Consider the following 81,693-nt stretch of genomic DNA (forward strand, 5'->3'; position numbering starts at 1 on the left):
ATCTTGCCGTGGCCCTTGGCGATCATGCCCGGGATCACGGCCTTGGACACGATGAACGGGGCGTTGAGGTCGATGTCCACGACCTTGCGGAAGTCCTCCACGCTCATGTCCACCATGGGGATGCGCTTGATGATGCCCGCGTTGTTCACGAGGATGTCGGGCGTGGTGCCGAAGTCACGTTCGATGTCGGCGACGAGGCCCTGCACGGCCTTTTCGTCGGTGACGTCGGCCACGTAGCCGTGTGCATCGATGCCGAGCTCCTTGTAGGCGGCGAGTCCCTTGTCCACGAGCTCCTGCTTGATGTCGTTGAATGCGATCTTCGCGCCGGCCTGGGCGAACGCGGTCGCGATGGCGAAGCCGATGCCGTAGGAGGCGCCGGTCACGAGGGCTACTTTGCCTTCAAGGGAAAACTTAGTCATGTCGAATGCCATGGAATGTCCTTTCCGTAGATGGTGCGGCCGTTCCGACCGAACCAGCTCAATCACTATATCATGAAATCGGTTTCAAAAGCAACCGGTGCCATATTGTCGTTGTTTGTTTTATGTCCCGCAACCTCGGGGATACCGTCAGGCTACTTCGCGTTTCGCCCGTAAGCCTCGAGCTGCACCAGCGCCGCCCACGGCGAGGGATCGTCGGACTTCACCAGATCGCCGAGCTTCACCCAGGTCACGCCGCGCTCCGACACCGCGAACCGATGCGGCTGATCGCTGCGTTCCATCGCCAGATCCTTGACGTCGCCGTTGGAGAACGTGAGCTTGGCGCTCACCCACCAGTTGTCGTGCGGGAAATCGGCTCGGGTGACCAGCACCACTTCGTCAAGATCCACGGGACGACCGAATTCCACGGTGATCTCGGCGTCGTCGCGCCCGTCGTTGCCCCAGGTGGCATACGGCCACACGCCGTGCGAATCGTTCGCCGTCACGCCGTCGATGGCGTTGCGTGCGAAGAACACCGCCTCGCCGCGCGTCTCGGCATTGGCATGGGCGTGCGGGTAGCAGGTCTCGCAGTCATGCTGGTCGATCGGATTGGCCGCGAGGTTGCCGTAGGCGGCCTCCTCCTCGGCGGTCAGCGCCCTCAGCGACAGCATATGCCGTCCACCCTCGAACGCCTTGGGGCTGTAGGGGATCTTCGCGTCGCCGAACGGCACGTCGTACACCAGCCCAGTGCCCTTGAGCAGCACCGAGGCCTCATCCACCGCGTCGTCCACGCGGATCCGCCACATCTTTCCGGACTCGGGAACGGCGAATCGGATGCGATCGCCCTCCTCGTATTCACCATCCCACACCAGTACGGCGCGGTCGGCCGCCTCCGCCGATGCCTTGATCTCGCCATCGGCGTTTTCGACTGTGATGCTCAACGTCATTGTCTGACCTTTCATACTCTGGTTTCACATGCCGGTCATTCACATCATAAATTATGAAACCGATTTCTTGAAGAGGGCGTGTCGGGCCGATCCGACAGGTCACTCCCCCGGATGGCCCCTCCCCCGGCAGGCCCGGCGCACTTACCCGGCGAATGGCAGCGCCGATCCGCGTTCCACGAATTCGCCGCGCACCGTCTCCAGCCGCGACTTCGGTGGCTCCTGACCGCCGCGCCGCGCCTGAATCTGCTCATACAGCATGGAGAACGCCCGCTCGCCGGTCTCCACGAAATTCTGGCTGTAGCTGGTCAGCGGCGGGGTCCACAGCGGACCGAACGTCCGGTTGTCGAATCCGACCACGCTTACGTCCTCGGGCACCCGCTTGCCCGCCTCGCGCAATCCCTTGATCACGGCGATCGCGGTTTCGTCGTTGCCCGCGAACACGGCGGTGGCGTCATCGAATCCGGCGATGCGCCGCCCAGCCTCCACCGATTCGCTCAGATCGGTGGCCGAGACCTCGATCACCGGCGGCGCGGCGATCCCCGCCTCCGCCATCGCGTCCCGCCATCCGTTGGTGCGGGTGTTGTCGCTCGGACCCTGCGGCCGGCCGACGTGATACACCGTCCGATGGCCCAGACCGAGCAGATAGCGGGTCATCAGATGCCCGCCCTCACGCTCGGAGTTGATGACCTGATACCGCCCCTCGCCGGCATTGCCGCCGACGATGACCAGCGGAATGTCGTCGGGGATGTACCGCAGGGCCTCGGCGCCGGCATGATCGTATTCGTACACCACCACGCCGGCGGGATTCGCGCCAAGCGCCATCTGCACGGTCGGCCGCACCTCATCCATGCGGTCCTCACTCAGCGTGGTCACGTTGAACAGATAGTTCCGCTCACGGGCGCCGTTCTCGACGCCGATGCTGGTCATGTTGGTGGAGAAGGTGCCGGAATTGGTGGCGAACACCATCACCGAGTCCATCTCCTTGTTCGCCAGGGCGCGGGCGACGACGCTGGGCTTGTACCCCAGCAGCTTGATGGCCTGGGCGATGCGTTCGCGCTTCTCCTCATTGACCTTGGCCGTACCGTTGAGATACCGGGATACCGTAGGCGCGGACACTCCGGCGAGCTTGGCCACGTCCTTGATCACCGGCGTGCTGCGTTGCGCGTTGCGGGGCATGATATCTCCTTTGGAACCTTGAAATACATTCGTACTGGCGAATACCGGCCAATCGAGCGTTCGACGAGCCGACGAATGAACCGACGTTCACCACAACCATAGACGGGGACGGGACGAACCGTGAAATCGTTTCATCGATCGTCCCGTCCGCCCGTACCGTCACCGGTGGAGCCGACCGTCCTCGGCCGACGATCCACCGCCCAATCGACACTGTCTAGTCGATACTGTCTAATCGACGCCGATTGGCCGCCGCTTGGCCACCGCTCACTTGGCCAGTTCGGCCTTGAGCGCGGGCGCGACGGAGACCGCCGGATCGAGCAGCGGGATGAGCGTGGCCTGCGTGGCGTGGTACAGGTCGGACTTGCCGGGCCAGACGGTGTCGAGCACATGGTTGTCCTTGTCGAGCTGGTGGAACCAGGAGCCCTTGACGTGGTCGACGAGGTATTCGTCGATGTACTGCCAGAACTTCGCATACCAGTCCTTGTACTGCTGCTTGCCGGTGACCTTGGCAAGCGTGGCGGAGGCGTTGACGGCCTCGGCGAGCGTCCAATGCATGCGGTCGGTGACCACGGGGTTGCCGTCCCAATCGGTGGTGTAGGCCAGACCGATGGTGCCGTTGCGGTTCCAGGCGTCCTCGAGGGCGCGGTTGAACAGGTGCTCGGCGGCGTCGATCAACGCCTGCTTGCCGGCCTCATCACGGTCGGAGCTCAGCGCGTACTGGGTGATCAGACGCGACCATTCGATACCGTGGCCGGGCGTGGCGCCGAACGGCTTGAACTGGTCGTCGGGCTTGTCGCGGTTGCAGTCGAGGTCGGGCTGCCAGTCGGAGGTGAAGTGCTCGGGGATGCGCCAGCCGTTGTTGGACGCCCAGCCGACCACATGGTCGATGATGCGTCCGGCGCGGCGGCGGTACTCCTCGTCGCCGGTCACGTCAGCGACGGCGAGGAACGCCTCGGTGGTGTGCATGTTGGCATTGAGGCCGCGGTAGGGGTCAAGCTTGGTGAATTCGGTGTTCCAAGTGTCCACGGCAAGACCGGTTTCGTCATCCCAGAAGTGCTTGTTGTAGGCGTCGAGGGCCTTCTCGAGCAGTTCCGGCCCCTTCGGACGCCCGATCAGGGTGGCGGAGGTGCCGGCGAGGATCACGAACGCGTGGGCGTAGCAGATCTTGTCGGGAGCGGGCTTGCCGTCCCAGGTGATTTCGGGATACCAGCCGCCGTTGGCGTCGTCGTGCAGGTGGCCGAGCAGACCGTCGATCGCGACGTCGACCAGCTCTTCGGAGCCGGGATGGCCGAGCAGCGCGCCCAGCGAGTACACATGCGCCATTCGGCAGGTGATCCAGGTCTGGATGCCGTGGGAGGGGTCGGGGTTGCCGTCGGAGTCCAGCCAGGCGGATCCGCCGCCGGGGGCCGGGAACTTATGGCCGAATCCGAGCAGATTTTCGGTTTCGCGCTTCAGCAGGGCGCGGTTGGCGTCGGTGCCGTATTCGTATGCGTTGTCTGTCATGGTCGTGCGCTCCATCGATCACAGGAAATCATTGCGGACACCATTATATGAAACCGATTTCAAACAATCAACCGGGACACACGACCAATCCAGCAGCCGAACGATCCGGCAGCCGAACGATCCGCCTCAGGACCGCCGCGGCACGGCCACCGACCCGCGGATGGCCAGATTGGTGGGCATGACGATGCTGGCGCCGGGATGCTCCAGCCCCACCCGCACGGCCATGCGGCCCATGTCGCCGAAGGGCGCGTGCACGGTGGTCATCGGCACGACGAGATCCTCGGCGAACGGCATGTCGTCGAAGCCGCCGACGGAGACGTCATCGGGCACCGATACGCCGAGCTTGCGCAGGCCGGCGATCGAGAACAGCGCCATGGCATCGGTGACGGCCACCACCGCGGTGCAGTCGCTGGCGCCGGACTGCCACGAGGCCATCATGTTGGCCATTACCGTGGAACGATCGTCGTCCAGCGGGATCTCGAAGCTCGGATCGTAGTCCAGCCCGGCCTCCTCCAGCGCCTTACGGAAGCCGCGGTACCGGGCCATGAACACGCTGGAGTTCTCACGCAGTCCCGCAAACATGAACTTCCGGTGGCCGAGCGAGATCATGTATTTCGTCAGCTCCTCCATGCCGGATTCGTTGGCATAGTCGACCACGGCGATATCCTGCGAAAGACCCATGCGGGGACGGGCCAGCACCACCAGCGTGGTGCCCACCGAGGCGAATTTCTCGACGTACTGGTCGAGCACGCCGTCGAAGGCGTTGCCGATGATGTCGGTGGCGGTGAGCACCACCACGCGCGGCCGCTGGGACAGCAGTTCGTTGAGCAGCGGTTCGGGCTCCGACCAGTTGCCGCCGGTGGAGATCAGCCGGAACACCATGTTGTGCGCCGCGGCCTCGCGTTCCACGCCGGCGGTCATCTCGCTGTAAGTACCGCCGACGATGCTGTCGACCACCAGCGTCACCGAATTGGGAGGCGTGGTCAGCGCCAGCGCATGCGCATTGGGGATGTATTCGAGATCGTCGATGGCCTTGCGCACCTTCGCCCGCGTGGCCTCGGACACCTTGGCATTACCACGCATCACCCTGGAGACCGTGGCCGTGGAGACGCCGGCCGCCGCGGCGATGTCGCGGATGTTCACGCGGCTGGTCTTCGCCGGCCCCTTGCGCGAGCCGGAAGCCCGCCCCCCAGCGGATACCGCGGAGCCGGACACGGCGGAGCCAGACAACACCGCGGAGCCGCCATCCACCTTCGGTACGCCATCGGTTCCGGCCGGCACACTGCCATCGGTCATGAACGTCAGTCCTCTCATGGTATGAAACTAATTTCCTTCCATTGTAAAAGCGGCTTTGACCATCATCGGCATTGATGCGGTCATGATTGCGTTACAGGTCCCGAGCGCCACCGAATACGACAATGCGGCGGCATCCGCTCGGGACGCCGCCGCACCACCCATCATTCATCCGCGATCACCGATCGGCCGCGACCACCGGTCACGATCACCGGCCGACCGAATCACCCGACCAGCACGGACGAACCGATCCCATCCGGCACCCCAATCCGGTCCAGCGATCCAATCCGGTCCGCCCATGCGATCACCTCGCCGGCGAACCGTTCCGGCTCCTCCATGTGCAGGAAATGACCGTGGTCGCTCCCCCACACCGAGATCTCAACCGGCACCGAATCCGGATCGTTCTCCCGCTCGAAGTCGCCGCGCTCCTCCGTACGGTAGATGCCCAGTACGGGCCGGGTGCGCCGCGCCATCATCGGCCGCGAATCGCGCTTCAGTCCGAACGAATCGTCGTCGAGATACTCCGATTCGAAATAGTCGGCCAATGCCTTGGGATTGGTCCGCGGAATGTCGTCCACGATGGCCTGCCGGGCCTCCTGACCCAGATACGGGGAGAACGCGCCCTTGATGAACTCGCGCATCGTGCCGTAGGCGTCCGCCCGCAGAGCGGACAGCGTGCTGACGGACTGCGCGACATCCTCCGCGGAATCGTCGCCGCCGTAGGCCGGATCGATCACCACTTCGCCGGCCACCAGATCGGGGCGGTTCGCGTTCATCCACAGGGAGAGCTGTCCGCCCATCGAATGGGCGATCAGCAGGGCCGGATGCCCCGCCGGCACATGCGTTTCGATGTACCGGGCCAGATCCTCGGAAGCGGATCGGATGGTCCACGGACCGTCGTCGAACCGTTCCGCGTGACCGGGAAGGGTGTACTCCAGCACATGCCAGTCCTTCGGCCAGACCACCGGATCCCAGGAGTGGGGCGAGCCGCCCCACCCGTGGATCAGCACCGCATACACCGGTTCCGGCGTTCGGTCCTGATCCGTCGTCGATGCCGTCGTCATTCGGAACTCACCCCTTCACGCCGCCGAGGGCCACGCCGGACTTCCAGTAGCGCTGCATGGCGATCATCACCACGGCGAGCGGGATGATCGAGACCACCGCGCCGGCCAGTGCGATCGTGGTCGGATCGAACAGGGCGGTCTGCTTGGTCTGCATGAAGCTGTAGAGGCCGAGCGACAGGGTCCACTTGTCGGCGCCGCGCAGCATCACGATCGGCATGTAGAAGTTGTTCCAGTTGAGCACGAAGGTGAGGATGAAGATCGTGGCGGCCGGGGTGCTCAGCAGCGGCATGACGATCTGACGGAAGATGCGGAACTCACCGGCGCCGTCCACGCGGGCGGCCTCGAGCAGTTCGTCGGGCACCGCGCCGTCGATGTACGTCTTGGCGAGGTAGACGTCGAAGGCGTTGATGAAGAACGGCACCAGCACCGACCAGATGGTGTCGGTCATGTGCACCGAAGAGAACATCAGGTACAGCGGCATGGTGAGCAGGGCGGTGGGGATCAGGAAGGAGAGCATGACCAGACCCATGCCGATGCCGCGGCCGGGGTACTGGTACTTACTCAGGCTGTAGCCGGCCATCAGCGAGATGACCATGCAGATCAGGGAGCCGACGCCCGCGTACAGGATCGAATTCCACATCCACTTGAAGAACAGACCGTTCTCGTAGGTGAACAACTGCTGGAAGTTCTCCACCAGATTGATGTGGTTGGCGAACCACAGGCCGTTGGTGTTGTACAGGTCGACGCGGCTCTTGGTGACGGAGACGACCAGCCACCACAGCGGGGCGAGGGCGTAGAAGGTCATGATGATCAGCACGACCATCACGCCGGTGCGGGTGCGCTTGGATTCGCCGATGCCCTTGGCGGAGCGCTTCGGCTGCATGACTTTCGTATTCATCGCATTACTTCTTTCTGTTCGTGAAGCCGTAGATCAGGGCGGAGAGGATGCCGATCACGATGGCGAGGATCACCGAGAGCGCGGCCGCGTAGTTGTAGTCGCCGCCGGCGGTGAACGTGTAGTTGTAGATCGTCATGATCGGTGTGAAGTTCGCCGTCACGGTTTGCGGCGAGGCCGATCGGAACAGCAGCGGTTGGTCGAACAGCTGCAGCATGCCGATGAACGAGAGCAGACCGGTGAGCAGCAGCGTGCCCTTGACCTGCGGGATCTTGATGGACCAGGCGATGCGGAACTCGTTGGCGCCGTCGATGCGGGCCGCCTCGAGCAGGGACGGATCGAGCGCGGTGAGCGAGCCGTAGAGGATCAGCATGTTGAAGCCGACCTGGGTCCACAGCAGCAGGTTGGCCATGGAGACCCACAGCATCTGGGAGCTGAAGAAGTTGACGTCCGCGCCGAAGAGCAGGAAGAACTTGCGCAGCGGGCCGATGTCGGGCGAGTAGAGGTAGACCCACATCAGGGTGGAGACGATGGTCGGCACCATGTACGGGATCAGCAGCAGGAAGCGGAAGGTCTTCTTGGCGCGGGCCTTGGCGGTGTCGATGAGCAGCGCCTCGGCGAGCGCGAAGCCCATGATGATCGGCACGATGATGACGGAGGCGATGCCCACGCGGATCATGCCCATCCAGAAGTCGTGGTCCTGGAAGGCCCGGACGTACTGTTCGAGGCCGGAGAAGTGCAGGGTGGGCTCGCCGATGCCGAGGCCGCTGGACTGTTTGCGGAACAGGCTTTCGTAGACCGCGTAGATGAGCGGGATGATGAAGATGAAGAGGAAGCCGACGAAGAACGGGACGCCGAACATGGCTCCCTTGAGACCGAGCCTACGACGCCATGACGGCGTTTGGTTGGCGCGGCTGCCGCTGGAGACGGCATGGGCCTTTCTGGACGTGACGTCCGCTGCCTTGACGGGAGCGGCGGTCGCCGTGCTGCTGGTGACGCTCACGATGTGCTCCTAACGAATGAGTGATGGATGATGGATGGAAATGGGTGGAAATCTGGGTGCCGATGGGCCCGATGGGCGCGAGGGGCGCCGACCGCCGGTGGCGGCCGATGTCGGATGCGGAACGGTGCCGGATACGGAACGTGGCATCGGGCGGGATCAGGATCGGTTGAATCGGGCGGGACCGGTTGCGTGGGATTGCGCGGGTCTGATGGGGATCGGTCCCCGGAATCGTCTGAACCGCCGGCGGCGTCCGATCGCCGCTTCGGTTGGTTTGGTTGTTGGTTGTTTGGTTGTTGATTGGGCAATAGAGAAGCGGCGGGGCGGTTGTGTGGTGTTGCCCCGCCGCTTCTATGGAGGAAGGAGTTATGAAGAGAGGTTCGCTATCTGATGGTTGGTTATGGCGGCTCCTATCAGGCGGCTTCGGCGTTGATGCCCTTGGACTTGAGGTCGTTCAGGGTCCACTGCTGGACGTTGTCGAGCATCTGCTCGCCGGTGATCTGCTTCTGGCAGAACTTGGCCCACTGATCCTGCAGCTGCTTGAACATGCCGGACCAGTTCACGCCGGTGGTGTACGGGGCGAGGGTCTTGTCGGCTTCCTTGACCACGTCGGCCGCGGCGGACTTGTCGTCGAGGAGCTTGTCGGGCAGGGAGGCTTCGACGTACTGGTCGGCGTCGGCGACGGCCGGGAACGCGCCGGAACCGGTTTCGGCGTTGGCGGCGAGCTTGATGGCCTCGTCGTTGGTGGCGAGCCAGGTGGCGAACTCAACGGCGGCCTGCGGGTTCTTGGCGCCCTTCGGCACGCCGTAGCCCTGGGCGTTCAGCGGGGTGACGACGCTGGAGCTGGCGGATTCCTTCGGCCATGCTACGGCGTGCCAGTCACCGAGGGACTTCTGGAAGTTCTGCTGGTAGGCGGACAGCTGCCAGGTGGAGGTGCCCACGGTGGCGAGGTTGCCGGACTGGAAGAACTGCATCAGGGCGTCCCACTCGACGTAGGTCTTGTTGGAGAACATGTCGTTGTCGACGATCTGCTGCAGGTAGTTCACGGCCTTCTTGGTCTCGGCGCCGTTGATGTCGACGACCCACTTGTCGCCCTTGACGCTGTACCACTTGGCACCGAACTGCTGGGCCATGAGCACCAGCTGCGAAGGATCCTCGCCGGGCAGGTTGACGAGCTTGATGTTCGGGTTCTTGGCCTTGAGCTGCTTGCCGGCGGAGATCATCTCATCCCAGGTGGTGGGGACCTTCACGCCATTGTCCTTGAAGGTCTTGTTGTTGACGATCATGAACTGCGGGCTGACCTTGTAGGGGATCACGGCGAGCTTGTCGCCCACGGTGAAGGATTCGATGGCCTGCTTGGAGATCTTGGACAGGTCGGGCTTGTACTGGTTGATGTCCTGCAGGGTGCCATCGGCCAGCAGCGAGATGGTGGAATCCATGTTCACCTCGGTGAGGTCCGGGGCGTTGCCGGCCTTCACCGCGTTGACCAGAGCCTGCTCGGCCTTCTCCTGGGAGGCCTGCTTCTTGTAGACGACCTTGATCTTGTTCTGGGACTTGTTGAAGGCCTCGGCCTGCTTGTCCTGGCCCTGCTGCCAGCCCCACCATTCGATGGTGACCGGTCCGTTGCTCGACGACGAGGAGCTGTCGCTGCTGCTCGATCCGCTGCATGCCGCCAGTGGCAGCACCAGACCAACCGCAGCTGCGGCACTAACCGCAATACGTGCCCAACGGTTCATTCTCATCTCAAACCCTCCTTGGTTGTGATGAATACCTACCCATGGATGTCATGTGTCGGTGACGTGGTACTTCGTTGTCGGATGAATTTTTTTGTAACTAGTTTCATCCTTGAAACACCTACACTATAAAAGCCAAATGCAAATAATGTCAAATATGGGATTATCGGAGTGTTGCAACTCGATATTGATGAAATTCCAAGGGCTTTGCCATATTTGCCGTGTATATGCAACCAATTACATCGTGGTTTTGCCCAGTTTCGTCCCATTCCGGCAGCAACCGGCCCGCAGCAATCGGAAATTGCTCGGGGACCCTGATGCCACCACCGCGAATACCAGATGCCGCCGCGACGATGCCGTTGCGAATCACGGCGACGATGACCCAGAACCAGTTCGACCCATAATGCGATCGCACCGGACGCCGATAACACGGAATGCCGTCCTGTCGTCGAAGCCGATCAGGAACTATCGCCAGAACCGATCGAGAAAAGGAACCAGACTCGCCTGCGTCCTTACCCCATACGGCCGGCCTAGCGTGGCGTTCGGGCTAGCCATGCCTTCCCCCTGCGCGCCTCACCCCATCCGGTCAGCCAGTCCGGCGTAGCGTTCGGTCACCCACAAGGGAGGAGGATTTGGGCGCCGAGGCCGTGATCTCCTTTGCGATACGGCACTCCCCTCGAGAAGGCACTCCCCTCGAGAAGGCACTCCTCTCGGGAAGGCAGATCCATTGGGCGCAGGTTGGCGAATTGACGGATTGACAGTGACGGATTGTCGGGGCTCAGCGATCGTTACCACATCCGACGAGCCAACAGAGGATTCCCGAACGGACAGGCGGGCATTCGAGGTGATGCGGGTCACGAGTACTGGAGCAAACAGCCGTTGGCTCGATGGATTCGACCGCAAATTGGGCGTTTTGCGCTCTGCTCCATCGAGTATCGGCGAATTTCGATGGATTCGACCGCGAAAACCGGGATTCGGCACTCCAATCCATCGACAGACAAGGCCACAAGGCCAAGAAACCGCATGATTCCAATGATCCGGAAAACCATGGAAACGGTTCGCGATGGATTCGACCGCAAATTCAGGCGTTTTGCGTTCCGATCCATCGAATATCGGAGCATTCCGATGGATTCGACCGCAAATTGGGCGTTTTGCGTTCCGATCCATCAAGGAGGGGTGGCCAGAACGAGCGCACTGTGATAGACGCCCCGTGCCGCAAGACGTATTCAATGGCGTAAAACCCATCCGACATCCACGACATCAGCCGCACAATGGGGCCAATCGCACGTCATGCCCATTCGTCCCTGCATCAGACCACAACGACATCGACACATGATGGATGCGGATCACGCCATCAGGCACCGATACCGTCACCGGGTGCAAGAGCAGCGTCACCGGGCGCGGACGCACCATGTGACGCTCCACGCACCGATTCACACACGTCCCATGCCGAGTCACGAGTGATTCGCACCACGTTATCTATGACCCGCACCCGGTCACACATACCCCACCGATATCCCGACATCACACGCACCCCATGCTCAACCCCACCATGCTCAACCCACCATATTCACCCCACCATGCCCCACAATTACATGGCACGCAATCATATGGCGCTGTTGCAATCTGGTTCGTTCTAGCTTGCAGGACGGTCCCGCGGCCGTCCGTCCCAAGTCTTATACGGCTTTGTGCCGTTGCTTGGTTCGCACTTCATCACGGTCTGCCGCCGTCCTTGCCGACGGCGGGTCTTATGTCCGCCCCATGCGCGTTTAAGATCTCCGGATCCCCATGCGACCAGGATGTTCTCGACCGTATTCAGGTCACGGTCCATGACCAGCCCGTACGCCCCACACTGGTAGGCGCGCTCGGACAGGGAGAGCTTGGCTTTCACCCTCCCGCAGGCCAAGCATGTCTTGCCGAACGGGCATCAGCGGTCGAACATGCAGGCGCACGCCGTGCGCGCGGTCTTGTACTCCAATTGCCTCCCGACAACGAACGACGCATCGAGCACGCCGCGGTTGAGTCAGACTTTCGCGGCGACGCCATTGCGAAGCCATCGGATGTCCCACGCCCGACCGCGGCCAGCACATCATGCCGGCGATGCTCAGATCCTCGATGCAGATGTCCGAATACGCGGATGCGAGCATCGTGGTCAGCTTGTATAACCTGCCACGATGCCGATCCGATGGATCGGGCCGCACCTAAAGCGTTCCCGCACTCCGATCCACCGGAAATCATCGGTTCGCGATGGACCGGACCGCAAAATCCGGTATTCTGCACTCCAATCCATCAACTACCTGAGACGGGGATCCGAGAAACCGCATGATTCCAACAATCTGGAAATCGCAGGGAACGGACTACGGTGGAACGGACTGCACATTGGGCGTTTTTACGCTCTAATCCATCGAATATCGGCGGATTCCGATGGATTCGACCACGGAAACGGACTGTTGACGCTCCGATCCATCAGCAGGATCGGATGACCGTCGCGCACACGCCGATCCGACCGCCGACGAGACCGAACTCCGAAACGCCGTCGGTACCCCCACACGCCAGAAAGCCCGCACGCCAAGAAAACGCACCCTCCAGCGAACGCCTTACGGTAGATGATTTCCGACAAAGCATCATGTCATTCGCTTGCGCATGGGGCAACCCAACGAAAACAGACGACCGTTCACACTTTCCACACCCTTACTCTCCCAAGAAAACGCCGATGTTAGCGCTATCCAGCACAGTGCGACACGCCGAGAGAACCCTTGAAAACCTACCGATCGGTAAGCATTATTGCGCCAGCGCTTGCGCAATCAGCAAACCCGGTCTATAGTGAATCATGTCAGCCAAGGAAAGCACAAAGCCCGACGGCAACAACATCCGGGCACAGGCTGACAGGAAAGCAACCTAAGGAGAACATGATGGACTTCAAGAAGAGCATGATGCGCGGCATGGCCATCTACGGCGCCTCCACGATGATGAACAGCGGCATCAACAACCGTCAGCTGGCTCAGGATCTCATCGACCTGACCCGCGAGACCCGCTGAACCACAGACTTTCGGTAATCCGAACCATTTCACGAATCATTTCAATCGTTAGTCAATAAGGAGCAATTATGAACATCAAGAAGAGCATGCTTCGCGGCCTCGCCCTCTACGGCGCCAGCACCATGACCTCCGGCGCCATCGCCAACAAGCAGGTCGCCGAAGCCGTCAACGACATCGTCAACGACGTTCGCTGAATCACTTCCGCTCGGATGATCATCTGATCCTCCGAGCCCATAATGGCTGGGGCCCGCGAGCTATCATCGCTCACGGGCCCCAGCCATTTTTCATATCCGCAACGCAGTGCCGCAACGACGCCACAGCGCGAAGCCTCCGCACAGCAACGCGAGGACCTCACACAACACAGCGCCGCAACGCTGCATCAACGCGAAACCTCACACAGCAACACAGCAACGCCACAACGCAGCGGAGGAATCAGCACATCACCACAGACGGGCCGCCTTGCCGTTGAGACGCAGCACCGCCTCGAGGAAGTAGTAGTCCGCGTACATCATCGGCACTTCGCGGTCGGCGTCGTTCTCGTAGCAACCGGAGCACATCTGCACCAGACCATCGCGGGCGGGATCCCAGTCGCACCAGTTCTTGTCGACGGCTTTGAGCAGTCGCACGGCCCAGCGCACGTAGAACGGACGCTCCAGCTGCGGCACCTGATCGACGATCTCCAGCAGACCGCAGGCGGTGATCACGTTCGCGAGCGCATCCCAGTAGACCGGTTCCGCAGGCGCACGGAAGTCGATCAACGCCTTGTCGTCGTTGAGGGCGACGTTGGCGCAGAAGTAGTTGGCCACGCGCTTGGCGGCGTCGAGGTAGCGCTTCTGGCCGCTGTGTCGTGCGGCGAGCGCGTAGCCGTAGACGGCCCAGGACTGGCCGCGGGTCCATGAGGAGCCGGATTCGTAGCCCTGTCCGCCGGGGTTGTTCTTGAGTTCGCCGGTTTCCAGATCGAGGTCGACGATGTGGTTGCAGGAGCCGTCAGGACGGACGACCGCCTTGAGCAGGGTGTCGGCGTGCATGCGGGCGACGTCGGCGAATCGGGGGTCGCCGGTGACATCGCTGGCCCAGAACAGGATCTGGATGTTCATCATCGAATCGATGATCGCCCAGCCTTCGGATTCGGGCAGGTTCCACGCGCGGATGAAGCGGCCGGCGGGGTTGAAGCGGCCGGCCAGCAGGGTCGCGGCGGCGAGGCCGCGGTTCTTCGCCCGTTCGTCGCCGGTGAGGCGGTAGTCGGCGACGGCGGACAGCAGCCACATGAATCCGACGTCGTGGTGCAGGCCCATGAAGTCCGTGTCGATCACCTTGGTGAGGGTGTCCTCCACGTCGCGGGCGGGCTTCACGTAGGCTTCGTCGCCGGTGGCCCGGAACATCTGCCACAGGATTCCCGGCCAGAATCCGTTGGTCCACCATGCGGGGTCGCTGATGTCCTTGAAGTCCTTGTACACGCCGTCCTCGGCGATGTACGGGATGTGCGAGCCGACGCGATCACGTTCGGCGGCGAACTTGTCGCTCAGCTTGGGCAACAGCGAGGAGGCCCATTCGCGCTCCTCTTCGGTCAACATCTGCGTCATATCGAACGCCATAATCACCCTCCATCGGGAAAAGACTGCATCCGGTTTATGAAACCGGTTTCAGGATTATTGAAACACACGATCTTCCGCTCTGTCAAACCCGACACTCTGAAATATCCGTCCGCCCGTGAACGTCATCTCGCCGCATGCCGCATGACCTGCCGTCTGGGTGTGGCGATCAGGGCGATGGTCACCGCCACGACCCCGGTGGCTCCCGCACAGATCCACGGCGCCCACGGGTCGCGCTGATTCGGCACCGATCGTTCGTCGACGTACGGCACCCGATGGGCCCGGACGATCAGACGCCGGGTGTTCAATCCCGGCGGATCGCAGGTATACAGGGTCAGCACGGTTCCGCCGCCGCCCTGGGCGATGGCCCGCCGCTCCCCATCGCTCCCCGGATCCACGCGGATCAGGGAATCCACCCGCCACGCCACCGTGCTCCCCGCGGCCTCCGTGTAGACCATGTCGCCGGCGGACAGCTCGCCGAGCCGGTAGAACAGCAGGCGCGCGCCAAGTCCGCGATGCGCGGCGATCACCGCGTTGCCGGGGTCGCCCACCGGCAGCGTGGTGCCATACATATGCCCGGCCTGCGTCTCCAGCAGACTGTCCGACGTACCATGCCCGACCGGAAGGTTCACGCCGATCCGCGGAATGCGGATGAACGCCATCAGCACTCCCCCGCCCAGCTGGGCCTGATAGTCCGCATCCTGCTCGTGGGCGGGTATGCCGGAACCGCGACGGAACGGATCGGCCGCCTCCCCCACGGCAAGGGTCCCGTGGGTCAGCAGCCGTCGGTCGTAATCGGACGCACGACGCAGCGTCGCCTCCCGCCCGCCGACGCCGTCACCGCCAACACTGCCACCGCCAACACCGCCGTCACCGCCAACACTGCTACCGGCGGACCGTCCGACGCTGCGGGGCATGTCCGCCAGACCGATCGTCAGCGGAAGACTGAGGATCAGCGCCCCGACGACGATCATCACGATGCCGATCAGCGTCAGCCGCCCACGGACCGTCCTGGGCGACGTCGCCGCCGAGTCCCCGTAGACGATGAACCGCCACGACGCCGAAGCCGGACGAACGGCATGGGCCGAACGTCCGGCGGAATCGGCGCGATGGACGCGATCGGGAAGATCGGCGCGGCTGGCGCGATCAGCCATGGATGGCGTTGCGACGGACGAGCAGCAGCACGCCGCCGGCGACGGCCACGACGCCGGTCATGGCGATCAGCCCCAGACCGACCCAGCCGCCGGTCTGGGCGAGCATCACGTTGATCGGCTGGTTCCACAGCGTCAGATTGGCGCCCACCCAGTTCGTCTTGTCGTCCGCATAGTACTTATCGGAACCGTCCCTGCCGCTCCAGTACGCATCGGTCGCGGTGATGGTCAGGCCCTTCGGCGCGTCCTTCTGCTCGACGGCGAAGTTGAACATCGGCTTGAGCAGCGGCGCAATGCGGTTGTTCTTGCTGATGGTGAGCCTCGATTCGGTCTGGTGATCGGGGGTGACGAAGTTCGACTCGTCATCGGCGAACTTGGCCGAGATGCGCACGTCCTCGCTGCTCTTGAGCGGCTGGTAGTTCTTCGGCGCGCGGGTTTCGGTGAGCGTGTAGGTGCCCAGATCAAGACCGCGGATGCGCAGCAGTCCGTCCTTTCCGGTCATCACCCGGGAGCTGCCGGTCTCTCCGGGCACGGCCTGACGGTAGTCGCCGACGGCACCGGCCCTGACGAGCTTCAGCTCGCTGCCCTTGGCCTTGCGGTCGGCCGCGTTGGCGTTGTCCCGCACGGTGACCTTGAATTCGGCACCCTCCAGACCGGCGTTCGACGTGCTGGACCGCTTGCGCAGATCGATGTCGTACGTCCACTGTCGGATGCGCACATGCGGCGTGGAGTGATGGCTGCCGCTGTTCACGTCGCTCGGCGTATCGGTGTAGTCCAGCCAGTTCTCGTTGTAGGTCATGTTGGCGTGGGCGAGGATCCTCGGCGTGATCGTGGCCTGGTACCGGATCGCGAACTGCGAACCGTACAGGGTGCGGGTGCGGTCGTTCAGACGAAGGTCGCCGTAGTTCTTCACGATCCACTTGCCGAGCCCCACGATCATGTGGGTCTCATCGGTGTACGGGTCCACGCTCAGGTAGTACCAGGCGTCGGGCTGGCCCGCCTGACCGGTCGCGGTGCCCGCGCCCTTGGCCGCATATCCGGGAATCGCGGTCACTCGGGTCAACGGAATGCTGGTGCGCGGCCGGATGACGGTTTTGCCGTCCACCCCGGTGACCTTGTCCTTGGCGAGGACCTTGCCCTTGGCGTCATAGAGATTCGCTTCCGGACCATACAGGTCCACGGTGGGAACCGAGGTGACCTTCAGACCGGGCTGCGTGTAGTCGAGCACGCGGTACTCGTACGACCACTTGTCGCCGTTGTCATAGGCGGCACGGTAGGCGCTCATGTCGGCCACACGATACGACACGACGTAGGGGATCACATCGCCCACGTCCACGCCGTTGTCGGCCGCATCCCTGCCGGGCGCGACCGACTCGTCGCGCTGCTTGGGGACCTCCCTCGGCAGCTCCTCCTCGTCGACCACGTTCTTCACGACGATCTCGCCGAGCGCTCCCGTGGTGCCCAGCCTGGTACGGTCCGACGCCTTGTAGCCGTCCAGGGTGGCCACGTCCCCGTCGTCCGGACGGGTGGGCACGATCATCGGCTGCGTGGAGCCGACCGTCCACGACGCCTTATGCCCGTTCGCATTCGTTCCGCTCCACGTCGTGGTGCCGGCAGTGTCGAGGATCAGATACACGCCCGAACCCTGCGCGGCGGTCAACGGGATCGTGCAGACGTCGGCCGCCTTGCAGGTGACGGTCGCGCTGTGCGGAGCGGCGTTCACGGCCTTCATAGCCTCGGAATCCTTGACGATGTTGTCGGCGAACTCACGGACCGAACCGACATAGGCCTTCGACGGCGAGTTGTTGCCGACCCGCTGGGGTCCGGATTCGTTCCATCCGAATCCGAAGTAGCCCGCATCCTGTTTGTTGCCGGGCTGGCCCTTGCCTGCCTGATGCTGGCGGAAACCACCCATCCACGCGATCGGATCGGAGCCGGCAAGCGTCCATCCGGGCAAGGAGCCGGCATCGGACACCCCAGTGGTCCTGGCCAGTACGCGGTTGAGATGGGGCTTCAGCGATGCGGTCGTCTCCACGGCCACGCCGTCAAGCTGCTTGTTGCCCACCGATACATAGGTGCCGTTCGCATAATCGGCCAGCTTGTACGCGGTGAATCGGCGGTCCTTGAGACTGTTTTGCCCGCCGCGCGTCGCCACCGCGGCCCGCACCGTGATGTCGTAGGGCGGGGCCGCGTTAGCCGTGCCGACGCCGGCCGACAGTCCGCCCAGCACGCCGGAGGTGGCGATCACCGCCGCGGCGACACGACGCATACGCGACCGATGCCCGTCAGAATTCCGGACGCCCGCACGCCGGCCGCCGGGACGACTGCCGGACATGCGCCCATCGGCGCGGCGCACGTCCCCGTTCACACGCACGTCCCCGCCGGACCCGTCGGCCTGCCAGATGCCCACGATCCGTCGGCCCTCGTAGGAACGAACACTGTGGGAGCGGATACCGCCGGTCTTATCCGGACCGCAATCCGGACTGTAGGTCCGATCCGGACCGGCGAAGTCCGCGAACCCGATGATGGGCTGTCCGTCGGCGACGGAACCGTCCGGAGACGTTCCCTTGCCGACGCCAAGATGCCGCGTGCTGCTGACCATTCGCGCGGTCCGAGTCCCGGAATCGGCGACTCGCACGGTCCGCGAATCGGCGGGCTGCACAACGGAATCGGCGGTTTGCACAGCGGAGCCAACGGTCCGCGTGTTCTCGATCCGAGCGCCCCCGATCCGCTTGTCCCCGATCCGCTCATGACGTATGCCTGTCTGATGCTGGTTGTTGATGTTCATGGGATAACTTCCTTTCCTGATGTGATGATGCGTTGCTTTCCGTGTATCCATGCGCCGTCTGCCCCGACGGCTCATCGCCGCGCTGTAAGACGGAGGATCGCGTATCCGCACGATCGGCACCGGTTCGTTCCTCATGCCGTTTCCTTTCCTCATGTCATTGCCACTTAGGTCATTGCCGCTCATGTCATTGCCGTCTTCCCGTCCCCGCATGCGATCACCGGCGGAATCTGACGATCATGAATCCCAGCGCCGCGATGCCGGCGGCCACCACCAGCACGCCGATCATCAGGCGCACCGTGTCGGTTCCGGAACCGGTGACGGGAGGCGTCACGTCGGTCGGCACCGTATTGCCCAGCGTCTGCCGCCACCGCTCAGGTCGGCTCGACAGCCCCGATCCCGGACTGACGGAAGAGACCGTCTCGCCCTTCGCCGTTCCGTTGAGCAGCCAGGAGGTTTCGTCGGAGCTGCCGGTGACCGTCAGGGTCACGCCGCGAGATCCGGCGACGTTCACCGCACGGACCACCCAGTAGGCGCCGCCGGCCGGAACCTGCATGGGCGCGGGCGTGCTGGTCTCCCACACGCGGTAGTAGCGGGTCTGGCCCGTTCCGATACGGTGGACCGGAAACGCCCCCTGCCCATCGGCATTGAGGGTGATGCTGTTCCTCGTCGCCTCGGCGATCAGCACCTTGCCGGCCGCATCCCGGGTCTCCTGCATGTGCAGCACGGCCCCCGCGGCGGGACGGTCGCGCATCCAAGTGCCCTGCGCGCCGCCTCTGCGCGCGACCTTGGTGACGATGAGGCTCCAGTTGGCGAGCTGCTCGCTCTGCTCCCGCTCCGGCCGCCATCCGTCACTGACCGACGGTCCCATGTCGAGGATCAGTTCGCTGGCGAGGCTTATGGTCTTGTCCCATCCCCGGCCGCGGAAATCCCACCGGTAGGTCACGCTCTGACCGGTGAGATCGGCCTTGTCGATTCGCCACACGTAAGTCACGTATCCGGTGCCGAGGCCCTTCACCGTTCGCATCGTCGTATCCTTGCCGGGATCGTAGGTGATCGTCTGCCGGCCGTTCTTGAATCCTGCGGCCGGGAACCGCAGCGGGGTGACCGTGCCAATTTTTCTGGCGTTCGCCGGGATCGTCGTGCCGGACGTCCCCGCGGTCGGGCTCCAGTACACGTCGGCCCGCGCCAGCACCGTCAGTCCGGTCACGGATTTCGGCAGGCTCACCGTGATGTCGTCCTTGGGCAGGGAGCCGTCCATCGTCTGCTTCGCGGCGACTTCCGAGACGATGCCGGGCTTCACTGGAGGCATGAGATGCACGCTTTCCGCACCGTTGAGCGCACTGGTCTCCCTGTCGTAGTCCCTGAGACACAGTCGGTAGGATCCGGCCGCGGAACCGACCAGAAGCTGGCCGGTGGGGCATTCGTATCCCGCCTGATTGCGCACCCCGGTGACGCCGACGACCGCACTGGTGAACCAGGCATCCCCCGACGGCCATGCGTCCAGTCCGAAATCATCGGGCACGAACCGGAACGTCTGCGTACCCGGATCGGCTTCGGCACTGGCCCCAGCACCGGCACCGGCACCGGCACCGGCACCGGCACGGTGGTATCCGGCGAACGAGACGGTCTTCGAGAAGGATCGGTTCGCCCCCAGATGCAGCGTGGTCTTCACCACGAATCGCAGATCGCCGTCGAACCGACCGTCATTGTCCGAGTCCCAGTCGTGGTGCCCGTCGGTCGAAGCCGCGGAGAGCCGGACCTGATCGTCCAGCGGCTGCGTGCCACCGGCCAGCCGCAGCGACTCGCGGCGCGAATCGAACCTCGTCGCCTCGGTGACGTCGTCCTGCCTCCACCCGCCGACCAGTCCGTTGACCGCCTGACTGGTGACGGCCGCGGTCATCTCACGCGAGTCCGGCTGGGTCGGCGGCGGGATCGGCTCGGTGTTGTACCGTTCGGCCGGATCGTCGACGCCGCTGTTCTGGTTGAGGCCGTAGTGCACGTACCGTTGGCCTTGAGCCTCGTTGGGCACCATGTACGACCGGTATTCGTAGATGTTGGCCGCGTAGCCGGGATCCGACGGATCGACCCGGCGGACGATGACGTCGTACCACAGGTCGGCGTTGGCCGGCCATTGCGTGGCGCCGCCGCCCTGGGATCCGGTGAGGAACTGGAACGTGTAGTCGCGGGTCTGCATCCGGGTGAAGTAGTCGTTGACGATGCGTTTCTGCGCAATGGACTTCTCCGCACGGCCGTCCTTGTTCGCGTCGATGTTCAGCCGCACGTCGATGGTGAAGAAATCGTCGGTCGGATGCCCCACGCCGAGCGCCGTGATGCTCACCACGTCACGCAGCACGCTGTTGCGGGCGATCTTCGCGTTCACGCTGTCACGCCATTCGGGCCTTCCCGACAGGAATGACCCGGCGGAGGCGTATCCGGCGCGGGTGGTGATGCCCGGCTTCCACGGCGAGGGCTCCCAGCCGATCAGCGACTGGCCTGCGGAGGCCGGCTGGGCCATGTAGAACAGCAGTCGCATGCCGGAGCTGTCGGGGATCGGACTGCTTTTGGACAGTTCCATCAGCTTCCGGTAGAAGCCGTCCTTCAGCACCGAGTCGGGAATGCCCTTGGTGCTGCCGTTGTGGATGGTGGACAGCGCGTAATGCGTCATCACCAGACCGGTGTTGCGATCCTTGCCGAAGATGTTGCCGAACCCATCCGGACCGTAGTAGAACACGGAACGCATGCGGTTGGCCTTGTCGGTGCCGAAGTTGTAGGACCTCGGATCGTACGCCGTGTCGACGTCGGGCGTGTGGGCGGCGGCCTGCACGCACAAGGCGCGGTTGCCGTTGGACAGGATGAACTCGCCGGCCGCGTAGTCGTCGCCGTTCCATGGGATGTGCGAGATCTCCTTCAGTGTGAGCGTCGAGGCCCGGACGGCCTTGCGCATGAACAGGCCGCGCAGCCGCGACAGCAGACCGGTGGAACCGTCGCCGTCATCCGATTCGATGCCAAGGTCACCGCCGCGACCGCCGGCGTTGTTCGATACCGCGGTGGGGTCGCCGGCCGACTCGCCCTGCACCATCGCGACGCCCAGGCGACGATCGTTCGGATGACGCCCCGCGACCGTGGTTCCCGCGATCGCCGCCCCGCCCGACCCCTGTTTCGGTACGGCCAGATAGACACCCTCCGGCACCGAGGCCGATCCCTCCCCCGTCACCGAGGCGGCAGCGGGAACGCCGGATCGACGCAGTCGGTCGGACAGCAGGCCGATCGTCAGCCGCTGGGTTTCGACGTCGGTCATATGCCAGAGCCGATTGACCGGATCGTCGGCCTTACCATCGTTTCGGTTCGCTCCCGCCTGAGCCAATGCCTCGTCCGCGGCCGTACGCACCGTCGGCCCGACGCTGACGGCCCGCAGATCCTCGAACGGACGGCCGGAGACGGAACCGGTACGGGCGTCGGACCCGGTCATGGAGGACCGTTCGACGTCGTAGCGTCCGATACGGTACAGATCGACGCCGATGCCGGTCAGCGTGGTCGAGGCCACCGCCCGCACCGTCAGCGTTGTCCGACTGGATATGACACTCGTCCCATCGGCCGGGGCCGTGCCCGACGGGTCCGCGAACGCCACGCCACCCGTGAACGCCACGCCACCCGTGAACGCCATGGCCGCCGCGACCGTCAGACCGGTCACGGCCCTCCACATGCGCCGCCGCATGCCGGCCGTTCTCCGGCCTACCGCGTGTCGTACCGTGAGCCGTACCGTGGGCCGCATCACGGAAGGCGGCCGACCATGGATTCCGATCGGCCTGCGTTGCCCGGTCCCGGAGCTTTCGTTGCGTGTCTCGATCATGGGTATCCCGTTCCTTTGCTCGTCCGTTGCCGACCGGGCCGAACGGCTTCGTCACTGTCGACGTCCGCGTCGGCCGGCTTCGTCGCCGGTCAGACCTGCCGGCGCTGGGTACGGCAATCATGGCAAAGTCGGGTCCGGAGGGTCGGGGAATCAGGCACGGCTGTGGATAACCGGGCCGATTGGGGGATGAAACCCGAAGAATGGGGAAAACCGGAATTCCGGAATCGTTGCAATGTGGATATCCGGTATGGAGATTCGGTGAAATGTGGACAAGATCCCGACCATCCACACCGTCCATACGACACGCCGATCATCGGATTGTGAAACGATGATCGGCGGTCGGATCGTCGCTCAGGCGACGACGTTGCCGTAGATCTCGGCCTTGAGATTCTTGCGACTGGTTTCGAGCCGGGTGATCTCGCCGAGCAGGCGGAACTTCTCCTCGCCTTCGGGCAACTGGTTCATCCGCCGCTTATCCGCGGCGATGCGCCGCATGAACCCGAGATCGAGAATGCGTACCAGCAGTTCGGAGGCGTACTGGGTCTCGGCCGCGGTGGGCTTCTTCAGCGCGGCGCCGGCACCGTTCTCCTGCGAATCGCCGCCGACCACGGCACCCGACTGGCCGGACTGCCCCGACTGGCCGGAGCCCTGCCCCGCGCCGTCGCGTCCGTTCGAGGGCAGAGGCAACGGCATCACGGCCAGCTCGTTCACCACGCCTTCGAGCATGGGACCGGCCGCCTTGGACAGGTTGTGCAGCCACAGGCCCTGCGGCGTGTCGTCGGCGGGCAGGCCGCCGGCCGCCTCGACCGCCTGGAACAGCGAACGGAACACGGGGGTCATGAAGTTCCCCGGAACCAGCTGGGCGAACATGTCGGCGTTGATGGCCCGGGGTACTTGGATCAGCACGCCCATGAACTGCTGCTCGCAGATGAACACCGCGTCGTCGATGCGGTAGTAGCCCTGCGTGACGGCGTCGTGATGCTCCAGCTCACGGCGGCGAGCCGGATCGGCGTACGGGTTCTCCCCGCGGCCGACGCGCGAACGCTCGCCGTTCATGCCTTCTCCCCTGCCGCGACGGGGGGCGTAGGCGTCTTCGTCGCGCACGTTCATCCGCCGGCGCGCGGCATTGACCTCGTTGATCATGATGTCGAGGTCCACGCCCACTCGGCGCACGGCCTTGCGGGCGTACAGATCGACCAGCGACCGGTCGCGGATCTGCGCGATCACTGGGGCCACGGCCTTCACCGCGCCCATCTGCCCGGTGGTGTACTGGGTGTCGAACTGGTCGATGGCCGTGTCGATCACGAAGTCGTAGAGCGGACGGGCATGCTCCACCAGCGTGCGCACGGCGGCGTCGCCGCGTTCGATCCGCAGGTCGCACGGATCGAGGTTGTTGTCGGCCACGGCCACGAACGTCTGGGAGAGGAACGCGCCGTCGAGGCCGAACGCGTGCAGCGCGGCCTTCTGCCCGGCCGCGTCGCCGTCGAAGGTGAACACCACGCGGGAGGTCTGGTTCTTGCCCGGTCCGATGAGCTGCAGGGCCCCGAGCTTGTCGTCGGAGATCAGCCGGCGCACGATCTTGGCGTGTTCGTTGCCGAACGCGGTGCCGCAGGTGGCGACGGCGGTGTCCACGCCGGCCAGATGGCAGGCCATCACGTCCGTATAGCCTTCGACCACCACGACCTGACGCTTCTTGACGATGTTGGCCTTGGCGATGTCAAGGCCGTAAAGCATCTGGTTCTTGTGGTAGAGCGTGGTGTCGGGCGTGTTGATGTACTTGGCCTGGATGGTGTCGTCGTCGAAGAGCTTGCGGGCGCCGAAGCCGAGCGTGCGTCCGGTGGCGTCACGGATCGGCCAGGTCACACGGCCCCTGAAGTAGTCGTAGACGCCCCGCTGCCCCTGCCGGGCCAGTCCGGCGTCGAGCATCTCCTGCTGGGTGAAGCCCTTGCCGGCGAGATGTCGGACGAGATTGTCCCAGCCCTGAGGCGCGTATCCACAGCCGAATCGCTCGCAGTCGGCCTGCGAGAAGTTGCGGCCGGCGAGCAGCTTGCGTGCCGCGAGCGCCTCCTTGCTCATGATCTGGGAGACGAAGAACCGCTGGGCCGCCTCGTTGGCCTCGAGCAGGCGGGACCGCTTGGACCCCTGACGCTGGTCGGGGCGCTGGGAGTCGTAGTGCAGTTCGATGTGGTATTTGTCGGCGAGGATCTCCACGGCGTCGGCGAAGCCCACGCTTTCGGACTGTTCGACATATTTGAACACGTCGCCGCCCAGTCCGCAGCCGAAGCAATGCCACGATCCGAGCGCGGGACGGACCGAGAAGCTGGGGGTCTTTTCGTCGTGGAACGGGCACAGGCCCATGTAGGTGCCGGTTCCGGAGGCCTTCAGGGTGACGTCGGCGGATACGATGTCGTACAGGTCCGCGACGGCGCGCACCTTCTCGATGTCTTCCTTCACAATCAAACCCGGCATAATCTTCCACCCTACTCAAGGTCGCGGAGAACGGTCGTCACAGCCTAGCGAACGTCCGGCGAGGCGTCCGGAGAGACGTCCGGCCGCGGCAAAGCCGTCAACGTCCTAGCCCGACAGCCGCCGGTGCAACGCCACGGCGGAGTTGTCGGTCAGGCTGGCGACCTGATCGATGGCGACGCGCAGTCTCCCGGCGTCGTCGGCCGCGGCGCGCCAGTCCTCGAGGAACACGGTCTCGAGCAGATCGGAGGGCTGCGGGGCCCGGGCCATCAGCGCCTCGACGAGATCCGTGACGATCCTGCGCTGCTCCCTGTGCTGGTCATCGGCCTCCCTCGGCTCCATGACGAAGTACACGGCGATGCCCTTCATCGCCATGATCTCGTAGGCGGTCTCCTCGGGGATCACCAGCGATGCGGTGTAGCGCACCAGCGGACCGGAGCCGTATCGGGACCGGGTGGCGGATTCCACGGCGTCGGTGAACCGGCCGATCTGCGCGCTGGTCAGGTTCTTCAGCAGTGCCAGGGACCGGCGCGAACCGGAGAACCGTTCGGGCAGCAGTCCCGCCCCGCGCAGCCGTCCGAAGGCCGACAGCAGACCGTCCGCGCTCCATTGTTCGCCGTACCACCGTCGGGTCCTCTCGACGATCGCGTCCACGGTCTTCGCGTCCGCAAGCGTGACGGGGTCGAGCGACCGGCAGACCACGGCATCCTCCACGTCGTGCACGCTGTAGGCGATGTCGTCGGCGAGGTCCATGATCTGGCATTCCATGGGTTTGACGCGTTCTGGGGCGCGTTGTTTCAGCCAGCGGAACACCGGCTCGTCGTCCGGGTAGACGCAGAATTTCGGGCTTCGTGTGCCGTCGGGGCGCATGGGGGCATCGGCGGCCGTCCACGGGTATTTGACGGCGGCGTCGAGGGAGGCCCTCGTGAGGTTGACGCCGGCGCTGCGGCCGTCGGCGTGGAAGATCTTCGGCTCCAGCCTGGTCAGGATGCGCATGGTCTGCGCGTTGCCTTCGAATCCGCCGATGTCTCCGGCCAGAGCGGCCAGGGCGCGTTCGCCGTTGTGGCCGAAGGGCGGGTGGCCGAGATCGTGGGCGAGGCACGCGCAGTCGACCACGTCGGGGTCGCAGCCGAGCGAGACGGCGATCTGTCGGCCGATCTGGGCAACCTCCAGCGTGTGGGTGAGCCGGGTACGGGCGAAATCGTCGGTGCCGGCGACCAGGATCTGGGTTTTCGCGCCGAGCCGTCGGAACGCCGACGAGTGGATGATCCGGGCCCGGTCGCGCTGGAACGCCGTGCGGCTGCTGGTTTTCGGCGGTTCAACGGCCCAGCGCTCCTCGTCGTCGGCCAGATAGCCTTCGGTTTCGAGCACGGCTTCGCCGTTCGAGGTCTCGATCATCGTCGCACCGCCTTCCCGCCGCCGCGCGGCGATCGTCGCCATTACCGCATGGATACCGCCCGCATGGATACCGCGATTACAGCAGGGTCTTCGGGTCGAGTTTCGCCAGATCCCGTTCGTCGAGCACATCCGCGGCGTTGAGGTACAGCCTCGGGATGCGATTGCGCAGGCAGGTGAAGATCTCGTAGCTGATGGTGCCGGCGGCCTTGGCCCAGTCGTCGGCGGTGGGTTCGGCAAATGCCTCGCCCCTGCCCGGTCCGAACAGTTCCACGGTGTCGCCTTCGTGCACGTCGAGTTCGTCGGCGGAGCAGGAGCCGTGCAGGTCGATCATGAACTGGTCCATGCACACGCGGCCGGAGACGCGGTAGAGCTTCGGGCCTTCGCTGGTCATCACGCGCACGGGGCCGCCGTCCTTCTGTACGTGCTTGGCGCCCTGCATGTCGAATCCGGAGGCGGAGCGGTGGATGCCGTCCGCGTAGCCGATCGGCACGATGGCGGTGGAGGTGTCGTCCGGGGTCAGGTACGTGCGGCCGTAGGAGATGCCATGGCCGGCCTCCACATGCTTGACGGTGCCGAGCTGCGCCTGCAGCGTCATGGCCGGCTTGAGCCGCCATGTGGAGGGCGTGCCCATGGCCGGGTCGGGCTCGTAGCCGTACAGGCCGATGCCCGGTCGGGTGAGTTCGAAGTGGATCTCGGGACGGTTCAGCGTGGCGGCCGTATTGGCCAGATGACGGATGCGCGGCGCGATGCCGGCCTTCTCCATGCGCGCGGTGAACTGGTTGAAGGATTCGATCTGACGGTCGGTGGAGGCCACGAACTCGGGCACGTCCGGCGAGTCGGCCACAGCGAGGTGGCTCCACTGGCCGACGATGTCGAACACGCCCTCGTGCGCGTAGGCCACGAATTTCCTCAGGGCCTCGTCGAACGTCTCCTCGGTGAAGCCGTTGCGGCCGAAGCCGGAATCCACCTTCACATGCACACGGGCGGTCCGGCCTACGGCGCGGGCGGCCTCGGCGGCCAGATCGATGCCGGCCATGGAGCCGATGGAGATGTCGATGTCGTTCTCGATCAGCTCGCCGAACGGCACGTTCACGCCGTTGTACACCCAGGTGAGAATGTGGCAGCGGTCGGGACCGATGCCCGCCTTGCGCAGCAGCAGCGCCTCATGGGACTGTGCGGTGCCGAGCCAGGTGGCGCCGCCGGCGAGCGCGGCGAGCGCGGCGGGGATGAGCCCGTGACCGTAGGCGTCGGCCTTGACCACGCCCATCACCGCGGTACCGGAGTCCGGCCCGCCGCACACGGAGACCAGATGGCGCATGTTGTCCCGCAGGACCGCCAGATCGACGATGCACTGCGCCGGATACTGCCGGCATGCCGCCTCGTAGTTGTTCCGGCCGGCGTCGGAGGAGAATTTCCAATCAGGTACTGCGTTCAAAGTCATAGCCACCATTGTGGCGCGCGAATGCGACGAAATCGTGATTGTCCACAGACGTCGTGCGCCGAGGCCGTCCGCGCGTCGGTCACTTCCCGGCGCTCACCGTCCGTTCCACCGGTCATTGTCCATCCGTCCCACCGGTCATTGTCCGTCCGTTCCACCGGTCACTGCCCGGATCACTCCCCGGACTTCGCGGCGGATTTCATGGCCTCGTAGCGCCTGCGGATCAGGTCGTTGTAGAAGTCGATGGCCGGCTGCGGCTCGCCGTCGAAGACGATCGTCTGCTCGTCGACCACCAGTACGCGGTCGATGCGGTAGGCGGGATCGGCGATCAGGTCGAGGTCGTGGGTGGCGAAGATCACCTGCTTGTCGTAGCCGAACAGCGCCTTGGCCACGGTGCGGGTGGCGTTCTCGTCGAGGCCCTTGGTCGGCTCGTCGGCGACGATGGCGGCGGGGTTGATGGCCAGCGCGCCGACGATGGCGAGCAGATGCCGCTTCTCGCTGTCGAGGCTGGCGGCCTTGCTGTGCGCGTAGGGGCTGAGGCCGAAGTGGGCGAACAGGGCGCCGACCGTTTCGTGGCGGATGCCTTCGGGAAGCCGATAGGCGTTGAGCTGGGAGGAGACCGCCTCGGCAATGTCCTTGGCCATGTAGTAGGACTGCGGGATCTCCTCGCGTCGTACGATGCCGATGACGTCCCGGGCCTGCCGGGCGTCGGCCTTGACGGCGAGGTTCAGCGCGGCGTCGGTTTCGGTGGTGCCGTCGTCGTTGGTCAGGGTCCGCACCACGCTGGCCGTGCCTTCGCTGGCCTTTTCGGATCCGTCGAGCACCTTGAGCAGCGAGGACTTGCCGGCGCCGTTGAGTCCGATCACCGCCACCCGCTTCTCGTCGATGGTGATCGTGGTGGGCCTGAGCCCCACATGGCCGTCGTCGTAGACGAGGCCGGCGTCCTTCAGCACGAAGGTCAGCGATCCGGCCCTCGAATCCCATTCACGCTTGCGTTTTCCGAACAATCCGAACAGTGCCATGTCACTCCCCTGCGATCCGTCGCTCCGCGGCCGGAGGAACATGGCCGGAGCGTCCCGTTACCGCCATTGTAGGAAGGCGTTCGGATAGCGCGGCGGCGATCGTCCGATGCGGCGGCTGCGATCGTCCGGCGCGGTGCAGGCCGCCTTCCCGCCGTCTTACGATATGGACAAACGGAACACGAAACCATTAAGGTTACATGGTGACCCTAAGATATGTGGATTGACACTCGACAATAGGTAACCGATGCGGTGGCAGGGATTCGTTTTTCCGTCCCGAGCATGCTGCGCCTTATGCCTTCGTGCATAACGAATGAGAAGAGTTATTACATGAGCGACTTGTTGCGCAAGAAAGACGTATCGACGATCGTGGCCGAGGCCACGCCGTTGAAGCGCACGATGAAGACCTTCGATCTGACGATGCTGGGCATCGGCGCGATCATCGGCACCGGCATCTTCGTGCTGACCGGCAAGGGCGCGCTCACCGCGGGCCCGGCGCTGGCGGTGTCGTTCCTGCTCGCGGCGATCTGCTGCGGCTTCGCCGGCCTGTGCTATGCGGAGTTCGCCTCGATGGCCCCGGTCTCCGGATCCGCCTACTCTTACGCCTATCTGGCGTTCGGCGAACTCATCGCGTTCGTCATCGGCTGGAATCTGATCCTCGAATACGCCCTGCAGGCGGCCACCGTGTCTGCCGGATGGGCCGGCTACTTCAACAAGCTGCTCGAAGGGTTCGGCTTCCACCTGCCCGTGGAGCTCACGGCCGCCTACGGCACGACGCCGGGAGTCACCACCTACTTCAACCTGCCCGGCTTCGTCGTGGTGCTGCTCATCACCTGGGTGCTGTCGATCGGCATCAACCAGACCAAGCGCGCCAACGACATCATGGTCCTCATCAAGCTGGCCATCATCGTCCTGTTCATCGTCTGCACCATCCGGTACATCAACCCGGAGAATTGGAAGCCGTTCTCCCCGTACGGCGTCTACACGTTCCAGCCTGGCTCCACCCAGCCGTACGGCATCATCCCCGCCGCCTCGATCGTGTTCTTCAGCTTCATCGGCTTCGACGCCGTCTCCTCCTCGGCCGAGGAGACCGTGAACCCGAACAAGACGCTGCCGCGAGGCATCCTGATCTCGCTGGCGATCTCCACGGTCATCTACATCATCATGACGCTGGTGATGACCGGCGTGGTGCCGTACAAGGACTTCGCCAAGTTCATCGACGCGCCGGTCGCCGGCGTGATCCTCGAGACCGGCCTCAACTGGCTGGCGGTGGTCGTGAACCTCGGCGCGCTCGTGGGCATGACCACGGTGATGCTGGTCCAGCTGTACGGCCAGTCCCGCATCTGCTACGCCATGGCCCGCGACGGCCTGTTCCCGAAGCTGTTCGGCGAAGTGCACAAGAAGTACCTCACCCCGTTCAAGGGCACGTGGTTCTTCGGCATCCTCACCGCCATCGCCGGCGGCTTCATCAACATCAACATCCTCTTCGAGCTGGTGAACATCGGTACGCTGTCCGCGTTCATGATCGTGTCGGCCGGCGTGCTGTGGATGCGCAAGACCCAGCCGAACGCCCACCGCGGCTTCAAGGCGCCGGGCGTGCCGTTCACCCCGATCCTCTCGATCATCTTCTGCCTGGTGTTCATCGCCGGCTTGAACTGGGAGACCTGGGTGCGATTCGCGATCTGGCTGGCGATCGGTCTGGCCGTGTACTTCGGCTTCAGCCGTCGTAACTCCGTGCTCGGCAAGCAGGCGCAGAAGCGCGCCCGCAAGGCCATCGACGAGGCCATGGCCGGACAGCAGAAGGGTCAGCAGCAGTAGGAAGAGCGGCCGGGGATCGGGATCCCGGACCGGGGATCACCCGGATTCGGATATCCGATCCCCGATCCTCATAAAAACAATCGGCGGATCCGTTCCGCGCGGGACTTCTTTCGGAAGTCCTTTGCGGAGCGGATCCGCCGATGTCATTATTCGTGTCGTTATCCGGCCGTTGTCCCGGACCAGCTATTCCGCGGTCACCATTCGACGGTCGGTCACCACGGCGTTTTTCACCACCTGGCGATCTCGTCCACCTTGGTGACGTGGCCGCCGAACTGGGCGCGCATGGCGGTGACCACGCGCAGGATGTCGTCCGCACCGCCGCGGGAGGACTGGCGCTGCCACAGGGCGGCCGCAGTGGCCGGCGTGGGCACGCCGAGCTCGAGCGCCGCCTCGATCATCCATTTGGCCTCGCCGGACTCGTTGGCCACGGCGGGTACGCCCTTGAGCTCGGGATCGTCCTGCGTGGCGTTGTCGAACAGGTCGAGCAGCCAGCTGGCCACCACGGAGCCCTCGCGCCACGAATCCATGACGGCCGCCGGATCGTCGACGTATTCGCTGCGCATCATGGTGGCGAAGCCCTCGCCGAACGCCTGCATCATGCCATATTCGATGCCGTTGTGCACCATCTTGGCGAAGTGGCCGCCGCCCACCGGGCCGGCCAGCGCCAGACCGTGCTCGCCTTCGGGCTTCAGGGTCTCCAGCAGCGGACGGACGGCGTCGAAGGTCTCCCGATCGCCGCCGAGCATCAGCGCATAGCCGCGGTCCGCGCCCCATACGCCTCCGGAGACGCCGCAGTCGAGGAAGCGGATGCCTCGTTCGGCAAGCGAATCGGCATGACGGCGGTCCTCGGTGTACTTGGCGTTGCCGCCGTCGATCACGATGTCGCCCGGCTCCAGCAGCGTCTTCAGCGCGTCGATGGTCGCCTCGGTGGGCTTGCCGGACGGGACCATCACCCACACCACGCGCGGGGTGTCGAGGGCCGCGACCAGCGCCTCGAGGCTGTCCACGTCGCGATCGGATTCGGGGTTCACGTCGAAGCCGACGATATCGTGACCGCCGGCGCGCAGACGGCGGACCATGTTGCCGCCCATGCGACCGAGGCCGATCATGCCCATCTGCATGGTTCGCTTGATCCGGCCGGCATGCGAGGCCCGGTCCGACGCGGCATCGCCCTGCTCGCGCATGGCCGCTTCCACCGCCTTGATCGCCCGCTCGACGACCTCGTCCTCGCTCCCCTCGATCGACACCTCGCAGCCGTTCTCGTCCGGCTGCAGCGGCTCCAGCGTCTCCAGCTGGCTGTCGAGCATCGAGGCCGGCATGAAATGGCCCTTGCGGTTCCCCAGACGTTCGGCGATGAGCTCGCGCGGTCCGGTCAGATGCAGGAAGAACACCGGCACGTGCTCGCTGAGCAGATCACGGTACGAGCGCTTGAGCGCCGAGCAGGAGACCACGGTGTCGTGACCGGCCTCGTCCTGTTCGACCATCCACCGGTTGATGCTGCGCAGCCACGGCCAACGGTCCTCGTCGGTCAGGGGGTGCCCGGCGTGCATCTTCTCCACGTTGGCCCGGGGGTGCATGTCGTCGCCTTCGGCCAGCGTGAATCCCAGCCGATCGCGAATCGCCTCGATCACCGTGGACTTGCCGCAACCGCAGACGCCCATCACCACCACATGAATGCCCATGTTCCGCTCCTTTGCTGATCGTCCCGCCACCCGACGGGCGCGACTTTTAATATGACCATATTATTTTTTAATATGCTTTGTCAAATTAAAAAGAGTCTTTAATGCGGCTTACGGCGTGTCCCAATGGAATACATACTCTTAAATGCGGCACAATGATGATGAAACAACGGTGAAAGGAGCCTACGATGACGGCAGCGGAATCGACCCCCGGCGCGAAGTCAGGCAACGGCATGGGAGCGGCCGGCGCGGGATCACTTACCGGCGCGGGTACGCTTGCCGGCACGGGATCACCCCTCGTCGAAGGCCAGCATCTGCATCAGCCGATCACCGACCGTCTCGCCATCGACATCATCGACGGCGGCTGGCCGGTGGGCTCCAGCCTCACCCTTGAGGACATCCAGAACAAGTTCGGCGTCTCCCGGACCGTGGCCCGCGAAGCCGCCCGCGCGCTGGAATCCGCCGACGCCGTGACCATCCGCCGCAGGGTCGGCCTCGTGGCGCAGAGCCCGGAATCCTGGGCCGCCCTGAACCCGCAGGTGATCCAATGGAAGCTGCATTCCACCCAGCGCCGTCAGGAGTTGCTCTCGCTGACCGAACTGCGACTGGCCATCGAACCGGCGGCCGCCGAGGGCACCGCGCGACGGGCGCCGCTGGACGTCAAGGCGAAGTTTCCCGTACTGGCCGTGGAAATGCGCCGGCACGGCGAAAGCGGCGACCTGAACCGATTCCACGAACTTGACATCGAATTCCATTCGCTGTTGCTCAAAAGCAGCGGCAACGAACTGTTCGCGGCGCTGGCGCATATCGTGGCCACGATTCTGCGCGGCCGCGTGGAGATCAACATGTATCCGCAGCGTCCGGCTCCGGAGGCGCTCGACGCCCATGACGCCGTGGCCGACGCGATCTGGAAGGGCGATCCCGCACGCGCCCGCGACGCCATGCACGACATCGTCGACGAAGTAAGCTGCGCGCTCGCCACGGACCAGATCAACGCAGACCAGACCGACGCGGACTGAACGTCCGGGACTCAGATTCCCAGAACCGTCCGGGCCGACTTCAGCCGCTGCACGGCCTCGACCAGCTGTGTCTCATCCTTCAGCAGACTGAACCGCACATAGCGCTCCCCCACCCGGCCGAAGCACGAGCCGGGCAGAATCGCCACCTCGGCCTCGCGCAGCACCGCTTCGGCGAACGCCGACCCATCCATGTCATGCGGGGCCCGGGCCCAGACGAAGATGCCGCCGGCCGAGTCGAATACGTCGAGGCCGAGATCACGCAGACCGTCGGCGATGATCGCGCGACGACGGGCGTACCTCGCAGCCAGACGGGCCACGCAGCTCTGGTCGCTGCGCAGGGCGGCGATGCCGGCGTCCTGGATCATGCCGGTGATCATCGATCCCATCTGATAGTGGTAGCGCTTGAGATGCGAGACGATCTCGGCGTTGCCGGCCACGAACCCGGCACGCCATCCGGCCATCGCGTACTGCTTGGACAGCGAATCGACCTCCACCGCCACGTCGAGCGCACCCGGCACGGCCAATAGACTGACCTGCTGGTTCCCCGGGTCCACGCCGAGGCCGGTGTAAGCGAAATCATGCACGATCACGAACCCGTATTCATGGGCGAGTGCCACGGCCCGTTCGAAGAACGAGACCGGGGCCTGGGCGCCGGTGGGATTGTTCGGATAGTTGAGCACCAGCACGCGCAGACGCCGCCACACGTCGGCCGGCACCGCGTCGAAATCAGGCAGCCAGCCGAGGGACGGCACGGCGGGCAGGAGGATCTCCTCGGCGCCGGCCATCACAGCCATGCAATGATACGAGGGATAGTACGGGTCGGCGAACGCCACCGCATCCCCGCGGTCCAGCAGGATCGCGGTCAGTCCGGCGAGACCATCCACCGCGCCCTCCACGGCGAAGATCTCGGTCTCAGGGTCCACGTTCACGCCGTGGACATCGCGGTACCAGTCCGCGGCCGCCCGAAGATACTCCCCCTTGCCATCGAACGGCGTATAGCAGGCGTTGTGCGGATCATCCACGGCCCGTTTGGCCACGTCGCGGATGAACGCCTCCGGGTAGGCGTCGGGATTGCCCTTGCTCAGGTCGATGACGTGGGCGCCGCCGGCGATCGCACGGGCCACCTTCACGTCCATGTCGGCGAAGATGTTCGGCGGGATCGCCTGCGCCACCCGCGAAAAACGTATTGCACCCATGAATTCGAATCGGCGCCCTCAGACGATCTTGCGCTCGAACGGATCGGAGCTGATGCCCTTGGCGAGGATGTCCTTGGCCCATTCCTTGGCGGTGAACAGGCTGTGGTCACGGTAGTTGCCGCAGCTTTCGATGGTGGTGGCGGGCACGTCCTCCCAGGTGGCCTTGTAGGCGATGAACTCCAACGACTCCTTGAGCGCGCGGGCCACATCCTCGGTGGAATGCTCGCCCCAGGTGAGCAGATGGAATCCGGTGCGGCAGCCGAACGGCGAGCAGTCGATGTATCCGGGGATGCGTTCGCGCAGCAGCACGGCGATGGTGTGCTCGATGGTGTGCAGGCCGCCGGTCGGAATCGCGTTCTCGTTCGGCTGCACCAGTCGCAGATCGTAGTTGGAGATCACGTCGCCGTGGGGACCGGTCTCCGTATCGATGTAGCGCACGTACGGCGCCTTGACCTTCGTGTGATCGAGCTGGAAGCTTTCCACGACCGGCTTGTCTGCCATGACGACTCCTTTTTTCGTTGCTGTTCTTCCGCGGCCGGGCGGACGGTTCCGTCTCCGACCACGATGCCGACTCCTACTTTCGTCCGTGAAATCGATTCCGTCAACCATCCGGCCATGCATGTCATCTATCGCCGGTTATCGGGGCAATGGCCGTCGGACGATGACTGTCGCCCGCCGGCTATCGGCGGTCATGACGCTGGTAGGCCAGCCGCTCGGCGTCGCCCTCCCGCTGTACCAGCGTGATCGTGCCGCATCGGGTGAATCCGCAGGATTCGAGTACGTGCTGCATGGCCCGGTTGTTGCAATGCGTATCCATGCGCACATTGCCGTATTGCCGCACGGCCCAGTCGAGGCAGTCCCGTCCGGCGCGCGGACCCAGTCCTGAGGCGGCCACGCGATGCACGGCCATGTAGTCATCGTCGTCCAGCCACGCACCGTCGATCTCGGCGTACGACGGGTCCGGGCCGGGGCACAGGACGAAGACCGCGAGGATCCGCTCGGCTTCGGGACCGAACGCCACGCCGGATGCGGATTCGGCAACGCCGGCGTGATCAATCAGCAGACGGGTGCGGCCTTCGGCGATGTCGGCACGGACCGTGGATTCCAGCGGGAACCGGTCGGCCCATTGCGTGGGATTGCCGTTCTCGGCCATGAGTCTGCGGGCGCGGGCGTACATGGCCTCGATGGCGTCGAAATCCTCGGGCGTGGCGACGCGCACGCTACGGTCGGCAGCCGAATCAGCGGCGGTATCGGTGGTGGAATTGTCGGTGATCATGGGACTCCTTTCTGCACAGCAAGATTAAGGCGGTCAAGCGACGCAATACGGCGACGCCTATTCGACGAAGTCACGGATGGCGGCGATGAAGCGGTCTCCGTAGAGTTCGAGCTTGTGCTGGCCCACGCCGTTGACCTCGAGGAATTCGTCGGCCGAGGTGGGCCGCAGCTCGCACATGCCGCGCAGGGTCTTGTCGGAGAACACGATGTACGGCGGCTTGCCGATTTCGCGGGCGATCTCCAGACGCAGTTCCCGCAGCCGGTCGAACAGTTCGGCATCCGATCCCTCGAGTCCGGAGGCCGCGGCCGACCGGGCCCGACCGCCGGAACCGGCCCCGCCGCCGTCCCCGCCGCCGTCCCCGCCGGAAGCCCCGTACGCCCCACCGTATACGCCGGCGGACCGCGCGGCCGATCCGGCCGGCCGCTCCAGTCGCTTGATCGTCATACGGAAGTCCGGCGCCACGGTTTCCACGGCCCGGGGACCGAACAATACGATGGGGAATCTGCCGTCGGCCACGACGAGATACCCATCGGCGATCATCTGCGAGATCACGTCGCGGACCTGCGCCGCGGTCCTGTTTTTCAGTCGTCCGTAGGTGGGTGCGGAGTCGAGGTGACGCCAGTCGTGCATCTCCTGCGAATCGGAGCCGCGCAGGATCTGCACGATCTTGGCCGCGCCGAGGCCGCGGGGGCTGCCATCCCGGTTCGGTTCCAACAGGGTCAGGATGTCGTGCACGCATTCGCTGACCGCCCGCGCGATGTCGGTCACGTCGACGGTTTCGAACTCGCCGTCGCAGTTCGAGCATCCGGAGCATACGGTTTCACCGGTTTCGCCGAAGTACGCGGTGATGTACCGGTGCAGGCATTCGGTGGTGCGGCAGTATCCGGTCATGCCGTCGAGCAGCACGCGTCGTCGGGCGCGCACCGCCTCGGCGTCCTCGGCGCTGAGCCGATCGTTCTCGCTTTCGTTGTCGATGAACCGCCGCCGGGTCATGATGTCCGCGTCGCACCACAGCAGCGTGCACCGGGAGGGCAGACCGTCACGGCCCGCACGACCGGCCTCCTGATAGTAGGCTTCGATACTGTCGGGCATGTTGTGGTGGATCACGTACCGCACGTTCGACTTGTCGATGCCCATGCCGAACGCGTTGGTGGCCACGACCACATGCACCTCGTCGTTGACGAAGGCCCGCTGGGCACGAGACCGTTCCTCAGGGGGCAGTCCGGCGTGATAGCACACGGCGGAGGCACCGCGGGCGTTGAGATCATCGGCCAGGGCCTCGGTCTCCCGACGGGTGGCGCAGTAGATGATGCCGGATTCCTCGCCGTGCGCGGCCACGTATCGTTCGATCCACTGCCGTTTGGCGGTGGGCGTGGCCTTGATGACGTCGAAGTACAGGTTGGTGCGGTCGAATCCGGTGACGCTGATCTGTGGGTTGTTGAGACCGACCAACCGGACGATGTCCTCCCGCACGCGCTCGGTGGCGGTGGCGGTGAACGCAGCGACGACGGGACGACGGGGCATGCGGGCGATGAACTCGCCGATGCCCAGATACGCCGGGCGGAAGTCCTGTCCCCATTGGGAGACGCAGTGCGCCTCGTCGATGGCGAGCAGGCCGATGTTCGCGTGGGCGGCGAAGTCGGCGAACCGGGCGGTGTCGAGCCGTTCGGGGGCCACGTAGAGAACCCGGCACAGACCCTGTTTCGCCTCGGCAAGCGCGGCGGACTGCTCCTCCGGACTCTGCGTGGAGTTGACGTAGACGGCGTGGATGCCGTTGTCCTCGAGACCGGCGACCTGATCGGCCATCAGGGAGACCAGCGGGGAGATCACGACGGTGAGGCCGTCGAGCAGTACGGCGGGGATCTGATAGCAGATGGATTTGCCGGCGCCGGTGGGCATGACGCCGAGCGCGTCGCGGCCGGCGAGGATCGCGCCGATCAGCGGCTCCTGACCGGGCCGGAACTCGTCGTAGCCGAAATACCGTTTCAGCGCAGCCCGCGCATCGTTGATGTCTGCCATGGTTCAGACCATAGCACCGGGGGTGGGGCGGGTAGCGGCTTGGGGGCAGCAGCGGTCTTGGGGCCGGCTCAGCGCACGGCGAGCCGGATGTTCTCGCGCAGGGAGTCGAGACCGGCGGCCTTGGTGGTGGAACTGATGATGGCGGCCATGAATGCAATGGATTCCTTCCGCCCGCCACGGAACCAGTCGCGGATCACGTTCATGATGCCGCCGAAGATGTAGTCGAACTGGTAGTCGCGGATCATCCTCGCATGATCGAGATCCACGTCGCCGTCGATACGGTCGCCCTCATCGCCCGCTTCGACCATCGCCGCCGAGACGGGGTCGAAGATCTCGTTGCAGATGTCGCGGATACTGTCAGCCAGATCGTTGAACAACGTATTGCCGAACGACGACAGCAATACGGAAATCATGCTGTCGTGTTCATCGATGTAGACGAGCGTGGCGGTGACGAACGGCAGATACTCCCCCGTGACCAGTTCCTTCGCATGGGCTTCGGCCACGCTTCGGAACGCGGCCACCGCGTCGTCCTCGATCTGTCCGAGCAGCTCCTGCACGTTGTTGTAGTGCGCGTAGAAGGTCACGCGGTTCACGTCGGCCCGTTCGGCCAGTTCGGTCACGGTGATGGATTCGACCGGCTTGGTGCGCATGAGCTCGACGAGTGCGTCCGCAAGGCGGGCGCGGGTGCGCCGCACACGGCGATCGCCGTGCGGTTTCGCCGGACGGGATTTCGCCGGGCTCTGCACTGTCGGACCCTGCGCCGTCGCGTTCCGCGCCTCGTTCGTCATCGTCACACACTCCTGACCGTATCTGGCCGCACTCGACCGTTCTTGACCGTGCTGCACGGGGAAACGATATCTCATCGTATATCATTTTTCACCACGTTTGATCGTTACGCTACAGTTGTAGTATAACTTATATCCGTAGTCAAAATCTTCCGTTGTCACAGGATCCGCCGAGGTCAGCATGAAACACGTCTTCCAGGTCTTCGCGCGCGACATCCGCCGCATACTCGCCGTACCCATGGCCGTGGTCACGGTACTGGGCATCTGCGCGATCCCCGCGCTGTACTCATGGTTCAACGTCGCCGCGTTCTGGAGCCCCTACGACAACACCGGCAACCTGCGCGTGGCCGTGGTCAACGAGGACAGGGGCGCAAGCAGCAGCGCCATCGGCAGGCTGAACATCGGCGATCAGGTGGAGACGTCGCTGCACGACAATCATCAGCTCGACTGGACGTTCATGGGCCGGCAGCAGGCCCTCGACGAGGTGCGATCCGGCACCAGCTACGCGGCCATCATCATCCCAGTCGATTTCTCGGCCGACCTCATGACCATCACCACCGGCGACTTCCGTCAGCCGAAGATCGAGTACTACGTCAACGAAAAGACCAGCCCGATCACGCCGCGCATCACCGATACCGGGGCCGGCACTCTGGAGCGGCAGATCAACAGCCAGTTCGTCTCCACGGTGAGTAAAACCGCGGTCGAGGCCATGTCCAAGGCGGCCGGCAAGGCCTCGGCCCACGCCGACGCGGCGCGGCGCGAGACCTCGAACGGCGTGGACAAGGCGCTGGACGGCATCGACGACGCCGAAGCCAAGCTCGATTCGCTCATCGCCGCCGTGAACGACGGCTCCGCCAAGGTGGATGAGGCCCGCGTCTCGCTGTCCGACATCAGCGGCAAGGCCACGAAGGCACAGACCACGCTGAACTCGGGCATCGCCTCGATCAGCGACGCGCAGAACGGACTGACCTCGCTGAGCTCCTCACTGGCGGTGAAATCGGCGAGCGCCTCGGCGTCGCTGTCCGCGGGCTCGCAGCAGGCGAACACGGTCATCGGCAAGGCCTCCGGCACCGTGCTCGGCGCCAAGGACCGCGCCGACGCCGCCGCGGCTTCCGCGCAGGAGGCCGTGGACGCGAACGCCGCGATCGTCACGACGCTGAAGGATTCCGAGTTCGCCGGCACGGATTCCGGCAAGGCACTGATCGCGGAGCTGGAGCAGCGTGGCCGTGACGGACATGCGGCTGTGGACGCCATGCGTACGGCCAGCGCGAACGTCGGCAACAGTGCCACCGCGATCGCCGGGGCGGCCGATGCCATCGACTCGGCCAATCAGAGTACCATCACCGCACTGCAGCGATCCCAGTCGGCGCTCGGCGGCACCGCGACCTCGGGCCTGAACAGCGCGCTCGGTTCGTTCTCGGCGAGCGCCACCACGTTGTCGGGCACGCTGGCGAAGGTCGGCCCGGCCGTGGACGAGGCGAACACGGCGCTCGACCAGCTCGATACCACGCTTGACAGGACGACCAAGGCGCTTGAGGGGTCGAAGCGGTCGCTGGCCGAAACCCGCACCACGCTGAGCAACATCGACTCCGACATGAACGCCGCATCCAGCGCCGACACGTTGGACAGGCTGCGCTCGTCGCTCGGCGCCTCGCCCGACGACGTCGCGAAGTTCGTGGCCTCCCCCACCGCGCTGGAGACCCACACCGTGTATCCGCTGAACTCCTATGGGTCGGCCGTGGCGCCGATGTTCACGAATCTGGCGTTGTGGATCGGCGCGTTCACGCTGGCGATGATGGTGCATCTCGAAGTGGATGACGAAGGCATCACCGGGCTCACCGCGAACCAGAAGTATCTGGGCCGCTGGCTGCTGCTGGCCGTCCTGTCCTGCCTGCAGGCGGTCATCACGACCACCGGCAATCTCGTCATCGGCGTGCAGGCGGCGAACCTGCCGGCCCTGTATCTGACGACGATGGCCATCGGCGTGGTGTACGTCTCCATCATCTACGCGCTGTGCATCTCCTTCGCCCACGTGGGCCGGGGACTGACCGTGCTGCTGACCGTCCTGCAGGTGCCCGGATCGTCGGGCATGTATCCGATCGAGATGATGCCGAAGGAATTCCAGCGCCTCTACCCGTTCCTGCCGATCACCCACGGCAACAATGCGCTGCGCGAGACGATCGGCGGGTTCTACGGCGACCATTACTGGCGGTATCTCACGACGCTGGCGCTGTTCGCCGCCGCGGCGTTCCTAGTCGGCATGACGTTGCGACCGTATCTCAACAATCTCAACACGATGGTGTCCGAACGGTTCGCCGCCACGGATCTGCTGGCCGCGGAGAAGCCGGTGGCCATCCACAACCGCTACCGGCTCGACCAGCTGCTGCGTGCGCTGAACGACTCCGAGGAGTTCCATGCGGGCATCACACGGCGGGCGGCCCGATTCGAACGCCTGTATCCGAAGCTCAAGCGCGGTGCGCTCGCGGCGGGCATCATCCTGCCGATCGGCCTGACGGCATTCTCGATGACTACCAACGAGAAGATCGGCATCCTGCTGGCCTGGGTGATCTGGATCGTGGCCATCATCACGTTCCTCGTCGGCATCGAATTCATCTACGACGGCATCCGGCGGCAGATCCGACTGGGGAACATGGATGCGGCGGAGCTGCGCGACGTCTACCGAAGGCAGCGTCTGCACCGGAAGCCGTTGAAATCACTGGACCTATTGAACGTGACCGGGCCGGCATCGGGCCGAACGCCGAAGCACTCGGCGGCCGGGACCGGGACTGCGACTAAGACCGCGGCCGGGGCTGCGGCCGGGGCATCGGGAAAGGAGGCGTGACGCCATGACGACGATCATCGCGATCATGACGACGCTGGCGACGACGCTGCTGCGGAAGCTGCGGAACGTCGGGCGCATCGTCGCCGGCGACGTGCGGAACATCACTTCGAACGTCACGGCCATCACCCTGATCATCGGGCTGGTGGCGATCCCTTCGCTGTTCGCGTGGTTCAACGTGGCCGCGAACTGGGATCCGTTCAGCAGCACCGGAGGCCTCAAGGTCGCCGTGGCGAATGCCGACGAGGGGTATCGCAGCGATCTGGTGCCGGTGAAGGTGAACGTGGGCGAGAACGTCGTCTCGGCCCTGCGCGCCAACGACCAGCTCGACTGGGTGGTCACCGACGAGCGGAACGCCATCGACGGCACGGAATCCGGCGAATACTATGCCGCCGTGGTGATCCCGAAGTCGTTCAGCCGCGACATGATGACCCTGTTCTCCACCCGGACCCGGCATGCGAAGATCGCCTACTACACGAACGAGAAGAAAAATCCGCTGGCCCCGAAGGTAACCGGGCAGGGCGCCGACGCGGTGACGGCGCAGGTGAACGATACGTTCAACACGACCATCTCCAACGTGGGCCTGACCATCGCCTCGCAACTCGCGGAGTCGCTGGACAGCGATTCGGCGACGACGCTCATCGGCAACCTCAACGCGAACATCGACCGTACGGCCAGGCAGCTTGATCTGGCCGCCGACAACCTCGACCAGTACGGCGACATGCTGGATTCGGCACAGACGCTGGTTGCCACGTCGGCGCAGCTGGTCAGCAAGGCGGGCGGCAGCGCGGCGGATGCGCGCAAGGCCACCGATCAGGCGAGACAGGGCGTGACCACGGTCGCCGCCACACTGGATTCCTCGGCCGATACGGTCGGCGAGGCGCTTGATGCCAGCGCCGACAGCTATCAGGGAGCCGAGGCGAGCATCGATCAGGCGTTCGACGCCGTGGGCACGCAGGGCGCCGACTCGGCGAAGCAGCTGCATGGCGTGGCCGCGAAGATCGACGCGCAGATCACCGCATACCGGGGACTGCGCGAGCGGCTGGCGGCGCTGAAGCCCGCGGGCGGCGACGGCGTGCAGCTGCAGCAGACGCTGCTCGGACGGATGGACGAGGCCATCGCCAGGCAGACCGCGGTGCGTGATTCGCTGACCTCCGCCGCCGACGGCATCGACAAGGGGCTGGCCGGCAGCGAGCGGAAGCGCGCCGAGGCCAAGGCCCGCGCCGAAGAGGCCCGCAGGACCATGACGCAGGTGGGCGACGACTTCGACAAGGGACTGAAGACGAAGCTCGCCGCCATGTCGTCGGCCGCATCGGACGCCTACGAGGGCGCGGCCGAGGCGACCTCACGGCTGGAGGCCACGTCGTCGGAGCTTTCCGGTTCGGCGGATTCCATCGCCGCGAGCATGGCGGACGCGCATACGGACATCACCGCCACGGCGAAATCCCTGCGCTCCTCGGCCGGCAAGCTCGACGACCTGCATGGCAGGATCACCAAGGCGCTGAACAGCGGGGATCTCAAAACCGTGCGCAAGGTGCTGGGCGACGACCCCGAAGCGCTGGCCACGTCGCTGGTCTCGCCGGTGAGTCTCAATCGCAACGCCGTCTACAGGTCCGACAACTTCGGCTCATCCATGACGCCGATGTATACGACGCTGGGCCTGTGGATGGGTGCGCTGCTGATGACGCTGGCCATACTCGTGCAGGTGTCGGACAGGCGTCAGGCCACGCTGGATCGTCCGACGCCCGGCGAGATGTTCCTCGGACGCTTCGGCATCTACGGGATTCTGGCGCTGCTGCAGAGCACCGTCATGTGCTTGGGCGAGCTCGTGTACCTGCGCGTGCAGTGCGACGGCCCGCTGCTGTTCATGCTGGCCGGATGGGTGACGTCGCTGGTATTCGCGTTCATCGTCTACACGATGGCGGCCGCGTTCGGCTCCCCCGGCAAGGCGCTGTGCGTGCTCATCATGGTGATGCAGATCACCGGCGCCGGCGGCTCGTTCCCCGTCGCCGTGCTGCCCGACTTCTTCCAGGCGGTGCACCCGTTCCTGCCGGCCACGCATGCCATCGACATGTTCCGCGCCGCGATCTTCGGCGTCTACCACAACGACTACTGGATCGCCATGGGCAGGCTGGCGGCGTTCGTCCTGCCGATGCTGCTGCTCGGCCTCGTCCTGCGCCGCCCGCTCATGCGCCTCACCGCCAAGTCGGAGGCCGGTCTCAAGCGCACCAAGGTGCTGGGATAGGGGCGGTTTCGGCGTGATTGAGTTCACTCTTTTTCGCTGGTGCCAAAGAGTGAACTCAATGTTGTTCGATGTAACGGATAACGCAACACGGCCGACCCGAAACCAGGCCGACCGTGTGCGATTCCGTGCGTTTCCAGTTCACTCTTTTCCGGGCACCCGAAAAGAGTGAACTGGGCGCTCGCCTAGCGACCCCAACCCTTATGACACCTTTTCAGTCTCCATACCGGCAGAACCATGTACGGCAACCTGCGAACGAATGGTCTTCAATCCGGCACCCAAGGAGATAACCGCAAAGCCAAGAAACACCATCATGGTGGTACGGATGGTATCCGGCACGACGAGGCTTGGCGTCACCAACGCCAACAAGCTGCACAGGATACGGGAGAACGCCAACGTGAATCCCTGCACGGAAGTACGCTGATCCTCATCCTTGAACAGGGTTTGAATCCAGACCTTGCTGGTCGCTTCACCAGATAACACAAGTCCGGTATTCAATGTTGCCGTAGCTCCGATGAGCCACCACAATTGATCTCCCCTGAACACCAATACCACCAGGGAGACGACGATCATCATCCCTCCAAAGCAGAATAACGGATGTTCGAACCTCGTACCGCTAGCCAGCGGCACCAAAAAACTTGCCATAAACGTCAACACGCACACCAGAATGCCAATGCCCGTAGCGAGCGATTGACTGGCGTCAGCATTCACGAAGATAAACGTCTGAAACTGCCCCCAAGTATTACCAAGGAAATTCCAGAACACATAGAACACCAGAATGGAAGCGAAAAACGACTTCTCGGAACGACCAAACCTACGCCAAAAGAAGATCTGTCCACCACTAATCCCGATGCGCTTACGAATATTCTCAGACGCAGCACGGAGACACTGTTCATGGCTCATATCCTCATCGGTAAAATCAGTACCCCGCAGTCGGTAAATCGCCACCGCACATGAAATAACCGCAATGGCCAGAAACAGGAACCGGCAAGGCAGATCCCCTTCAAACCAGGAGATACCAAATGCCGAAACAAGAGTGACCAGAATACCCAGCTGCCATCCACTCTGTGTCAGCGATACGCATTTCGCATTGTTGCTCTTGGTGTAATGCGGATCCGAAACCAGAGAAAGAGCCAAAGGTAGATCGGCACCCGTAGTAACACCGACAAGGATCATGCCAGCAAGTAGTACTGCGAAGTTTGGAGCCATCGCACAGATCAGGAATCCCAATGCCGCCGGGAACAACACCATCCGGTAAACAGAGACCCTTCCCAAACGTCGACCGAGACTATTTGCCGAAAGACTGCCTACGGCAATGGCCAGACTGAGCAGCCCGGACAGCAAACCCACCTGCATCGTGGTCAGAGGCAGGGTCTTCTGCCATATGGTGATCGTGGATGACAGACTCACAATCGCCGTGGCACTCAGGAATGAGCCGGCTCCAGCCCCCAGTGTCAGCACCGTGCCGATAGATTTCCTCAGTTGTCTCGACATGATTGATATTCCTTACTCGACGCGCATGAACAGCAAGAACGCATATCAGCGATAATCATCTCGGTCCGTCACGCATTCATGAATCGACGGGGCGGCCAACGGCCGAGCCCCGCCGCAATTTGACCTACTACTTCACCGACTTGATCAGGGAGATGGACACCGCGCCGATCAGGCTCATGCCGATCGCCACGGGGAACACCACCGCGTAGCTTCCTGTCAGGGAATAGAGGGATGACGTGCACAGTGCGCCTGCTGCCATACCGGCAGTGGTACCGACATTGATGAATCCAAGATCCTTACCGGCATCTTCCTTGTTCGGCAGCACATCGACGTTCAGCGCCTGATCGATGGCGGTGAAAGAACCATAACCGGCTCCATACAACACTGCAGCGATGATAACGGCAGTGGACGAAGCCACAAGCCCGTATCCGCCCAGAAGCCAGAATCCGAAGCTGGCACAAATCAGAACCACGGCAATATATGCGGGCATCTTTCTGCGATGCAGCTTGTCGGAAAGCGGTCCGACGGCCAGTGTAACGAACGACGCAATGGTTACGATCAGCGAATAGGTACCGATCAGGGCTGCGGATTCGGTCTTGGAGAAGTGCAGGTAGTCCTGAACAAGATAGAGCAGGTACGAACTGATCATCTGCACGGCAAGCATGATGCAAGTACGACCGACGAATGCCTTCCAGAAATCAGGACATTTGCGCGGTGGGGTGAGCGTGTAGATCAGCTGCTGCATAATCGTGCGATCGGGACGTTCCGCGGTTTTCATGACGGCAACGTCATTCCGATTCGGGAAGACCACGGCGACGACGATGCCACCAAGACCAACCAATGCCGCACCGATGAGCAAGCCCTGAGTAACACTACTGATGAAATACGAGCCAAGCATCGGACCGATGCCGCAACCGATGGAGTTACCCAGACCGTTGGCCATAGACACCGTGCCACGTTTCTCTTCGGGCACGTTGTCGGAAAGTACGGCATAGAACGGCGCATACATAATGTTCATGCCGATCTGAGCGATCGAATATACCGCGATCACTCCGACTCCGGTGGTTTGCAACGGCATCATGGCAAAGGAGATGATGGAGACGATGCCACCGATCACCAGCCAAGGAGCGCGACGTCCGAATTTTGTACGAGTTCGATCAGAAATAGCGCCGAATACCACATTGCTGATCATGGCCACAATCATGGCGATGCTACTGGCCGTGCCAATGACGGCAGCCGGATTTGCGGCACCGATATTCTTGACGAATTGCGGCATCAGAACGTTGGCCACCATGGTGACGCCGGTGGCGGTGAACAACCAGAAGACGATGTATCCGGCTATGTACCGACCGATTTTTGCGGATGTCGGCGCCGACGGCGCCGAAGAAGTTGCTGCACTCATTGTCGTTTCCTTATGAATCGAATTGATGCGGTCACGCCACTGTGACCGCGATATTGACTATGTGAATGACGAAAGTTCAGAATTCGTAACGAACCGGCTTGCCATCAAGCCAGTCGATCATGATGACAGCAAGGAAATTCCAGTTCTGGAATCCTGCGGTCATCACTGGTTCGCCGGTGTCGGGATCATAGTATTCATGCAGGCAACCGGTCGCCGCAAAGTCATTGGCAAACAGACGTATGGTCTTGCATGCAAGCTCTCGAGCGTCTTCCAGGAACCCGTACTTCTGGAGACCACGGAACACCATATAGTTCGAGACTCCCCAAATAGGGCCGAGCCAACATGACGGATTGTTTGAAGAACGCACCATGTACTGAGGCTCCAAACGGGACAACGTACGCACTCCGTATCGAGCATTGAACGTAGCGGTCTCCCTATAGCGTCCGACCATACGCTTGGCTTGGCACTCATCAGGAATTCCCGCCCATAGGGCGGCAAAGCTTGACCAGCTGTCAATGCGCATCAGCAGGCACGGCCATGATCTTGGCGCGCCATGATGCAGCCAACGGCTCTCATCGACAGGCCGGAGATTGAGATCAACGCTATAATAGGTGCCGTCTCGCTCATCCCAGCAGTAGGTATTGATCGCATCACGCAGCGCCCGTGCCTTTTCACGCCACGCAATGGATTCGTCCACTTTGCCAAGAGTCTCGAGAATGTATCCGAAAGCCATCAGTTCGCGATACAGCAGCGAATTCAGGAAAATGGAAGCAGCACTCTTATCCGGTCGGAAGAAAATCGATGGATCATTATCCACGCCTACGGCAAAGTCAGTCTGCCAGTAGGCCAAACCCGTCTCCTTATGAACATGATGAGTGAGATAGCAAGTAAGGAATCGTTCCAGAGCATCAATACGATCAGCAATCCATGAAGCATCCCCATGTTGCTGAATCAGCATGGCGGCAGCCTGCGCAAGGATCGGCTTGTGCATGTTCTGGTCGAACGGATGCTCCTCATCGAACAACGTAGGATCAACGCTTTCGAATCCCTTGCCATTTGGGTACAGCATGATCGGAGTGATGCCGTTGTCATCCGTACGATCAAGGAAATCCAGAATCGATCCTTGCGTAGCTTCGAGAAAACAGCCATCGTCATCGAGATCAAGCTCAATCTGAGTCATAGCCACGCTCGCCCACCAAGAATCCCAATCCCACAGGTCAGAACTGTAGATCGGGGAATCGGGAGTGCTAGGTACCACGTATGGGTGAGGCAATGCATCAGTCGCCGAACGGACCATCAGCGAAGCCTGACCCGTGATGTATTCTTTGAGTCCAAGCACCGAGGAATCTTGCATGGACACAGCTGACTGGGCATGATCATATCGATCATCATGCGACCGTCCATGATCGACACAGCCACAATCACCCCTGTTGAAATCCATCTGAGAGGATGACATCATCGTCCCTTCCTTCCTTGTTTTCATTCGATGATGTTCGCCACTTCACGAATATCATCCATATAACTTCATTTAATTTTTTGAAGTTGACTACACTATATATTGAAATTCAAAATTTTTCAACTCAATCAAATCGCACAGTCAAGCAAATCCTTTACATCCTTAAAAAGCTAATATTTTCAACAAAAGTAAAAGTTTTAAACATTTGCGGCGTCAGCGACGAACGCAATGAAAAGAAATGAAAATTGAGACCCAATCAGTATCGATTTCTTTGCTTTTCATTTTTAAAATTCAAAACACGATAAGCATCTTATAGAATAGATATATGACTTCCACCGATAAGCAGCCCAATGGAGCATCGCCAACCATCAGCGCCAAGCGAGACGACGATGCCTCGAAACGCATCGGTATCAGCGACGTTGCAAAGAAAGCCGATGTGTCCATCGGCACGGTATCAAACTATCTCAACTACCCAGACCGCGTATCCGACCGCTTGAAAATCAAAATACAGAAAGCAATCGAAGATCTGGGGTATGTCCGCACTCAGAAACGGAAGATCATAGAACGACAGATCGTTACGCCGTTGATCGGATATGTAATCACCGACGTAGAAAACTATCTTTTCACCTCGATCCTTGAGGGCATTCAAGAAATCTGCGAGGCTAACGACATGGAGGTCATCGGCGTGCACTCCATGTCGGACAAGACGCGACAGTCCGAGCAGGTAAGAATGCTCTGCCAGATGAACGTGTCGGGCCTGATCATCAGCGCAGTGGACGACTCACAGGATGACATTGCCTTCGCTCGTGCTGCCGGTATCCCGGCGATCATGATCGATCATCGCAACCCGTCCTTCGTGGATGATCACTGTACGGTGTTGAAAAACGATACGGCTGCCGGAGAGATCGCTGCGCACGAGCTGATCAGTACGGGGTGCCGGCATCTGGCCTATGTGGCGAACGATTCCAATTACCAACCGATTCAGCAACGTCAGACCGGCATAGAACGGGTCACCAGAGCAACCGACGGCGTCACATTGGAAGTCATCGATTCCGGTGGCCTGATGTTCGAAGACGGATATGAAATCGGCCGACGACTGTCCTCCATTCAGAATTCCGATCGGCCGGATGGCATCGTGGCCGGATCGGATCGTGTAGCCAGCGGCATTATCAGCGCACTAACTGACGCAGGGATCCAAATACCGGAAGAAATTTCCGTCATCGGCACGGAAGGTGACCGACTGGAAAGCCGGTGCCCGATGTCGTTGACCGTCGTGGAGTCCCCCGGCGTGGACATGGGCCGGCGCGCCATGACGTTGATGCTTGACGAGATCGCCAATCCGGCCGGGCACGTTCACAGCACGCAACTGCTCATGCCCAAGCTCATACGCCGCGCCTCGACCCGGTGAGCATTAGATGAGAACCCCCTGACCCCAATAAGACTACGCTCTTCTCAGAGAATTCCGAGCCGCATTGCACAGTTTCATGAATGCAACGGGATGCAATACAACGGTATGAGATACCTTTCCCCGGAACTCCTCAACGAATTGACGATCACGAGTCACCAGAATCGTTCTCACGATGCCAGGCCGGTTACTGATCTCATGGCAAGTACCAAATACGACACCGTCTTCGTGATCGAGGGGAGGAACGTGCTCCTCCCCTACAAAACCAGTGATCATGACATCTACGAGATCATCGAAGAATCGCTCCATGAAAGACTCTGCGGATTCGTCATCCCATCCGTTTAATCTTCCCAGCTCATGCACCACAGTCTCTCTAATGTGCCTCGAACCGCCCAACACGAGATCATAGGGGCCAAACCGCCCCTCCAGAACACAACGGAACGTTTCGATCTCAGACTTAGACACGCCATCGGGCACCTTGGTACTGCGTAATTGCGCCGGCTGAGCATCACACCCCAGAATCTCAGCCACATCGATGTATACGTTGCAGTCAAGAATGACGCACACGGCAGCCGACATCAGCTCTCCAGCATCCGAGCCAGATATTCTCCATCGTGGACCCTTACTGGCTTCGTGTCCATGTCAAATCCATCATCGGGATCTATCTGCGACAGCAACAGGTCAAACGCCTGATCGGGATCAACCCGCAAGCTGATTTCCATCCGCTCCATAGTCTCAGCAGCCACGATCTCCCCCTTCTACTGCATCATCACGAATATCTTCACCATTAGGATATCTCGATATCAACAACACCGGCGATTCCCGGTTCACTCTTTTTTGCGGGCTCGAAAGAGTGAACTCAATGTTGTTCGAGGTCACAGGCAAAGCAACATGGCCGACCCGAAACCAGGCCGACCGTGTGCGATTCCGTGCGTTTCCAATTCACTCTTTTTCGCGGGCTCGAAAGAGTGAACCGGGCGCCGCCTAACGCTGGCGCTTGATCATGAAGTTGCGGCGGAAAACCAGCAGAAGCGCCAGCGCCACGGTGGCGATGCCGCACATGACCCAGAACATGTTGGCGGCCTGCGCCGAAACCCCGGTTTCGCGACCGAACAGCGAGCCTTCGGCCATGCTCGGACTCGACATGAGGCTGGAGTATACGGCGATGCCGATGGATGCGGACGTATTGAGCATCAGGTCGAGAATGCCGATGCCACGCCCGTTCTGCTCCACCGGCAGCGCGTCCGAGGCCGCGTCATACAGCGGCGCATAGATCAGCGTGGTCCCGCCGACGAACAGGCAGGCCAGCATGGTCAGCACGCCGAATCCGGCGCCGATGAGCAACGCCGACCCGATGAATCCGATGATCATCAGCAGTGCGGAGACGATCAGGGTGCGCATACGTCCCATCCTGTTGACCAGCACGCCGGACAGGCATCCCAGCGCCGCCGAAACCAGATAGACGAGCGTCAGGCACAGCGAAATCGTGGTCAACGGCATCCGATAGATCTGCGTGCCGATGACGTTGTAGATCGGCACGCAGGCGTAGTTGAAGAACACGAACAGGAACTGCACCAGCAGAATCGACATGAAGGCGCCGTTGGTGATGAACGACCGATCCAGGAACGGATTCCTGGCCTTCCAGATCCAGAGCACGAACAGCACCGCGAACACCACCGCGGCGACGATCAGACCGATTCCGGGGAACGAGAAGTAGACGGCGATCAGTCCGGCGAATACGGCGAACAGGGCGATGCCGATGCCGTCGATGCGCTCTCCACGGGTGCTGACATCGGGGGTGTTGCGCACCAGCAGCGGAATGAACACGATCGAAAGCGCCGGAACCAGAAACAGGTACTTCCAATCGAACGAGGTGATGATGCCGCCGGCGAAGACGCCGATGGCGGCCGCCAGACAATACACGGCGTTATACAGTCCGATATAGAAGGCCTTCTCCTTCTCATCGAGATATTTGACCGCCATGACGAGGAACACGGATCCTGCGACCTGCGCTCCGGCGACCTGGATCATGCGGGAGACCAGCACGATCCAGAAATTGAACGAGCCGAGGAATCCCGCGAAACTGCCGATGAGCAGGGCCGTGATGCCGAACAGCGTCATGCGCTTGGGCGACACGAAATCGCACAGCGTGCCATACAGCATGCATACGACGCCGAGCACGATGCCCGGCAGCGTGCTGATCAGCGAGGCGCTGGACGACATGCCCAACGCGTCGCCGATGTTCTGGAACACCAGATTGAACGCCTGGATCATCAGCGTGCCCAGCATGAATACGGTCAGCAGCGCCGGCAGCGCCTTCTTGGTCTTCGCCCGATTCTCCTCGAATTCCGGCATGACACTCCTCTCCTTCTTCAAACGGAAACGATAGTAGTGTCATGCCGCTATGTTTCATGAGTTCACTCTTTTTCGCGGCCGAGAAAGAGTGAACCAGATGTTGTTCAAGGTCACAGGCAAAGCAACACGGCCGACCCGAAACCGGGCCGACCGTGTGCGATTCCGTGCGTTTCCAATTCACTCTTTTCCGGGCACCCGAAAAGAGTGAACCGACGGAGGCCTTACTTCACGCGTTCCAGCGCCTGGTCGAGATCGGCGATCAGGTCGTCGACGTTCTCGATGCCGACGGAGAGGCGAATCAGATTGTCGGGAACCTGCAGCGTGGTGCCGGCCACGGAGGCGTGGGTCATGGCGGCCGGATGCTCGATCAGCGACTCCACGCCGCCCAGCGACTCGGCCAGCGTGAAGATCTCGGTGGATTCGGCGAACTTCAGCGCCGCCTCACGTCCGCCGGCCAGCTGCACGGACACCACGCCGCCGAAGCCGCCGTGCATCTGACGGGCCGCGATCTCGTGGCCGGGGTGCGATTCCAGACCCGGGTACAGCACCTTTTCCACCTCGGGCAGTCCGGCCAGATGCTCGGCCACGGCGAGCGCATTGGCACTGTGACGCTTCACACGCAGCTCCAGGGTCTTGAGGCCGCGGGTCTGCAGCCAGGAATCGAACGCGCCCGGCACCGCACCGGCGGAGTTCTGCAGGAACGCCACCTGATCGCGCACCTCTTCGTCATTGAGCACCACGGCGCCGCCGACCACGTCGGAGTGACCGCCGATGTACTTGGTGGTCGAATAGACCACGGCGTCGGCGCCCAGTTCCAGCGGATGCTGCAGCACCGGGGATGCGAAGGTGTTGTCCACCACGATCTTCGTGCCGTGACGGTGCGCCAGCTCGGCGGTGGCCTCGATGTCGGTGATGCGCAGCATCGGGTTCGACGGGGTCTCCACCCAGATGTACGCGTAGTCCGCGCCCTCCAGTGCCTCGCTCACCGCGTCATAATCGGAAATGTCGACCACGTCCAGACCGATGCCCCACGGCACGAACACCTTGCTCAGCAGACGGTAGGTACCGCCGTACACGTCGTTGCCCAGCAGCACGCGGTCGCCCGGCTTAAGCGTGGAACGCAGCAGCACGTCGATCGCGGCCAGACCGGAGGAGAACGCGAGCGCGTACTTGCCACCCTCGATCGCGGCCAGCTGGGTGTCGAAGGAGTCGCGGGTCGGGTTCACGGAACGCGTGTAGTCGTAGCCGTGACGCAGCTGGCCGACACCGTCCTGCTTGTAGGTGGAGGTCAGGTACAGCGGCGGCACGACGGCGCCGGTGATCGGATCGGGCTCCTGGCCGGCGTGGATGGCGCGGGTGGCGAGCTGGGTGGCGGTGAAGTCGATGGACATGGGTGGTTCCTTTTTCGTATTGTTCGGTTTGATTGGGTTGGATGAGTTGATTGTATCGGTTGCCGGTGGTGGAATCATGCGTTATGTGGGTCGAGGGATATGACGTTCCCGACACACTCAAGGCCGTTCGGCCACGCGTCCGGGCAAGCCGGCCGCTAGCTTACGGTCGGAAACGCCATATCCCTCTCCCCTGGCAAGCACCTATGCAACAACGGTGGGAGCGAGGAGAGCGGGCGGCATGCGCTTCACGACCGTAAGGACTCGGCCTGAGCGGCCCGGAGCGTGTCGGGAAGCGTATGTCGTCCGCTCCCCTAACGCCTATGCCCTGTCAGTCACGCGAAGTCCTCGGGGAGCGCGGAGGGGCGGGCGGTGCGCTTGACGACGTCCTCGAATCCGTTGTCGATCATCCACTGGTCGTTGAAGATCTTGCCGAGATAGCTGCGTCCCGAATCGGGCAGCAGCACCACGACGACCGCGTCCTTGCCGAGCTGGTGCTTCTTGGCGTACCGCAGCGCGGAAACCACGGCCATGCCGGAGGAGCCGCCGACCAGCAGACCTTCCTCGGCGGCCAGACGACGGGTCATCTCGAACGCGTCGGCGTCGTTGACCTGCACGATCTCGTCGACCACGCTCGGATCGTAGGCCTTGGGGAAGAAGTCCTCACCCACGCCCTCGATCTTGTACTGGTGCACGTTGGCCGGATCATCGGCGGAGTAGATCGAGCCTTCCGGGTCGGAGCCGACCACGGTCACGGCCCCGTCGGAGACCTCCTTGAGGTACTTGCCGGCGCCGGAGATCGTGCCGCCGGTGCCGATGCCGGCCACGTAGTGGGTCACCTGGTGATCGGTCTGCTCCCAGATCTCCGGTCCGGTCGTGTAGTAGTGGCTTAAGGGTCCGTTGGGGTTGTCGTACTGGTTGGGCTTGAACGCACCGGGGATCTCACGGGCGAGACGATCGGACACGTCGTAGTAGGAGCGCGGGTCGCCGGGGCCGGCGTCGGTCGGGGTCACGATGACTTCGGCTCCGTAGGCGCGCAGTACGGCGCGCTTGTCTTCGGAGACCTTGTCGGGCACGGTGAAGATCGCTCGGTATCCGCGCTGCTGGGCCACGAGGGCGAGACCGACGCCGGTGTTGCCGCTGGTGGGTTCGACGATGGTGCCGCCGGGGCGTAACTGGCCGGATTTCTCGGCGGCGTCGATGATACGGGCGGCGATGCGGTCCTTGGATGATCCGCCGGGGTTCATGTATTCCACCTTCACGGCGATGGTGGCGTCGATGCCTTCGGTCACGTGGTTGAGCTTGACGAGCGGGGTGTTGCCGACGAGCTCGGTGATGGAGTTGGCGATGGTCATGGTCTCATTCCTCCGGTTTCGGATCTGTACGTACTGCCTTGCGTTCCTTGCAATCATTGCGATCGTTGTCCGCTCCCCCGCGGGCTCTGATCGGTTTGCAGTACTGAAATGAGACGATACCCGATGCTGGTTTCGGGTTGGATGACGGGAAGTGAATTCGAAAACCGTTCCTGATGGTGTTGGTCTTCGGTGATTCCGGAGGCGATCTGCGGTTTTCCCATATGGGGAGCCGCGGCATTCGCCGCTTGCGTCATTCCGATTGGATTTCGTTGCCGACTGGCTGAGAAATTCGTCCTATTTCAAGTTATGCGTCACTGACCAGCGCCCGGCACCTATCGTGCCTCGGGGCGGCGGCTAGCGACAACAACATGAAAAGAACGTCATGGCTCAAACAATACCACCCCCACCGACATCCGGCGTGTCGGCAGGGGTGGATTGCAGCGCATATCGGGCAGGATGGATCACAGCGCATATCGGCGAATATGCGACGCCGTCCATTTCAGGGCTTCACCGCGTCGGACCTTCAGATGCCATCAGCACCATCACGGCCGGCAGCACCATCACGGCCGGCAACGCCTCCGACACCGTCAGCATCCCCATCATCTCCGGCGAGCTTGGCCTCCAGCTCCTCGACGATCCGCGCATGCATTTTCTCGTCGATCTTCACGGTGAATACGAACACGAGCAGACTGGCGACGATCAGAGCGAGCGGCGTGTAGAAGGCGAACATCTTGAAGGTGCGGATGTTCTCGGCGGTCATGTCGGCGGCGGTGGCGGTGCCGACCATGCCGGCGGCCACGGCGATGAAACCGACGATGCCGTTGGAGAACGCGCCGGCGATCTTGTCGAGCATCGGGCGCACGGAGAGGGTCACGGCCTCGTTGCGCCGGCCGGTCTTGAGCTGGCCGTATTCGATGGAGTCGGTGAGGCTGAGGATCGCGGTCATCTGGATGAACGTGCCGGGGATGTAGAACAGCACGAGCGCCACGATGACCATCGTGAGGTTCTGCGCGCCGACGATGAACATCACGTAGCCGGCGATCATGAACGCCATGCCGGCGATGTACAGGTACCGTCGTGGGATGAACCGGTTGAGCACCGGGTAGAGCGGCGCGGCGATGAGGCCGGTGATGATCGGGATCACGCCGGCGATGGAGAACGCGGCGGGCTGGCCGAGCACGAACTTGAACAGGTAGAGCAGCACGCCGGTGGTGGCGACGTTGGCGATGGCGTAGAGCAGGTAGCTCAGCGCCACCCACAGGAGCTGATCGTTGTGGGCGAGCGCGGCGAACGCCTGCAATGGGTTGCCGTTCTTCTCGGCCTTGGCGCGCAGGGCACTGTCGTTCTCCCGGGTGCCGAAGGCGACGGTGAGGGCGGTGATGATGCCGAGCAGGGCGACGATCACGCCGAACGCGGTCCATCCGCTCTGGCTTTCGGCGTGCGAGCCGGTGAACAGGTAGCTGAAGTAGCTGACGATGGGGATGACGACGACGGTGATGCCGTTGTATCCGATGGATCCGGTGAAGGAGCCGAGGGCGGTGTAGACGCTGCGCTCGTGCGAGTCCTCGGACAGGGCGGGGATCATGCCCCAGTAGGAGATGTCACGCAGGGAGTAGAGCACATCGAGCGTGATGAACACGACGACGAACAGGATGATGAACCACGTTTCGCTGACGTTGACGAGACCGAACAGTCCGGTGTAGACCAGCGCGAGCAGTACGGCGGACGTACAGCCGCCGATGACCTGCCATGGGCGGAAGCGGCCGAACCGGGTGGTGGTGTTGTCGATGAGATTGCCCAGCAGCGGGTCGATGAAGATCTCCGCGATGCGGATGATGACGATCAGGCCGGTGATGATGCCGATGAGCCGGGTGGCGAGCGCCTTATCGACGCCGGCGAACATGGCGCTGGTGACGTAGACGACGAAGTAGGTGCTCAGCGCGTTGTAGAACGTGGCCTGACCGAGGTTGCCAAGCGCATAGCAGATCCGGCGGCCGACGCCGGTTTTTCCGCCGGACGATGATGACGGCTGCCCGGCAACCGGCTGTTCGGCGACTGACCGCTCGATATTTGACTGCCCAGTATTTGACTGCCCAATGTTTGACTGCCCAATGTTTGACTGATCAGTGGGTTCGTGTTCCGTGGATGACTGTTCCATGACCGTGCTTCTCCTTAGAAGACGTAATCGGAAAATCGGAGGGAGATCATTCGTTGATCCGGGATCGACATGGCTGGTGATCGGTGATTCATAACCGATGATTCGTGATCAGCGAGCTGTGATCCGACATCGGTTAGTGTATTTCATTACCGATTTAAAGTAAAATTATTTACTAAATTATCGATCACACGGCGTGTCGGACGACTCCCCACTTTCCCCGAGTGCCGAAATCTCCAGCAATTGCCACAACCCTAACCCCGATAAGCCTTCTCGGAGCCCCGAAAGCCCGTTATCCGTCACCGATTCACCGACCGTCCCACACCAGATCGACCATCACCACCACACCGGAAGTTGCATAACTCACGCACAGGTATTACCTTTTTCAGTAAAGAGTTTTACTTCATGCTCTGATCCCATCGACAACGACGTAACGACAGCGGCCGGCGACCGGCCGCGCCGGGAAGGCAGGAACCATGCCCATCGAAGACCGAATCACCATCCCCAAGGCCACGGCCGCCGACCCGAAGTGGCTCACCGATCCGCAGGTGTTCGCGGTCAACCGTCTGTCCGCCCATTCCGACCACTACTTCTACGATCACGACCCCCTGCCCGGCGAATCGATGAGCCTGAGGCAGAGTCTGGACGGCCGGTGGAAGGTGACGGTCACCATGGCCGGTTCCGCACCCGACACCATCCCCGGCGCCGACGGCCCGGCCTTCGCCGCCGTCGACTTCGACGACTCCGCCTTCGAGCCGATCGACGTGCCGTCGAATCTGGAGACCGTCGGCTACCTGAATCCGCAGTACGTGAACATCCAGTATCCGTGGGACGGTCATGAGGATCCGGTCGCCCCCGACGTGCCGAAGCACAACCATGTGGCGCTCTACCGCCATACGTTCGTCCCCTCCCCCGACGTCGCTAGGGCCATTGCCGACCGTCGTCCGGTGACGCTGACGTTCCAGGGCGCGCAGACCGCCATCTATGTGTGGCTCAACGGCCGGTTCGTGGGCTACGCCGAGGACTCCTTCACGCCAAGCGAGTTCGACGTGACCGAACAGCTCACGGCCGACGAGAACGTGCTGACGGTCGCCTGCTACGAATACTCCAGCGCCGTATGGCTTGAGGATCAGGACTACTGGCGTCTGCACGGCCTGTTCCGCAGCGTGGAGCTTACCGCCCAGCCGTCGTCCCACACCGTCGATCTCAGGACCGTCGCCGACTATGACGCCGAACGGCACGAAGGCCGGCTGGACGTGCGCGCACTGGTGCATCATGCCGATGCCGCCCGGACGTCGCCGGCCCATACGGTGACCGCCCGGCTGATCAACGCGGACGGCGATCCGGTATGGCAGTCGTCGCAGTCGGCCGCCGGAATCACCCCCGATGCCGACGGCCTCGCCGAATTCGACTGGAGCACCGCGGTGGAGTGCGTGCGCCCGTGGAGCGCCGAGGATCCATACCTGTACACGCTGCGGATCGTGATCACCGACGCCGACGGAACGATCATCGAAGTCTCCACGCAGCACGTCGGATTCCGGCATTTCGCCATCGAGCACGGCATCATGACGCTCAACGGCAAACGCATCGTGTTCAAGGGCGTGAACCGTCACGAATTCGACGCGCAACACGGCCGTGCCGTCACCGAGGAGGACATGCTGTGGGACATCCGCTTCCTCAAGCGGCACAACATCAACGCCGTGCGCACCTCGCACTACCCGAACCAGAGCCGCTGGTACGAGCTGTGCGACGAATACGGCATCTACCTGATCGACGAGACGAACATCGAGACGCATGGCAGCTGGAACTCCCCCGAATCCGGCCACGAAGTCACCCCGGAGACCAACGTGCCGGGCAGCAGGCCGGAATGGGAGGGTGCATGCCTCGACCGCGCGAACTCGATGGTCCGGCGTGACTTCAACCATCCGAGCGTGCTGATCTGGTCGCTGGGCAACGAATCGTATGCGGGCACGGTGTTCGCCGCCATGAGCGATCTGATTCACGAGCTCGATCCGATGCGCCCCGTGCATTATGAGGGCGTGTTCTGGAACCGCGAGTTCGAATCGATCAGCGACATCGAAAGCCGCATGTACGCCAAGCCGGCCGAGATCGAGGAGTATCTGACCAACGATCCGAAGAAGCCGTACATCTCCTGCGAATACATGCATGCGATGGGCAATTCGGTCGGCGGCATGAGCCTGTACACCGATCTGGAACGCTACCCGCAGTATCAGGGCGGGTTCATCTGGGATTACATCGATCAGGCGCTGTGGCAACGGCTCGGCGACGGCACGGAGCGGCTCACCTACGGCGGCGACTGGGACGACCGGCCGCACGACTACGAGTTCTCCGGTGACGGCATCGTCTTCGCCGACCGCACCGTCTCCCCCAAGGCGCAGGAAGTCAAGCAGCTGTATGCGAACGTGAAGATCAAGCCGGATGCCACGGGCGTGACGATCGTCAACGACAACCTGTTCGTCTCCACCGACGATTACGTCTTCACGGCCCGTCTGCTGGTCGACGGCGTCGAAGTGTGGAGCGCCGACCACGAGTTCAGCCATGAGCTCACGGTGCTTCCCGGCGAGACCCGCCGCTTCGACGTCGCCTTCCCCGATGCCACCGACTACGCGAACGCCGCCGGTCACGCCGTGGAAGTGACGTACGAGGTCGACCAGCGGCTACGGCAGGCGACCGCCTGGGCCGAAGCCGGGTACGAGCTGACGTTCGGCCAGCATACGGTGACGGTCGAGCCGACCGAACCGGCCAAGACGCCCACCACGTCCGCAGACAAGGCCGAGATCGTCGATTCCCGTTGGAACCTGGGGATTCACGGCCCTGCCGGCAACGGCGGATACGACGACCGGTTCGAGGCGATCCTCTCCCGCACGCAGGGTGGACTGGTCTCCTTGCGTCGGGACGGCCGTGAGATGGTGATCCGACGGCCGCAGATCGTGACGTTCCGACCGCTCACCGACAACGACCGCGGCAACGGCAGCGGATTCGAGCGCGCGCAGTGGTTCGCCGCCGGCCGGTACGCCCGCGTGGCCGACACCGCGTTCGGCACGACCGACGACGGCGTCTTCGGCGAATACGTGTACGAGCTCGCCATCCCGCGGCGAACGAAGGTCACCGTGCGATACGAGGTGAATGCCGACGGACAGGTGCATCTGACTGCCTCCTATCCCGGCGGCGAGGATATGCCGAGTCTGCCCGCGTTCGGATTGGAGTGGCAGCTACCCGCGCAGTACGATCGCCTGCGGTTCTACGGTCTCGGACCGGCCGAAACGTATCTCGACCGCAAGGCCGGCGGCAAGCTGGGGATTTACGAGACGAGTGCCGAGAAGTCCTTCGCCCCGTATCTGGTGCCGCAGGAGACCGGCAACCATGAGGACGTGCGGTGGGCGGAGATCACCGACGAGCACGGCCACGGTCTGCGGGTAAGCCGCGCCGGTTCCGATACATTCTGTGCAAGTCTGCTCCCCTATTCCACATTGATGATCGAGGAGGCACGGCACGCCAACGAACTGCCGCGGCCGCGTCACACGTTCCTGCGACTGCTGGCCGCACAGATGGGCGTCGGCGGCGACGACTCGTGGGGCGCCCCCGTGCACGAGCAGTACCTGCTCAACGCCGCCAACCCTCTCACCCTCGACGTGACCATCGATCTGCTCTGATCGGCAAGATCCACATGAGTACGGGAAGTTGGCTGAGACAACCGCCTCAGTCGACTTCCCGATAGATTCAGTTTCTTAATCATTTCTTGAATTGCTCAAGATCACTGACCGATATATCGGAAGGAAGGTCGTCCCCCGAATCCATATCGACCCGATGATAATCGGCACTGCCCGTGGAATGGGATTCATCATTCTGGCGCCATTGGCCCTGACGTAACTGGTATGCGCCAGCCGTGGCTCCGGTAATGTAGTATTGTTTGGCTTTGTCGCCGCTCAGACCTGATTCGGTAAGAAACAGCACATAGTGATCGCCGATATGCAACGGTAGGGAGCCCTCACTCGAACCGGTCTGCCGCACTGCAATGCGTTCCGCGGAAGACGGCGTTCCCTTATGGACTTTCGTCACCGACACCTCCGCGATAGTGAATGGAGTTGTTTCGTCAATATCGAATGTGGAGTGCTGACTCAACACGGTTCCTTGAATGACCAGATCACTATCATCGAACATCTCCGAGAGGGAGGAATATACGTGCGCTCTGGTAAAGGATTGATGCACGTTCGAAGCAACGGGAAGATGCCGCACCGCATAGAGCACACCCATCAGCATGGCAAATGCGGCAATCAACGTCACTATGATTTTCGCTGTCCTAGTATCCTGTTCACTCATCGCATCCACCCCTAATACAGTCTGTTAATCCCAGTGATCTCGTCAGCAGTCAAGGAACGAACCCCCACACATGTCCAAGTCCATACGGCCGAGACACCTTCATCCTAACCGCAATTACTAAAACTTACTAAAACCCATATGGGTACCAAGAACAACACGCCCCCGCTGGCGGGGGCTGGCTGCGGACAGCAGACTGGGGGTGGTCAAACCATGCATCAGGACTCGACCACCCTCAGTCAGGCTCACGCCTGCAAGCTCCCGACGTGTTATGCGACGTGCGCCCGGCGTTGGGCGCACTGCCACGGACGGCCCACCGGACCGTACGTCCAGCGGGAGCACCTCTAAACGCTCAAACCACCAATACGCGACGACTCTCGTGACGTATCAGCTTCGTACGAAGCTGCCGCGTTCGACGAGCGTGGTGGAGAGGAGAACGTGGTGCCGTACGGTACGGCGACTGGCGATCGCCTCGGCAAGCGTGAAGATGGCGGTGCGGGCCAGCTCATGCTGATCGATGGCGTAGCTGCTCAGCGGCGGCGAAGTGTACTGGGCGATCGGCTGGTCGTTGATACTGATCAGACTGACGTCGCGCGGCACGATCACCCCCACGGCGTTGAACGCCTGCAGCACGCCGACCGCCAGCACGTCGGCCGCCACGATGAACGCATCGGGAAGATCGCCATGCAGATCGCCGATGATGCGTTCACCCAGTCGCTGCCCGCTCGACACGGTGAACGGGCCATCGATGTAGATCAGCCCCTCGGTGTCGAACCGCAGTCGCCGTGACCAGTTCTCGAAGGCCAGCAGGCGCAGATCCTCCGGAAACTCATGCTCGCCCATGATGCGGCCCACGCCGCCGATGAACCCGACCCGCCGCATGCCCGCAGCCGAGCACTCATCCAGCGCGTCGAGCACCGTCTGCGACAGATCCGGCTGCACGGAATCGAACAGGTTCGGCGCCGGATTGGTGTCGAGGAACACGCCATACGGCAGCACTTCATGCAGCTTGCGGAGCAGACCGGCGTCGATCACCTCGGCTCCGATGGCGAGGAACCCGTCGTACCGGTCGGCATGATCGATCAGTCGGGAGACGTCGGTGTAGAACGTCAGATGCATGTTCTGCGATTCGCCGCTCTGCCGCAGCACGTCGCGCAGTTCGTTGAAATAGGCGTCCTGCAGGTGGTCACCGGGGTCGATCACATCAAGCACTGCCACCTCGCGGGGAATGGCGACGTGCTTGGTCTGCATGGCGTACCCCAGTTCCTCGCTGGCCTGGATGATCCTGCGACGGGTCTCCTCCTTGACCGACAGCGTGGGATCCCCGTTGAGCAGGCGCGACACCGTGGCCTGCGAATAGCCCGATCTCTTGGCGATTTCCTTGATGGTGACCATGACATGCTCCAGTGCGTGACGTCGTATCGATGATCGTCGATGATTAGTAAAACATTTACTTCAATCAGTGTAACGCGTATTACCGATTACGAGATCGACCATCGGCAGGTCATCGTTTGTTACCTCATCCGACCGACTTTCGCCGGCCACCTTCAGACAAGAATGGACGGACTGCGGCCGCACTATACCGCTCGCATGGAATGTGAGGAAGATTACAGGGCAATAATCGGCACTCATCGAACGTCAATCCTTTGACGGCAAGTAAGCTATGTAGCAGCTTTGACGGGGACTTCCCGCAGAGACTGACGAACAGGCATTCCACCGCGAGGGTGGATTATGCCGTATGGAGGCAGCGTAATGAGCGCCAAGCACAGCAGCGGCACCCGTCCGCGTCACATTCTTCTCGGTGTCACCGGCTCCATCGCCGCGTTCAAGGCGTGCCAGCTGGCATCGAACCTCACCAAGCACGGCCGTGAGGTCCGTGTGATGATGACGGCCTCGGCCACGAAGTTCGTAGGCCCCGTCACCTTCGATTCCCTCACGCACACCGCCACGAGGACGGCCATGTTCCCGGCCGCCGAATACGCCACGTACACCGACGAGTTCGGCGAGGCGCGCGTGGGCGTCAGCCACATCGAGGACGCCAAGTGGGCCGATATCGTGGTCATCGCGCCGGCCACGGCCAACGTGATCGCGAAGTTCGCGTCCGGCATCGCCGACGACTATCTGACGAGCACGACGCTGGCCGCCACCTGCCCGAAGCTGGTATGCCCGGCGATGAACGTGCACATGTACGAGAATCCGGCGACGCAGCGCAACATCGCCGAATGCCGCGAGCTCGGCTTCCGTTTCGTCGACCCCACGTCTGGCCTGCTGGCCTGTCAGGACGTCGGCAAGGGTCGTCTCGCCGAGCCGGAGGACATCGAGCAGGCCATCGACGCACTGCTTGACGAAACGCTCGGTGCCGTCGAAGGCCCCGACGCCAACGACAACGCGGCCACCACCGACGCAGACACCGTCGACAACGCCACCGAGTCCCTGCCGCTCGCCGGCCTGAACGTGCTGATCACCGCCGGCCCCACGCAGGAGCCGCTCGACCCGATCCGCTATCTGACCAACCATTCCACCGGCAAGATGGGCTACGCGCTGGCCGAGGCCGCGCGTGACATGGGCGCCGACGTGACGCTGGTCTCCGGCCCAGTCGCCCTTGACGCCCCGGCGAACGTGCGCATCGACCGCGTGACCACCGCTCAGGACATGTTCGAGGCCGTCTCCTCACACTTCCCGCAGGCCGACCTGACCATCATGGCCGCCGCGGTGGGCGATTTCCGCCCGGCGAGCGCCGCCTCGGAGAAGATCAAGAAGCACGGCCGCACCACGCTTGAACTGGAGCTCGTCTCCAATCCCGACATCCTCGCCTGGGCGGGCGAGCACAAGCGCACCGACGGCTCGCAGGCGATCTGTGGATTCGCGATGGAGACGCAGCACCTCATCGAGAACGCCGCGAAGAAGCTGCTGGAGAAGCACTGCGACATGCTGGTGGCCAACAATCTGCGCGAGCCGGGCGCCGGATTCGCTACCGACACCAACGTGGTGACGATCCTCACCCCCACCGACGAGCAGACCGCCGACATCGAACAGCTGGACCGCATGCCCAAGCGCGATCTCGCCAAGGTGATCCTCAACCGGCTCAATGCCCTGCGCGTCGGCAGCCACGCCGACAGTCACGCCGACAGCAAGGTGCCGGCCGAGGCCTGATTCCCTCCGGCGGTAACCGTCATTACCGACAGCGGTAAATCAACGGCGGTAAATGCCGTAATGAAAAGCAGTAATAGCAGTAATAAGGAGCACTCATGCTGATCGCCGTGGACATCGGCAACACCAACATCGTCATCGGATTCATCGACGGCGACGACATCGTGGGCACCTACCGCCTGACCACCAGCACCCGCCGTACCAGCGACGAATACGCGATGATGCTCGCCACCTTCATGGGCATGTCGCATATCGAGCCGAAGGACGTGGATGACGTGATCATCTCCTCGGTGGTGCCGAAGGTGATGTACGCCTTCCGCTCGAGCATCAAGAAATTCCTCGACCTCGAACCGATCATCGTGGGCCCGGGCGTCAAATGCGGCATCAACGTGCGCGTGGACGATCCGAAGACCGTGGGCGCCGATCGCATCGCCGACTGCGCGGGCGCCTACTACCTGTACGGCGGACCGGTGCTGGTGATCGACTTCGGCACCGCCACCACCTACGACTACGTGGACGATACCGGCACGTTCTGCGCCGGCGTGATCAGCACCGGACTCGAATCCGGGGCCAGCTCCCTGTGGAGCCACACCGCCCAGCTGCCCGAAGTGGAGATCACCAAGCCCGACACGATCCTCGCCACCGGCACCAAGACCGCCATGCAGGCCGGCCTCTACTACCAGTACCTCGGCGGCGTGGAGTACACGATCAACCGGTTCCGCAAGGAGATCGGCCACGATTTCAAGGTGGTGGCCACCGGCGGACTCGGCAACGTGTTCTACGGCGACACCGACTCCATCGACGTGTACGACCGTCAGCTGATCTTCAAGGGTCTGGCGATCATCTACGCCAAGATCCAGGCGCAGAAAACCGCCCAGAAATCCAAGGGGCGCAGGCGCTGATGCGTATCGGATTCATCGGAGCCGGCAGGGTCGGCTGCGCGCTGGGCACCCATCTGAGGCGATCCGCGCTGGTGGAGATCAGCGGCTATCTCAGCCGTTCCTCCGCCTCCGCCCGGTCGGCCGCCGATGCGCTGGGAGTCAAGGCCTTCCATACGCTTGACGAGGCGGTACGGTCCAGCGACATGCTGCTGATCACCACGCCGGACGACATGATCGCCTCGGTATGGCATGAGCTCAGGGAGATCCCCGGCCTTCCCGAAGAGGGGCATGTGGCCGGCAGTCCGGCGGTCAGCGGCATGTCGATCGGCCACTGCAGCGGATGTCTGTCGTCGGCCGTGTTCGACGACGCCGAACGGATCGGGGTCTCCGCGTTCTCCATGCACCCGATGCAGGCGGTGAGTCAGCGGTTCGCCGCGGACGATGCCGGCCAATCGGTCGATCAACTGTCCGGCGCGTTCTTCGCCCTCGAAGGCGACCGTCGCGTCACCGAGATGATGACGCAGCTGCTCGCCCGACTGGGCAATCCCAACCGCATCATCCGCCCCGAGGACAAGACCCGATACCATGCGGCCGCGGTGATGGCCTCGAATCTGCCGATCGCCCTGTGGCAGCAGGCCGTGGAGACGCTGCGCGGCTGCGGATTCACCGAATCGCAGGCCCGCGAAGCGCTGTCCGGGATGATCGAGCACAATGCGCGATCGTTCTGCGAGCGCGGGGCGAAGGCCGCGCTCACCGGGCCGGTCGAGCGGGCCGACGTGGGCACGGTACGGGCGCATCTCGAGGCGCTCGGCGCGGGCGATACTGGGCCCGATACCGGACCGAACGGATCCGATACCGACGGTGATACAGGCCTCGCAGGCGCGGTCACGGCCGCGACGGTGTACCGGGCGCTGTCCGAGGCACTGCTGCCGGTGGCCGAGGCGAAGAACCCGAACCGGGACTACGGCGAACTGATCGATCTGCTCACCGCAGCTGATCGATCACCACAGCGAACCGATCACCACAGTAACCGATCAGCGGGCGGATCGGATCACCCGAACGGTTGATTACCTGACCAACTAACCGGTCAGATTACCGGACGGATTACCGGTCAGATCGGCTGATCACCCGGCCAGCCAGCCGGCAACGACTTTCCCACAACCCACACCACTTCAGCGAATAACTCAACGAATAACTCAACAAGGCACGGATCGGCGACGACCGTGACCACAGAAAGGAACCACACACCATGAAGCACACCGCGATCACCTTCCAGTCGGCCAAGGAGAAGGGCGAGAAGCTCACCATGCTCACCGCCTACGACTACACCACCGCCCGGCTCGTCGACGAATCCGGCATCGACGGCATCCTCGTCGGCGATTCGCTCGGCATGGTGATGATGGGCTACGATTCCACGCTGCCCGTCACCATGGAGGACATGATCCACCACGCCAAGTGCGTCACCCGCGGCGCGAAGAACGCGCTCGTCGTGGTCGACCTGCCGTTCATGGCCTACACCAACGTCGAGCAGGCCGTGCACAACGCGGGCCGGCTGGTCAAGGAGGGCGGCGCCCAGGCCGTGAAGCTCGAGGGCGGCGTGGCGTTCCACGATCAGATCAAGGCCATCGTCACCGCGTCCATCCCGGTGATGGCCCACCTCGGTCTCACCCCGCAGTCGGTGAACAAGTTCGGCGGATTCAAGGTGCAGGGCAAGAACGTGAAGACCGCCCAGCAGATCCTCGACGACGCACGGGCTATCGAGGACGCCGGCGCGTTCGCCGTGGTGCTCGAAGGCGTGCCCACCCTGCTCGCCAAGCGGATCACCGAGGAGCTGACCATCCCGACGATCGGCATCGGCGCGGGCGACGTGACCGACGGTCAGATCCTCGTGTATCAGGACCTGCTCAACATGTATGGGGAAATGAAGCCGAAGTTCGTGCGCCACTATGCCGAGATCGGCACGCAGATGCGCGAGGCGTTCGGCCACTACATCGAGGACGTGAAGTCCGGAGCCTTCCCCGACAACACCAAGGAAGGCTTCGCGATGGACGAGTCGATCATCGACGAACTGCAGTAGTCGCCACCCATCGGACTCGCCTATCGGCTCGCAATCCCCCTGGCTTCCCCTCAAGGGGAAGACAACCCACAAGTACTTACCCAACCATCAGCAACCACTAGCAACCAAAGGAACATATCATGACTGAAACCAACGAATTCAAGGTCGTCCACACCATCGCCGAAGTGCGCGAAGCCGTCAAGGCGTGGAAGTCGCAGGGCCTTTCCGTCGGCCTCGTGCCGACCATGGGCTTCCTGCACGAAGGTCACCGGAGCCTGATCGAGAAGGCCGTGGCGCAGAACGACCGCGTCGTCGTCTCCGACTTCGTCAACCCGGTGCAGTTCGGACCGAACGAGGATCTCGAGGCCTACCCGCGTGATCTCGACCGCGACTCGAAGCTCGTCTCCGGCGCCGGCGCGAACCTGCTGTTCAACCCCTCCCCCGAGGAGATGTACTACCCGAACCGCACCACCGCCATCACCATGGCCACGATCACCGAGGAGCTGTGCGGCAAGAGCCGTCCGGTCCACTTCGGCGGCGTGTGCACCGTGGTCGCCAAGCTGTTCAACATCGTGACGCCGAACCGCGCCTACTTCGGCCAGAAGGACGCGCAGCAGCTGCTCGTCATCAAGCGCATGGTGCGCGACCTCAACTTCGACATCGAGATCGTCGGCTGCCCGATCATCCGCGAGGCCGACGGTCTGGCCAAGAGCTCGCGCAACACGTACCTGAACCCCGCCGAGCGCGCCGCCGCCCCGATCCTGCACAAGGCGCTGGAGGCCGGTCGTGCGCTGGCCGAGTCGGGCGAGAAGAGCGCCGAGGCGATCAAGGCCAAGGTGCGCGAGGTGCTGGCCACCGAGCCGCTCGCCGACCCGGAGTATGTTGAGGTGGTGGATCTCGAGAACGTGCACCCGGTCGCCACGCTCGACCAGCCGGTGCTGGTGGCCATCGCCGTGCGCATCGGCAAGACCCGCCTGATCGACAACTTCTTCTACCCCGAACTGCACTAGCCGAACCCTGCCTTCCCCTCGAGGGGAAGCCAACACATAAAACACATAACAACTTTCATCCTAAGGAACACACACCCATGCAGCTCAATATGCTCAAAGGCAAGATCCATCGCGTCACCGTCACCGAGGCCCGTCTCGACTACGTCGGCTCGATCACCATCGACTCCGATCTGCTCGACGCGGCCGGCATCCTCGAATACGAGAAGGTGGCCGTGGTGAACGTGAACAACGGCCAGCGCCTCGAAACCTACACCATCGCCGGCGAACCCGGCAGCGGCGTGATCTGCCTCAACGGCGCCGCGGCGCACTTCTTCGATCCCGGCGACATCGCGATCATCATGTGCTACTGTCAGGTGGACGCCGAGGAGGCGAAGACCCACAAGCCCAAGGTGGTGTTCGTGGACGAAAAGAACCATGCCACCCGCGTGACCAACTACGAGAAGCACGGTCAGATCGCCTGATCAGCCCAGCCCCAATCGCCCGGTTGCTCACGTGGACCGTGCGGCCCGTGTGGGCAGCCAGACCGGCCCGTGTGAGCGCCCCCGGCCCGTGTGAGTGAACCATGTTGACCGGAATATTCCCGTATAGCGGAAAACGTCGGCATATGACTGTACCCCGACCGTCATCCGTGATTGACTGATTATGCTGAGTCTCTTTGATGTTCTGAGGAGGGATATGAACATCGCAACCAATATCGCGAACCTCGCGAATCCCGAGGGAGGGTGGGTCAATCCGCTGCGCGACCCGCGCGACATGCGCCTGCCCCGCGTGGCCGGCCCCTGCTCGCTGGTGATCTTCGGCGTCACCGGCGATCTGGCCCGCAAGAAGCTGCTGCCCGCGGTCTACGATCTGTACAATCGCGGTCTGCTGCCCGCCGGCTTCGGCCTGATCGGCTTCGGCCGCCGTCCGTGGAGCAACGAGGAGTTCGCGAACTTCGTCCGCAAATGCGTCGAGGAGCGTAGCCGCACCCCGTTCAGCGAATCAACCTGGGGCCCTCTGAGCGCTTCGATCCGATTCGTGCAGGGCGAGTTCGACGACGCCGAGGCGTTCAGCCGCCTGTCCGACACGGTCTCCGAACTCGACCGCGACCGCGGCACCCGCGGCAACCACGCCTTCTACATGTCGGTGCCGCCGCGCGCGTTCCCGCTGGTCTCCAAGCAGCTCGCCGCCTGCGGTCTGGCCCACTCCACCGAGGGCGCGTGGCGTCGCGTGATCATCGAGAAGCCGTTCGGCCACGATCTGGCCAGCGCCCAGGAGCTCAACCGCGTGGTCTCCGAGGTCTTCGCCCCCGAATCGGTGTTCCGCATCGACCACTATCTCGGCAAGGAGACCGTGCAGAACCTGCTGGCGCTGCGCTTCGCCAACACGATGTTCGAACCCGTGTGGAACGCGAACTACGTGGATCATGTACAGATCACCATGGCCGAGGATCTCGGCGTGGCCGGACGCGCCGGCTACTATGACGGCATCGGCGCGGCCCGCGACGTGATCCAGAACCACCTGCTGCAGCTCATGGCCCTCACCGCCATGGAGGAGCCGGTCAGCTTCTCCGCACAGGATCTGATCGCCGAGAAGACCAAGGTGCTTTCCGCGGTCCGCCTGCCGAAGGATCTGGCCGCCCATACGGCCCGCGGCCAGTACGCGGCCGGATGGCAGGGCTCCGAAAAGGTGGTCGGCTATCTCGACGAGGCCGGCATCGACCCGAAGTCCACCACCGAGACGTACGCCGCGATCCGACTGGACGTCGACACCCGCCGTTGGGCCGGCGTGCCGTTCTATCTGCGCACCGGCAAGCGGCTCGGCAAGCGCGTCACCGAAATCGCCGTCGTGTTCAAGCGCGCCCCGCATCTGCCGTTCGAAACCACCGCCACCCGCGAGCTCGGCAACAACGCCGTGGTGATCCGCGTACAGCCGGACGAGGGCGTGACCCTGCGGTTCGGCGCGAAGGTGCCGGGCACCGCCATGGAGGTGCGCGACGTGAACATGGACTTCAGCTACGGCAGTTCGTTCACCGAGGCCTCCCCCGAAGCCTACGAGCGTCTGATCCTCGACGTGCTGCTCGGCGATCCGCCGCTGTTCCCCACCACCCGCGAGGTGGAGCTGTCGTGGGAGATCCTCGACCCGATCGAGGAGTTCTGGGCCACGCAGGGGCAGCCCCAGCCGTACCGTTCCGGCACGTGGGGTCCGGCCGAGGCCGACGAGATGCTCAACCGTGATGGACGTCATTGGAGGATGCCATGATTCTTGATCTGCCCGATACCAGTACCGCGGCCATCGCCCGCAAGATCGAACAGCTGCACGAGCAGCGTGGCGAGGCGGCGCTGGGCCGCGTGCTCACGCTGCTGATCTGCACCGACCCCGACGGTCTGGAACAGGCGCTGACCACGGCCAACGACGCCAGCCGCGAGCACCCCTGCCGCGTGATCGCCATCATCACCCATGCGGACGACGATGCCTCCGAGGCCACGCTGGACGCCCAGATCCGCTTCGGCGCGGATGCCGGCGCCGGTGAGATCATCGTGCTGCGCCCGCATGACGGACTGGTCCGCCACCTCGATACGCTGGTGATCCCGCTGCTCGTGCCCGATGCGCCCGTCGTGGCGTGGTGGCCGGGCCGTGCCCCGGAGAACCCGTCGGCCGATCCGGTCGGCGTGATGTCCCGCAGCCGCATCACCGACGCCTGCCATGCGCCGAACCCGGAGGCCTCGTTCACCGCCCTGCGCGCCCACTACGCGCCCGAGGACGTGGACATGGCATGGACCCGCCTGACCACCTGGCGCGCACTGCTGGTCTCCATGCTGGAGCAGCCGCCGCACCTGCCGATCAAGTCGGTGCGCGTGACCGGCCAGACGCACTATCTGCCGCTGGAACTGCTCGGCTCCTGGCTGGCGCTGCGACTCGACGTGCCCGTACGCATCGAACGCTCCGACGACGTGAAGGCCGTGACCGGCGTGTACTTCGAGCGCGAGAACGGCGTGCTGAGCATCGAACGCAAGACCGAGCACCACGCGGTGATCAACCAGCCCGGCGAGTCGGAGCAGACCGTGTCGATGCCGGTGCGCACGCTGGGCGACTGCCTGAGCGAGGAGCTGCGCCGCCTCGATCCCGACGAGATCTACGGCGACGTGATCCGCAACGGCTGGGGCCTCGTGGACCACGAGTGACGACCGCTCGCCCGCGATTCACGTAGCGACATTGCACCTATGGCGAAGGGGAGGAAGGACCGATATGGTCTTTCCTCCCCTTTTTCGTCACTGGGTCACGATTCACGCGATCGGTGATTCACACGATCCGTAGGCCTACTTCACGGACTTGATCATCATGACGAGGGTCATGCCTACCAGAGCACATACGCCGGCCACCGGGAACAGGGCGTGGTAGCCGACCGCGGAGATGAACGTGGCGGCGAGCACCGGGCCGAGCACCTGACCGCCGGTATTCGACAGGTTGAGCACGCCGAGATCCTTGGCTGCGGTCTCCGGATTGGGCAGCACCTCGATGTTCAGCGCCTGATCCACGGCGTTGAATGCGCCAAGACCGGTGCCGGCAAACAGACCATAGGCCACCATCGTCCACGGTTCTGCCGAGAAGAACGGGATAAACGAGCCGACGGCGATGCAGAAGGAGGCAAGAGCCACAGGAATCTTACGGCTGTGGATGCGGTCGGTGACGATGCCGGTGACGACGGTGATGATCATGGCGGTGAACATCATGCACAGGGAGATGATCGTCACGTAATGCGAGGCTCCGGCGTCGTCCTGCTTCATGTAATCGGTGAGGATGTACAGCTGGTAGCCGGCGATCGCGTACTTGGCGGAGGTGATCATGAACTTGCCGAACAGGGCAAGGTAGTAGTCGCGGCAGTTGTGCATGGGCAGGGAGAAGTGGTCGAGCACCATGCGCTTGTCGAACTTGGCCTTCGGCATCGGCAGGCTGGAGGGTTCGCGGGTAAGGAAGGCCACGACGAAGCCACAGCAGAAGGTGAGCACGGAAAGCATGAAGAAGCCGCGGGGAATCGTGGTGATGAACTGTGCCGCCAACACCTGTCCGGCGTATGAGCCCACTGTGGACCCGAAGGCGAACATCGAGGTGATGGTTCCACGGTATTTGGGTGCCACGCGGTCGGCGATGATGCCGAGGAACGGTGCGATGATCACGTTGAGGAACACCTGATAGACGCACCACGAGACGATCAGGAACGGCACGGTGGGTGCGTGGGCGACGACGTTGAGCATGATGGCGGTGCCGATCGATCCGCAGATCACCCACGGGGCGCGGCGACCCCAACGCGAGCGGGTCAGATCAGAGAGCGCGCCGAAGAGGATGTTGGACAGTGCGGCCACGACCATGGCACTGGTGGACATCACGGCGATGATGGCCGCCTTGGAATCGGGGGCGAGTTCGGCGGTCTTGGCCGGCAGCAGCACGATGTTGGATCCGGTGTAGGGGCCGCCGTACAGGGCCGCGCCAAGCAGCAGTGCGATGCCGATGCGGTAGGGGGCCTTCTTCTGATGCTCATCTGTTTCCGAGGCGCGCCATACGCTCGGATTCGCGGAGGTACTCATGATGGTTTCTTCTTCCGTGGGTATTTCGTCTGATTATTGATTTGAAGTTACAGTAGGAGTTTCCTGACCCCTCATCCGACCGGCGAAGCCGGCCACCTTCCCCCGAGGGGGAAGGCGGGCTCGCTAGCGACGACCACTAGAATCCGCCCGGTCGGCCGGGGATGTTGCCTTCCAAGGGAAGGCCGGTCAGAAAATAATCGAATCTAGAACAGGCGGACGCGGTTCCGGCCGGGCTTCAGCGATTCGATCGGACCGGGAGTCGGGTGTTCGCCACGTTCGGCGCCGGTCAGATCGTGGTCCACGACCAACGGAGTGCCGTCCGGGTTCTCATAGGGTTCTCCCACGATGCGCGGGCGACCGAGATCGAAGGTGCCGATCACCTTGGTGGGCACGTCGAACATGCCTTCCTCGAATTCACCTTCGAGCCAGTAGGAGCCGTCGTCGTCCTTCACGATGCGCACGAACGGGTCGGCGTCGGAAAGGTATCGGTCGTGCTCCAGCTTGCAGGAACCGGCGCCCTTGTAATAGGCATTGCCGTCGATATAGACGGGCTGGCGCACGGCGTCGAACTTCGGTACGTCGCCAAGATTGGAGGCCTGCACGATGCGCACGAACTCCTCGATGCTCGGCGTGAATCCGTTATCGTAGCCGGCGGTGCCGCGGAACGAGTAGTCGGTCATCAGGAAGTCACCACCGACGAAGATGTTCTGGTAGAGCCGGTCGTCGCCACCGTACATGATGGCAGTGCCCTTCACCTGCGTGCTGTGCGGCTTGTGGTACGGCGTGGAACGGTTGAGCTCCGCCTTGAGCAGGCTGGATCCGCAGAACAGATTATGTACGTAGGCCGTGCCCTGCGCCAGGTTGTCGATGTTGTGCTGAGAGGCGAAGATGTTGTTGTCGATCAGCGCCGGACCGTGCGTCACCTCAATCATCAGGTCACGGATGTTGTCGTGGTACACATTGCCGGTCATGCGCAGACCCTGCGCCTGCCAGTCGATCCAGGTGCCGAGCTGGCAGTCGTGGATGTGGTTGTGGCGGATCTGCACGTCGATGGCCGCGTGCATCTTGATGCCGCCGATCTCCTGGCCAAAGAACTCGCGCTTGGCGTCGATGTTGTAGATGTGGTTGTTCTCGATCACGGAGAAGATGCCGCCGAGATTGCCGACGACACCGTTCTGTCCGCAGTCGTGGATCACGTTGTTGCGCACGATGTGCGATCCGACCGTCTCTTTGTCCCAGCCGTTGTGCCGTGCCTCGAATACGCCTTCGAGCTGGTACTGGTAGCCGGGCATCTCACCCAGACGGGTCTTGGCGTTGTCATTCGGCGAGTATCCCTTGCCGAGACTGACTGCGCTGCACCGGGCGTCGTGGATGTCGTTGTCCTCGATGATCCATCCCTTGCTCCAGTGGGCACCGATCAAACCGATCTGGTTGCCGGTCGGCGGAGCCCACGGGCAGGCGGCCTGCGCCAGCTCGAATCCGCGGACGGTGATGTAGTTGACGCCGGTGTTCTTCGGATAGAACACGCTCTGCCGGCAATTGATCTCCACGAGCTGCTCATTGGGATCCTTGTCGTGGAAGTTCGCCCAGATCTCAGTGGTCTCCTCGTTCACCTGCGCATGCCACTGCCACACGGTGTCCTCCGGATGGGGCACATCCTCGACCGGATGCACCCACTGCGGTCCAGGCAAGGTGTATCGCGGCTTCGGGTCGCGCACCGATTCCACGGTCGGCGCCTCGTACAACGCCTTGCCGTTGAGGTACACCTCACCGAGGCTCATCGTCCACTTCGGTTGCTCCAGCCAGTCGCCCCACAACGGGGTGGCGTAGGGATTGTATTCGCCGAACATGGTGTTGGGCACTTCGACGTGCCACACGCCGTTGCCCTCGCTCGTCCAGCCCTTGACGATCTCGGAGCCCTTGATGACCGGGCGATTCTCTCCTTCGGCGGCCACGTATTCGATGCGGATGGCGTTGTGCAGGCCGCCGCGCACCGGATTGACCTGCTCGCGATAGACGCCCTCATGTACGATCACCCGGTCGCCGGGAACGGCAATGTTCGCAGCCTCCTGAATCGTAGCGAACGGATTGCCGGCGCTGCCGTCACCGACGCCGGTTTGATCGGCACTGACGTGCAGCTCCCGATGATTGAACGACTGGCTGGTTGACATAATGATCCTCTTTCACTCGACGTTGAGCATTGACTCATACATTTAATTTACCATTGGTTAATTAAATGAGGTGATTAAAGAGTACCAATCGATCCATTGAGATGTCAATTCGGCGTTTCGCTGGTATTGGCGAGGCTTTGCGAAGACGCTCACGATGATTCCGACGATCATCGAGCAATGACGGGACGCTACGGGTTCAATGAGAGCAAACGATTCCTCGTCCATCAGCCCCTCATCTGACCGGCGAAGCCGGCCACCTTCCCCCGAGGGGGAAGGCTAGAAGCGTCCAAAACGGAGAGCGGTCCGACTACCGACTCCCCCACCGCGAATCAGCGAACTCACGCCACTCGGCCACCAGATCGACATGATCAAGGTCGCGCAGCCAACGGGTCTGCAGACCATCCATCATGGAGATCGCCACACGGCCCTCATGCTCAGGATTCTCGAATCCGTCACGCGCCGCGGCCAAGGTCATACGCCCCACCGCCCGGCGTTCACGCTCCTGATAGTATTCGTACGCCGGATGCGTCTTGGACAGGGACTCCCCCTGCAGAATCATGTACAGCCGCACGATCTCCGGCTGCTGCACGTTGCGCTCCATACTGGTCTCGGTGATCTGCCGCAATCCCAGCGACACGTTGCCATCATAGAGATCCTGATAGGTCACGCCCATCCGTTCGGCGGAGTATTCGAGATCGAGTTGGTCTCGATGTTCCAGCACCGCAACCAGCAGACCGACCTTGTTCTTGAAATGGTAGATCACGGCCGGTTCGGTCAGCCCCAGTTCCTTGGCCACCTGATGCACGGAAAAGCCCCATAGACCCTGTCGCGAAATGATCTCCGTAGCCGCTTCGATCACCTGATCCCGTCGCTCCTGCGGCTTGAGCCGCATGCGACCGGTCTCTCCCACGGCCTGTTCCCCTGATCGAGCCATCGTGCATTCACCCCCATCTGTCATTCGATTCCCGATCTTGACGCACGGCCGAGACAGACGAAAACGATCCGATTCCGGCGAAAGCGTACGGAAAGTGAATTCGGCGTGTACGCATGGACACCAAATGATGGATATCCCGCGCCGGGACGGTGAACATGCGATAGGCTGACATCATTGCAACCGACAGCCGCAGTCGGGAAGGGAATACACCGAAGAATGCGATGCGGCACGTTTTGTGGAGGAAAGTCATCATGCCGATGATCGATCGAAAAGTCATCATCTACCCGTCCGCCGAGGTGCTGCAGGAGGCGTTGGCAGCACGATTCCTGCTGAAGATCTCCGACCGTCTGGCCAAGCACCAGCGCGTCGACGTGGCACTGACCGGCGGCACCGACGGCATCGCACTGCTGCGCGCCGTGGGCGAAAGCCCGCTGTCCGCCGCCGTGGACTGGAGCCGCGTGCATCTGTGGTGGGGCGACGAGCGTTTCGTGCCCGCCGACGACCCGGACCGCAACGCCCTGCAGGCCCGCGAGGCCTGGTTCGGCAAGCTGGTGGAGGACGGCGTGATGCCTGAATCACACATCCACGAAATGCCCGCCGACGACCGTGACGACGAAGCCCGCATGACGGCCACCGAGGACGAGAACTACGACGCCGTGACCCAGGCGGCCAAGGCGTACGAGAAGGAGATCGTCAAAGCGCTGGGCAAGAAGCAGGCGTTCGACATCGCCCTGTTCGGCGTGGGCCCCGACGGCCATTTCGCCTCGCTGTTCCCCAACCATCCGGCGCTACGCAGCAAGGACAAGAAGACCCGCGTGATCGGCATCACCGATTCGCCGAAGATGCCGCCGATGCGCATCAGCCTCACCGTGCCGTTCATCCGCTCCTGCCGTCGCGTGTGGGTGTTCGCCTCCACGCCACGCAAGGTCGAGGCCGTGGGCAAGGCCCTCGCCGGCACGAACAACCCGCAGGTGCCCAGCTCGTTCGCCGGCGGCGCCAAGGAGACCCTCTGGCTGCTCGACAAGGATTCCGCCGCGAACCTGTGACTGGCGATAAGTCTCAGTGAATTTTGATGGATTCGAGCGCAAACAATGTCGATTGGCGCTCGAATCCATCGACAGCAATTACCAGAGATTCCAAAATCCTGGAAACTATGCGGTTTTACGGTTACAGTGCCGTCGGCTGCCATGGATCAGAATGCATTGGCGCACCAAATACGTCCAAATCCATGAATCGTTTCGTTCTCATTTGCCGATACCGTCTCAGCCACTCACTTACCGATAGCCGATCCTCCTGCACTCACATCCCTTGCGCCACCCCTCTGAAAGCAGGTTAATTCTGGATTAACCATCGATTCGCGAATTGACCACCCCGAATCCTCCCCTCTACCATGAATATGAGAAATCATGCAATGGCTTGGCATGGTTTCAATACATACCGATTGAGAAGAGGTATCAGATCTCGACCGGACAGGTTTCGAGAGGAGAGAATCATGCAACGCTTGCGAAGCGTGTTTGCAGGCATGCTATCCGTGGTGCTGACCGTAGCCATGATCTTCGGCTTCGGCGCATCGCAGGCAGTCGCCGCAGAAAATGGTGTCGCAACCACGACGTCTTCATCAACGCATAACGCCATCGTGCTGGTATTGGACAATTCCGGCAGTATGTACGGCGAGCCGATCGAACGGCTGAAGACCGCAACGAAACAGTTTGTATCCAAGGTACTGGCCAAGGATCCACAAAGCCAGATCTCCCTGGTGTCGTTCAGCAATGACACCACGGTTCAGGATTTCACCAACGACAAGACCACACTGAACAACTTCGCGGATAAGAATCTGTTCGGCGATTCCGGTACGGACGTCACCGCAGGACTCCAGAAAGCCGATGAGGTACTCAAGAACTTCAAGGACACCGCCTCCGTGAAGTACGCACGCAGCATCGTCACCATGTCCGATGGCTGGCCGAACAGCGCTGAATCCGCAACGAATCAGGCCAAGTCGATGTTCCCCAGCTACAACATGTACTCGGTCGGGTTCTACCCATATGAGGACAATTCCGCCAGCACCTTCATGAAGTCGATCCAGAACAAGGGCTACTTCGAAGCCAACGACCTCGATGCACTGATCCAGAAGTTTGATGAAATCGCCGATGTGATTCTCAATCCTCCGGTGGTGAATGTAAGCCATGCATACAATCACGCATCCGAGAGCGGCGGATTCCCTTGGAATGGCATGTGGATAAATGTTCGAGTCAGCAACCCTGGGAGTAAGCCGCTATCCAATGTGCAAGTGAAACTGAAACTTGATAAGTACATGTGGCTAGCGGGAGATGCAGCCGAACAGAAAATCACGGACATTCCCGCTAAGTCTGATAAAACCGTCAAGTGGCTCGTGTTCTTCAAGTCCGACACTGCTGCCCATGTGAAGACTCAAACCCCTTCAGTTATCGTTTCCGGTGACCGCTTTATTAGTGTCACCGCATCAGACCGGATCTCAACAATCTGGGTAACCAAGACGACAATATTCACATTCGGAGTGGATAACTGGTCATTCCCCAATCCAACGGACTGGAAACTCAGCGACAAGGATCTCGATGCTCTCAAACACTCCGGCCTCTCCGATACCGACTATCAAACATTGAAGGCAACGAGCGAAAAATACGCCAAGGATGGAGGAACCAACGGTAATTGCGCAGGCATGGCAATTACCGAAATCCTTGCAAAAGTCGGCTACGACTTCCCCGATGTATCGGCTAAGAATCTCCATTCCGTTCCCAAGAACGATGAAGTCATTTCTTATATTAATTACTACGCTCTAGGTCAATTCACATACGCATCACTCTCTCGCATGACCAATACGACCAATCTTCCGGAGAAAAATAAAATTTCGCAGCTGAAGCAGAAGCTTGCAACGGGAAACGTTCCGGTCCTTCTTGGCATCAGGTACATCGATAAGAAAAACAATGGGAAAGGTAATTGGGGGCATATGGTCGTTGCCGATCAATATGACATCGGGTCATACAAGATAGACGACAAAGAATACAATCTCAGAGTTCGAATCATTGACAACAACACCCCCGATCAGCAGAAGGCGTATCTGTATGCCAATACGCAAACCGGTCATTGGAAGCTCAAGAACTCTCAAGACGAGGATAAAGAAGAGGGGAATACGGAAAATGGCCAAACCACCATCGGCTATATTTCCAATGTCGTAGAGGAGATGACTCCGTTTAACCATCAAACCGCATCCTCCAACTATCAGGCTTGGCTGTCCGCCAGCAATCAAACGTTCTGGCATAATCTCAAGGTATCGATACAAGCTACGGGTAAGACCATTACATGGCCAGCACATCAGCTGATGTCCGATCCTCGATTCACAGTCATTCCAAGTTTCAACGGTTCCACAGACTCAAGTTCAACCGTGTCGCTTCCTGCAACGCAACCATATACGATCACCTCATCCGGTGAATCTGACTATGCGATGCGGTATCCGAATATTTATCTGAACGCACAGGCAGACAAGGCGACTTCTACGACATTCAATCCCAATGCAAGTGTTTCCGTAAATGGCAGCAAAGGTTCATATCGATTGCTGTCAACAGTCGATAAGGGAACGCCGTGGTCCGCTTTTGCCGTGTCGGGGAATAACGGTGGCAATGTGAGCTTGAATCGGATTGCTAACGGCGACTATGTGGTGCGAGCCGATAATTTGAAGAACGTTTCCATTACTGCCGAAAATCGTAATGAAACGAAATCCATAACAGTGAGTACCGATGCTCACAAGATCGGAATTAAGGCACAGGGCAATAATCTGGTCGCGGCCATCGACAAGGACAACAACGGTTCGTTTGAGACGGTGATCGCCAGCAGTGACGGCAGCCAGAACGGTAGTAATGGCGGCCAGCATGGCAACAACGGCGGTACGCCGACCGCACCGAATTCAGGCAACGGCGGACCCTCCGCTTCGGCGAATGGCTCGCACGCCAATGCGGCGACGAATGCCGGATCGAAGAACAGCGTGACGACGAAGACCGCCGACGCCAACAACGGTCCGCAGAAGCTGAGCCGTACCGGCGTGGCGATTGTCGCGATTGCGGCGGCCGCGGGTGTGCTGCTGGCGGGCGGCGTGATCATCCTGGTGGCACGCCGGCGTCGGGAGGAATAACCGGCACGGTGACACGGCGATGATTCGCTGATCAGCCAATCAGAGAGAAATCAGAGAAAGAGACGATCCGCATGACAACGGACCGTCTCTTTTTCCGTCTGCCCCGGCTTCTGTCCCCCGGCCGTCATATACGGGTGGAACAATGGCAATGCGGTATTGATGGCAATAATCACCATGGGCGTGAGGAGAAGCATTATGCGCAGAGTTCACAGTATTGGCAAAGGGGGATTGACCGCGGCGGTACTTGCAGTCTGTACGCTGCTTTCGGGACTGGCGATCATGCCCGCGTCAGCTTCGGCGGCGAGCGGGGATGTGGCGGTGAATGCCGTGAACTTCCCGGATGCCACGTTCCGTCAGTATGTGTCGAGCAACCTCGACCGATCCCCGCACAACGGCGTACTCAGCCTCGCGGAGCGCAATGCCGCGAACGAAATCGATTTGTTCAACAAGAATGTCACGTCGCTGAAGGGCCTCGAATACTTCCCTCGATTGGATAAGCTGTATGCGCCGGGCAATCGACTGACCTCGATCAACGTCTCGCAGAACACGCAGCTGACGGTATTGGACGTCAAGAACAACCAGCTGACCGCGCTGGACGTCACCCGCAACCCCCGATTGGACTCCGTATGGGTCAACAACAATCGACTGTCGTCCCTGAACGTGTCACGCAATACGGCATTGGGCTATCTCGACGTCAGCGGCAACCGACTGACCGCGCTGGACGTGACGCATAATCGGCAATTGCAGAGTCTGAAGGCCAGCAACAACCGGCTCACCAGCCTGAATCTGACGAACAAGCCCATAATGTTCGATCTTATGGTGAATGGCAACCAACTGTCGTCACTGGATCTCTCACAGACACCGAAGATGACGTTCCTGAATTCCAGCGGCAACCGACTGCTCGCCGCACGCGTGACGTCGGACATGCTGTTCGAAATAGACGCCCAGAAGCAGAACGCCTATGCGGTGGATGGGACCTCGCTGAATGTGAGGCAGCTGATTCCGTGGTTCAGTCTGTCGAAGGTGTCCGACGTTCGAGGCGGCACGATCTCCCCGAGCGGCGTGATCACGCCGTCAAGCAGAAAACCAGGCAGTGTGGTGTCGTACTCCTACGACACGGGCGGTCACGGCGACTGGATCATCGACATGAAAGGCCTTCTGGACGTCAAGGTGTCGTTCACGATGAAGGGGGCGGCGCCGTCCCGGCCGACGAACCCCAGCACCCCGGGATCGGGATCGGTGAAGCAGGTGCCGGTGTACCGCGTGTACAACCGTCGCAGCGGCCTGCATCATTACACGACCAACAAGGCGGAGAAGGACATGCTGGTGAGGCTCGGCTGGCGTGACGAGAGCACGAAAGGTGCCTCGTTCATCACGGTGGCCAAGGGGACGGCGGGAGCCAAGCCGGTATATCGCGAGTACAACCGTCGTACCGGAAACCACAATTGGACGTTGAACAAGGCGGAGCACGATATGCTGGTGCGTCTTGGCTGGAAGGGCGAAGGCGTGGCATGGTATGCGCCGGCCAGCGGCAAGAACGTGTATCGTCTGTACAACCGTAACTCGGGCGAGCATGTATACACGATGAGCTATGGCGAATACGTGGCCGTGCAACGTGCCGGATGGCGCGGCGAGGGAGTCGCCTGGAAGAGCCTGTAGGAGGGTCACCAGCTTCCCCTCAAGGGAAGCCATGTGCGTCTTTTGACCACCCTCAGTCCGCCTGCGGCGTCCAGCTCCCGCCAGCGGGAGCAGAAGACGTATGTCGTAAGGCAAATC

Annotated in this window: 56 protein-coding genes and 1 pseudogene; 19 read left to right on the plus strand and 38 right to left on the minus strand. The window is 62.5% G+C overall.

Going from position 1 to position 81,693, the window contains the following annotated elements; translation table 11 throughout:
- The 9 genes from CSQ87_RS03530 to CSQ87_RS03570 form a co-directional block, all read right to left on the minus strand.
- Positions 1 to 419, minus strand: a 419-nt coding sequence (locus CSQ87_RS03530; protein ID WP_117434921.1) for an SDR family NAD(P)-dependent oxidoreductase, incomplete at its 3' end; no start/stop codon positions are given.
- 152 nt (positions 420 to 571) lie between these two features.
- Complete coding sequence (locus CSQ87_RS03535; protein WP_100512509.1) at positions 572 to 1,363, minus strand: carbohydrate-binding protein; 792 nt, start codon at positions 1,361 to 1,363, stop codon at positions 572 to 574.
- Between the two features lie 141 nt (positions 1,364 to 1,504).
- Positions 1,505 to 2,539 (minus strand): LacI family DNA-binding transcriptional regulator, encoded by a 1,035-nt coding sequence (locus CSQ87_RS03540; protein WP_100512510.1) that lies wholly within the window; start codon positions 2,537 to 2,539, stop codon positions 1,505 to 1,507.
- A gap of 264 nt (positions 2,540 to 2,803) precedes the next feature.
- A complete protein-coding gene (locus CSQ87_RS03545; RefSeq protein WP_100512706.1) occupies positions 2,804 to 4,042 on the minus strand; it encodes an AGE family epimerase/isomerase in 1,239 nt (412 codons plus the stop codon).
- 126 nt (positions 4,043 to 4,168) lie between these two features.
- Complete coding sequence (locus CSQ87_RS03550; protein WP_165776726.1) at positions 4,169 to 5,338, minus strand: LacI family DNA-binding transcriptional regulator; 1,170 nt, start codon at positions 5,336 to 5,338, stop codon at positions 4,169 to 4,171.
- Between the two features lie 221 nt (positions 5,339 to 5,559).
- The gene (locus tag CSQ87_RS03555) at positions 5,560 to 6,399 is read right to left on the minus strand and encodes an alpha/beta fold hydrolase (RefSeq protein ID WP_100512512.1); all 840 of its coding nucleotides are present in this window, start codon (positions 6,397 to 6,399) and stop codon (positions 5,560 to 5,562) included.
- A gap of 7 nt (positions 6,400 to 6,406) precedes the next feature.
- Entirely contained in the window at positions 6,407 to 7,297 is an 891-nt protein-coding gene (locus CSQ87_RS03560; protein WP_207761093.1) for a carbohydrate ABC transporter permease, read from the minus strand.
- Between the two features lie 4 nt (positions 7,298 to 7,301).
- Positions 7,302 to 8,297 carry a carbohydrate ABC transporter permease gene (locus CSQ87_RS03565; RefSeq protein WP_207761094.1) on the minus strand — a complete coding sequence of 332 codons (996 nt, stop codon included), beginning with the start codon at positions 8,295 to 8,297 and terminating at the stop codon, positions 7,302 to 7,304.
- Positions 8,298 to 8,707: 410 nt separating this feature from the next.
- Positions 8,708 to 10,036, minus strand: a complete 1,329-nt coding sequence (locus tag CSQ87_RS03570; protein ID WP_100512514.1) for an ABC transporter substrate-binding protein — start codon at positions 10,034 to 10,036, stop codon at positions 8,708 to 8,710.
- A 2,900-nt stretch (positions 10,037 to 12,936) separates the two neighbouring features.
- Between CSQ87_RS03570 and CSQ87_RS11210 the strand changes: the two genes are divergently transcribed.
- Positions 12,937 to 13,065: a hypothetical protein gene (locus tag CSQ87_RS11210; protein ID WP_276310750.1), complete on the plus strand. Its 129-nt coding sequence runs from the start codon at positions 12,937 to 12,939 to the stop codon at positions 13,063 to 13,065.
- A gap of 68 nt (positions 13,066 to 13,133) precedes the next feature.
- The gene (locus tag CSQ87_RS11215) at positions 13,134 to 13,259 is read left to right on the plus strand and encodes a hypothetical protein (protein WP_276310749.1); all 126 of its coding nucleotides are present in this window, start codon (positions 13,134 to 13,136) and stop codon (positions 13,257 to 13,259) included.
- A 246-nt stretch (positions 13,260 to 13,505) separates the two neighbouring features.
- On the opposite strand, the gene CSQ87_RS03580 is transcribed toward CSQ87_RS11215, so the two are convergent.
- From CSQ87_RS03580 to CSQ87_RS03615, 8 genes are all read right to left on the minus strand, one after another.
- Positions 13,506 to 14,648: a glycoside hydrolase family 88 protein gene (locus CSQ87_RS03580; protein ID WP_207761095.1), complete on the minus strand. Its 1,143-nt coding sequence runs from the start codon at positions 14,646 to 14,648 to the stop codon at positions 13,506 to 13,508.
- Positions 14,649 to 14,782: 134 nt separating this feature from the next.
- Entirely contained in the window at positions 14,783 to 15,811 is a 1,029-nt protein-coding gene (locus CSQ87_RS03585) for a sortase (protein WP_100512516.1), read from the minus strand.
- On the minus strand, positions 15,804 to 18,410 hold the full coding sequence (locus CSQ87_RS03590) for a prealbumin-like fold domain-containing protein (protein ID WP_133122337.1): 2,607 nt from the start codon (positions 18,408 to 18,410) through the stop codon (positions 15,804 to 15,806). Before CSQ87_RS03590 ends, CSQ87_RS03585 begins: the two co-directional genes overlap by 8 nt.
- A gap of 400 nt (positions 18,411 to 18,810) precedes the next feature.
- Positions 18,811 to 22,287, minus strand: coding sequence for a hypothetical protein (locus CSQ87_RS03595; RefSeq protein WP_100512518.1), 3,477 nt, complete (start codon positions 22,285 to 22,287; stop codon positions 18,811 to 18,813).
- A gap of 510 nt (positions 22,288 to 22,797) precedes the next feature.
- Positions 22,798 to 24,915 carry a DNA primase gene (gene dnaG, locus CSQ87_RS03600; RefSeq protein WP_100512519.1) on the minus strand — a complete coding sequence of 706 codons (2,118 nt, stop codon included), beginning with the start codon at positions 24,913 to 24,915 and terminating at the stop codon, positions 22,798 to 22,800.
- 105 nt (positions 24,916 to 25,020) lie between these two features.
- Complete coding sequence (locus CSQ87_RS03605) at positions 25,021 to 26,310, minus strand: deoxyguanosinetriphosphate triphosphohydrolase (protein WP_100512520.1); 1,290 nt, start codon at positions 26,308 to 26,310, stop codon at positions 25,021 to 25,023.
- 76 nt (positions 26,311 to 26,386) lie between these two features.
- Positions 26,387 to 27,751, minus strand: coding sequence for an alanine racemase (gene alr / locus CSQ87_RS03610; protein WP_100512521.1), 1,365 nt, complete (start codon positions 27,749 to 27,751; stop codon positions 26,387 to 26,389).
- A 170-nt stretch (positions 27,752 to 27,921) separates the two neighbouring features.
- The gene (locus CSQ87_RS03615; protein ID WP_100512522.1) at positions 27,922 to 28,770 is read right to left on the minus strand and encodes an ATP-binding cassette domain-containing protein; all 849 of its coding nucleotides are present in this window, start codon (positions 28,768 to 28,770) and stop codon (positions 27,922 to 27,924) included.
- Positions 28,771 to 29,097: 327 nt separating this feature from the next.
- Between CSQ87_RS03615 and CSQ87_RS03620 the strand changes: the two genes are divergently transcribed.
- Positions 29,098 to 30,585 carry an APC family permease gene (locus tag CSQ87_RS03620; RefSeq protein ID WP_100512523.1) on the plus strand — a complete coding sequence of 496 codons (1,488 nt, stop codon included), beginning with the start codon at positions 29,098 to 29,100 and terminating at the stop codon, positions 30,583 to 30,585.
- A gap of 227 nt (positions 30,586 to 30,812) precedes the next feature.
- Here the strand turns inward: CSQ87_RS03620 and gnd are convergent, their stop codons facing one another.
- On the minus strand, positions 30,813 to 31,790 hold the full coding sequence (gene gnd / locus CSQ87_RS03625; protein ID WP_341476080.1) for a phosphogluconate dehydrogenase (NAD(+)-dependent, decarboxylating): 978 nt from the start codon (positions 31,788 to 31,790) through the stop codon (positions 30,813 to 30,815).
- Positions 31,791 to 32,267 (minus strand): annotated as a pseudogene (locus CSQ87_RS11235) (gluconokinase); the annotation flags it as partial.
- Between the two features lie 185 nt (positions 32,268 to 32,452).
- Here CSQ87_RS11235 and CSQ87_RS03630 point away from each other — a divergent pair.
- On the plus strand, positions 32,453 to 33,283 hold the full coding sequence (locus tag CSQ87_RS03630; RefSeq protein ID WP_243388825.1) for a FadR/GntR family transcriptional regulator: 831 nt from the start codon (positions 32,453 to 32,455) through the stop codon (positions 33,281 to 33,283).
- Positions 33,284 to 33,294: 11 nt separating this feature from the next.
- On the opposite strand, the gene CSQ87_RS03635 is transcribed toward CSQ87_RS03630, so the two are convergent.
- From CSQ87_RS03635 to CSQ87_RS03655, 5 genes are all read right to left on the minus strand, one after another.
- Positions 33,295 to 34,479 (minus strand): aminotransferase class I/II-fold pyridoxal phosphate-dependent enzyme, encoded by a 1,185-nt coding sequence (locus CSQ87_RS03635; protein ID WP_100512524.1) that lies wholly within the window; start codon positions 34,477 to 34,479, stop codon positions 33,295 to 33,297.
- A gap of 18 nt (positions 34,480 to 34,497) precedes the next feature.
- Positions 34,498 to 34,980, minus strand: coding sequence for an S-ribosylhomocysteine lyase (locus CSQ87_RS03640; protein ID WP_100512525.1), 483 nt, complete (start codon positions 34,978 to 34,980; stop codon positions 34,498 to 34,500).
- A gap of 178 nt (positions 34,981 to 35,158) precedes the next feature.
- On the minus strand, positions 35,159 to 35,755 hold the full coding sequence (locus CSQ87_RS03645; RefSeq protein ID WP_100512526.1) for a GNAT family N-acetyltransferase: 597 nt from the start codon (positions 35,753 to 35,755) through the stop codon (positions 35,159 to 35,161).
- Between the two features lie 57 nt (positions 35,756 to 35,812).
- Entirely contained in the window at positions 35,813 to 37,774 is a 1,962-nt protein-coding gene (locus tag CSQ87_RS03650; protein WP_100512527.1) for a RecQ family ATP-dependent DNA helicase, read from the minus strand.
- A gap of 68 nt (positions 37,775 to 37,842) precedes the next feature.
- Positions 37,843 to 38,637, minus strand: coding sequence for a TetR/AcrR family transcriptional regulator (locus CSQ87_RS03655; protein WP_100512528.1), 795 nt, complete (start codon positions 38,635 to 38,637; stop codon positions 37,843 to 37,845).
- Positions 38,638 to 38,740: 103 nt separating this feature from the next.
- On the opposite strand from CSQ87_RS03655, the gene CSQ87_RS03660 reads away from it, so the two are divergent.
- Both CSQ87_RS03660 and CSQ87_RS03665 read left to right on the plus strand, forming a co-directional pair.
- Positions 38,741 to 41,401 carry a YhgE/Pip domain-containing protein gene (locus CSQ87_RS03660; protein WP_100512529.1) on the plus strand — a complete coding sequence of 887 codons (2,661 nt, stop codon included), beginning with the start codon at positions 38,741 to 38,743 and terminating at the stop codon, positions 41,399 to 41,401.
- A gap of 4 nt (positions 41,402 to 41,405) precedes the next feature.
- Entirely contained in the window at positions 41,406 to 43,643 is a 2,238-nt protein-coding gene (locus CSQ87_RS03665; RefSeq protein WP_100512530.1) for a YhgE/Pip domain-containing protein, read from the plus strand.
- Positions 43,644 to 43,841: 198 nt separating this feature from the next.
- On the opposite strand, the gene CSQ87_RS03670 is transcribed toward CSQ87_RS03665, so the two are convergent.
- From CSQ87_RS03670 to CSQ87_RS03680, 3 genes are all read right to left on the minus strand, one after another.
- The gene (locus CSQ87_RS03670; RefSeq protein WP_100512531.1) at positions 43,842 to 45,134 is read right to left on the minus strand and encodes an MFS transporter; all 1,293 of its coding nucleotides are present in this window, start codon (positions 45,132 to 45,134) and stop codon (positions 43,842 to 43,844) included.
- Positions 45,135 to 45,261: 127 nt separating this feature from the next.
- Complete coding sequence (locus CSQ87_RS03675; protein WP_100512532.1) at positions 45,262 to 46,536, minus strand: MFS transporter; 1,275 nt, start codon at positions 46,534 to 46,536, stop codon at positions 45,262 to 45,264.
- 76 nt (positions 46,537 to 46,612) lie between these two features.
- Positions 46,613 to 47,995: an amylo-alpha-1,6-glucosidase gene (locus tag CSQ87_RS03680; protein WP_165776728.1), complete on the minus strand. Its 1,383-nt coding sequence runs from the start codon at positions 47,993 to 47,995 to the stop codon at positions 46,613 to 46,615.
- A 322-nt stretch (positions 47,996 to 48,317) separates the two neighbouring features.
- Here CSQ87_RS03680 and CSQ87_RS03685 point away from each other — a divergent pair, with 322 nt between their 5' ends.
- Entirely contained in the window at positions 48,318 to 49,400 is a 1,083-nt protein-coding gene (locus CSQ87_RS03685; protein WP_100512534.1) for a LacI family DNA-binding transcriptional regulator, read from the plus strand.
- Between the two features lie 33 nt (positions 49,401 to 49,433).
- Here the strand turns inward: CSQ87_RS03685 and CSQ87_RS10770 are convergent, their stop codons facing one another.
- The 6 genes from CSQ87_RS10770 to CSQ87_RS03710 all read right to left on the minus strand — a co-directional run bounded on the left by CSQ87_RS10770 (position 49,434) and on the right by CSQ87_RS03710 (position 56,653).
- The gene (locus tag CSQ87_RS10770) at positions 49,434 to 49,928 is read right to left on the minus strand and encodes a hypothetical protein (protein WP_133122338.1); all 495 of its coding nucleotides are present in this window, start codon (positions 49,926 to 49,928) and stop codon (positions 49,434 to 49,436) included.
- 47 nt (positions 49,929 to 49,975) lie between these two features.
- Entirely contained in the window at positions 49,976 to 50,143 is a 168-nt protein-coding gene (locus tag CSQ87_RS10875) for a hypothetical protein (RefSeq protein WP_165776725.1), read from the minus strand.
- Positions 50,144 to 50,381: 238 nt separating this feature from the next.
- The gene (locus CSQ87_RS03695; protein WP_100512536.1) at positions 50,382 to 51,752 is read right to left on the minus strand and encodes an MFS transporter; all 1,371 of its coding nucleotides are present in this window, start codon (positions 51,750 to 51,752) and stop codon (positions 50,382 to 50,384) included.
- Between the two features lie 221 nt (positions 51,753 to 51,973).
- Positions 51,974 to 53,143: a cystathionine gamma-synthase gene (locus tag CSQ87_RS03700; RefSeq protein WP_100512537.1), complete on the minus strand. Its 1,170-nt coding sequence runs from the start codon at positions 53,141 to 53,143 to the stop codon at positions 51,974 to 51,976.
- 332 nt (positions 53,144 to 53,475) lie between these two features.
- Positions 53,476 to 54,495, minus strand: a complete 1,020-nt coding sequence (locus CSQ87_RS03705) for a cystathionine beta-synthase (protein WP_100512538.1) — start codon at positions 54,493 to 54,495, stop codon at positions 53,476 to 53,478.
- Positions 54,496 to 55,018: 523 nt separating this feature from the next.
- Complete coding sequence (locus CSQ87_RS03710; RefSeq protein ID WP_100512539.1) at positions 55,019 to 56,653, minus strand: glycoside-pentoside-hexuronide (GPH):cation symporter; 1,635 nt, start codon at positions 56,651 to 56,653, stop codon at positions 55,019 to 55,021.
- Positions 56,654 to 57,126: 473 nt separating this feature from the next.
- Between CSQ87_RS03710 and lacZ the strand changes: the two genes are divergently transcribed.
- Entirely contained in the window at positions 57,127 to 60,324 is a 3,198-nt protein-coding gene (lacZ, locus tag CSQ87_RS03715; protein ID WP_100512540.1) for a beta-galactosidase, LacZ type, read from the plus strand.
- 79 nt (positions 60,325 to 60,403) lie between these two features.
- On the opposite strand, the gene CSQ87_RS03720 is transcribed toward lacZ, so the two are convergent.
- Complete coding sequence (locus CSQ87_RS03720) at positions 60,404 to 60,991, minus strand: hypothetical protein (protein ID WP_100512541.1); 588 nt, start codon at positions 60,989 to 60,991, stop codon at positions 60,404 to 60,406.
- Between the two features lie 384 nt (positions 60,992 to 61,375).
- Complete coding sequence (locus CSQ87_RS03725) at positions 61,376 to 62,383, minus strand: LacI family DNA-binding transcriptional regulator (protein WP_100512542.1); 1,008 nt, start codon at positions 62,381 to 62,383, stop codon at positions 61,376 to 61,378.
- A 357-nt stretch (positions 62,384 to 62,740) separates the two neighbouring features.
- Between CSQ87_RS03725 and CSQ87_RS03730 the strand changes: the two genes are divergently transcribed.
- The 8 genes from CSQ87_RS03730 (at position 62,741) to CSQ87_RS03765 (ending at position 71,249) form a co-directional block, all read left to right on the plus strand.
- Entirely contained in the window at positions 62,741 to 64,141 is a 1,401-nt protein-coding gene (locus tag CSQ87_RS03730) for a bifunctional phosphopantothenoylcysteine decarboxylase/phosphopantothenate synthase (RefSeq protein WP_100512543.1), read from the plus strand.
- Positions 64,142 to 64,236: 95 nt separating this feature from the next.
- Complete coding sequence (locus CSQ87_RS03735) at positions 64,237 to 65,040, plus strand: type III pantothenate kinase (RefSeq protein WP_100512544.1); 804 nt, start codon at positions 64,237 to 64,239, stop codon at positions 65,038 to 65,040.
- Positions 65,040 to 66,086 carry a Rossmann-like and DUF2520 domain-containing protein gene (locus tag CSQ87_RS03740; RefSeq protein WP_100512545.1) on the plus strand — a complete coding sequence of 349 codons (1,047 nt, stop codon included), beginning with the start codon at positions 65,040 to 65,042 and terminating at the stop codon, positions 66,084 to 66,086. The genes CSQ87_RS03735 and CSQ87_RS03740 overlap by 1 nt, the downstream gene beginning before the upstream one ends.
- Positions 66,087 to 66,268: 182 nt before the next feature.
- A complete protein-coding gene (panB, locus tag CSQ87_RS03745; RefSeq protein ID WP_100512546.1) occupies positions 66,269 to 67,096 on the plus strand; it encodes a 3-methyl-2-oxobutanoate hydroxymethyltransferase in 828 nt (275 codons plus the stop codon).
- Between the two features lie 119 nt (positions 67,097 to 67,215).
- Positions 67,216 to 68,085, plus strand: coding sequence for a pantoate--beta-alanine ligase (gene panC, locus CSQ87_RS03750; protein WP_100512547.1), 870 nt, complete (start codon positions 67,216 to 67,218; stop codon positions 68,083 to 68,085).
- Between the two features lie 77 nt (positions 68,086 to 68,162).
- Positions 68,163 to 68,546 (plus strand): aspartate 1-decarboxylase, encoded by a 384-nt coding sequence (gene panD, locus CSQ87_RS03755; RefSeq protein ID WP_100512548.1) that lies wholly within the window; start codon positions 68,163 to 68,165, stop codon positions 68,544 to 68,546.
- Positions 68,547 to 68,760: 214 nt separating this feature from the next.
- Positions 68,761 to 70,326 (plus strand): glucose-6-phosphate dehydrogenase, encoded by a 1,566-nt coding sequence (zwf, locus tag CSQ87_RS03760; RefSeq protein ID WP_100512549.1) that lies wholly within the window; start codon positions 68,761 to 68,763, stop codon positions 70,324 to 70,326.
- Positions 70,323 to 71,249, plus strand: coding sequence for a glucose-6-phosphate dehydrogenase assembly protein OpcA (locus tag CSQ87_RS03765; protein WP_100512550.1), 927 nt, complete (start codon positions 70,323 to 70,325; stop codon positions 71,247 to 71,249). The genes zwf and CSQ87_RS03765 overlap by 4 nt, the downstream gene beginning before the upstream one ends.
- A 135-nt stretch (positions 71,250 to 71,384) precedes the next feature.
- Here the strand turns inward: CSQ87_RS03765 and CSQ87_RS03770 are convergent, their stop codons facing one another.
- From CSQ87_RS03770 to CSQ87_RS03780, 3 genes are all read right to left on the minus strand, one after another.
- Complete coding sequence (locus CSQ87_RS03770) at positions 71,385 to 72,650, minus strand: MFS transporter (protein ID WP_100512551.1); 1,266 nt, start codon at positions 72,648 to 72,650, stop codon at positions 71,385 to 71,387.
- A 203-nt stretch (positions 72,651 to 72,853) separates the two neighbouring features.
- Positions 72,854 to 74,821 carry a right-handed parallel beta-helix repeat-containing protein gene (locus CSQ87_RS03775; protein ID WP_100512552.1) on the minus strand — a complete coding sequence of 656 codons (1,968 nt, stop codon included), beginning with the start codon at positions 74,819 to 74,821 and terminating at the stop codon, positions 72,854 to 72,856.
- A gap of 307 nt (positions 74,822 to 75,128) precedes the next feature.
- Complete coding sequence (locus CSQ87_RS03780) at positions 75,129 to 75,755, minus strand: TetR/AcrR family transcriptional regulator (protein ID WP_100512554.1); 627 nt, start codon at positions 75,753 to 75,755, stop codon at positions 75,129 to 75,131.
- Between the two features lie 257 nt (positions 75,756 to 76,012).
- Here CSQ87_RS03780 and pgl point away from each other — a divergent pair, with 257 nt between their 5' ends.
- From pgl to CSQ87_RS03795, 3 genes are all read left to right on the plus strand, one after another.
- The gene (pgl, locus tag CSQ87_RS03785) at positions 76,013 to 76,801 is read left to right on the plus strand and encodes a 6-phosphogluconolactonase (RefSeq protein ID WP_100512711.1); all 789 of its coding nucleotides are present in this window, start codon (positions 76,013 to 76,015) and stop codon (positions 76,799 to 76,801) included.
- A 446-nt stretch (positions 76,802 to 77,247) separates the two neighbouring features.
- The gene (locus CSQ87_RS03790; RefSeq protein WP_165776729.1) at positions 77,248 to 79,917 is read left to right on the plus strand and encodes a vWA domain-containing protein; all 2,670 of its coding nucleotides are present in this window, start codon (positions 77,248 to 77,250) and stop codon (positions 79,915 to 79,917) included.
- Positions 79,918 to 80,112: 195 nt separating this feature from the next.
- Complete coding sequence (locus CSQ87_RS03795; RefSeq protein ID WP_133122339.1) at positions 80,113 to 81,576, plus strand: hypothetical protein; 1,464 nt, start codon at positions 80,113 to 80,115, stop codon at positions 81,574 to 81,576.
- Positions 81,577 to 81,693: the final 117 nt, after the last annotated feature.

Source organism: Bifidobacterium simiarum (assembly GCF_002802905.1).
Lineage (GTDB): Bacteria > Actinomycetota > Actinomycetes > Actinomycetales > Bifidobacteriaceae > Galliscardovia > Galliscardovia simiarum.

Excerpts from the sequence above, each read along its gene's own strand:
- CSQ87_RS03545 (WP_100512706.1), bottom strand. The coding sequence starts at position 4,042 with ATGACAGACAACGCATACGAATACGGCACCGACGCCAACCGCGCCCTG.
- CSQ87_RS03695 (WP_100512536.1), bottom strand. The coding sequence starts at position 51,752 with ATGCCGGAATTCGAGGAGAATCGGGCGAAGACCAAGAAGGCGCTGCCG.
- CSQ87_RS03740 (WP_100512545.1), top strand. The coding sequence starts at position 65,040 with ATGCGTATCGGATTCATCGGAGCCGGCAGGGTCGGCTGCGCGCTGGGC.
- CSQ87_RS03550 (WP_165776726.1), bottom strand. The coding sequence starts at position 5,338 with ATGACCGATGGCAGTGTGCCGGCCGGAACCGATGGCGTACCGAAGGTG.
- CSQ87_RS03725 (WP_100512542.1), bottom strand. The coding sequence starts at position 62,383 with ATGGTCACCATCAAGGAAATCGCCAAGAGATCGGGCTATTCGCAGGCC.
- CSQ87_RS03795 (WP_133122339.1), top strand. The coding sequence starts at position 80,113 with ATGCGCAGAGTTCACAGTATTGGCAAAGGGGGATTGACCGCGGCGGTA.
- CSQ87_RS03775 (WP_100512552.1), bottom strand. The coding sequence starts at position 74,821 with ATGTCAACCAGCCAGTCGTTCAATCATCGGGAGCTGCACGTCAGTGCC.
- CSQ87_RS03630 (WP_243388825.1), top strand. The coding sequence starts at position 32,453 with ATGACGGCAGCGGAATCGACCCCCGGCGCGAAGTCAGGCAACGGCATG.
- zwf (WP_100512549.1), top strand. The coding sequence starts at position 68,761 with ATGAACATCGCAACCAATATCGCGAACCTCGCGAATCCCGAGGGAGGG.
- CSQ87_RS03665 (WP_100512530.1), top strand. The coding sequence starts at position 41,406 with ATGACGACGATCATCGCGATCATGACGACGCTGGCGACGACGCTGCTG.
- CSQ87_RS03585 (WP_100512516.1), bottom strand. The coding sequence starts at position 15,811 with ATGGCTGATCGCGCCAGCCGCGCCGATCTTCCCGATCGCGTCCATCGC.
- CSQ87_RS03580 (WP_207761095.1), bottom strand. The coding sequence starts at position 14,648 with ATGACGCAGATGTTGACCGAAGAGGAGCGCGAATGGGCCTCCTCGCTG.
- CSQ87_RS03645 (WP_100512526.1), bottom strand. The coding sequence starts at position 35,755 with ATGATCACCGACAATTCCACCACCGATACCGCCGCTGATTCGGCTGCC.
- alr (WP_100512521.1), bottom strand. The coding sequence starts at position 27,751 with ATGACTTTGAACGCAGTACCTGATTGGAAATTCTCCTCCGACGCCGGC.
- CSQ87_RS03670 (WP_100512531.1), bottom strand. The coding sequence starts at position 45,134 with ATGTCGAGACAACTGAGGAAATCTATCGGCACGGTGCTGACACTGGGG.
- CSQ87_RS03660 (WP_100512529.1), top strand. The coding sequence starts at position 38,741 with ATGAAACACGTCTTCCAGGTCTTCGCGCGCGACATCCGCCGCATACTC.
- CSQ87_RS03720 (WP_100512541.1), bottom strand. The coding sequence starts at position 60,991 with ATGAGTGAACAGGATACTAGGACAGCGAAAATCATAGTGACGTTGATT.
- CSQ87_RS03560 (WP_207761093.1), bottom strand. The coding sequence starts at position 7,297 with ATGAATACGAAAGTCATGCAGCCGAAGCGCTCCGCCAAGGGCATCGGC.
- CSQ87_RS03570 (WP_100512514.1), bottom strand. The coding sequence starts at position 10,036 with ATGAGAATGAACCGTTGGGCACGTATTGCGGTTAGTGCCGCAGCTGCG.
- CSQ87_RS03650 (WP_100512527.1), bottom strand. The coding sequence starts at position 37,774 with ATGGCAGACATCAACGATGCGCGGGCTGCGCTGAAACGGTATTTCGGC.
- CSQ87_RS03780 (WP_100512554.1), bottom strand. The coding sequence starts at position 75,755 with ATGGCTCGATCAGGGGAACAGGCCGTGGGAGAGACCGGTCGCATGCGG.
- CSQ87_RS03535 (WP_100512509.1), bottom strand. The coding sequence starts at position 1,363 with ATGACGTTGAGCATCACAGTCGAAAACGCCGATGGCGAGATCAAGGCA.
- panC (WP_100512547.1), top strand. The coding sequence starts at position 67,216 with ATGACTGAAACCAACGAATTCAAGGTCGTCCACACCATCGCCGAAGTG.
- lacZ (WP_100512540.1), top strand. The coding sequence starts at position 57,127 with ATGCCCATCGAAGACCGAATCACCATCCCCAAGGCCACGGCCGCCGAC.
- CSQ87_RS03680 (WP_165776728.1), bottom strand. The coding sequence starts at position 47,995 with ATGATGTCATCCTCTCAGATGGATTTCAACAGGGGTGATTGTGGCTGT.
- CSQ87_RS03655 (WP_100512528.1), bottom strand. The coding sequence starts at position 38,637 with ATGAGATATCGTTTCCCCGTGCAGCACGGTCAAGAACGGTCGAGTGCG.
- CSQ87_RS03770 (WP_100512551.1), bottom strand. The coding sequence starts at position 72,650 with ATGAGTACCTCCGCGAATCCGAGCGTATGGCGCGCCTCGGAAACAGAT.
- CSQ87_RS03765 (WP_100512550.1), top strand. The coding sequence starts at position 70,323 with ATGATTCTTGATCTGCCCGATACCAGTACCGCGGCCATCGCCCGCAAG.
- CSQ87_RS03675 (WP_100512532.1), bottom strand. The coding sequence starts at position 46,536 with ATGAGTGCAGCAACTTCTTCGGCGCCGTCGGCGCCGACATCCGCAAAA.
- CSQ87_RS03555 (WP_100512512.1), bottom strand. The coding sequence starts at position 6,399 with ATGACGACGGCATCGACGACGGATCAGGACCGAACGCCGGAACCGGTG.
- CSQ87_RS03735 (WP_100512544.1), top strand. The coding sequence starts at position 64,237 with ATGCTGATCGCCGTGGACATCGGCAACACCAACATCGTCATCGGATTC.
- dnaG (WP_100512519.1), bottom strand. The coding sequence starts at position 24,915 with ATGCCGGGTTTGATTGTGAAGGAAGACATCGAGAAGGTGCGCGCCGTC.
- panD (WP_100512548.1), top strand. The coding sequence starts at position 68,163 with ATGCAGCTCAATATGCTCAAAGGCAAGATCCATCGCGTCACCGTCACC.
- CSQ87_RS03540 (WP_100512510.1), bottom strand. The coding sequence starts at position 2,539 with ATGCCCCGCAACGCGCAACGCAGCACGCCGGTGATCAAGGACGTGGCC.
- CSQ87_RS03615 (WP_100512522.1), bottom strand. The coding sequence starts at position 28,770 with ATGGCACTGTTCGGATTGTTCGGAAAACGCAAGCGTGAATGGGATTCG.
- CSQ87_RS03635 (WP_100512524.1), bottom strand. The coding sequence starts at position 34,479 with ATGGGTGCAATACGTTTTTCGCGGGTGGCGCAGGCGATCCCGCCGAAC.
- CSQ87_RS03710 (WP_100512539.1), bottom strand. The coding sequence starts at position 56,653 with ATGGAACAGTCATCCACGGAACACGAACCCACTGATCAGTCAAACATT.
- CSQ87_RS03790 (WP_165776729.1), top strand. The coding sequence starts at position 77,248 with ATGCAACGCTTGCGAAGCGTGTTTGCAGGCATGCTATCCGTGGTGCTG.
- CSQ87_RS03590 (WP_133122337.1), bottom strand. The coding sequence starts at position 18,410 with ATGGTCAGCAGCACGCGGCATCTTGGCGTCGGCAAGGGAACGTCTCCG.
- CSQ87_RS03640 (WP_100512525.1), bottom strand. The coding sequence starts at position 34,980 with ATGGCAGACAAGCCGGTCGTGGAAAGCTTCCAGCTCGATCACACGAAG.
- panB (WP_100512546.1), top strand. The coding sequence starts at position 66,269 with ATGAAGCACACCGCGATCACCTTCCAGTCGGCCAAGGAGAAGGGCGAG.
- CSQ87_RS11210 (WP_276310750.1), top strand. The coding sequence starts at position 12,937 with ATGATGGACTTCAAGAAGAGCATGATGCGCGGCATGGCCATCTACGGC.
- CSQ87_RS11215 (WP_276310749.1), top strand. The coding sequence starts at position 13,134 with ATGAACATCAAGAAGAGCATGCTTCGCGGCCTCGCCCTCTACGGCGCC.
- CSQ87_RS03605 (WP_100512520.1), bottom strand. The coding sequence starts at position 26,310 with ATGATCGAGACCTCGAACGGCGAAGCCGTGCTCGAAACCGAAGGCTAT.
- CSQ87_RS03705 (WP_100512538.1), bottom strand. The coding sequence starts at position 54,495 with ATGACCATCGCCAACTCCATCACCGAGCTCGTCGGCAACACCCCGCTC.
- CSQ87_RS03730 (WP_100512543.1), top strand. The coding sequence starts at position 62,741 with ATGAGCGCCAAGCACAGCAGCGGCACCCGTCCGCGTCACATTCTTCTC.
- CSQ87_RS03685 (WP_100512534.1), top strand. The coding sequence starts at position 48,318 with ATGACTTCCACCGATAAGCAGCCCAATGGAGCATCGCCAACCATCAGC.
- pgl (WP_100512711.1), top strand. The coding sequence starts at position 76,013 with ATGATCGATCGAAAAGTCATCATCTACCCGTCCGCCGAGGTGCTGCAG.
- CSQ87_RS03620 (WP_100512523.1), top strand. The coding sequence starts at position 29,098 with ATGAGCGACTTGTTGCGCAAGAAAGACGTATCGACGATCGTGGCCGAG.
- CSQ87_RS03700 (WP_100512537.1), bottom strand. The coding sequence starts at position 53,143 with ATGTCCATCGACTTCACCGCCACCCAGCTCGCCACCCGCGCCATCCAC.